91 protein-coding genes and 1 tRNA gene (2 of these 92 only partly in view) are annotated in these 115,343 nt (G+C 43.6%); 48 read left to right on the top strand and 44 right to left on the bottom strand.

Annotated features, from left to right (window positions below; all coding sequences use genetic code 11):
- Together D6V41_RS06185 and D6V41_RS06180 are read left to right on the top strand one after the other, a co-directional pair.
- Positions 1-698, top strand: the 3' portion of a protein-coding gene (locus D6V41_RS06185; protein ID WP_136250594.1) for an ABC transporter permease. The gene continues 73 nt to the left of window position 1, outside the view; only the last 698 of its 771 coding nucleotides appear in the window; the start codon falls outside the window, past its left edge; the stop codon is at positions 696-698.
- Between the two features lie 4 nt (positions 699-702).
- A complete protein-coding gene (locus D6V41_RS06180; RefSeq protein ID WP_136250593.1) occupies positions 703-1,491 on the top strand; it encodes a class I SAM-dependent methyltransferase in 789 nt (262 codons plus the stop codon).
- On the opposite strand, the gene D6V41_RS06175 is transcribed toward D6V41_RS06180, so the two are convergent.
- On the bottom strand, positions 1,452-2,177 hold the full coding sequence (locus tag D6V41_RS06175; RefSeq protein WP_136250592.1) for an EAL domain-containing protein: 726 nt from the start codon (positions 2,175-2,177) through the stop codon (positions 1,452-1,454). The genes D6V41_RS06180 and D6V41_RS06175 overlap by 40 nt on opposite strands.
- A gap of 297 nt (positions 2,178-2,474) precedes the next feature.
- Here D6V41_RS06175 and panP point away from each other — a divergent pair, with 297 nt between their 5' ends.
- Positions 2,475-4,097: a pyridoxal-dependent aspartate 1-decarboxylase PanP gene (gene panP, locus D6V41_RS06170; protein WP_136250591.1), complete on the top strand. Its 1,623-nt coding sequence runs from the start codon at positions 2,475-2,477 to the stop codon at positions 4,095-4,097.
- A gap of 21 nt (positions 4,098-4,118) precedes the next feature.
- Here the strand turns inward: panP and glnG are convergent, their stop codons facing one another.
- From glnG to glnA, 4 genes are all read right to left on the bottom strand, one after another.
- Positions 4,119-5,537 (bottom strand): nitrogen regulation protein NR(I), encoded by a 1,419-nt coding sequence (gene glnG, locus D6V41_RS06165; RefSeq protein ID WP_136250590.1) that lies wholly within the window; start codon positions 5,535-5,537, stop codon positions 4,119-4,121.
- Positions 5,534-6,643, bottom strand: coding sequence for a nitrogen regulation protein NR(II) (glnL, locus tag D6V41_RS06160; RefSeq protein ID WP_136250589.1), 1,110 nt, complete (start codon positions 6,641-6,643; stop codon positions 5,534-5,536). Before glnL ends, glnG begins: the two co-directional genes overlap by 4 nt.
- A 126-nt stretch (positions 6,644-6,769) precedes the next feature.
- Complete coding sequence (locus D6V41_RS06155; RefSeq protein ID WP_136250588.1) at positions 6,770-7,303, bottom strand: DUF4124 domain-containing protein; 534 nt, start codon at positions 7,301-7,303, stop codon at positions 6,770-6,772.
- A gap of 121 nt (positions 7,304-7,424) precedes the next feature.
- Positions 7,425-8,834, bottom strand: a complete 1,410-nt coding sequence (gene glnA, locus D6V41_RS06150) for a glutamate--ammonia ligase (protein WP_136250587.1) — start codon at positions 8,832-8,834, stop codon at positions 7,425-7,427.
- 554 nt (positions 8,835-9,388) lie between these two features.
- Here glnA and typA point away from each other — a divergent pair.
- Entirely contained in the window at positions 9,389-11,224 is a 1,836-nt protein-coding gene (gene typA / locus D6V41_RS06145) for a translational GTPase TypA (RefSeq protein ID WP_136250586.1), read from the top strand.
- 58 nt (positions 11,225-11,282) lie between these two features.
- On the opposite strand, the gene D6V41_RS06140 is transcribed toward typA, so the two are convergent.
- Entirely contained in the window at positions 11,283-12,053 is a 771-nt protein-coding gene (locus D6V41_RS06140) for an SDR family NAD(P)-dependent oxidoreductase (RefSeq protein ID WP_241664445.1), read from the bottom strand.
- Positions 12,054-12,237: 184 nt separating this feature from the next.
- On the opposite strand from D6V41_RS06140, the gene D6V41_RS06135 reads away from it, so the two are divergent.
- The 4 genes from D6V41_RS06135 to D6V41_RS06120 all read left to right on the top strand — a co-directional run bounded on the left by D6V41_RS06135 (position 12,238) and on the right by D6V41_RS06120 (position 16,156).
- Entirely contained in the window at positions 12,238-13,362 is a 1,125-nt protein-coding gene (locus tag D6V41_RS06135; RefSeq protein ID WP_136250584.1) for a MalY/PatB family protein, read from the top strand.
- Between the two features lie 105 nt (positions 13,363-13,467).
- Entirely contained in the window at positions 13,468-14,352 is an 885-nt protein-coding gene (locus tag D6V41_RS06130) for a sensor domain-containing diguanylate cyclase (RefSeq protein ID WP_136250583.1), read from the top strand.
- 418 nt (positions 14,353-14,770) lie between these two features.
- Positions 14,771-15,580, top strand: a complete 810-nt coding sequence (locus D6V41_RS06125; protein WP_168710972.1) for a divergent polysaccharide deacetylase family protein — start codon at positions 14,771-14,773, stop codon at positions 15,578-15,580.
- Between the two features lie 225 nt (positions 15,581-15,805).
- Complete coding sequence (locus D6V41_RS06120) at positions 15,806-16,156, top strand: MerC domain-containing protein (protein ID WP_136250663.1); 351 nt, start codon at positions 15,806-15,808, stop codon at positions 16,154-16,156.
- A 48-nt stretch (positions 16,157-16,204) separates the two neighbouring features.
- On the opposite strand, the gene D6V41_RS06115 is transcribed toward D6V41_RS06120, so the two are convergent.
- From D6V41_RS06115 to rsgA, 4 genes are all read right to left on the bottom strand, one after another.
- On the bottom strand, positions 16,205-16,960 hold the full coding sequence (locus tag D6V41_RS06115; protein WP_136250581.1) for a glycerophosphodiester phosphodiesterase: 756 nt from the start codon (positions 16,958-16,960) through the stop codon (positions 16,205-16,207).
- Positions 16,961-16,965: 5 nt separating this feature from the next.
- Complete coding sequence (locus D6V41_RS06110) at positions 16,966-17,853, bottom strand: DMT family transporter (protein ID WP_136250580.1); 888 nt, start codon at positions 17,851-17,853, stop codon at positions 16,966-16,968.
- Positions 17,840-18,694, bottom strand: coding sequence for an archaetidylserine decarboxylase (gene asd / locus D6V41_RS06105; protein ID WP_136250579.1), 855 nt, complete (start codon positions 18,692-18,694; stop codon positions 17,840-17,842). The genes D6V41_RS06110 and asd overlap by 14 nt, the downstream gene beginning before the upstream one ends.
- Before the next feature lie 83 nt (positions 18,695-18,777).
- Positions 18,778-19,815: a small ribosomal subunit biogenesis GTPase RsgA gene (gene rsgA / locus D6V41_RS06100; protein ID WP_136250578.1), complete on the bottom strand. Its 1,038-nt coding sequence runs from the start codon at positions 19,813-19,815 to the stop codon at positions 18,778-18,780.
- 193 nt (positions 19,816-20,008) lie between these two features.
- On the opposite strand from rsgA, the gene orn reads away from it, so the two are divergent.
- Positions 20,009-20,554, top strand: coding sequence for an oligoribonuclease (gene orn, locus D6V41_RS06095; RefSeq protein WP_136250577.1), 546 nt, complete (start codon positions 20,009-20,011; stop codon positions 20,552-20,554).
- Between the two features lie 2 nt (positions 20,555-20,556).
- Here the strand turns inward: orn and D6V41_RS06090 are convergent, their stop codons facing one another.
- On the bottom strand, positions 20,557-21,819 hold the full coding sequence (locus tag D6V41_RS06090; RefSeq protein ID WP_136250576.1) for a diguanylate cyclase: 1,263 nt from the start codon (positions 21,817-21,819) through the stop codon (positions 20,557-20,559).
- A 204-nt stretch (positions 21,820-22,023) separates the two neighbouring features.
- Here D6V41_RS06090 and D6V41_RS06085 point away from each other — a divergent pair.
- The 3 genes from D6V41_RS06085 to D6V41_RS06075 all read left to right on the top strand — a co-directional run bounded on the left by D6V41_RS06085 (position 22,024) and on the right by D6V41_RS06075 (position 24,691).
- Positions 22,024-22,099, top strand: a tRNA-Gly gene (locus D6V41_RS06085).
- A 186-nt stretch (positions 22,100-22,285) separates the two neighbouring features.
- Positions 22,286-23,314, top strand: coding sequence for a LacI family DNA-binding transcriptional regulator (locus D6V41_RS06080; protein WP_136250575.1), 1,029 nt, complete (start codon positions 22,286-22,288; stop codon positions 23,312-23,314).
- Between the two features lie 3 nt (positions 23,315-23,317).
- Positions 23,318-24,691, top strand: coding sequence for an MFS transporter (locus D6V41_RS06075; RefSeq protein WP_136250574.1), 1,374 nt, complete (start codon positions 23,318-23,320; stop codon positions 24,689-24,691).
- 83 nt (positions 24,692-24,774) lie between these two features.
- On the opposite strand, the gene D6V41_RS06070 is transcribed toward D6V41_RS06075, so the two are convergent.
- Positions 24,775-26,694, bottom strand: a complete 1,920-nt coding sequence (locus D6V41_RS06070) for an alpha-amylase family glycosyl hydrolase (protein WP_136250573.1) — start codon at positions 26,692-26,694, stop codon at positions 24,775-24,777.
- Between the two features lie 545 nt (positions 26,695-27,239).
- Here D6V41_RS06070 and D6V41_RS06065 point away from each other — a divergent pair.
- The 3 genes from D6V41_RS06065 to D6V41_RS06055 all read left to right on the top strand — a co-directional run bounded on the left by D6V41_RS06065 (position 27,240) and on the right by D6V41_RS06055 (position 29,327).
- The gene (locus D6V41_RS06065; protein ID WP_136250572.1) at positions 27,240-28,121 is read left to right on the top strand and encodes an ROK family protein; all 882 of its coding nucleotides are present in this window, start codon (positions 27,240-27,242) and stop codon (positions 28,119-28,121) included.
- Positions 28,122-28,233: 112 nt separating this feature from the next.
- Positions 28,234-28,719 carry a DUF4442 domain-containing protein gene (locus tag D6V41_RS06060; RefSeq protein WP_136250571.1) on the top strand — a complete coding sequence of 162 codons (486 nt, stop codon included), beginning with the start codon at positions 28,234-28,236 and terminating at the stop codon, positions 28,717-28,719.
- A 224-nt stretch (positions 28,720-28,943) separates the two neighbouring features.
- Complete coding sequence (locus tag D6V41_RS06055) at positions 28,944-29,327, top strand: MaoP family protein (RefSeq protein ID WP_136250570.1); 384 nt, start codon at positions 28,944-28,946, stop codon at positions 29,325-29,327.
- Positions 29,328-29,381: 54 nt separating this feature from the next.
- Here D6V41_RS06055 and D6V41_RS06050 read toward each other — a convergent pair whose 3' ends face one another.
- The 3 genes from D6V41_RS06050 to D6V41_RS06040 are packed head-to-tail and all read right to left on the bottom strand — an operon-like array spanning position 29,382 to position 33,872.
- Entirely contained in the window at positions 29,382-30,563 is a 1,182-nt protein-coding gene (locus tag D6V41_RS06050) for a lipocalin-like domain-containing protein (protein WP_136250569.1), read from the bottom strand.
- Positions 30,551-33,178 carry an ABC transporter permease gene (locus D6V41_RS06045; RefSeq protein ID WP_136250568.1) on the bottom strand — a complete coding sequence of 876 codons (2,628 nt, stop codon included), beginning with the start codon at positions 33,176-33,178 and terminating at the stop codon, positions 30,551-30,553. Before D6V41_RS06045 ends, D6V41_RS06050 begins: the two co-directional genes overlap by 13 nt.
- 16 nt (positions 33,179-33,194) lie before the next feature.
- Entirely contained in the window at positions 33,195-33,872 is a 678-nt protein-coding gene (locus D6V41_RS06040) for an ABC transporter ATP-binding protein (protein WP_136250567.1), read from the bottom strand.
- Between the two features lie 446 nt (positions 33,873-34,318).
- Here D6V41_RS06040 and D6V41_RS06035 point away from each other — a divergent pair, with 446 nt between their 5' ends.
- From D6V41_RS06035 to cspE, 3 genes are all read left to right on the top strand, one after another.
- Entirely contained in the window at positions 34,319-36,037 is a 1,719-nt protein-coding gene (locus D6V41_RS06035; protein ID WP_136250566.1) for an acetolactate synthase 3 large subunit, read from the top strand.
- Positions 36,037-36,534 carry an acetolactate synthase small subunit gene (gene ilvN, locus D6V41_RS06030; RefSeq protein WP_136250565.1) on the top strand — a complete coding sequence of 166 codons (498 nt, stop codon included), beginning with the start codon at positions 36,037-36,039 and terminating at the stop codon, positions 36,532-36,534. Before D6V41_RS06035 ends, ilvN begins: the two co-directional genes overlap by 1 nt.
- A gap of 262 nt (positions 36,535-36,796) precedes the next feature.
- Entirely contained in the window at positions 36,797-37,006 is a 210-nt protein-coding gene (cspE, locus tag D6V41_RS06025) for a transcription antiterminator/RNA stability regulator CspE (RefSeq protein WP_136250564.1), read from the top strand.
- An 84-nt stretch (positions 37,007-37,090) separates the two neighbouring features.
- Here the strand turns inward: cspE and fadA are convergent, their stop codons facing one another.
- Positions 37,091-38,254, bottom strand: coding sequence for an acetyl-CoA C-acyltransferase FadA (fadA, locus tag D6V41_RS06020; RefSeq protein ID WP_136250563.1), 1,164 nt, complete (start codon positions 38,252-38,254; stop codon positions 37,091-37,093).
- 35 nt (positions 38,255-38,289) lie between these two features.
- Positions 38,290-40,440 (bottom strand): fatty acid oxidation complex subunit alpha FadB, encoded by a 2,151-nt coding sequence (fadB, locus tag D6V41_RS06015; protein WP_136250562.1) that lies wholly within the window; start codon positions 40,438-40,440, stop codon positions 38,290-38,292.
- 240 nt (positions 40,441-40,680) lie between these two features.
- On the opposite strand from fadB, the gene D6V41_RS06010 reads away from it, so the two are divergent.
- Positions 40,681-42,681 carry a transglycosylase SLT domain-containing protein gene (locus tag D6V41_RS06010; protein ID WP_136250561.1) on the top strand — a complete coding sequence of 667 codons (2,001 nt, stop codon included), beginning with the start codon at positions 40,681-40,683 and terminating at the stop codon, positions 42,679-42,681.
- A 20-nt stretch (positions 42,682-42,701) separates the two neighbouring features.
- Here the strand turns inward: D6V41_RS06010 and D6V41_RS06005 are convergent, their stop codons facing one another.
- Positions 42,702-43,493, bottom strand: coding sequence for a putative porin (locus tag D6V41_RS06005; RefSeq protein ID WP_136250560.1), 792 nt, complete (start codon positions 43,491-43,493; stop codon positions 42,702-42,704).
- A 263-nt stretch (positions 43,494-43,756) separates the two neighbouring features.
- On the opposite strand from D6V41_RS06005, the gene D6V41_RS06000 reads away from it, so the two are divergent.
- The 4 genes from D6V41_RS06000 to D6V41_RS05985 all read left to right on the top strand — a co-directional run bounded on the left by D6V41_RS06000 (position 43,757) and on the right by D6V41_RS05985 (position 49,790).
- The gene (locus D6V41_RS06000; protein ID WP_136250559.1) at positions 43,757-44,881 is read left to right on the top strand and encodes a DUF4785 family immunoglobulin-like domain-containing protein; all 1,125 of its coding nucleotides are present in this window, start codon (positions 43,757-43,759) and stop codon (positions 44,879-44,881) included.
- A gap of 74 nt (positions 44,882-44,955) precedes the next feature.
- A complete protein-coding gene (locus D6V41_RS05995) occupies positions 44,956-45,999 on the top strand; it encodes a hypothetical protein (protein ID WP_136250558.1) in 1,044 nt (347 codons plus the stop codon).
- Positions 46,000-46,212: 213 nt separating this feature from the next.
- Positions 46,213-47,547, top strand: coding sequence for a Xaa-Pro dipeptidase (pepQ, locus tag D6V41_RS05990; protein ID WP_136250557.1), 1,335 nt, complete (start codon positions 46,213-46,215; stop codon positions 47,545-47,547).
- An 83-nt stretch (positions 47,548-47,630) separates the two neighbouring features.
- Entirely contained in the window at positions 47,631-49,790 is a 2,160-nt protein-coding gene (locus D6V41_RS05985; protein WP_136250556.1) for a S46 family peptidase, read from the top strand.
- A gap of 18 nt (positions 49,791-49,808) precedes the next feature.
- On the opposite strand, the gene D6V41_RS05980 is transcribed toward D6V41_RS05985, so the two are convergent.
- Together D6V41_RS05980 and D6V41_RS05975 are read right to left on the bottom strand one after the other, a co-directional pair.
- Positions 49,809-51,944: a tetratricopeptide repeat-containing sulfotransferase family protein gene (locus tag D6V41_RS05980; protein WP_241664438.1), complete on the bottom strand. Its 2,136-nt coding sequence runs from the start codon at positions 51,942-51,944 to the stop codon at positions 49,809-49,811.
- A 99-nt stretch (positions 51,945-52,043) separates the two neighbouring features.
- Positions 52,044-54,695 (bottom strand): TonB-dependent receptor, encoded by a 2,652-nt coding sequence (locus D6V41_RS05975; RefSeq protein ID WP_136250555.1) that lies wholly within the window; start codon positions 54,693-54,695, stop codon positions 52,044-52,046.
- Positions 54,696-55,052: 357 nt separating this feature from the next.
- On the opposite strand from D6V41_RS05975, the gene D6V41_RS05970 reads away from it, so the two are divergent.
- Positions 55,053-57,023 (top strand): BCCT family transporter, encoded by a 1,971-nt coding sequence (locus D6V41_RS05970; RefSeq protein WP_136250554.1) that lies wholly within the window; start codon positions 55,053-55,055, stop codon positions 57,021-57,023.
- Between the two features lie 64 nt (positions 57,024-57,087).
- Positions 57,088-57,564 (top strand): MarR family winged helix-turn-helix transcriptional regulator, encoded by a 477-nt coding sequence (locus D6V41_RS05965; protein ID WP_136250553.1) that lies wholly within the window; start codon positions 57,088-57,090, stop codon positions 57,562-57,564.
- A 3-nt stretch (positions 57,565-57,567) separates the two neighbouring features.
- Here D6V41_RS05965 and ispB read toward each other — a convergent pair whose 3' ends face one another.
- A complete protein-coding gene (gene ispB, locus D6V41_RS05960) occupies positions 57,568-58,539 on the bottom strand; it encodes an octaprenyl diphosphate synthase (RefSeq protein ID WP_136250552.1) in 972 nt (323 codons plus the stop codon).
- Between the two features lie 285 nt (positions 58,540-58,824).
- On the opposite strand from ispB, the gene rplU reads away from it, so the two are divergent.
- The 7 genes from rplU to folA all read left to right on the top strand — a co-directional run bounded on the left by rplU (position 58,825) and on the right by folA (position 66,488).
- Entirely contained in the window at positions 58,825-59,136 is a 312-nt protein-coding gene (rplU, locus tag D6V41_RS05955) for a 50S ribosomal protein L21 (protein ID WP_136250551.1), read from the top strand.
- Between the two features lie 15 nt (positions 59,137-59,151).
- The gene (rpmA, locus tag D6V41_RS05950) at positions 59,152-59,409 is read left to right on the top strand and encodes a 50S ribosomal protein L27 (RefSeq protein ID WP_136250550.1); all 258 of its coding nucleotides are present in this window, start codon (positions 59,152-59,154) and stop codon (positions 59,407-59,409) included.
- Between the two features lie 492 nt (positions 59,410-59,901).
- Positions 59,902-61,071 (top strand): Obg family GTPase CgtA, encoded by a 1,170-nt coding sequence (cgtA, locus tag D6V41_RS05945; RefSeq protein WP_136250549.1) that lies wholly within the window; start codon positions 59,902-59,904, stop codon positions 61,069-61,071.
- A gap of 148 nt (positions 61,072-61,219) precedes the next feature.
- Positions 61,220-62,347: an efflux RND transporter periplasmic adaptor subunit gene (locus D6V41_RS05940; protein ID WP_136250548.1), complete on the top strand. Its 1,128-nt coding sequence runs from the start codon at positions 61,220-61,222 to the stop codon at positions 62,345-62,347.
- Complete coding sequence (locus tag D6V41_RS05935; RefSeq protein ID WP_136250547.1) at positions 62,347-65,451, top strand: efflux RND transporter permease subunit; 3,105 nt, start codon at positions 62,347-62,349, stop codon at positions 65,449-65,451. Before D6V41_RS05940 ends, D6V41_RS05935 begins: the two co-directional genes overlap by 1 nt.
- Before the next feature lie 10 nt (positions 65,452-65,461).
- Complete coding sequence (locus D6V41_RS05930) at positions 65,462-65,926, top strand: GNAT family N-acetyltransferase (RefSeq protein ID WP_136250546.1); 465 nt, start codon at positions 65,462-65,464, stop codon at positions 65,924-65,926.
- Between the two features lie 70 nt (positions 65,927-65,996).
- Complete coding sequence (folA, locus tag D6V41_RS05925) at positions 65,997-66,488, top strand: type 3 dihydrofolate reductase (RefSeq protein ID WP_136250545.1); 492 nt, start codon at positions 65,997-65,999, stop codon at positions 66,486-66,488.
- On the opposite strand, the gene D6V41_RS05920 is transcribed toward folA, so the two are convergent.
- From D6V41_RS05920 to ftsB, 10 genes are all read right to left on the bottom strand, one after another.
- Complete coding sequence (locus D6V41_RS05920) at positions 66,469-66,984, bottom strand: hypothetical protein (protein ID WP_241664437.1); 516 nt, start codon at positions 66,982-66,984, stop codon at positions 66,469-66,471. The genes folA and D6V41_RS05920 overlap by 20 nt on opposite strands.
- Before the next feature lie 68 nt (positions 66,985-67,052).
- A complete protein-coding gene (gene rpoS, locus D6V41_RS05915; protein WP_136250544.1) occupies positions 67,053-68,060 on the bottom strand; it encodes an RNA polymerase sigma factor RpoS in 1,008 nt (335 codons plus the stop codon).
- A gap of 79 nt (positions 68,061-68,139) precedes the next feature.
- Complete coding sequence (locus D6V41_RS05910; protein WP_136250543.1) at positions 68,140-68,964, bottom strand: peptidoglycan DD-metalloendopeptidase family protein; 825 nt, start codon at positions 68,962-68,964, stop codon at positions 68,140-68,142.
- Between the two features lie 65 nt (positions 68,965-69,029).
- On the bottom strand, positions 69,030-69,608 hold the full coding sequence (locus D6V41_RS05905; protein ID WP_136250542.1) for a YqaA family protein: 579 nt from the start codon (positions 69,606-69,608) through the stop codon (positions 69,030-69,032).
- A complete protein-coding gene (locus D6V41_RS05900) occupies positions 69,605-70,246 on the bottom strand; it encodes a protein-L-isoaspartate(D-aspartate) O-methyltransferase (protein ID WP_421907609.1) in 642 nt (213 codons plus the stop codon). Before D6V41_RS05900 ends, D6V41_RS05905 begins: the two co-directional genes overlap by 4 nt.
- An 8-nt stretch (positions 70,247-70,254) precedes the next feature.
- The gene (surE, locus tag D6V41_RS05895; protein WP_136250541.1) at positions 70,255-71,019 is read right to left on the bottom strand and encodes a 5'/3'-nucleotidase SurE; all 765 of its coding nucleotides are present in this window, start codon (positions 71,017-71,019) and stop codon (positions 70,255-70,257) included.
- On the bottom strand, positions 71,004-72,116 hold the full coding sequence (gene truD, locus D6V41_RS05890; protein ID WP_136250540.1) for a tRNA pseudouridine(13) synthase TruD: 1,113 nt from the start codon (positions 72,114-72,116) through the stop codon (positions 71,004-71,006). Before truD ends, surE begins: the two co-directional genes overlap by 16 nt.
- Complete coding sequence (gene ispF, locus D6V41_RS05885) at positions 72,113-72,598, bottom strand: 2-C-methyl-D-erythritol 2,4-cyclodiphosphate synthase (RefSeq protein ID WP_136250539.1); 486 nt, start codon at positions 72,596-72,598, stop codon at positions 72,113-72,115. Before ispF ends, truD begins: the two co-directional genes overlap by 4 nt.
- A complete protein-coding gene (gene ispD / locus D6V41_RS05880) occupies positions 72,595-73,323 on the bottom strand; it encodes a 2-C-methyl-D-erythritol 4-phosphate cytidylyltransferase (RefSeq protein WP_136250538.1) in 729 nt (242 codons plus the stop codon). Before ispD ends, ispF begins: the two co-directional genes overlap by 4 nt.
- Before the next feature lie 2 nt (positions 73,324-73,325).
- Positions 73,326-73,607, bottom strand: a complete 282-nt coding sequence (gene ftsB, locus D6V41_RS05875; protein ID WP_136250537.1) for a cell division protein FtsB — start codon at positions 73,605-73,607, stop codon at positions 73,326-73,328.
- A gap of 606 nt (positions 73,608-74,213) precedes the next feature.
- Here ftsB and putA point away from each other — a divergent pair.
- The 6 genes from putA to ahpF all read left to right on the top strand — a co-directional run bounded on the left by putA (position 74,214) and on the right by ahpF (position 83,930).
- Complete coding sequence (gene putA, locus D6V41_RS05870) at positions 74,214-78,026, top strand: bifunctional proline dehydrogenase/L-glutamate gamma-semialdehyde dehydrogenase PutA (protein WP_136250536.1); 3,813 nt, start codon at positions 74,214-74,216, stop codon at positions 78,024-78,026.
- Between the two features lie 53 nt (positions 78,027-78,079).
- Positions 78,080-79,591, top strand: coding sequence for a CYTH domain-containing protein (locus D6V41_RS05865; RefSeq protein ID WP_136250535.1), 1,512 nt, complete (start codon positions 78,080-78,082; stop codon positions 79,589-79,591).
- Position 79,592: 1 nt separating this feature from the next.
- Entirely contained in the window at positions 79,593-80,672 is a 1,080-nt protein-coding gene (locus D6V41_RS05860; protein ID WP_136250534.1) for a metal-dependent hydrolase, read from the top strand.
- 3 nt (positions 80,673-80,675) lie between these two features.
- Complete coding sequence (locus D6V41_RS05855; RefSeq protein ID WP_136250533.1) at positions 80,676-81,233, top strand: rhomboid family intramembrane serine protease; 558 nt, start codon at positions 80,676-80,678, stop codon at positions 81,231-81,233.
- Between the two features lie 242 nt (positions 81,234-81,475).
- The gene (gene ahpC, locus D6V41_RS05850; protein ID WP_136250532.1) at positions 81,476-82,039 is read left to right on the top strand and encodes an alkyl hydroperoxide reductase subunit C; all 564 of its coding nucleotides are present in this window, start codon (positions 81,476-81,478) and stop codon (positions 82,037-82,039) included.
- 295 nt (positions 82,040-82,334) lie between these two features.
- Positions 82,335-83,930 carry an alkyl hydroperoxide reductase subunit F gene (ahpF, locus tag D6V41_RS05845; protein ID WP_136250531.1) on the top strand — a complete coding sequence of 532 codons (1,596 nt, stop codon included), beginning with the start codon at positions 82,335-82,337 and terminating at the stop codon, positions 83,928-83,930.
- 71 nt (positions 83,931-84,001) lie between these two features.
- On the opposite strand, the gene D6V41_RS05840 is transcribed toward ahpF, so the two are convergent.
- Entirely contained in the window at positions 84,002-85,249 is a 1,248-nt protein-coding gene (locus D6V41_RS05840; RefSeq protein WP_136250530.1) for a malic enzyme-like NAD(P)-binding protein, read from the bottom strand.
- Between the two features lie 277 nt (positions 85,250-85,526).
- On the opposite strand from D6V41_RS05840, the gene D6V41_RS05835 reads away from it, so the two are divergent.
- Complete coding sequence (locus D6V41_RS05835; protein ID WP_136250529.1) at positions 85,527-86,564, top strand: cupin-like domain-containing protein; 1,038 nt, start codon at positions 85,527-85,529, stop codon at positions 86,562-86,564.
- Positions 86,565-86,629: 65 nt separating this feature from the next.
- Here the strand turns inward: D6V41_RS05835 and D6V41_RS05830 are convergent, their stop codons facing one another.
- The 4 genes from D6V41_RS05830 to D6V41_RS05815 form a co-directional block, all read right to left on the bottom strand.
- Entirely contained in the window at positions 86,630-87,397 is a 768-nt protein-coding gene (locus tag D6V41_RS05830) for a hypothetical protein (RefSeq protein ID WP_136250528.1), read from the bottom strand.
- A 304-nt stretch (positions 87,398-87,701) separates the two neighbouring features.
- Complete coding sequence (locus tag D6V41_RS05825) at positions 87,702-87,974, bottom strand: superinfection immunity protein (protein ID WP_136250527.1); 273 nt, start codon at positions 87,972-87,974, stop codon at positions 87,702-87,704.
- Between the two features lie 64 nt (positions 87,975-88,038).
- Complete coding sequence (locus tag D6V41_RS05820) at positions 88,039-88,611, bottom strand: hypothetical protein (protein ID WP_136250526.1); 573 nt, start codon at positions 88,609-88,611, stop codon at positions 88,039-88,041.
- Positions 88,604-89,122 carry an RNA polymerase sigma factor gene (locus tag D6V41_RS05815; RefSeq protein WP_136250525.1) on the bottom strand — a complete coding sequence of 173 codons (519 nt, stop codon included), beginning with the start codon at positions 89,120-89,122 and terminating at the stop codon, positions 88,604-88,606. The genes D6V41_RS05820 and D6V41_RS05815 overlap by 8 nt, the downstream gene beginning before the upstream one ends.
- A 162-nt stretch (positions 89,123-89,284) precedes the next feature.
- Here D6V41_RS05815 and D6V41_RS05810 point away from each other — a divergent pair, with 162 nt between their 5' ends.
- Complete coding sequence (locus D6V41_RS05810; RefSeq protein ID WP_136250524.1) at positions 89,285-89,590, top strand: hypothetical protein; 306 nt, start codon at positions 89,285-89,287, stop codon at positions 89,588-89,590.
- A 72-nt stretch (positions 89,591-89,662) separates the two neighbouring features.
- On the opposite strand, the gene D6V41_RS05805 is transcribed toward D6V41_RS05810, so the two are convergent.
- From D6V41_RS05805 to rpmE, 3 genes are all read right to left on the bottom strand, one after another.
- A complete protein-coding gene (locus D6V41_RS05805) occupies positions 89,663-92,065 on the bottom strand; it encodes a TonB-dependent receptor (protein ID WP_136250523.1) in 2,403 nt (800 codons plus the stop codon).
- Between the two features lie 469 nt (positions 92,066-92,534).
- Positions 92,535-93,188, bottom strand: coding sequence for an isoprenoid biosynthesis glyoxalase ElbB (gene elbB / locus D6V41_RS05800; RefSeq protein ID WP_136250522.1), 654 nt, complete (start codon positions 93,186-93,188; stop codon positions 92,535-92,537).
- A gap of 382 nt (positions 93,189-93,570) precedes the next feature.
- On the bottom strand, positions 93,571-93,783 hold the full coding sequence (gene rpmE / locus D6V41_RS05795; RefSeq protein ID WP_136250521.1) for a 50S ribosomal protein L31: 213 nt from the start codon (positions 93,781-93,783) through the stop codon (positions 93,571-93,573).
- 313 nt (positions 93,784-94,096) lie between these two features.
- Here rpmE and priA point away from each other — a divergent pair, with 313 nt between their 5' ends.
- The 7 genes from priA (at position 94,097) to D6V41_RS05760 (ending at position 106,457) form a co-directional block, all read left to right on the top strand.
- Positions 94,097-96,379 carry a primosomal protein N' gene (gene priA, locus D6V41_RS05790; protein WP_136250520.1) on the top strand — a complete coding sequence of 761 codons (2,283 nt, stop codon included), beginning with the start codon at positions 94,097-94,099 and terminating at the stop codon, positions 96,377-96,379.
- Positions 96,380-96,683: 304 nt separating this feature from the next.
- Positions 96,684-97,313: an SPOR domain-containing protein gene (locus D6V41_RS05785; RefSeq protein WP_136250519.1), complete on the top strand. Its 630-nt coding sequence runs from the start codon at positions 96,684-96,686 to the stop codon at positions 97,311-97,313.
- A 138-nt stretch (positions 97,314-97,451) separates the two neighbouring features.
- Positions 97,452-97,976, top strand: a complete 525-nt coding sequence (gene hslV, locus D6V41_RS05780) for an ATP-dependent protease subunit HslV (protein WP_136250518.1) — start codon at positions 97,452-97,454, stop codon at positions 97,974-97,976.
- Positions 97,977-98,027: 51 nt separating this feature from the next.
- Positions 98,028-99,359 (top strand): HslU--HslV peptidase ATPase subunit, encoded by a 1,332-nt coding sequence (gene hslU, locus D6V41_RS05775; protein ID WP_136250517.1) that lies wholly within the window; start codon positions 98,028-98,030, stop codon positions 99,357-99,359.
- A 108-nt stretch (positions 99,360-99,467) separates the two neighbouring features.
- Positions 99,468-100,004, top strand: a complete 537-nt coding sequence (locus tag D6V41_RS05770) for a hypothetical protein (protein ID WP_206663236.1) — start codon at positions 99,468-99,470, stop codon at positions 100,002-100,004.
- 341 nt (positions 100,005-100,345) lie between these two features.
- Entirely contained in the window at positions 100,346-102,223 is a 1,878-nt protein-coding gene (locus tag D6V41_RS05765) for an autotransporter assembly complex protein TamA (RefSeq protein WP_136250515.1), read from the top strand.
- A 4-nt stretch (positions 102,224-102,227) separates the two neighbouring features.
- Positions 102,228-106,457: a translocation/assembly module TamB domain-containing protein gene (locus D6V41_RS05760; RefSeq protein ID WP_136250514.1), complete on the top strand. Its 4,230-nt coding sequence runs from the start codon at positions 102,228-102,230 to the stop codon at positions 106,455-106,457.
- A gap of 100 nt (positions 106,458-106,557) precedes the next feature.
- Here D6V41_RS05760 and D6V41_RS05755 read toward each other — a convergent pair whose 3' ends face one another.
- Genes D6V41_RS05755 through D6V41_RS05745 form a run of 3 tightly spaced genes read right to left on the bottom strand, consistent with a single transcriptional unit; the run spans position 106,558 to position 110,324 of the window.
- A complete protein-coding gene (locus D6V41_RS05755) occupies positions 106,558-106,797 on the bottom strand; it encodes a helix-turn-helix domain-containing protein (protein WP_136250513.1) in 240 nt (79 codons plus the stop codon).
- 39 nt (positions 106,798-106,836) lie between these two features.
- Positions 106,837-109,053, bottom strand: coding sequence for a peptidase domain-containing ABC transporter (locus D6V41_RS05750; protein ID WP_136250512.1), 2,217 nt, complete (start codon positions 109,051-109,053; stop codon positions 106,837-106,839).
- A complete protein-coding gene (locus D6V41_RS05745) occupies positions 109,053-110,324 on the bottom strand; it encodes an HlyD family secretion protein (RefSeq protein WP_136250511.1) in 1,272 nt (423 codons plus the stop codon). The genes D6V41_RS05750 and D6V41_RS05745 overlap by 1 nt, the downstream gene beginning before the upstream one ends.
- A gap of 313 nt (positions 110,325-110,637) precedes the next feature.
- On the opposite strand from D6V41_RS05745, the gene D6V41_RS05740 reads away from it, so the two are divergent.
- Complete coding sequence (locus D6V41_RS05740; RefSeq protein ID WP_421907634.1) at positions 110,638-111,309, top strand: acyl carrier protein phosphodiesterase; 672 nt, start codon at positions 110,638-110,640, stop codon at positions 111,307-111,309.
- 17 nt (positions 111,310-111,326) lie between these two features.
- On the opposite strand, the gene D6V41_RS05735 is transcribed toward D6V41_RS05740, so the two are convergent.
- Both D6V41_RS05735 and D6V41_RS05730 read right to left on the bottom strand, forming a co-directional pair.
- Positions 111,327-114,623, bottom strand: a complete 3,297-nt coding sequence (locus tag D6V41_RS05735) for a S41 family peptidase (RefSeq protein ID WP_136250509.1) — start codon at positions 114,621-114,623, stop codon at positions 111,327-111,329.
- A 71-nt stretch (positions 114,624-114,694) separates the two neighbouring features.
- Positions 114,695-115,343, bottom strand: partial view of an amidohydrolase family protein gene (locus D6V41_RS05730; protein WP_136250508.1) — the 3' portion only. Its footprint extends 2,726 nt past the window's final position; 649 of the gene's 3,375 nt are visible here — the last part of the coding sequence; the start codon falls outside the window, past its right edge; the stop codon is at positions 114,695-114,697.

Below are 115,343 nucleotides of genomic sequence, written 5' to 3'. Positions count from 1 at the left end.
TGCAAACACTGGTTCCGCCCGCCATTACTATGTCGCTGTATTTTGTGATCTTCGGCAGTTTAATTGGAGAGCGAATTGGGCAGATGGGCGGCTTTACTTACATGGAGTTCATAGTGCCTGGGCTGATCATGATGTCCATCATTACCAATAGTTACTCAAACGTTTCTTCTTCGTTTTTTAGTGCCAAATTTCAGCGTAATGTCGAGGAGCTGTTGGTTGCGCCCGTGCCCACCTGGGTCGTAATATTTGGCTTTGTTGGCGGCGGGGTAGCGCGCGCAATGCTTATTGGCATTATTGTGACTTGCGTCTCGATGTTTTTTGTAGACGTGCAAATTCACAATTTCATTGTCATTGTGGTAACGCTTATTCTTACGTCAACGCTTTTTGCAATGGCAGGACTGGTAAATGGAATTTATGCTAAGACCTTCGACGATATAAGTGTGATCCCCACTTTTGTCCTGACACCACTGACTTACTTAGGTGGAGTGTTCTACTCACTCACACTTTTACCCGACTTTTGGCAGATGGTAAGCCAAATCAATCCGATTGTTTATATGGTCAATGGTTTCCGCTACGGCTTTTTAGGGGTATCTGATATTAATTATTTGGTGGCGCTCGGCCTGCTTGTTGGATTCAACCTATTGCTTTATATAACAGCCTATCGGCTGCTTAAAAAAGGCGTAGGAATTCGAAGCTAGAAACGTGTCATTTGCACCTAAGTCCGTCGAAACAAATCAGAGCGGCATTCATCCGGATTTGCTCAAGCTTGTTGAGAAGCACAAGCAAATGAAATATCAAAGGCCTATTGCTAAACATACCAAACAGACGTTTGATAAATTGCTGTTTGAATTAAAAGACTATAGTGGCGAGCTGATACTAGATGCATGTTGCGGAGTAGGCGAGAGCACGGCTGCGCTTGCAAAGCGATATCCTGAGGCGGTGGTGATTGGCGTTGATAAATCTGCTGAAAGGCTTGCTAAACATGGTCATTACGCCAAAGGCTATTTAACAAGCGATGCCGCAGACAGCGTTGAACGGCGTTTTTGGGTCATCCAGGCAGATCTAAATGATTTTTGGCGTTTATTGGCGGATGCACTCACACAATCGTTTGTCGATACGCTTGAGTACGGGCGGATTCCAATTCAATGGAGGCTGGTTAAACAATATATTCTCTATCCCAACCCTTATCCTAAAAAAGCGCAGCTTGGAAAGCGGTGGCACGCGAGCCCGGTATTTCCATACATTCTTAAGTGCACGAAACAAATCGAAGTTCGTTCAAACTGGAAGCTATATGTTGATGAGTTTGCAAAAGCGGCAAACGCTTACAACGTAAAGATGCAAGTGACCGAACACAATGTTGATAATCAGTCGTCAAATGCATTTGCTAAGGCGCAAGCGTCAAGAGCAAATACAGCAATATCTCCATTCGAGCGGAAATACGCGCTCGGCGGTCAGGCGCTATGGACAGCTATAACTTGCTGTAAAGGATGAGAGAGAAAAAAGCCTTGTCCATATTTGATGTCTAGGGATTGAACGAGCGAAAGTGAGTCTGCGCTTTCTATGTGTTCCGCGATAAGTAGGCATTTATGCTTATCGCAATGTGATTTAAGCGCTTGAATATCGTGTGCACCGTCGCCTTTTGAGCAGAGCTTTTTGAGTGCATCAGTTTGAATTTTTATGGCATCTATGCCGCTAGCAATCAGCGCAAACAGACTTTCATTACACTCATCAATATCGTCAATAGTAATATGCAGTGCGTTCATTTCTCGTCTGAGCTCACCAAGCGCCTCTAAATCATCTTTGATTGTCTCGTAGCTAATTTCAATTCCACATAGACGACTTTTAGATAACTGGCTCATTGCCTGAATATCATGCAAAAGAGGTTGGTCAAGCAAATCGCTTTTAAATAAGTTAATTGACCATGACATTTGGCGAGGCTGGCAATAGGCTCTTGTTAATTCGAGTATTCTTGCTGTCATATTCGCTGCCTGGCAATCACGCTCAACAATATATAAAAAATCGTTGGGCATCATTATTCGCTGATTGGTATCGAGGAATCTGGCCAGGCATTCATAGCGGACTGCGCGGCGATTATTGAGGGCAAAAATTGGCTGATAAAAAGGCACAATTTGCGCTAGATTAAATGCGGTTTCGACGGGCAATGGCTGCAAGTTCACGGATTCACGGCTTGATTAAAAATTGGTCTATAGTTTATTAACTGTAGAAATACCGAAGCCTTTAGCGCTTTTTTTAAAATTTATTTAGGCTTTTTTGTAGTTCGCTTGGTAAATTTTCATAAACTGAGTTAAAGTGCCGACCTTAGCTTGTGCATCTATAACCCGCTTTGAGCGCTGTGATCCTTTGCGGTCTTTAGGGGATATAACATTGCCCGTGTACCTTGAACTGTTGTTAAAACAGGCAAAGCACACAGGCAAAATGCACAGTCTTTAATTGATAGAAGGCGGAACATCTCCTTGGCAAAAGCAGAAGTAAGCTTGGAACATTTGTTCAGAGTATTCACAAAACCTGAGCACGACGACTCCACGCTAGCAAAAATCGAACGACATTTGTCTGATAATGTGTCTGATTTTTTATCTCAACATGTGGTCACTAAAAAGACCTCTCTGGAAGAAATCGAACAAGATTTTTCAAGCCCGATATTGCCAGATTCACCAGAGTTTGTTTCGAGTCATGCCCAGAGCCTGTTGGAAAAGTTGGTGGCACATTCAGTCAATACCTATGCTCCAACTTTTATCGGGCATATGACATCTGCCTTGCCGTATTTTCATTTGCCTTTATCGAAACTGATGGTAGGTCTGAATCAGAACCTGGTGAAAATAGAGACTTCAAAGGCGTTCACGCCGCTGGAGCGTCAGACCTTGGGCATGCTTCATAATCTCATCTATTCTCAATCTGATGATTTTTACGCCCGTTATCTGCATAGTGCAGAGCATTCGCTTGGTGCATTCTGCTCAGGGGGAACCATTGCGAATATTACGGCATTGTGGGTTGCCAGAAATCATCTTTTAGGGCCTAAACCCGGCTTTAAAGGTGTTGCAAAGGCTGGATTAGTACAAGCTTACAAACATTATGGCATTGAAAACCTAGGTTTGATGTCGTCGCGTCGTGGTCATTATTCGCTTGGTAAAACCGTAGATGTGCTGGGAATAGGGCGCGATAACATGATAAGCGTTGAAAGTCCGAAACAAATTCTTAGCCCCGAGCTTGCGCTTAAGGTGGGTAAAGCTTATCAGGAGTCAGGTAACAAGTTGCTGGCAATCGTTGGCATTGCTGGCACAACGGAAACCGGGCATGTTGACCCGCTGAACGAATTAGCCGAGGTTGCCAAGGAATTGGGCTGCTGGTTTCATGTTGATGCTGCGTGGGGCGGCGCTACCTTATTTTCTGGCAAGTATCGTCACAAACTGAAAGGGATCGAAAAAGCGGATTCAGTAACAATCGATGCCCATAAGCAAATGTATGTGCCAATGGGTGCCGGTATGGCGATTTTCAAAGATCCCGCTGCGAGTAATTCTGTGCGGCATCATGCTCAATATATTTTGCGTCAAGGCTCTAAAGATTTAGGTTCAACTACGCTCGAGGGTTCCCGAAATGGCATGGCGATGATGGTTTATTCCTCGTTTCATATTTTAGGACGAAGAGGATATGAATTGTTAATTGACCGCTCCATCGAACAGGCGCAGGCTTTTGCCAGCATGATAGACCGGCACCCTGATTTTGAGTTGATCACTTCTCCTGTTCTTTCGCTTTTGACCTACCGTATTCGGCCTCAGGTGCTATCGCATCTAGAAGAGTTGTCTGAAGATGCACAGCAGAATATTAATCACCAGTTGGATGCATTAACGGTTTCGGTTCAAAAGCAACAGCGTGAAGCCGGTAAGTCTTTTGTTTCACGAACACGAATTGAAGTAGAGCAGTACCATCAACAAGCTGTTACCGTATTCAGAGTTGTTCTGGCGAATCCGCTGACTACCGAAGATGATCTGCAAGCTATTTTGGACGAGCAACTTGCCATCGCTAAACAACATAAAATATTTAAGTCGTTGCACGCCATAAACCAGGCAAAAATTGCCTGAGTGCCTGAATGAATCTAGCACTCAGCTGTCTATGTCCAGCTCTTTAAGCTTGCGCGTAAGGGTATTTCTTCCCCATCCCAAGCGTTTGGCCGCTTCTTGCTTGTGTCCCTGAGTGTGCTTAAGCGCACAATTTAGCAATATCCGCTCAAATTCATGTTGAGCCACATCGAGAATGTCGTTCTTTCCGGATACCAGCTGCTTTTCAGCCCAGTTTGATAATAAGACGGTCCAATCATTCTTCTCAGCTGCCTGCTCGACTTCAGCTGTTGTGGTCAGTTCTGGCGGTAAATCATTTAGCAAAATCTCTTGTCCGCTTGCCATTACTGTTAGCCAACGACAGGTGTTTTCAAGCTGTCTTACGTTACCGGGCCAGCTTAATTCGGTAAGCTTTTTAGCCGTTGCTTTTGATAGCGTTTTCATTTCAACGCCAAGCTCTTTCGATGCTTTGGCTAAAAAATGATTGGCAAGAAGCGGTATATCTTCTCTTCGTTCATTTAATGAGGGAATATGGATCCGTATAACGTTAAGTCGATGATATAAATCTTCTCTGAATTTACCTTCCATAACCCGTTTTTCAAGATTCTGGTGCGTCGCGGCAATAATTCTGACATCTACGGTAACCGGGTTGTGACCACCTACGCGGTAAAATTGTCCGTCAGCCAGCACACGTAATAAACGGGTTTGAACATCAATTGGCATATCACCAATTTCATCTAAAAATAGCGTGCCACCATTTGCCTGTTCAAAACGACCCTGACGCGCATTTTGCGCGCCGGTAAAAGCGCCTTTTTCATGTCCAAACAACTCCGATTCAACCAAATCAGCTGGTATCGCTGCCATGTTGAGCGCTACAAAGGTTTGCTGAGCGCGAGGACTGTGCTTGTGCAGCGCTTGCGCAACTAACTCTTTTCCTGTACCAGATTGACCATTAATAAGCACGCTAATGGAAGAACGAGACAGTCTGCCTATTGCCCTAAATACTTCCTGCATTGCTGGTGCTTCACCAATGATCTCTTTAGTTGGATTACTGGCATTGTTACTTTTTGTTCTTGCTTTTTCGATTGACAGATCGCTGGCATGTTCTAAAGCGCGCTTGATTAAATCAACAGCATCATCAATATCAAAAGGTTTAGGCAAATACTCAAATGCGCCACCCTGATAGGCGTTGACTGCGCTATCTAAATCGGAGTGTGCAGTCATAATAATGATGGGCAAATCGGGGTAATGATGATGGACTTCTTCTAAAAGCGTCATACCGTCCATCTGAGGCATTCGTACATCTGATATGATCACTTGAGGGGCTTGGCCAGATTCAATTTGCAAGAGCAAATCCTCCGGATTATCAAAGCTCATACAGCCTACCTGCGCCGCTTTAAGCGCTTTCTCAAGCACCCAGCGAATCGAGCTATCGTCGTCGACGATCCAAACGGGTTCTATCATTGATGATCTTCCTTCGTAAAAATAGGGATATGCAGGGTAAATTCTGTGTAACCAGGAAAGCTTTCTACATCAATTTTGCCTTGATGATGATCAGCTAATGTTTGCGCAATAGAAAGGCCCAAGCCTGAACCTTTGCGTTTGCTTGTTACCATTGGATAAAAGAGGGTGTCTCTTAATTCCTTTGGTACCCCAGGTCCATTGTCAATAATGCTAATCAGTGCGCACAAACTATGTCGCTTGCCTTTGATGACACACTGCCGTTCAACACGTGTTCTGAAACCGATGACTGGATGTTCCACTTTGGCCGCTTTGAGCGCCTGGTTGGCATTTCGGGCGATGTTCAGTAGTGCTTGTTGAAGCATATCAGGGTCGGCATAAATATCAGGGATAGAGGGGTCATAATCACGTTCGACGGCAATCGCATAATTAACATCTGCGGTTATTACAGAGCGTACCTTTTCGATAATTTCGTGCAAATTACACATGCGTTTTTGTGGCAGAGAATTGGGTCCCAGTAAACGATCAACTAAGGCTCGAAGACGATCCGCCTGATCGATAATCATTTGAGTAAATTCATTATGCGCTGGATCGCTTAGCTCTTTTCCAAGCAATTGTGCTGCGCCCCTGATGCCTCCAAGCGGATTTTTTATCTCATGCGCTAAGCCCCTTATTAACTCACGAGCTGCCATTTGTTGTGCATATTGCTGTGTCTCCTGAGATATCTTACGTTGCTTATCTATGGGAAGAATTTCGACCAGAAGTTGTCGTCTATCGTCATGGTTGAGTAAGGTGGCATGCAAATCTACCATGACGCTTCGACCATCTTTGAAACACAATTGAAGCTCGGACTCTGTAAATTCTTCGCCCTTCTCAAATGCATTTTTAAAGCGCTCTTGATTGAAACTGTCTGAAAGCAGGTAATCGGAGAGCGAGCGCTCTTTAAGTTGATTTAAACCAGTTTCAAATAAGCTAAGTCCCGAGTCATTGATAAACTCAACGTGCATTGAATCGTTTAATACCATCACAGCTGTCTTCATTGTGTGGATCAGCTGATCAACGGTATGTTTCGAATTTTCTGATTCATTAAAAATCGCGTTTGACGACATGAGGCCATTACTTTTAAGTTAATGCACTATAGTAGTGCAAAGCATCATAATGTCGCAAGCTGGGATAGAAAACGCTTTCTGGCTAATTAATTGATTTTGAAGCTAAGACGCTGTTAAACAAAACTTTTAATTATTAGCTGGCCCAAGAATCGCAGACGCCTGATGCAAATACAGTGTTCTTGTATCTGACGATGCAATTACCTTGCCCGAGTTATTCAAAAATTCGACACTATATTGATGCGCGCCGCGATTGATGCCCGTTAACGCAAATGCACCGCTTTTCGAGCTATATTCTTCACCGGCAAAATTAAGAATGTAGCTACCCTCAATTTGAGGCTGAATAGCAGAAGCAATGCGTACGTTTCCATTATTGTCTCGAATGGTTGCTTCAGGTTGGGGAGACAAAATGCTTAAGGTATAGGTCTCTTGTTCAGTTTTATCTTGTGCCTGAGCGGCAGGGGGCCTTTGATTTGCATTCATTGACTGCATGGTATTAACAGCGCCTTTAAGCTCTATTTCTTCTGCTCCGGGCATAGGTGTATCCGAAAACGAAATACTGCCGTCTTCGTTAACAACTTTATAAATTTTGGTTTGCGCACCAACATTGGGCAAGACAAACACTAGCGATATTAAGAAGAACCATGTGATCACACTGCGCATACTGCACCTCCAAAAGCATTATCGGCAGTTTACTTCATCTATATTAAAAAAAAAGAATAAAAAAAGCCCGCATCAAATGTGCGAGCTTTCGTTTGTGCCTTAAATGGCTGTTTGAGCGGTTTTAAACACTATAGTACATATCAAACTCAACCGGGTGAGTTGTCATGTTTAATTTCTCGACTTCGGCTGCTTTAAGCTCAATGTATGCGTCAATCATTTCATCACTCATTACACCGCCTGCGGTTAAGAAAGCGCGGTCTTCATCAAGTGCTGCAAGCGCCATTTCAAGAGAACTTGCTACGGTTGGAATATTCTTTGCTTCTTCTGCAGGTAAGTCGTACAAGTCTTTATCCATTGAATCGCCAGGATGGATTTTGTTCTGAATACCATCAATACCCGCCATCAACATTGCAGTAAACGCAAGATATGGATTGGCAGTTGGGTCAGGGAAACGTACTTCGATACGTCTTGCCTTATCGGTTGTAACGTAAGGAATTCGAATTGATGCACTTCGGTTGCGGGCAGAGTAGGCCAACATAACTGGCGCTTCAAATCCAGGAACCAAACGCTTATAGCTGTTTGTGGATGCGTTGGTGAATGCATTAATAGCGCGGGCGTGTTTAATGATACCGCCAATGTAGTATAGCGCTTCCTCTGAAAGTCCCGCGTACTTATCTCCGGCAAATACGTTCTTTCCGTCTTTACTGATTGACTGGTGTACGTGCATACCTGAGCCGTTATCACCCACTAATGGCTTAGGCATAAAGGTAGCTGATTTACCGTAAGCATGAGCGACGTTATGAATAACGTATTTGTAAATTTGAATTTCGTCAGCTTTAGGAACAATAGAGTTGAAAAGACATGCAATTTCGTTTTGACCTGCGGTGGCAACCTCGTGGTGATGTGCCTCAACAGTAAGACCCATTTCTTCCATTACCATGCACATTGCAGCACGAATATCGTGCGCACTATCAACAGGTGGAACAGGGAAGTAACCGCCTTTTACACCCGGACGGTGTGCCATATTACCACCTTCATAATCGGCACCTGAATTCCACTTTGCTTCTTCTGAATCAATGGCGTAGTAAGAACCGGCCATGTCTGTATGGAATTTCACATCGTCAAATAAGAAAAACTCTGGCTCTGGACCGAAATAAGCAGTGTCGCCGATACCGGTAGATTTAAGATATTCCTCTGCCCGGCGAGCAATAGAGCGAGGATCGCGTGAGTAGCCCTGTAAAGTTGATGGTTCAACAATGTCGCAGCGAATGTTTACTTGTGTTTCTTCTGCAAATGGGTCTACTACAGCGGTAGATGCGTCTGGCATAAGAATCATGTCAGATTCGTTTATGCCTTTCCAGCCAGCAATAGAAGAACCGTCGAACATTTTGCCTTCTTCAAAAAACTCTTCGTCGATTTGATGGGTTGGAACAGAGACATGCTGCTCTTTTCCTTTCGTATCCGTAAAACGAAGATCGACAAATTTAGCTTCGCTTTCTTTAATAAGTTCTAATGCCGACTCAATTGACATATTGTCCTCCAAGTAAAATTTGTTGTGCGGATCACGTTGTTGTGGTGTTCCATTGTTTTAGCTGGTGCTTTTTCGATTTTAGTAAGCGATAAAGCACCAAGTTGCATAACCAATCATGCAATGGCTGTGCGACACGCAGTGAAAATGCAATGCAATACCCATCATAAGCCATATTCATGCCATCTGCTATCGAAAAATAAGTTCATGAAAAATCAGTATAAACTTCGGTAAGCAATAATAAATCATGCTTAAAATGCACTATCATGGTGCGTTGTAAATATACTAAAATGCTATTTTGGTGCAGTGCAAGAGGCATTCATAAATTTAACGGAGGCATGGAAAATGGTGGCATAGGAAAGAAATTGTGCGTATACGCAAAATAACGCGATGTTTCATGACAGTTTTTATCCTTTTTGCGGGATTATTTGCGATTTAATTAGCACCGCTTTGTATAAACCTGTACAATCCGCCGCCAATTGTTCCGCATCAGCGCGTTAAGCATACTTTTTAGCGCCTTAATATTGTTAATGATGCGTTTTGTTTGAGAGAAAATCATGCCAGCTTCTATTGCTAACCTTCGAAATATTGCCATTATTGCCCACGTTGACCACGGAAAGACGACACTTGTTGATAAACTGCTTCAGCAATCCGGTACCCTCCAAAGTAGAGGTGATGCAGAAGAACGCGTAATGGATTCCAACGATATCGAAAAAGAGCGTGGCATTACCATACTAGCTAAAAACACTGCCATCAATTGGAATGACTATCGCATTAATATTGTAGACACACCGGGACACGCCGATTTTGGTGGTGAGGTTGAGCGAGTAATGTCTATGGCCGACTCCGTTTTGTTGCTGGTTGATGCGCAAGAAGGGCCGATGCCGCAAACACGCTTTGTAACGCAAAAAGCATTTGCGCAAGGTTTAAAGCCAATTGTTGTCATTAATAAAATTGATAAGCCGGGTGCTAGACCAGACTGGGTAATGGATCAGGTGTTTGATTTGTTTGATAATCTCGGTGCGACCGATGATCAGTTAGATTTCCAGGTAGTTTATGCATCAGCACTAAATGGTTGGGCCTCATTAGATGCCGATACGCCAAGTGACGATATGACGCCACTGTTTGAAACCATCGTTAAACAGGTTGCTCCACCCGATGCAGACGCTGAAGGCCCATTTCAGATGCAAATTTCGCAACTGGATTACAACAGTTACGTTGGCGTTATTGGTGTCGGACGCATTAAACGCGGCAAAGTTAAGGTCAATCAGCAAGTCACTGTTGCAATGGCGAAAGGCGGTAAGCGCAATGGTAAAATCGGTAAAGTGCTTGGCTATTTAGGACTTGAGCGTCATGATGTTGATGAAGCCTCTGCAGGTGATATTGTTGCGATTACCGGATTAGGCGAACTTAAAATCTCCGATACGGTTTGTGACGTGAACGCAGTAGAGCCATTGCCACCGCTATCGGTTGATGAACCCACGGTTACCATGACCTTTCAGGTCAATACGTCTCCTTTTTCAGGTAAAGAAGGCAAGTTTGTTACGTCGCGAAACATTTTAGAGCGTCTTCAAAACGAGCTTATACACAATGTGGCATTGCGTGTAGAAGAGACAGATGACCCGGATAAGTTTAGAGTGTCAGGCCGCGGTGAACTGCATTTGGGCATTTTGATTGAAAATATGCGTCGTGAAGGTTACGAATTAGCAGTGTCTCGTCCTGAAGTTATTCTCAAGGAAGAAAATGGTCAGTTAATGGAGCCCTTTGAAACGCTTACCATAGATTGTGAAGATGAACATCAGGGCTCGATAATGGAACAACTGGGTCTGCGTAAAGCCGAATTGACCAACATGTCGCCAGATGGACGTGGTCGTGTCCGTATGGATTTTACCATTCCAAGTCGTGGTTTAATTGGCTTTCAGACCGAATTTATGACGCTTACCTCAGGCTCAGGCTTGCTTTATCATACCTTCGATCATTATGGTCCACACAAGGGCGGCAATATCGGTCAGCGTAAAAATGGTGTTCTAATTGCGAATGCACCAGGTAAGGCACTAACTAACGCGCTATTTAACCTGCAAGAGCGTGGCCGACTTTTCATTGGACACGGCGTTGAAGTTTACGAAGGCATGATTATCGGTATTCACAGCCGTGATAATGACCTTACAGTCAACGCACTTAAAGGTAAACAGTTAACTAACGTTCGCGCCTCGGGCACGGATGAGGCGCAAACCTTGGTACCGCCAGTAAGAATGTCTTTAGAGCAGGCGCTTGAGTTTATTGATGATGATGAGTTAGTAGAAGTGACGCCCAAGAGCATTCGTATTCGCAAAAAGCTATTGACTGAAAACGACCGTAAACGCGCGTCCCGCTCAAAAGCGAAAGAAGCTTAATTGCTTGCAAAAAGAAGTTAAATGATTAGCAGCGGCTTTCAATATGAAAGCCGTTTTTTTAACCTTTATTTTTTATAAGGTATTCGCTGACCCGCTTGACGAGGAAAGCCGGAGCAAAGCGCTCAGAATAGTAGACAAACTTCGCTTTTTTCCCGGGAATTATTAGCGACTTTCTTTTTTCCAGGCCATGCATAATTTGCTGGCACGCTTCATCAACATTAAGTGTTCCTGCTATATCTTTCAGTGCTTTTGTCGCGGGATGAATTTTTTTCGCTTCTTCTTGTACCATTGGCGTGTCTATGGTTGGCGGGCAAATGATACTTACATCTATACCTAAAGGTTTTAGCTCTAATTGCAGGGCGCGTCCCAGACCAATCACACCATACTTAGATGCACTGTAAGCTGAATAGCCATATACACCGGTTAAACCCGCCATCGATGCGACCAATGCAAGTTGCCCACCGTTTTCTAGATGAGGCACCAAAGCTGCGACCATATTACGCGTTCCGACTAAATTCACATCAATTTGGCGCTGAAATTCAAAATGGTCAATCTGTAAAAAAGGTTTGGAGACCAGTATACCGGCGCAATGAATACATAAGTCCAATTGACCAAATCGCCGAATGGCGAAATCTACCTGCTGTTTGAGAGTTACCGGTTCGCATATGTCTACATGGATAAATTCGATTTTTTGCTGCATGCTGGCACGTTGCTTGAGCTGATTTTGCAATTCTGCATCAGGTTTTATGTCAAGCAAGAGCAAGCTTGCGCCTTTCGCTAGGTAATGTTCGGCAAGCGCTTTACCTAGGCCGCTAGCGTAACCGGTAATAAAAACTGATAAATTAATAATGCACCTGTAAAATTGGGTCGCTCATGATGTATTGTAAAACAATATTATCGGGCTGTAGAGTTTTTGCATCAAAACTCTTGATAGAAAGTCTTTCATTCACCACTTTATCTGACTGCCTAAAGTGTTAACATAAATACAAATTACCTACTCACTTTTAAATACCATGAACTTTGACGCACGACCTGACCGTAGCAGTACATTTGCCTATAAATGGGAAAAATATAAAAATACCGATATATTGCCCTGTTGGATTGCTGATACTGAGTTTAGATGTGCAGAGCCTATTCTGGAGTCGCTCACAGCACGCGTTGACCACGGCTTACTGGGTTATACTCTTCCTAAACATCATCGTCCTGCTATTGATGCTATTGTAAATTGGTGTAAAAAACGCTACGACTGGGACATCTCGCCAAGTTGGGTGGTGTGGACGCCTGGCGTGGTGCCTGCATTTAATATGGCAACTCGCGCTTTTTCGCAAAATGGTGAAGGTATTATCGTGCAAACGCCTAACTATCCGCCTTTACTTGCCTGCCCCGAAATAAATATGCGTGCGCAGATGTGTGTACCTACTATAAAAGTAGATGGCCGGTGGACGCTCGATTTTGAGGCACTTGAGCGACACGCTGCTAACCCTCAGGCATCACTTTTTATTATGTGTAATCCTATGAATCCAGCAGGAAGCGTGATGCGTCAGGATGAATTGGATAAAGTGGCTGAAATTTGCAACAAACACAATGTGACCGTGTGTAGTGATGAAATCCACTGCGATCTGATATTGGACGACTTACCCCATCTTCCAGCGTCAAAACATCCACAGTTAATGGATAATAGCGTCACCCTGATGGCCGCGAGCAAGACTTTTAATGTAGCTGGTTTGGGAACCTCTTTTGCCATTATCCCTAACACACGCTTAAGAAGTGAATTTGTGCAGGCAGGGGCAGGTATTGTGCCTTGGGTGACAGTACTTGGCCTGGAGGCCACACAAGCAGCATTTACCAAATGCGATAAATGGCATCAGGCACAGTTAAGTTATTTACGCAAAAACCGTGATTATCTCGTTGAACAAATCAACCAAATTGATGGTCTATCTTGCCTCGCGCCGGAAGCTACATTTTTACTCTGGGTCGACGCAAGCGAGTTAAATGTGGACGACACTCAAAAATGGTGTGAATCTCGCAAAGTGGGGCCATCTCCAGGACGCGATTTTGGCGAGCCTGATTTTTTTAGAATTAACTTTGGATGCGCAAAATCATATTTAGAAGAAATTGTAAAAAGACTGCGAGCATAAGGCCTGAATTTCTTCTACAATCCAGTTTAACTTAATAACAATCGTTGTAAGCAAACACTACCCTCAGGGAGGAGGTAACTACATTTAAATATACTAGGAGTTAGCTTGATAGAATTAAGGCAGGCGCTTAATCATGTACTTACATTACTCAAACTCGAAGTCGATTTAGACTTGTGGATGGTCACTCGAGTAGTCGATAACGACTGGATACTGCTATCAACCACGCATAACGCTTATGGGGTCAAAGAAAATGACGTGCTTGAATGGAACAACACCGTGTGTAATCGAATGGTTACGCAGCAAGGGCCAAACATTGTTCCCAATATTGCTGAAGTAGAAGCATTTGCGAACGCGCCCATCACCCAACAACTAAATATTCAGGCTTACGTGGGCTTTCCTTTAAAAAACGATAAGGGTGAGCTTATGGGAACACTGTGTGCAATCGACCCTAAGCAGAAGCCCGATGAGATCAGAAATCAAGCCTCTGTTATTGAAAGCTTCGTCATTATTGTCGAAAGTTTGTTGCAGCGAGATCAGGAAATCTTTCAGCTTAAAGCCAAACTTCACGATTATATGGCTCACGAAAGAGCAGAAAGGGATTTAGGCTTGCCTAATGCACAAGATTTTGTGGAAATTTTAAAGCTGCAAAAAGAACGCGCTTTTCATTCGGGATTACCTATCTCCATTATCATGATTGATTTAAAGAGGTTTCCTGCTGAACATGCGGATCGTGATTTTTCTCTCCAGTGCGCAAAGGATGGTTTAATTTCATTAAAGCGGGAAGAAGATATTTTATGTAAATTGAGCGGCGATACCTTCAGCCTGTTGCTTTTGAATGCAGATAATAAATTTCTTACCGGGCGAGTTGTTGCTATTTTAAAACAGTTTCAGCGAGCTGGCTTTAAGCTCACCGTTGGTGCGCACGTATGCGGGTTGAACGAATCCATTGATGATGCAATCGATAAGGCAAAAACGCGCACCTTCAGTTAGCAATTCACGATGAGATTTATCAATCAAAGCGAATGTGTGGATATGTCAGTTAGAACCAGGCTAGCATTAGTGAAGCACCTGATTTAGTTGGAGATTATCAGCCATTACTTCGACAGGCCAATAGCTTTGAGGCCTATTCCTCTTTTCTAGTTCTTAATTAACTTCAACTTACCGACATTCTGCCGATAAAAAATCTAAATCAAATAGGTGTAGATTTTGCAAAGCTTTGCTAAATCGAATAATTTCCGTTAATCTTTTGACGCGCTATAACACGACACGCTTTGTTCAGTTGGGCAAAACCGAGTTGGACGTGTCATAAAAAATATAAAACGTGTTTAAACATTATTATAGATTGCTAGTTGCTTGCTTGGGGTTACTTGGGACTTTTGTTTGTATTGCAAATGAAAGCGACATAGCTTTGTCTCAGCAAAAAGCAAAAATTACATTGATTATAGACGATGTTGGCGCAAAGCCATCGGATCGGGCTGTGTTTGATTTACCTAAAACCATAACCTTCGCCATATTGCCACACACCGAATATTCGACCGAATTCTCATTTTTGGCTGCAGAGCAAAACCGGGAAGTGATGCTTCATATGCCGATGGAGTCATTAAAGCCCAAGAATCTCGGAAGAGGTCCTTTGTTATCGAATATGTACCCGCAAGAGCTTCAAAATGCCTTGTTAAGTGCGCTAGCTACCGTTCCGCATGCAGTGGGTGTGAATAATCATATGGGAAGTAAATTAACGCAAATGACGTTGCCAATGGAATCTGTGATGGCAGTGCTTGCGAACAACAATATGTTTTTTATCGATAGTAAAACCACTCGTTACAGCAAAGCGGCAAGCATTGCAGAAGAAAACTCGGTGAAAGTCGCAACCCGACATATCTTTTTAGATCATGAGCAGGATTTTGCGTTTTTAGAAAAGCAATTTAATCGCTTGCTTCGCATCGCTCGCAAGTATGGTAAAGCAGTGGGTATTGCCCATCCCTATCCAGTCACTTACGAATTTTTAAAACAGAAAATGCAAAACTTGCCAGACGACATTGAAATCGTTACTGCAAGCGAATACCTTAACGAGACTGAGAAATTTAGGCTAAACCCCCACTTGGCTGCCAATACTCAAGCTGACTTTGACCTTTTACCCTCAAGCTTGACTCACGATAAACCCAATATTGGCAGTACTGCACCGAATTCCTTAGTCGAAGCGATGCCTAATCCACAATAGAGAATGTTAACCAGTGTTTTCAGTTTGTTGAAATTATGCATTGCTGAATCCATCATTGATGTTATACTATTACATCGACTAAATCACTATTGATTAAATTAACTTAGGTCTAGGACATTGCAAGCAAAAACGAGCGAAATAAACGTTGATACAGAATCTGTCGTTTCTCATTCGAAAAATGTTGAAAAAGAGCAATTGCGTGTCAACAATCGAGTGCTGGATAAAATGGGCGTGTGGGTATCAGCCGCTTGCGCTGTTCACTGTTTAGCCTTGCCTTTGCTTTTGCCTATTTTACCGATATTGGCTTCTTCATTTGTTGCGCAAGATTGGTTTGAGCGCAGTATTCTGAGTGTTTCAATCGTTATTGGTTTTGCTGCGCTTTTAGTCGGTTTTAAACAATATCATAGACAAATTTATCCGATATATTCATTGGTGCTTGGCGGATTAATCTACTGGCATAAGGACATTTTTGGTGAAGCTTACGAGCCATTTACCATCGCGATAGGCGCAGGTTTTATCATTGCAGCACATTTAATCAATCTCAGGCTTTGCAAGCAGTGTAAAAGCTGCCATTGATGGCTAACTTCTTTTTATCCGATATTTTTTCGAAGATATTTTAGGGCGCTAACATTTGATGACAGCCCGAGCCCACGCAGGATCATCGGAAAATACGGCGTCTACTCCCATTGCTTTTAATCGTAACAAATCATCTTCACGATTGACCGTATAGCACCAGACATCCAAATAGCGATTGTGCGCGTCTTCTACAAAATCCGCTTCAACAAGCTGTGCATCAATCGCTGCAATATCGGCCCCCAAATGTTGCGCATAAGCTGCATGGTCCATAGGAAGGTGTGCGACAAGCGCTGCAACGCGAATCTGATGATTATAGGGGCTCTGCCTCAAGGCCGACTTAATTGACGCGAGCATAGGATGATTAAACGACGAAACCACGATGTCAATTTGCGTATTTTTAGGCATCGACCCCGTTTCATCCTTAGTTGACTCAATGGAAGTTATCGTCGTTGTTATACATCGGTTCAACGATTCAATAAAGTGCAGTGGCTCATTTATAGCCTTGAGTCCTAAATTAATCGTGACTCGTCCTTGTACGATATCGAATAACTCTTCCATTGACAGGATTGGATGTTTACCCTTAACTTTTAGCGTTTTAATCTGCTTTTCAGATAAATCAGCCAATCGTTCTGTTCGATTGCACAAACGCTCAAGCGTAAAGTCGTGAAATACGTAGAACCCGCCCCCAACCTGATGAATGTCACACTCGATGGCTTTCGCTCCATCTGCGATAGCCTGTTCAAATGCTGGCTGCGTATTTTCGATATGACGGGAACTGTTGCCTCGATGAGCGATAATGAGCATAAAAGTTAAGCCTCGGATTTGTTGCGCTGTCTGTGCGTATTCACGGTTTCATACACTGCTGCAGATATAACCAGAATTCCACCGGCTAAAGTTTGCCAGGTTGGTGACTCGCCTAATAATACTATTGCAAAAACAACGCCATAGAGTGGCTGCATGCAAGCAACCAGTGAAAATGTTTTCGCGCGTAAGTGTTTTAGCGCAGTGGCAACAAGCGCGTGAGGCAAGGCAGTAAACACTGTGCCTAAAAGGAGAAGTAAGAGCGCACTATTGATGTCGAAGGCTTTTTCAACACTGAAGAAATCATCCGATATAAACCAAACCAGGCAAGGACAAATGATGGCTATTTGATAGGCCATTGCTTTCGCACCGCTGTAGTGCGAAAAATACTGTCTGTGCATTAAGTTACGAATGGCGTACAAAAATGCGGAAAACACGCCAATTGCTACTCCCAGAGTGACATCGTTTTCAAGCGATACATCGGGCACAATCATAAAAATGCCAACAAGCACCACAAGCGCACTGACGATATCTTGCCAAACAATAGCTATCTTCTCGAAAAAGGGTTCAAGCAATACTGTGATAACAGGGAATGTGAATAATGCAATAATACCCACAGAAACAGAGGAATATTGCATTGCAGCAAAATAGGTCACCCAATGCACAGCCATTATCATGCCAAGACCCATTGCAATGAAATAGTCTTTGCTCTGATTCAGCCTTAATGATTCTCCGCTAAGTTTTACAAACGCAAATAGAAACAAAAAGGCAGGTAACGAACGTCCAAAAGTAATATCCAGTGCCGAAAGCGGAATAAGTTTTGAAAAAAGCGCGGTTCCACCTAAAAGCATCACCGTAAGGTGAAGGTTTATCAGCGACTTTTTAACTGGATCCATAAGACGCCAGTACTTTGCCCAAACGCGTAATCATTCGTGGAGATAAGTTTTCAAACTCAATCTTGTTGGGCTCAAAACATAAGATGACAGTTGAGCCTAATTTGAAGCGCCCCATCTCTTCTCCTTTTTTCAAGGATATATTGTCGCCATCGTGCTTCCAATGTTGCACATATTTTCCTGCCGGTGGCGTAATTGTGCCTGCCCAAACCGTTTCGATACTTGCAACCACAGTTGCGCCTACCAGCACCATGGCCATTTTGCCGATGGGTGTATCAAATAAAGCGACAACACGCTCGTTACGAGCAAACAATGCCGGCACGTTGTTCGCGGTTAGTGGGTTGACTGAGAATAACTCGCCAGGTACATGCAAGGTATCGCTAAGCGCGCCGTCAATTGGCATATGAATTCGATGATAATCGCGAGGAGCCAGATAAATGGTGGCAAACTTTCCTCCCGTGAAGCATTCCGATAATTCAGGCTTACCACCTAATAGTGTACTTAAGCTATAGTCATGTCCTTTAGCTTGAAAAATTCTATCGCCGTTAATGTCGCCAAATTGACTTACACATCCATCTACAGGGTGGCAAAGCTCGTTTTCATTTGCTTCGATTGGCCTGATACCTTCTTTCAAGGGGCGAGTAAAAAACTCATTAAAGGTACGATAGGCAGATGGGTTTTCAAAATGCGCTTCTTGCATATTTATATCGAACGCTTTAATAAAGCTTTTTATTAAGAACTGCGTGAATACACCAAGGTCTCGCTCAGCAACGGCACCTAAAAAGCGCGAAATGAGGTGTTTTGGCAAAATATATTGGCTTTTTACTTTGAACCAGTCTAACACTGATAAACTCCTATATCTTAGAGCCGCGTATTGTACAGCAAGCGACAAAAATAATAACGCTCCATTCGCTATGAGCCATCATTCTATGGAATAAGGCCTTTTGCATGGGCCGGACGCTGCGTATCTAAACTGTCGATTATCTTCAAATAACTTTGATATCGCTCTTTTTTTATTTCACCTTCTTCAACGGCCTGTGTTATGAGACACCCGGGATCTTCTCGGTGCTTACAGTCTGAAAACTTACATCCGCCCAAATAAGGTCTAAATTCAATAAAACCCTGCGTGATATCATGTGCATCTAAATGCCATAAACCAAATTCCCGTACGCCCGGGGAATCAATCAGCTCTCCACCTTGTTCAAAATGCATTAACTTGGAGGCGGTGGTAGTATGTTGTCCTAAGCCAGAGTTTGATGATACTTCGCCCACTGCCTCATCAGCATCAGGTAATAGCAAGTTAATGATACTTGACTTGCCAACACCACTTTGCCCAACAAAAACACTTACTTTATCAACAAGCACCTTGCTTAAGGCGTCCAATCCTTGAGGCTTTGCGCAGCTAACAAAAATAAGCTGATAGCCTAAGTCTTTATAAATTTGGAGGCTTCTATCTACTTCGGCCTGCTCTTTTTCATCTAACAATTCGACTTTATTTACAACAATAATCGGTGAAATTTGAGCCTGCTCACAAGCAACAAGGTAGCGGTCGATAATGTGTGTTGACAATGCAGGTACAATCGCCGAGACCACAATAATCTGGTCAATGTTGGCTGCAATGGGCTTGACCCCATCATAATAGTCAGGTCGGGTAAGCGTTGATTTTCTATCAAGCACGACTTCAATAATCCCCCTATTCGCAGGATCAACTGATTCACCTGGCCTGAATAAAACATGATCGCCGCACACCACTGAGTCAATGGTGCGCCGAATATGACACTTGTGAAGACTATGATTTTGATCTTCAACCAGAGCATGCTTGCCGTAACGGCTCACCACACGCCCGGCTTGCTGCTGACCCAGATGTTCTGAAACCGAGTCCTCGGCCTGATTACGCATGCGCTTGTTTCGATTCCGAGATACTTGTCGCTGCTGATTTTTTGAAAGCTTTGGTTTTTTTGCCACTCTCTACCCGTTTTTCTCTTAAATTCTGCACACGGCTTATTTTTCTTTTTTTAACACAAAAGCGACTATCGTCAGCTTGCATTGTTAAGCCGTATTGATTCGATTGATTATCCAAGGTCTTCAATTATTTAATAATACTCTGTTGTGGTATAACATGCACTGCAGTTATCGAATTAAAAAAAGGAAGTGACTCATGTCTGTGGATGAGCAAAATTTAGTATGGATTGATATGGAAATGACCGGACTGGATCCAGAAACGTGTGTAGTGCTGGAAATAGCGAGTATTGTTACCGATAAAGAGCTCAATATACTAGCGCAAGGCCCCGTAATTGCTGTGCACCAGAGTGATGAAGTACTCGAGAGTATGGATGCATGGTGCGTAAAAACTCACGGGGAAAGTGGCTTAACTCAGCGCTGCAAGGACTCACCATTTTCTGTTGAAGAGGCTGCTCAGCAAACCCTGGCTTTTCTGAAGGAATACGTGCCTGAAAAAAAATCGCCCATGTGCGGTAATTCCATCGGACAAGATAGACGCTTTATGGTGAAGTACATGCCTGAACTTGAGGCCCACTTTCATTATCGCAATATAGACGTTAGCACCATCAAAGAATTATGTGCTCGCTGGCAGCCAGACATCGTATCAGGCTTTAAGAAAAAGGGAGTTCATCTAGCGCTCGACGACATAAAAGAGTCTATTGAAGAGCTAAAATATTATCGAGAGCAGGTATTTAAGATTTAAGGCTAAACTGCGTCAGATACTCCAAGCGCATCTGCGACGACTCTGTTTCTGCCTTGCGCTTTAGCAAGGTAGAGATGCTCATCTGCCCTTGTTAGCATCCTTTCCAACTTTGCTTGAGGCGCGCTTGTTAGTCCGATACTTACACTGCATCGAATGCTCTTTTTTCGAAATTTAAATACTTTATCGCTCAACAGTTTTCTGAAACTGTCTAATTTTTCAAATGCCTGTTCGGCGTTCATATCGCTTAAAAAGACACAAAACTCTTCTCCGCCAAAACGAGAAAACTGACAATCCGCAAAATGTTTTTTAATTAGTTTGGCGCTTTCTTTTAATACCAAGTCTCCGCAGTCATGACCATATGTATCATTTAGCTGTTTAAAATGATCCAAGTCTAAAAGCGCTAAAGACGCACACGCCGGTTCTCGTCGCAAAATACCACTCACTTTTGAGAAAAAATGTCGCCTGTTAGGAAGCCCGGTTAAATAATCTGTGTTGGCAGTTCTTCTGATGACTTCAATTTGTTCGATATATTCAATATTTTGCAGCACTCGACAAAAAAACTCTTCATGACAATAGGGCTTGCGTAAATAATCGTTCGCGCCACTTTTGATAAAATTAGCCAGCAACGAGGCATTCCCATCGTCACTTGTGCCGATAATACTAAGCTCTTCTTTGCTATACTCAGTTCTAACAGTTGCGACAAAATCAACTCCCTGAGTGCCAGGAAGTTTTTGATCCGTAATGAGCAGTTTGATGTTGCTGTGTTGTTCAAGCAGGGCAAAGGCGCTTTCTGCGTTTCCTGCCTGATAAGCGATAAAGTTGTGTCGGTTGAGTAATTCGCATAAGTGTTGACGACTACGATTGTTACCACCTACCACCAGCACGCCAACCTGCTTGTTTTTCTCCAGGCGAAGGAGTAAGCGTGATAAATACTCATAGATTTGAGCGTTGCTTTTAGGAATATAGTCCACAACCGCTTTACTTAAAATTCGATCCCGTATATCGGTGTCAGTTTGACTCGTGATAACAATAACCGGAACAAAGGATTCGATGGCAAAATCGATGGCTTCGCCATGCGGGGCGTCGGGCAGTTGATAATCGACTACCGCACATAAAAAACTCTCTGGTGTTGAATTTTCGAATATAACCCGAGCTTCGGTCAATGATGTCGCAATCACCACTTCTAAATTTGCTTTTCCTATCACGCGCTTTAGTACGCGAAGGCTTGAACCATCATGCTCGATTAATAAGATTTTATATTTCACTACCTTGCCTTGTTTCCATATTGTTCATCTCTTTAACGCGGATGAATGCGTTTTATGTTGAATAAATAGGCTTTAGCTCATCTTAATTATCGGCATGAAGGCGTATTAACTTACTGAATTTTTAGCAAACACAACAATTTGGAAAAAAACAATAAAAAGTTACTTGCAACCTGGCGGGTTTTTTTTATAATGCGCGTCCAATTTGCGGGAATAGCTCAGTTGGTAGAGCACGACCTTGCCAAGGTCGGGGTCGCGAGTTCGAATCTCGTTTCCCGCTCCAATCTCTTCTGCTTTATCAGTTTTAACAGGCTGATAAACGAACATATCCAAATTTTTACACCTCTTAAAATTCATCACAAAATTCAATTACATAGTTTGTTAATAACTTGTAAGCGCGTATAGATTATCGAACGTAAATGTGGCACATTAACGCTATTGTATGAATTCATGGTCACTACGCTCGCGGATGAAAAAAAACCTCTCTTTAAAAGACGTTTCCAAATTAATTGGTGTGTCCACAGCTACAATTTCAAATGCTTTTAATCGGCCAGATCAACTTTCGGTTGCACTAAGAGAGCGAATTCTAAAAGAGTGTGAGCGTATAGGTTATTCAGGGCCAAGCATGATTGCTCGATCGCTTCGCTCAGGTCAGTCTGATGTTGTGGCGATCATGTTGTCCGACTCACTCACATACAGCTTTTCTGATCCTATGGCTACTGACTTTATGGCCGGCATTACGGAAGTTTTAGCAAAGGCACACAAACAAATATTATTGTTATCTTCTACCATCAAGTCTGATGCACAAATTCGAGCTGAGTCACTTCCCGATGGATTCATTTTTTACGGTGCTCCGGAAGGCGATAGTTTTAAGCGTGTAATTCGTTCTGGCAAGCCGCTAATCGTAGTCGACTTTGATTTTCCAGACGTTCCTTCTGTAAATATTGACAATTTTGAAGCCTGTAAACAGCTTGCATCTCATGCAATTCAAAATGGGATTGACGTGCCCGCCATTATTGGAATGCGCCTCGTTACTGATAATCATGTAAAGCCAATTACTGCCGGCGATTTAGATCACGATAAACAAGAAATTTCATGGCAACGACTGTTTGGCTATTTGGCCGGTGCGCAAGAAAAATCGGCCGATATTTTACCTGAAAACATCATTCACTTGCCCGTGAATGTGCTTGATCAGGCAGAAGAGGGGGCACGCCAGCTTCTCTCAAAGCCCAAACGTCCCAACGTCATTCTGTGCATGTCAGACATAATCGCCATAGCGGTTTGCAAAGTGGCCAGAGAACTGAATTTAAGCGTGCCAGGGGACGTACGTGTCACCGGCTTTGATGACATTGCAGAGGCAGAGAGAAACCAGCCACCGCTTACGACTATAAGTCAGCAAGGATATGAAAAGGGGCAGCTAGCTGCCCGTATGTTGTTAGATAAGTCTGACGAGCGCGTAATGATGGATGCAAAGCTCGTAGTGAGAGAATCAGGATAAAGTATGCAAACTAGCCAAAACCACCAGCCGCTTTCGTTTAAAGAAAAAATAGGTTACGGCCTTGGAGATATGGCCTCTAATTTTTATCTTGGCTTTTTTGGGCTCTATTTGCTCTATTACTATACCGACATTTATGGATTAGCCCCGGCTGCAGTCGGTATTATGCTGCTCATTTCTAAAATTATTGATGCTGTAAGTGACCCTGTTATGGGAGCGATTGCCGACCGCACGCAAACCAGACACGGGAAATACAGACCCTATCTTTTATGGATGGCCGTACCTTATGGCCTGTTAGGATTTGCCATATTTTTTGGGCCCGACTTTTCTCAGACTGGAAAGCTAATATATGCTTATGTGACTTACATCGGCGTTATGTTGATTTTCACTGCGATAAATGTTCCTTATTCTGCGCTCTTGGCCGTTATATCTCCATCTGCCGAGGAGCGAACAAAGGCTACGACCTATCGCCTGGTATGCGCAAGTATCGGTACATTGCTAATTGCGGCTTTTGCAACACCCTTAGCAAAGTTACTTGGCGGCGACGATGACGTGCTTGGGTTTAGACTCACCATGAGTATATTTGCCGTTTTGGCGGTAGGCATATTTTTGTTTACCTTTATGACTACTCGAGAGCGCATTACGCTACCAAAACATGAATCGTCATTAGGTAAAGATATCGGCGATTTGGTGAAAAATATCTCTTGGGTGGTGCTTGCTATAGCTTGTATCTTAATCGTTATAGGTTTGATAGCACGCTTTTCGTCTATTATCTACTACGTTAAATATTATATGCAGGACAGCGGTGAAGCAGTGTTCTGGATATTTGACAGGGTGGCGATTTTTACTTCGTTTGGCATTATTGGGCAGCTTTTCGGTGCCATGATTGCATCGACCCTTGCGCTTTATTTTTCAAAGCACAGCCTGGTTTTATTTATGTGCGTATTGCATGCAGTGCTTTTAGGTATCGGTTTCTTTATTCCGCCAGATATGTACATCACAACGGTATTTTTACACTTTATCGGGATAGGAACCTTTGGCGTAGTGATCACCTTGTTGTTTGCAATGTTTACCGATTGCGCAGAATACGGTGAGTGGAAAACCGGTAAACGCACCTCTGGACTGACGGTTTCCGCTTCGATGTTTGCGCTTAAAGTGGGCTCAGCAGTCGGTGGTGCACTCCCTGCATTTGTACTTGGCTATGTGGGATTTGTAGCAAATGAAGTCCAAACCGATGCTACAATGATGGGCTTACGCGTTATGGCAACCTGGTTGCCAGCCGTGTTATTTGCACTCGGTGGCCTGATGATGCTTTTTTACAAAATAGACAAACACACACTGGCGCAGATTGAAACAGACTTAAAAGTTAAACGAAACTAGAGCAAGCACGCTCATTATGCCTTTCTTTGAACATCTCGCAGCGCCTTTCGTTAATGACGCTGCGAAAGCTTGTTGAGTCAATATTAGCTTTTCAGCACTTTTAACCAAGTAAATTGATAGCTTGAAAGATTTACTCCCTCACTGAGATCCACTGTGCTTTGGGTAATTAAATCGGTTGCGATTGATTGCCCGAGTAAATCAAATGTTTGAGGATGAATACTAAGCGAATGCTCGCTGAAGTTAACGAGGCATAAACAACGCTCCAATTCCGTTTCTCGCAGATAGGCAAAACAATGTTCATTTGGAGCGGGCAGAAAAGACGTGCTGGCGTCGCCGAATATCGGGTGTTTTTGACGAATACTAATTAAAGATTTGAGAGCATCTGTGACCTCAGGGTTGGGCGATTGCTTCAACATGTCATCGGGCACATCTATTCGATTGACCCACCTGACATCATGTTGTTTGCTGGGGTCGTTCTGATAGCCATAGTCATTTATCAAGGCAAGTTCATCTCCAGCATATAGGAGTGGAATTCCGCCTACGCTTAAGATCACACTATGAACAAGTAAAATACGTTTTACTGCCAAATCAATGCCAGCCAAGTCGTTTTCAGCTTGCGCCCGCTCAAGTCCGCATAAGGATGCTAAAGACCCACAAACCCTGCAGTCTCCAGTACTGGGGTTTTCACCAAAGGCAACGCCATTTGCAAAACTGCCAGGGAATCGGCCCGTATAAAACTGATTGAGAAAATAGCGATGATCTTCCCCGTTTATTCCTAATTCGGCCGCAACATCATCGTCGAAAGTCCAGCCAATGTCGTCGTGACATCGCACGTAATTCACCCACGTACAATCATCAGAAATAACACCTGTTTTTTGCATTGATGCGGTTAATAAACGGGTTTTTCGGGTTGCAAGCGAATTCCAGATCAAGGCCATTAATAAAGGATTGTACGAAAGCTGGCATTCATTTTTATCAATATATTTTACGACCTCATCTGGGTGCACAATGGCCTCTGACTTAAACACAACAGCTGGTGCAGTAATCTGAAGGCAACGGTTAAATGCCTGAATGAGCGTATGTGCCTTATCTTGATTTTCACAGTTAGTGCCCATTTCTTTCCAGATGAACGCTAACGCATCGAGCCTGAGCGCATCACATCCAATATTGGCCAAAAATAGCATTTCACTGGTGATTGCATTAAATACTTCAGGGTTACTATAGTTAAGATCCCACTGGAAGCTGTTAAATGTTGTCCATACCCACTTATCGCAAGTCGGTTCGTATGTGAAGTTGCCTCTGCGAACCTGGGGAAAAATTTCACGCAAATGCTGTTCGTACTGATCGGGCACGGTTTTGTCGTCAAACATATAATAATATGCCTGATACTCTTCACTGCCTTGCTTGGCTTTTAATGCCCATTCGTGTTCATTAGAGGTATGGTTGAACACAAAATCCAAAACGATATTAATGCCTTCTTTGTTGAACGCTTTTGTTAAGGCCTCCAAATCTGCCATATTGCCAAGAGCAGGATTTACCGTTCTGTAGTCAGATACCGCATATCCTCCGTCACTATCGCCTTGTGGCGATCGATATAAGGGCATTAGATGAACGTAATTGATCCCCATCGACTTAAAATAAGGCAGGCGCTTTTTAAGTTTTTTTAAGTCACCACCAAACAGGTCAACGTAACACGCGATACCCAGCATCTTCTCACTTTTGTACCAGTGAGGCTGAGCTAATTTTTGCTTATCTTTGGTTTTTAAATGGGCAGGTCGCTCTTTAAATCCCGCTATTAACGTCTGAACGAGCGATTGTATGTGGAAATGAAAATCATACTGCCAGCCGTAGACCTGATAATACAATTCAAAAAGCGCAGCAAAATGCTCGTCCAGGCGAGCTAAAAAAAGCTTTTTATGCGCGGGCGTTAAAGCATCAATATTGGTTTCGTTGCTTTTTAATATTCGTTTAAGTGTCTTAGCGCTTTCAAGCTTAAAATTCATAAAGTCTACCTGTGTGCTAAATAAGGATTTTGATGCGAGAGCAGAGAAATTATGCGCGCCATAATAAATGTGTTTACACAGCATTTACAACTCGCATACATTTTGATATGCTCAATCTTAATCGATTAAGTCGCGTAAGGCAAAGTGATTCTTACGTTTTAATAGGTACTATTTGTTTAGAGAGTGTGACCAAAGAAAAGGTTTAAACTCCATACCGAGATACCTCGTTTTAACAATTGCCCACTCTTGACTTAGTTGATTGTGTTTCCCGTGAAATATGTGTGTTTAGCCGAGCAGATGTCTGCTCGGTTTTTTTCAATTAATGGGGGGGAAATAAAGCCTTTATTCACTAGAGACTCCCAAAAAAAGGTTCTGCATGTATTTTGAAACGCTTCTATTCATGAATTTGTAAAATCTGGAAAAATGAATATGCTTCAAAAGTTGACTTATTTGATATACATTGCGTAAGTCTATAAGCATCTGGCTCCCGCGAGTTTGAAGCTCAGACTCGATGATAAACGATTAACTTCAACTAAGACGATATAATGGCATTTAATTCTATAGCAGCAATAGAGGCCGGTGGCACAAAGTTTATTTGCGCACTATTCGATAATAAACACAATTTACTATGCAAGACGCGGATTGATACCACTACGCCAGCAAATACACTTTCTCAGGTTCTTGCGTTTTACAATGATTTGAAGCAACAAGGTTATACCTTTGACCATTTAGGTTTAGCAAGTTTTGGTCCATTAGATTTAAATCCTTCGTCTCCTACCTTCGGTAATATTACCAAAACACCTAAACCACATTGGTCTGATACACCATTAGCTTCGCATTTAGAAGAGGCTTTAGAGGTTACTGTGCACGTTGATACTGACGTAAATGCGGCTGCACTGGCAGAGGCCAAATGGGGTGCGGGCAAAGGCTGTGACGTTGTTGTATACATCACTATAGGCACCGGCTTTGGTGGCGGTTTAGTGGTCAATGGGCAGACCGTGAAAGGTTTGGTGCATCCTGAAATGGGGCATATGAGGGTTAAAGTTCCAATGGGCGTTAAAGGGCACTGTCCATTTCATGCTGATTGCGTTGAAGGACTGGCCTCGGGTACGTCCATGCAAAAAATTTGGGGACAAAGCGCACAACATCTCGCGCCAGATCATGAAGCATGGGATCTTCAAGCGAATATCGTTGGACAATTCTGTCACAATCTATTGATGACGCTCTCTCCGCAAAGAATAATTCTTGGCGGTGGGGTGATGCAACAATCGTTTTTACTCAAAAAAATCGTTGAACAAACGAACAAGCATGTTAATGGATACCTGTCTTTGCCAGAGAACGTGAGTTTACATGACATCATAGTAGAGCCTGGATTAGGAACTGAGTCAGGCTTAAAGGGTGCGCTTGCACTTGTTGAACACGCGTAAAACAAACGAATTCACTTACTACTAGCAAAAGTTGAAAACAATAGTGAGATAGCGTAGTGTCACTACACGTCTGACCAGTTCACATTTCAACCTTTTAAGTGTAGGTAATCATATGGCTAAATCTAATCCTCTGCGCAAGTTTGCTGAAAAGTGTTTAACTTATCCTCACGGTCTCGCGATGTGGCTACTTACCCTTGTCTTTAGACATAAAGTGAAGTTAGTTGGCACCGCAGGGCTTAAAATCATCGACACTGATCTTAAATCTGCGACATTTTTTCAGAAAAATCGTACGAAGGTGCAAAATCATATTGGCTCAGTGCATGCGGCTGCCATGGCCTTGTTAGCCGAGTCTGCAACGGGTTTCGTTGTTGGAGTGAATCTGCCGGGCGACAAATTGCCACTCATTAAATCCATGAATTTAAAGTACGTAAAACGGTCGAAAGGTGACTTAACAGCGGTTGCCAGCTTAAGCGATGAGCAAATTTCGTTAATGCAGACCCAGGAAAAAGGGGACATTTTGGTCGAAGTGCGTGTGACGGATGAAACCGGCAATGAACCTATTATTTGCGAAATGAACTGGGCTTGGGTTTCAAAATAAACGCAGCACTAGTTTTAGAATCAGTACTAAATTAGGTGTCGCAAACTTTGCATTAAATGCTATTAAAAGGGAATAAAAACACAGGCATATATTACACTTTATTTAAATTGCACATATTAGTTCACTATTTTGTTGACAGCGCCGATATTCGAGAGTACAAACGCAAAAAAATGTAAGGCCTGTTGTTTGTCAAGTTGTAATAAATCTCAGTGGAGCAATGTGACGTGTCTAATTTAACTAAAGAAACCCTGCTAAAGCGAGTATTTAGTGATCCCAAAAACTACCCTTATGGTTTTAGTCGTTCTGGTGATTTTTCAATCGCAGAGAGTAAAGCGCTTAATGAATATGGATGTTTAATTGCGGCATTAGTCGATGGTCAAATCGCACCGAGCGATGATGAAGACAGAGCCTATATTGCGGCTGCCACGGGGCAACAAGAGCCTGGCAATGTTGCGGCGCGCGCCTGGGTAAAATATCAGAAGCGAATTAATCGTCCTAAAACCGGTAGTATCTATGGTACAAGGAAAGCGACCGATACCAGTCGCAGCGATGATGATATGCTTGCAGATGTCGAAGATGGGCTTGATATCGAGCTCGACGACGAATAGCGCACCCAGTCACACTTAAGTGCTTGGCTAGACGTGATAGAGTTAACAGGTTTACTAATAGCCTGTTAGCTCTAAAAACCCTTTTCCGCTATGTGAGCCGCTAATCTCGACGGGGCCCTCATAATACGGAAATATCGAGCGGTTATAAGCCTGCGTTTTTTGCGCGCTCACCTTAAGTTCAAGGTTTAACTTCTTAATTTTGACGAGCCAATCCAGCGGCAAGTCCCGTTCCCCATCATTTCGACGATGTAATTCATCTAAACTGATTTCGTGTGGCAGTAAGGTTTCATAAGCGCCATCTGCAAAAATATAGGTGCCAGTGACGTAGTCTTTCTGATTGTTTAAACGCATTCTAAAAGCCATGAGTTTGTCACCATTATCCAAATGCAAAGACATCCAATCCCAACCCTGCGTTGTTTCGTCCAGCAATGTACTTGTCCATTCATGATCATACCAGGCGCTGCCACTGACGCTTACCTGAACATTATTGACCTCAATATAACCGCTAACTTGAATAAAAGGTTGAGAATAATAATGAGAAGCGTGTTTTCCTTCAGGTGATTTAACGCTGTAACCCGCTTGTCCGTGCAATATATAAGGGCCCTGCGCTTGTAGTTCCAAATTAAGTAACAACGATTCTATTTCCTGGTCATTATCCGTATTGATGGGCACGCTAAGCCTAGCTGGCAAAAGGCTTCCATCAGAGGCTTGTCCTTGCCATTGCCAATTATCCAGTTCCATTCGAAACGCTTGGGTTTGTTCATCAAGACCGACCCTTGCAGTTCCAAGTGCTCCTGGCGCAAAACGCTCCTCAAAAATGTGGAGGGCTTGCGTGTGAACTGATGCATGAGCCATAAATATTTGCCCGTCATCCCATAAAGGGTTTTGCGTGTTTTGTCTGAAGCGAAAAAGTGTCCACTGAACAGCGTAGTCTTGCCCGTCATCACCTTGCAAATTTGCCGTTAAGTACCACCATTCGATGTCGAACGCATCGTGAGATAGATGGTCGTATGGTAGCGTTATCTGATAGTCGGGCGCTGCCTTTTTGCCTTGACCAGACTGTATGCGCAAAGATGATGTGTCATCTTCTGTCTCGCTCAGACTAAGAGCATCACTTTGCTTGTTTTCGCAAGCTATTAATAAAAAAATGCAAACGCTTAAAGATAAGAATCTGGCAAGCACTTTTTTCACCCATGCCCCACATGTCCTTGCAGTGCGATACTTTAATCGAGCCATGAAATCTCCTGTGCCAAACTGCGCCGTGTAGATGTAACAATAGGAATAGCAATCACAAGTAATACGACCATTAGGGAGATAGCGTACAAAGCCAGAATGTTCGTCAAATCAATCACAAGCGGGTAAGTCCAGCTAAAAGCGTGATAATTAATCTGATAAATCAAAATATGGCTGAGTAAAATACCAAATGGAGTAGCGCATATTAGCGCGACAACACACAAGATAAAAAATTGCGGGATTAACACCCTTCTTGTTTGCCATTTTGACAATCCTATACTTCTTAAAAGCATGGTTTGCGCACGGCTGTTATCAAGCAATATGACCATGGTACAGGACAACGACAGCGCAGCCACCAACAGAGTAACCAGATTCAAACCGTCGGTAATCAAAAAGGTTTGGTCAAAGACCTCAATTGAGGTTTTCAACAAAGCATCGCTGGTATAAAGACGCTCTTCAATGTTGACCCCAAGTTCAAACAAGGCAGTGCGGAACGCTTCAACTTGTTCTGTACTGCCGCTTAGTGCAAAAATACTGGCTTGACGATTGTCTTGCGCAAACCGAGAAAGCGGGAGCAGTATCTGACCTTTTGGATTCCCATAATCGTAAATGACACCCGCTACTGTAAACTCAGTCATGTTTTCGCTAAGGGGCGTTTGCCCTAAATTTTCTGGCAATAAGATGGTATCACCTGGGGCTAAGCTCTTACGAATGGCAAGCTGCTGATTGATAATCACAGCATTTTCGTTTTCAAAACGCGTCCATACATCGGCCATAGCATTTTCAAACACCATGCCTTGCTTAAACACTTTGCTCGTTGGGTAGCTAAATACATCGATAGCATTGCCATTTAAATTGTATTGCTGCTCAAAGCGTGCCTGTAAGTCGACGTCACTTTGTCTGGCAAGCGACCCCAATTGAGCATTGATTTCAGCGTCACTTGAATATAAGTAATAATCGGCGACCAAGCGTTGCTCCAGCCAGGATTGCGTGCTGGCGCGAAAACTATCTACCATTAGATTCATGCCAATGTTGCTTGTTACCGCAATAAAAAAAGCACAGCTTGCAATTTTTGTATAGGCAGATAAATCAATGGCATTCGCTAAGCCTAATTTCAACATCTTAAATCGCCATGAGACAATGCGATGAATGGCTTTCAGGATGAAAGGAAACAAACCAATTAAAAAACAGCAACCGGCCAGAATGACCATTGCCGTTGCAAAAAGTAATGTGCTTAAGTGTTGAGAAAAGTAAAACGTAAGCCAGGCCGCCAGACCTAAAATGATACCTGCAAAAATAGCTTTGATATAACTATATTTCTCGCCCTCTTTGAGTTTAAGCTGTGTCAAATCTTCGCTCAAGCGCTTAAAAGAAAAGCTAAGCGCGCCCAGCACGCCAAAAAGAGTAATCAGAAACACTAGCCCAAAGAGTCTCAAAAGTGGCGTATCCGTAAAGCCAACATTTACCTGATATAAGCCTTCAACAATAGAACGTATAGTGGGCGAGGCGAGCACTGCTAACTGTTCCCCTGATAACACGCCAAAAAAGCTTGCAACTAATGCAAATAGACTTAATTCCATGCACAGTAGCTGCAAAATGCGAGTCTTGCTTACTCCTAATTGTCTCAGGATTTTAAGCATACTCATGCGTTTGTGAATGAGAAGATTACTGGCGTTTAGCACAATAAATAAGCATACGGCAAACATTAAGAGTGCCATTGCGCTTAGATTCAGGTGAAAACTTTGCGTGAGTTCTGCGCCACTCTCTTGGGCTTTAGTTTGCTCAAGACTTAGCTTATTCCCAAGACGCGTCTCAAGTTTTCGTTGAATCAACTCGACTTGATTGTCATTTAAGTAGGGTATCAGGATTCGATTGAAACGTGCTATTTCCCGATTAAGCGCGTCTTTTCCTGCATTATCTGCTGGAAACACCGCAGAACTCTCATTTTTAATCAAATTAAAGTAGTCAGAGATATTTAGAATAACATCATTGCCTAAACCCGCTATTTCCAAGGTGCTTATTTGAGGAAGACGCTTAAGGCCAGCGCTATCGCTATAAACGGCTTCACCATTTAACAGGCTTAACTCTGTAGCATACTTTGGATGCATAAAAGAGCGACTTGCTCCTATGTTTATATCGTCAGCAAATACTTCTGTGATGGCGTTAAGCGACTGCTGTTCGTATTCCTGTTTTGATGCCTGCCTCACATTGCCTTTTTGAATGTGAATGGATTGCATTGCTGATAAAAAATCAATACCGATAATTCGGCTTCTTTGCGCCGTTATCTGTGTCAATGCCTCATCGTCTGTAGCCGTTTTTGACACATAAAGATGACTGAAATGTTCGGCAACGCCGATTGCTTGTGATAAGCCCAACTGCTTAATGAGTTTGTACTGCTCAAGACTAATACCATCGCGTTCATTTTTGGGCACAATTTGATAACTTGACTGAATGATTGCGCCAGTGCTATTTCCGCTAAAGCTCTGTTTAGCTGCTTTGTTGATAATAAGCACTGCAGATAATCCCGCACATGCAATTAACAAAGAGAGGATGACCATCAGTATGCTAAACCAGGTCTTGGCATATGATGACAAAAGCACTGAAAATAGTGTGCGCATCACTTAGCAATCCTGACTAACACTCAATTAGCCTTTTGTGTTCTATTCGCATTTTTATCTGCGCCAGGTTAGCAACGGCATCAGAATGGGTAACCAGCACCAGGCTTGCTTTTGAAGCATAACAGGTATCATATAATAGCTTGGCCACACGCTTAGATGTATCTTCATCCAGATTGCCGGTGGGTTCGTCAGCAAGTACTAACTCAGGTTTGTGTGCAAGTGCTCTGGCAATGGCAACGCGCTGTTGCTCGCCGCCCGACAATTGGTTTGGTCGTTTATTAAGATGCTTTTCGATACCAAGCGCCTCCACAAGCATTTTTATGTGAGGTTTATCTGTTTGATGATTCAGTCGGCAGGGTAATAAAATGTTGTCTTCAACGCTGATGCTATCAATTAAATTGTAGCGCTGGAAAATAATGCCTATTCTCGATTGTCGATACCTATCTTTTTGAGCTTCATTAAACAAAGTCAGGTCACTTGGAAACGATTCTCCTTGTGACTGGATGAGCACCTGACCTGAATCAGGCTTATCAAGTGCAGCAATGATGTGCAGAAGTGTGGATTTACCGCAACCAGATGCTCCCTGAATAGAAAGGCTTTGCTGAGCGTTCACTTGTAAATTTATATCGTGTAAAACGTCGGTTTGATATTCACCGCTTCGATAGGATTTGCGTAAATCGATAACCTTAAGCAAAAGACTGACTCTCAAATGGTAAGCTTGTTTGTACACACGAAGTTTATCAAACTAAGTTTAGCCTTGATTATCAATACACTGCGCGGTATCGTTGCTCACATGTCGGGGTGCCGATTCAGTTTCTGTTTTAGCATAACTTATTAAAGGCAAGCGTTGCGAACCAATAGCTATACATAAGCTGAACCCAAAGAATAAAAACGATAACTTAGAGGATCAAGTTCTTTCGTTCGCCGACTTCATAATAATAACTATCACCTAGCGACAAAATGAATTTTAGAATACTTTATTCAAAAGTGGCTTTAATATTGCTTGAATTAGTCTATACATCCTAATTTTTCCCTATATTGGGATAGGTGTTTCACTTTTTCTGGTTTTTATGTTTTTCCTTTTCGTTTGAGCAGGTATAGTGCGTGCCAGGCAATGGGAATTTACGAGGAGGCATTCTAGTGAGGATGATGTCGGGCGCCGCGATGGTGGTAGAGGCTTTAAAAGATGTAGGGGTGACCCATTTATTTGGTTATCCTGGCGGAGCCGTTTTAGATATTTATGACGCCTTGTTTGCACAAGATGCGGTCAAGCATGTGCTGGTTCGCCACGAACAAGCTGCTGCGCACATGGCCGATGGTTATGCCCGGGCAACGGGTAAAACAGGCACTGTGCTAGTGACATCTGGACCAGGAGCGACCAATACGCTCACCGGTATCGCAACTGCATATATGGATTCAATACCCATGGTCGTCCTTTCAGGCCAGGTTCCCTCTATGCATATTGGTGAAGATGCGTTTCAGGAAACGGATATGGTGGGCTGCTCAAGGCCTATCGTTAAGCACAGTTTTTTGGTCAAAAAAGCCACCGATATTCCAATGGCTATTGCTAAGGCTTACTACATTGCCAACACAGGACGACCTGGCCCAGTCGTGGTGGATTTACCCAAAGACATTGTTAACGTACAAGACTCACATCCTTATGTATTTCCGAGCGATGTTAGCATGCGCTCATATAATCCAACGCTCAAAGGACACAATAAACAAATCAAAAAAGCGGTTGCCAGCCTGCTTAAAGCAAAGCGACCGGTTTTATACGTAGGCGGCGGCGCAATTACCAGTGAAGCATCGGGCGTACTCACCATTTTAGCTGAAATATTAAAAGCGCCGGTTTGTAGCACGCTTATGGGGCTTGGCGCTTTTTCAAGCACGCATGAACAGTTTATCGGAATGCTTGGAATGCACGGTACGCTTGAAGCAAATAAAACCATGCATAACTCTGATTGTATCCTGGCCTTAGGCGCGAGATTTGATGATCGGGTGACTAACAATGTTGATAAATTTTGTCCACACGCTGATATTATTCATGTAGACATTGACCCTGCATCCATATCTAAAACGGTAAATGCGCATATTCCGGTTGTGGGTTCTGTCAAGACGGTAATCGACCAAATACTTGAACAGTTAGAAGCGCAGGATTTGACTCAGCAAGAAGAAAAGTTGAGTGATTGGTGGGAGCAAATTAGTGAGTGGCGCGCACGTAAATGCCTGAAATACTCGCAAGGCGATACAGTGATAAAACCGCAGAAAGTCATTGAAGCGGTGTATGAGCATACAAAAGGCGATGCTTATATAAGTTCAGATGTAGGACAGCATCAGATGTTTGCTGCGCTTTATTATCCCTTCGCAAAACCTCGACGATGGATTAATTCAGGCGGCTTAGGCACCATGGGCTTCGGTTTGCCAGCGGCTATGGGCGTTCAGTTTGCGCATCCTGAAGCATGCTCGGTGGTGATTACGGGGGATGGCAGCATACAAATGAATATTCAGGAGCTCTCTACTTGTTTGCAATATAATCTTCCCATTAAGATCATTTCTTTGAACAACCGTGCTCTGGGCATGGTAAGACAATGGCAAGACATGATCTACAAAGGGCGTCATTCGCATTCGTATATGGATTCGATGCCTGACTTTGTGAAATTGGCTGAGGCATATGGGCATGTTGGTATCAAAGTTGACACCTTAGACCAGCTCGACGATGCAATGGCTCGATGTTTCGCTGAAAAGGAACGTTTGGTATTTATGGACATTGCGGTTGACCAAAATGAGCATGTGTATCCCATGCAAATAAAATATGGCGCAATGGATGATATGAGATTAAGCAAAACGGAGCGTACATAATGCGAAGAATTATATCTGTATTAATGGAAAACGCGCCCGGTGCTTTATCTCGAATTATGGGGGTATTTTCTCAGCGTGGATATAACGTCGACTCCTTATGCGTGGCACCCACAAGCGATGAAAGCCTGTCGCGTTTGACAATTATTACTCAAGCCGACAATAAAGTGACCGAGCAAATCACAAAACAGGTAAATAAGCTCATTGACGTATTGCGGGTCGCTGAATTAACGGACTCAGCCCATGTTGAACGAGAACTGATGTTGATTAAAGTCGCTACTCGCACAGAAATTGCCAGGGCGGAAGTAAAGCGAAATGTGGATATCTTTCGAGCCCGCATTCTTGATGTGACTTCCCAGCACTATACTATCGAAGTCACTGGCACTAGCGATAAGTTAACAGCATTTAGTGATGTGATGGCACAAAGCGCTGAAATCACAGAGTCTGCGCGAACCGGCGTGTGTGGACTCTCCCGCGGTGACAGGGCCTTAAGACCTTAAATATCTGACATAAAGAGCAGGAAGATGGGAAAATAAAAATATTTTCTCATTTTTCTTGCGTTTTTCTCCTATGTGCTAAACTTATAGTGTTTTTGATAAGCATTCGTTTGAAACATTTCTATTGCAAGAGGCACACATTCTACCCACTTCGAAGTTGGCAGAACCTCATCTCGAGCTAGTAAATTCGTAAAGCAAATATCCTTGTCGAAAATGTGTTTGCGCAGCGTTTTGCGCGTTATGTTTTTTATAGTTTGAGGTTTACATGTCTAAAGTTACAGGCACAGTTAAGTGGTTTAACCCAGAGAAGGGTTACGGATTTTTAACACAAGATAACGGTGGCAAAGACGTCTTTGTTCATTTCCGTGCAATTGTTGCAGAGGGATACAAAACACTACCTGAAGGCCAACGTGTTTCTTTTGAAGTAGAAGAAGGTCAAAAAGGGCTACAAGCCGCGAATGTAGAGACGATTTAGTTAACTAAATTAGTGTCTATTCAGAATTGACAAAATGGCGCCCTTCGCAAGAAGGAGCGCCATTTTTCTATCCTGAACTACGATTTATACTCGTTCAAAAATGGTTGCAATCCCTTGGCCCAGGCCAATACACATCGTAGCAAGACCAATGCTTACGTCTTGCTCTTCCATGTTATTAATAAGTGTTGTGGATATTCTTGCACCTGAGCAACCTAGTGGGTGCCCTAAAGCGATGGCACCACCTTTTAGATTGACCTTTTCATCATATACATCAAGCCAGCCTAGTTGCTTGATACAGCTTAAAGCTTGAGCGGCGAATGCTTCATTAAATTCGGCAAGTTCGATATCGTCCATTGACAAGCCAGCACGCTGTAGCGCTTTTTTCGTTGCCGGTACCGGACCAAAACCCATGATTGCAGCGTCACAACCTGCTACAGCCATTGAGCGAATCTTTGCACGCACTTTTAATCCCAAGGCCTTCGCTTTATCAGCAGACATAATCAGCATGGCTGATGCACCGTCTGATATCGCAGATGATGTGCCGGCAGTAACAGAGCCATTCGCTGGGTCAAATACAGGACGCAATGCACTTAAGGTTTCAACGGTGGTATCAGGTCGAATAACTTCATCATAGTCGACAAGCGTAAGGACACCATCTGCATCATGGCCTTCAATAGGCACAATTTCGTTGTCCCAGCCGCCGTTATTCATTGCTGCAGCGGCTTTTTGATGAGAACGTGCGCCAAATTCATCCTGCATTTGGCGAGTAATGCCGTTTTGTCGACCAAGCAACTCAGCCGTCATGCCCATACTACCCGAGGCTTTCGCTGTATGCTTGGCTAAACCCGGGTGGAAGTCTATGTTGTAATCCATTGGAACGTGGCCCATATGTTCAACGCCGCCAATCATATATACGTCGCCACGGCCTGTCATTATTCCCGACACTGCATCATGTAGCGCCTGCATAGACGAACCACATAGACGGTTTACAGTAACTGCCGCTGTGCTACGAGGGATCGCAGTTAATAACTGCGCATTTCTGGCAATATTGAAGCCTTGTTCTTTCGTTTGCTGAACACAACCCCAGATAATATCTTCTATCTCACCGGGGTCTAAATTTGGATTGCGCGTCAATAAGGCTGTCATCAAATGTGCAGATAAATCTTCTGCGCGTACATTTCTGAACACACCGCCTTTTGAACGTCCCATCGGGGTGCGAATGCAATCAACTACTACTACATCTTTCATGTTTTATTCTCCTCTATACCTAAGCGATTTTAGTCTCAGGCGAAGTAAGACTTGCCAGATGCCGCCATTTCGCGCACACCATCGGTGATCTGATAAATTGGACCTAAATGCGCATATTTGTCAGCAAGGGCGACAAAATTCTTAAGGCCCATCGTCTCAATATAACGGAATATGCCGCCTCTAAATGGAGGGAAGCCAAGGCCGTATAAAAGCGCCATGTCTGCCTCTGCTGCGCTTGCAACGATACCCTCTTCAAGGCAGCGAATAGCTTCATTTGCCATAGGAATCATCAAACGGGCAATTACCTCTTCTTTGTCGAATGACTGACTTTGAGCCATATGTGGCTTAAACAGTTCGTACGCCTCTTCAGCTGCTGTTTTAGTTGGCCTTCCGCGTTTATCGGTACCGTAGTTGTAAAAACCTTTTGCGTTCTTCTGTCCCAAGCGTTCATTGCTGTACAACAGCGTGACGGGGTCGTTATCAATTTTTTGCATGCGCTCAGGTATGCCCTCTGACATTACACCAGCGGCATGGTCTGCAGTATCCATCCCTACCACATCCAGCAAATAAGCGGGACCCATGGGCCAACCGAAGACCTTTTCCATCACCTTGTCAACTTCAGTAAAATCAGCGCCATCAAGCACTAACTTGCTGAAGCCAGCAAAATACGGAAAAAGCACGCGATTGACTAAAAATCCCGGACAATCGTTCACAACAATGGGGGTTTTGCCCATTTTTAAAGTGGCAGCAACAACTGTTGCGATAGTATTGTCATCGGTTTTTTCGCCACGAATAATTTCGACCAGAGGCATTTTATGCACTGGGTTAAAAAAGTGCATACCACAAAAACGTTCGGGTTTTTTCAAACTTTTTGCAAGTTGGTTAATAGAAATCGTTGAAGTATTGGAGGTAATGATTGCATCTTCAGCAACGGTTTCCTCAGTTTCTTTAAGTACTGCAGCTTTAACTTTTGGATTTTCAACTACTGCTTCTATGACCAGGTCAGCATCTTTGATAGCGTTCATATCTAAGGTGGGGACGATATTGTTGAGGGTGCTTGCCATCTTTTTAGCATCGACCTTCCCACGCTGCATACCTTTATTGAGAATTTTACTGGCCTCTGCAAGCCCTAACTCCAAGGCATTTTGAGCAATATCTTTCATCACAGTAGGCACGCCTTTTACTGCTCCCTGGTAAGCAATACCGCCACCCATTATGCCAGCACCTAACACGGCATGCTGTTTTACCTCTTTGGTAGACGATTTAGCCAGTTTCTTACCCTTGCCTTTAACCACCTGATCGGCCAGGAAAATACCCACTTGCGCCTTGCAGGCATCGGTTTTTGCCAGTGCCACAAAACCTTCGTTTTCCAGCTTAAGTGCACCTTCACGTCCCAATGCAGCCGCTTTTTGTACTGTCTCTACCATTTTATGTGGCGCCGGATAGTGCTTTCCTGCCTGAGCCGCAACCATGGCAGCAGCGGTTGAAAAGCTCATCATCGCTTCATTTGTGTTTAGCATCAAAGGTGACACTTTTTGCTTGCGGCGCTTTTTCCAGTCAATTTTGCCCTCAATGGCACTAATCAGCATTTTTCTGGCAGATGCGTGAAGTTTGTCAGGTGCAACCACTGCATCAACAGCACCTTCGTTCAAGGCTTTTTGTCCATCACGGTCGCGGCCAGTGGTCATCCATTCAAGCGCATTATCTGAACCGATTAAACGCGGTAGTCGAACCGTTCCGCCAAAACCCGGCATTAAACCTAGTTTTACCTCAGGCAAACCAATGCGGGCAGTGGTGTCGGCGACTCGCAGATCTGCAGCCAGCGCCATCTCACAACCGCCGCCTAGTGCAAACCCGTTAATCGCTACAATGGTCGGCACCGGAATATCTTCAAAACGGTCGAAGACCTGAGATGTTTTTGCTACCCACGCCAGAATTTCTGACTCTTCCATTGAAAATAAATCGGTAAATTCCGTAATGTCTGCACCAACGATAAAGGTGCTTTTTGCCGAACGCACGAGTACGCCTTTTACGCCGTCTGTTCCAATAATTGAAGCGGTTGCTTCGCTAAGCTCTTGCACCGTCTGTTTATCAAATTTATTTACCGAACCTTGGGCATCAAACACTAGTTCAGCAATACCGTCATCTGTCATACTGACGGATAGACTTTTGCCTTCGTACATCATGCATTTCTCCTGTGACTTAATTTCAATTATCGGGGTAAAGATTAGACTACAACACCCGATAGGTGAATTATAAAAAATAAATTCCTGTCCCTTGAGGGAACCAAAGGATTAATTTAGTGTATAAACTATGTTGCTGTGAATACTACGATATTCAAGGTAGCAAGGCTTATTTATTTTGGTGATAGGCGTAAATCAATCCACGTGACATCAATCTTGTTTTTAAGGTAATTAGGGATCTTTGTGAAGCACTCGCAGGTATTTGGCATCAGCTGTTTCGTTATACTCCTGGTCTTATCATTTTCGGCAGCGTCACAGCTTTCGGCTGAGGCGACGGATATTCTTGATGATCCGGTAATTGGACCTTTGCTGAAAATTGACGATGCCAAGCGAGAGCAGCAGCGCGCCACTTTTTTACGAGCCGAGCGAAGCGTTTGGAGTATGGATAATAAGGACCTGCTTGAAGCGGTTCGTGAGTTGGATGACTATCCTCTTGTTCCTTATTTAATCGAAAAAAAACTTCGTCACAGAATGTCGCTTGATGACGAAGATGCCATTAGAGAATTTCTAAATCAGTATGGTGATGCGCCTTTTGCCCGATCTTTACGCCGGGAATGGCTCGAATATCTGATTAAGCGCAATCGCCGCTCGCTTTTTATCGAGTTTTATAAGCATACCTCTAATGCCAAGCTTCAATGCCATTTTTTACGGTATCAGTACGAAGCGGGTGTAGCAAAGGAGACAATATTCGAACAATTGCCTGCGCTTTGGAACATTGGAGAATCGCAACATGAAGCTTGCGACCCTTTGTTTGGGGTATGGATGAAGGCGGGCAAGCTGACCGAAGATTTAATACTGCATCGCATCGAAAAAGCGGCGGATGGCGGAAAGCACACCCTCATTCCGTATTTGAAAAGGTTGTTACCTGAAGATAAGCAATACTTGGCCGATCGTTGGTTAGAAGTAAGACGAGATCCTGCAAATGTAAGGCACTTAATTCGTTACAAGGGTCGCTTGCCGGGGATTGAAGCGCAGATCATTAGCTACGGCTTATCTCGTTTAATTTGGCGGGATGAGGATCTGGCGCTCAAAACCTACGAACGAGCTAAAAAACGCATTACATTTTCAGATTCCCAGCGCGCCAGAATCATTCATCGCTTCGCGGTCGCGCTGGCAATTGAAGAGCATCCAGACGCGGAGCGTTGGTTAGTTGAAGCATCGCTGGTAGAGCCTGAGTCTGAAACTATGCGTTGGCATCTGGCTTATTTGCTCAAAAAAGCCGATTGGCAAAGCATTGCGCTTTTAATTGAAAAATCGTCACCACAACTGACCAACGAAAATCAGTTTCAATACTGGCTCGCCAGAGCTTATGAAAAGCTGGGCAGAACGCAAGAGGCCAAGCTTTTGTATCAGCAACTGGCCGAAGAAAGACACTACTATGGCTTTTTGGCAAGTGCGCGTTTGGATGTACCGCATTCTCTTAAAAATGAACCAATTAAAGCCTCTCCTTCGTCGATTTTAACTATTGTAAATATGCCTTCGACACAGCGAGCGTATGAGCTTCGAAAGTTAGATCGATTTTACCATGCACGCTTAGAATGGAATTACACCCAGCGAAACTTAAACGACGAGGATAGTCTTACCGCTGCTGTGGTAAGCACTGCGTGGGAGTGGCACGACCAATCGATATTCACCCTGTCGCGCCTGGGCTATCTTAATGATGTGGATAAACGCTTTCCCAAAGCCTTTGAGGATTTGCTTGTTCGCGAGGCACAAAAAAACGACATTCCTCCAGAATGGGCGTTTGCCATCGCAAGGCGTGAAAGCTCATTTATGCCTGATGCAAAATCATCTGCTGATGCCAGAGGCTTGATGCAGATTTTACCTAGTACCGCGCGTTATCTTGAAGATCGTCGTTTTCAAACACGAGATTTATATAAACCTGACGTCAATGCCCGTATTGGTAATAAGTACCTGCGTTATTTAATGAATAAACTCAATAACAATGCCTTGCTTGCAACTGCTTCCTATAATGCAGGCTGGCGAAAGGTAAATGAATGGCTGCCAGAAGATAGCGCAGTGCCAGCCGATATCTGGGTAGAAACTATTCCCTATCGGGAAACGCGAAACTACGTTAAAGCGGTGTTGGCTTATCAGCAAATTTATCAGGACAAGCTTAATCAAAAACCGCCTCAAGAGACGGTTTTTGCAAACTTTAGCCGCATGGAATTAATGGCTGACTAATAATTTAAGCTATTTTGAGCTTAAAACTGATAACGGGCACGTAAGCTTAATATATCACCGGTGAAATCGCTGTCTGCCCATGTATATCCACCGCCCACACTAAAGTTGGGCGTAAAATAATGCTGCGCGTTTATGCCTATGGAATTTTCAGAGACGCTTGCGCCGAGTGAGCTGGCTTTTGAAAAATAGTAGGTTCCGTCAATAGACCAAATATCATCTCGGTTATCAGCATCTGCATAGGACGCACCAATCGCAAAGTAGGTCGCCCCACCTAATGGCGCAAAATAGCGGGATGATAAGCTAAAATAGCTAAGCTCTTCATCTACTGATGCGGTAAAGCCAATGTATGCATCATTTGCCAAATCGTGCTGATAAGTCGCACTAAAAAGCGCATCATAAGGAGCATCTGAATCGGGTAAACGCACGTCCACTAAAAAGTTAGATGAAAGTAAATAGCCTAGCCGTAATTCGCCACTATCATCATTTTCAAAATCGGTATATCTGCCACCAATTAAAAAGTCACCAATGTACCATTCACCCGAAACTGTATATGTATTAAAGTCCTCGCCGGTAAAATCGAAATTCGTGTAAGAACCCACAATATTGCTTTTAGTAATTAAATAATCAAACTCATTGAAAGGACCTAATGATTTGATTGGGTCGAAATAATACTGCGTATTAACGCTTAAGACGGATAAATCGCCATCTTGATAGTCAGTGTAAGCAGCATCAGCAAAAAATTGATACTCCTGTGCCAAGGTTGAGGCGGATAAAAGTGCAAGAGAAGCAAAACTGATTGCTTTAATTTTCATGAAGAAATCCTTTTAAAAAACATATAAACACCCAATGTTCGTTCATTCAATAAACGGTAAATTGGCAGTAAATAAATTCCAAATCGTGTGTAAGGCAAAAGCCTATCTAATTTGCGCTTTGTCATTGAATTGACAAGCCTTAGTGCTCCTTTTTAATTTAAAAGTTCAACAAGAGAATCAAATTTTTATGTAAAAAAGTTGTTAACATTTGTTTAAAAGTTAGATACATTTGTGCGTATCTCATCCGATGACCAGACGAGCGCATGTCAAAGTCAAGTTTTTATGTTATTGCCATTGCTGTATGCATTATTATTGTGTTTTTCACGGTTAGAATGCTTTCTTCAGAAGACGAAGCGCTTGTCGAGAACCAGAATCAAGCTCTTGTACCGTTAGAGAAGCCTGAAGCAAGGCCCCATCTATCTGCGTTTAACCCTAAGAAGCAGGGTATTGATAAGCCTGTTGAGGCTCAAATTAGTTTAGCTACGCAAATAGAGGATATCGCTAACGCTTACAGTGACACGGCGCAGTATCCTGTCAATTCACAACCAATAAAAGACCCAGCTCAAATTGTTACCTTTGCGCCATTTGAAGAAAATGCGACGGACTTTTCGCTCGATTCAGAACTCTATGGAAAAGTACGCTTGAGTGTCGCAACCAAGCAATATCAGCACTTTGTTGGTGACGATATAGAGGTATTGATTACCTTAGCGAATGTACCCGATTCAGCATCGGTAAGCGCCGAGGCGAGTTTAACTCACATCGACGGAAAAGAAATTATTCCTATTGAGCTGAATCGACGTTTCGAAGAAACCTGGAAATTCAATGCCAGCGTGAGTGCAATGGAACTTGAGGAAACATCACTACCGCAGGAACTGCAAGTTGCCGCAAGGGTAGAGGCAGATGGCGAGATATTTTTCTCAACAGCGTCGCTTCAATACCATGACCCGTCGGCCACCATTACCGGTCTCGATTATCCTAACCCAAATGCCGAATATCTTGATATTCCGCTTAGTTTAGAGGTGCATGAAAAAGGTTACTTTTATCTTAGCGCAGTACTTTATGACCAAAGCGGCAAAAAGCCTCTTGTTCAACTGCAGCAGGAGGCGAGATTGGGGGAAGGTGAACAGGAAATGGTGCTTAAAGCGCACATCCAGGCGCTCAAATTTCATTTAGATGAGGGGCCTTACATTCTCAAACACTTGCAAATACGACGTGGGGCAGAAGAAGGAGAGAGTGTTGATCAGCAGGGAAACAGTCAATCACAAGCTTATGAAATTGACGCCTTTTCGTTTGACAGATATGAAGATAAGCCCTATCGGAATGAACTCGCGCAGGAAAGAGAAGCTTTTTTACGTCGTCTGAGTAGTGTCAGTGGCGGCCAACACTAATGAGACCAGTGATATTAAATCAATAAACCAAAAGAGGCGCGTAGACGCTTCAAACCCAACACGTAGGAAAACCGATGAAACTAGCTAAATTACTATTGATAAGCCTGTTGTGCTTTTCAGCGAATGCGCTTTCAGCCATCGCTGGAAAGCCCGTTATTTTAGTCCATGGATTTAACTTTAGCGACCTGCAAGATACGCCACCAAATGAGCAGTTTCTGCTTCAGCAATCGAGAGAGTATTTTGGTGACTTTTGGACAAATCGCGCAGACCGCCATCATTATTTCTCAAGCGTTGACAGAGTGAGTGGAGGAATTAAGGATCAGTTCAAGCGTCACTTTCAAGAGCTTGAAGCAAGCGGTCTGTGTATGCAAGGTTGCGTTTATGTGACGCATTCTACCGGCGATTTGGTTTTAAGAGATGCATTGAGTCGACTGGGGCAGTGGGGAATTGATCAAAACCGCGTTAAAGTATTAACGGTCATTGATTTTGCTGGTGCTGGCGGCGGAACTGAACTTGCAGATCTAGCCGCGAATGTGGCAACAGGTGGTGGTCTGGTTGATTTTACTGTCCGTCAGGTGGTGAGAGCGTTTTTAGGTGTTGATCCTTCAAGTGCAGGTTTAGGTGTTGTCAACGACCTTCGCCCCGCTAATGCTCGGCGGATTGCACAGTCTAATCAAGGTGTACCGCGTTTGCGTTTTGTTGGTACAGGCACCGAATATGCCGGTATCACCAAACCGTTCATTTTAGGTAAAGACGACAGCGTTGTTCCTTTGCATAGTGCGTGCGGAGCAAATCGTTCTGATAATTATGAATCATGCTCTTCTTCTATTCGCAATAACGGGGTTTTGCGCTCATCTCGTGCGCCATCCGCTTTCTTATCCAATCATTACCCCATTTTAATGGGAGAACGGGTGAACCATTCACAACACATCAACAACGACCGGGTTGGCGGAATTTATGCGCCAATTATCAACAATGTGTCGGCAAATGGTATTGTCATTGATTTTGATGAAACAACTAGCCGTCGCTGGTGGAGCTGGGGAGCAAGAGTTCGCTCAGTGGACGACAGCGATGATAAGAGCATGTCTCAGAACGTGTTTGATACACTTAACAATTAGTTAAGTTATTGTGTCAAACGCGTAACAAATGCTGTTACATAGTAAAGTCAGGCAGATATGGCTCTTGCCTGACTTTTTTTGTACTTCATGCTAGCCTTGCAGTTTTTAAGTCATAATAAAACATTCTTGGCCGCATTCTTTGCGCCGTGTGAATTTAACACATTGATTTAATATACAAAGTCTCACCTGAGCTATATTTCAAGGAACTTGTCGATGAAGCAAGAAAGGCAACAAAAAAGTTTTGTAACAAGCTATGCAGAGCATATTAAAACCCTACAGGCTCGAACACTTGAAGCGATTCAACGTGAAAGCATAGACGGCATTATTATCCATTCAGGCCAGGCCAAACATCAGTTTTTAGACGACAATCACTATCCATTTAAGGTCAACCCTCAATTCAAAGCGTGGTTGCCGGTAATTGATAATCCAAACTGCTGGTTAATTGTAGACGGCATTAATAAACCCAAATTGATTTTTTACCGCCCAGTCGATTTTTGGCATTGGGTACCCGAAGAACCCTCAGATTTTTGGGCAGAGCACTTTGACATTATACTGCTCAAACAAGCCAATAGAGTCGAGAAGCACTTGCCGTACGATAGAAGCAAGTATGCTTATATTGGTGAATACATTGAAGTAGCAAAAGCATTAGGCTTTGATTTGGTAAATCCTGATCGCGTTTTGCATTATTTGCACTACCACCGCGCCTATAAAACTGACTACGAGCTGGACTGCATGCGTCAGGCTAACGCGATTGCTGCTCGCGCTCATTTCGCTGCCAAAGAGGCGTTTTATGCCAGGGCAAGCGAATTTGAGATTAACCAGGCGTATTTGCTAGCGGCAAAGCAAGGTGACAATGATATGCCGTATAACAACATTGTTGCGCTAAATAAACATACCTCAATTTTGCATTATATGCGTGTTGATACAAGCGCGCCTTCGAAACATCTGAGTTTTTTAATTGATGCTGGCGCTTCGTTTCATGGTTATGCGGCTGACATCACCCGAACCTACGCCTATGAGCAGGGGGAATTTGCCGAACTAATTCAACAGGTTGATGCCCTCACGCTCAAATGCGTCGATGCGCTAAAACCGAATGTAAGTTACGTGGATGTGCATAGAACCGCTTATGCAGGTGTGGCCGAAATCCTTACTCATGCCGGGATTTTAAATATGCATCCAGAAGATGCCGTTGACGCTAAAATCGTCAGTACATTTTTCCCACATGGAACGGGCCACTTCTTAGGTCTTCAGGTACATGACGTCGGCGGACATGTAAATGATGATAGAGGCACGCCGTTGCCTGCCCCAGAAGATCATCCGTTTCTGCGCTGCACCCGAACAGTAGAGCCTCGTCAGATTTTTACCATTGAACCAGGACTTTATTTTATTGATTCACTTCTGGCTGAGCTTAAATCATCTGAGCATTCAAAGTATGTTAATTGGGACGTGGTTGACAAACTACGGCCCTATGGAGGAATTCGCATAGAAGATGATGTGATTGTCCATAAAGACAGAAATGAAAACATGACCCGCGATTTGGGTGTTTAAGGCAGTTTTTATTACAAAAACCACATACTGAAAATCAAGATAAAAATAAAACAATACATCAACAAGGACAGCAAGGAAAAAGCATGCAAAAAATTCGTACTTTCACGCTTGCAATGGCTCTTATCGCCAGTGCGAGTTCAGCCATTGCGAAAGAGGGGATGTTTACCCCCGAACAATTACCACTTATAAAAAATGATTTAGCTAAAACGGGTTTGAAAATTTCGCCCGATAGTTTGAGTAATCTTACGGACTTTCCAATGGGCGCCGTTGTATCTTTAGGGGGATGCTCAGCTTCATTTGTGTCACCAAAAGGCTTGGTGGTTACCAACCATCACTGCGCCCGTGGTTCGGTGCAATTTAACAGCACGGCAGAAAACAATTATCTGGAGGATGGCTTTCTTGCAAAAACGCTGGAAGAAGAATTGCCAGCTGCGCCGGGCTCTCGCATTTATGTAACAGAAGCATTTTCAGACGTTACGGAACAAGTACTGGGAGATATTCCTGCTAGCCTGGTTGGCAAAGCGCGCTTTGACGCTATCACTGACAAACGAAAGGCAATTGTCAGTGAATGTGAGAAAGAAGCTGGCTATCGCTGTTCGGTAAGCGCCTTTTTTGAGGGGAAAGAATACAAGCTTATTAAGCAGTTAGAGATAAGAGATGTGCGTATTGCCTATGCGCCTGCTGATTCTATTGGTAAATACGGTGGTGACATCGACAACTGGATGTGGCCGCGTCACACCGGTGACTTCGCATTTTATCGCGCTTATGTGGGGCCAGATGGAAAACCGGCTGATTACAGCGAAGACAACAAGCCTTATCGACCCGAGCACTTTTTGAAAGTATCGGCAAAAGGCGTTGATGCAGGAGACTTTGTCATGGTGGCAGGTTATCCAGGTAGCACCAATCGTTATGCCTTACTTTCTCGCGTTGAGCATGTATTTAATTGGCTATATCCCACTTATATTGATTTGATCAGTGAATGGATAGCAGTGATAGAGCAGGCCGCTCCGGAAGGTAGCGACGCTCGGGTAAAATATGAGTCTTCTTTGGCCGGTTTGAACAATTTTTTGAAAAACACCAAAGGGCAATTAGAGGGAGCAAAGCGAGTCGGCCTTGTTGAACGAAGAAAAGCAAGAGAAGCAGCTTTAAATGAATGGCTATCAAAATCTGAGTCGCGAACAGCAACGGCTCAGTCTATCGAGCAGCTCAACACCCTGGCAAAAGAGAGTGCACAGGCGGATAAACAGGAATTTTGGTATGACTTTGCAACTCGTCCACAGTTATTAGGCGTGGCTCAGCGTTTGTACCGCCTTGCTATAGAGCGAGAAAAGCCTGATGCGGCGCGCGAAATTGGCTATCAGCAGCGCGATATGACGCGTTTTGAAGAAAGCTTAAAGCGCATCGACCGCAGATACGATCCTCAGGTAGATAGAGCTTTATGGGCAATGTATCTTTCACGCTACCTGCAAGAGCCAGAAGCGAACCGTGTTGAAGTTTTAGACAAGGCCTTAAATCTGGATGAAACGCAGGCACTTGGTCCGCAGCTAAACCGTTTTTATGAAGGAACAAGCCTTAATGACGTTGAAACGCGTTTAGCGCTGATGCAAGCCAGCAAAGAGGAGCTGGAAAAAAGTGACGATCCGTTTATGCAACTTGCGGTGGCGCTTTTTGATGAAAGTATACAGCGTGAAAACGAAGCAAAAGAACGCGCAGGTTTGCTAGCGGCCTTACAACCTGACTATATGAGTGCAATTATTGATTGGCAAAAAGAAAACGGACAAGTTGTCTATCCTGATGCTAACAGCACATTGAGGGTAACTTATGGGAACGTCATGGGAGGCTCGCCAAAAGATGGATTGATTTATGAACCCTTCACACGACTTGAAGGCATTACTGAAAAAGATACCGGAACAGCGCCTTTTAATTCGCCTGGCAAACAGCTTGAGCTGATCGAAACTGAAAAATATGGCCCATACAAGCTTGAAAGCATTGATAGCGTGCCCGTCAATTTTCTTTCTGATTTAGATGTAACAGGCGGAAACTCAGGTTCTGCAACCCTGAACGCGCAAGCTGAACTGGTGGGGCTATTGTTTGATGGAACCTTTGAAAGCGTAAACTCAGATTGGGATTTTGACCCAAAAACCACTCGAAGTATCCATGTTGATTCTCGCTATATGCTGTGGGTGATGGAGTATGTTGATGGGGCAAATAATTTGATTGATGAGATGAGTATCAGTCAGTAAGTCATTGTCCGACATCCCTCACAGGATGTCGGCTAAACGCTCTTTCAGCGGATGTAGCTGCTCGGAGAAATGTTTCCATTGCTCCACACTGCTTTTAAAGATTGGTTGGCGCACTTGCTCTGAACTTGGTGTTTTTATCACCCGTTTGGTCTTATGAAAGTCCAGACAGGATTGTTCAAATTCCAGGTTACAGAATTTCAGGATGCGTCTTACTTGTCCTTCCAAATCATTTAACACGTCCTCATGCTGAACACGCAGCACAAAATCGGGTAACACTCTGTCCCAGTGTGCCATCATCTCGACATAGTCCAGATAGTATTGGGCAATATCATCAAGCCCATAAGTAAACTCTTGCCCTTCGCCAAAAAGTTGCTTGAAGCCGCTAAAACAACACGCCATGGGTTCTCGCCGCGCATCGATAACTTTCGCATTAGGGAGGATGAGTTTAATAAGTCCAATGTGCATAAAGTTATTCGGCATTTTATCAATGAAAAAAGGAGCGGCGTCTCTATATACCCTGGTATCCTGAATGTACTGCTGTCCAAATCGAGCGAAGTACTGTGGGTCAAGCTTCTCTAGCATATCCGGATAGGCTTGGCCCTTTTCGCTTGAGCGCGCACCTTTTAAGTGAGTTCCCTTTAAACGACTTCCCCTTAAACGACTTCCCCTTAAACGACTTCCCCTTAAACGAGAGACAAGCGCCATAATATTATGCAGCTCCATCGTACCATCCACCTTGGAATGAGATGCCAAAATTTGTTCCAGCAGGGTAGAGCCCGCTCTTGGCAAGCCAACAATAAAGATGGGGTCAGGCGCCTCACATCCACAGCCTTTCAGGGCATCGAATAATGAAGGCATAAATACACGTTTTTGATTCGCTACCTGTTGACTGATAATTTCAGGCTTGTAGTCAAGCTGAGAGCGCTTGAGAGCATTTCCCCTGCTGTAATAGTCAAAAGCCGCATCGTAATTTTTTTGGTCCTCCTGCGCCTTGCCTAAAGCAAAATAGAAGTGAATTTTATCGTCTGCATCGATGTGATCTTGTTCTTGCGATATTGACTGCTGTCTGGCCTGCTTTTCGATTTGCTCTTGCATATGTGATACTTCTTTATCACTAAATTTGTAGGTTTTTGTGTTTGCAAGACTCCAATAAGCATCGCCGAAGTCGGCTCGCTGTTTATAAGCGTTTTGATAGGCTGATATCGCTTTATCAAACTCGCCTTTTGCTTTAAGCGCATGGCCAAGCAAAAGATATAGGGCAGCTTGTTCGCTTGTATTGTCAATAAGCTGTTGATATAAGGCAATCGCTTGGTCTAATTCACCCAGACCAACCATGGCGCTGGCTTTCGCACTTACTATCGGTGGATGCATTGGATGTGCTTTAAGTAAAGTATCTGCGCAATCTTTAGCGGCCTGAAATCGTCCCATTTTTGATAATAGTTTCAAATACTCAAGCCCGCCGGCTTTGTGCTCAGGGTAAAGCGCAAGTAAACTTTCCAGTAAAAACTCAGCATCGTTATACACTTTCAGTTTAATACCAATTTCAGCCAACAATAACATCGCTTCGGCTTCATGTTTATGCTGCTGCAAATACTGTCTACACAGCCTGTCTGCTCCGTAAAGCTGCCCATCATAGATTAAATCGCGCGCATGCAATATCGGTTTGGGCAAAGCTTCCAAATAGTCAATTTGTCCCTGAGCAAGCTTTACAGCCTTCAGGTTCTGAGTATCTTGATAAAAGCTCAATAAAGCTTTCCAGCTTGAGAGCAAGGCAGGATTAATTTGGGTGGCAGAATAAAAATGTTTGGCTGCCTGCAGCGATTGGTTTTGGTTTCGATAAACGTAGGCCAGTTCCTGATGTGCTCTTGCATGCGATGACTTAAGCGTAAGGATTTGCTTGTTCGTCTCTATAGCTTTATTAAATTCGCCACTTAAGCGGTAGGACACGGATAATAAATACAAAAACGTAATTTTGTCTGACAGATTGTTTTCCGTGCCGTTATCTTGAGTGCTTAAGTGCTCACGGCATTGATTGATTGCGTCATGAAAATTACCCTGAGAGATAAGTGATTTGATCGTTTGCTGCGCCGACTGAATCTTCACCGGATCATTGCTCTGCTCATTTGATGATGTCTCAGCTTGTTCTTTACTCAAATCTTCATTCCTGCCTTTTTGTATACGCTAATCTTTTAGCCTACTGACTGATATAAAAAAGGCAAGCTTTGCGCTTGCCTTTTGGTTGGTAAAAAAGGGCTAGAAGAAGTCGTAAGACAGTCTTACCCCAACCGTACGTGGGCGATTTGTTACTACCTTGGGCGTAAACTGCTGGGTATCGATATATAGCACTGCATTTTCATCAAATACGTTATCGACATATAGCTCAGCTTTCCACTCATCGTTAGTAATACCAAAAGCCACATTCGCGATATAATAGCTTTCCTGCACATAACGCCCGCCTCGGAAAGTATTTCCGTCTGCATCAGCATAAGTCACACCTTCGAACACTGCGGCTTCTTGTTCTATGGGTAAACCAGAGCCAGTGCCATAGATTAGTTGGGTGGCATCTTCTACCACAAAGGCGTCCATATTCATGCCAGCTAACCTGTCGCCAGTGTAGGATATTGAGCCGTTCACATAGCCGGTTAAGCCATTCTCTAACTCATAGAAGTACTTGGCACGCAAATTCCCTGAAAAACTTGCCGAATAAGGCAGTTCTGCGCCAACAGGCAGAGCAATACCTTCAAGTTCCGGATTCACGTCGGTAAGCTCAGTATCCAGAATGCTAAAAGCACCATCAACGATGAGGTTATCTGTCGCAAGCCAAGTGATATCGGCGTCCAGACCTGTAATTTCTGCGTTCCCTACATTATCGGTGAAGACCAAAAAGCTGATATTTGTTGGGTCAAATCGCGAGGTCTGCAGATCCGTGATTTCAGAATAGTATGCCGTTGCATTTACACGTAAAATCCCATCCAGAAAATCACCTTTCATTCCCAGTTCGTAGTTATCCAGCGTATCGGTAAGTGAATAAACAGGAATACGGAAACCTTCAAAAGCACCTGACTGATTAGTTGCCAGTCCACCGCCTACACGATTAGTTACAGGTGGTCTGAAGCCTTCAGAGTATGTTGCAAACAGGAGTACATCATCAGATGCTCTCCAATCCAGTGAGAATTTAAAAATCGTGTCATCTACGGTTAACACTCCGTCGTCATCTAATAGACCAACGTCTAACTGGCCACTATCGATTGCAGATTGTACTGCCGCAGGGTCTAAGCCAACAGCGGTTAATTCCGCTGGGTCAAGGGTACCAAAGGCACGCAGCCTTCGACTTACATCTACGGTGGTAGTAGAGCCTTTGTAAATATCATCAATTTGATACCAGCGCGCTCCCACACTCGCGGTTAAGGTTTCAGTCAAGTCGTATTCAAGTTGACCAAATACCGCTATTTGATCAATACCGTGGGACACATCATTGACAAAGCTAATTTCAGACGGGAAAGGGCCGCCATCGCTATTGATGCCTTCATTACCTACAAGCATACGCTGTAAGTCAGTGAAAAAGCCTAACTCAGTGTTGGCGATGTTAAACAAGCCAACCGTATCAACATCTTGCTCATCATAAAAAATACCGGCCGTAACCCGCCAATCATTATCGGCATCTGTATTAATACGAAGCTCGTGAGTCATACGTGAAGTTGAGGTATCTTCTTTATAAAATTTGGTGGGATCCAGGCAGCGCTCATCAGCAGGGGTCGCGGCTTCATAGTGATTACACACATAATAAGCTGAAAATAATCCACCGTTAGTATAACCAGTGTAATCGATGGTTGAATCAATATCCCGATCAAGGTATCCACCGGTGTAAACGACGTCAAGTTTGGCAAGTCGGCCCTCCAAGGTCCAGGTCGTTAAACCAAATTCGTCATCATTGTCTTCTGGCGTAAAGCGATTGGTTGAACTCTCACCATCAAGATTAGGGTCATACGCAAATACACCCTCGGTCTCTAGTGTCTGTTGAGTGTGCTGAACGAGAAGTTTCCAGTCATCGTTGATGATGTAAGACACGCCAAAGCGCGCGCCTGAGTATATGGCGTCATTGAAGTCATCTTCTACTAAGCGGTCATTGTTTGGAGAAACAACAGGAGTGTTTTCCGGGTCACTAAGTACACCCCCTGAAATACGGTCAATGACTACAGCGCTACCGATATAACCACCTTCGCCCGGACGGTTTTCGATATTATCAATCCAACCGCCCATTTTTGCGTTATAAGCGGCAACTCGAACGGCTAAATTATCGGTAACAACAAAATTAAAAAATGCTTCTACAGAATTGCTGTTTTCACCGCCTCGCGTGGTAGAAAAATCCGTGTCAACGCCTGCTGAAAAGCCAAAGTGATCCGGTTTTTTGGTAATCAGGCGCACCGTACCAGATTGTGAACTTGCACCAAACAGTGTCCCTTGCGGGCCAGGTAAAACCTCTATTCGCTCCATATCGGTTGCATACACATCCAGGTTTCGACCCTGCATGGAAATAGGTTGCTCGTCTAGGTATAAGGCGACCGACGGCTGAAGGGCCTGGACAGATGAAACTGAGATATTGGTTTGTGTAGTGGCCGCCCCACGAATGTATATCTCATTTTGGCCGGGGCCTGTACCTTGAAAAGTAACGTTCGGTAAAAATTCGACGTAGTCATTAAAATCATCCACGCCAAGACTTTCAAGCGCCTCTCCATCAAGCGCTGTTACCGAAACGGGAACATCTTGAATGGATTCAGCGCGCTTGGTAGCGGTTACTTCAATGGTTTCAATTTTTGCTTTTGCATTGCCTTGCTCTTGTTGAGCAAAAACAGAAGAACTCGCCAGGGCCGCAAAAACGGCCAAACTTATTCTCGATTTATTCATGTGTGTGTATACCCCTAAGTCAGGTTAAATGTGATATCACGTCTGATTTTTTTAGAAAACGGCTTTTAAAAACGTGTTCAAACTAAATAATGATAAACATCTTGCTATAAACTGCAAAATGCATAGTGTTCTAACTATAATTATAGCCATTATTTACTACTAAATGACAATTAATTTGGATTATATTGGCCAAGATGCAATAATTTTGCGTTTTTATAATTAGAAATCTAAGCATTAGCATTGTAGTAAATAGCAATTTTATCGCGAGTGCGATAACCTCAGAATTGGGGTCATGTTCAGGACCTTACTTTTTCAGGACCTAATTTTTTCAGAATATAACTTTTTCAGGATATAACTTTGCAGTCACCCAATTTGTCCTCTCCGCTTAATAAAAAGGTATTTGTGCCCGCGTCATGCGCCATTGTGGCGTTATTGCTTTTTGCTGTTTTTGCCCCAGAGTTGGCCGATCGTTTGTTTCAAAGCGCGCAATCGGCCATTGTGCTAAATGGATCATGGTTTTACGTGCTAAGTGTTGCCATTATTTTGGTGGCAGTGATTTATTTAGGGCTTTCGCGCTATGGCTCCATAAGGCTTGGGCCTGATCATGCGCTGCCAGATTATTCCTTGTTAACCTGGCTCTCTATGCTGTTTGCTGCTGGCATGGGAATAGGCTTAATGTTTTTTGGCGTAGCTGAGCCTGTAATGCACTACCTGTCGCCACCTAGTGCGCAAGCCGGTACGGTTGAAGCGGTGCGCGAAGCGATGAAAACTACCTTTTTCCATTGGGGGCTGCATGCATGGGCCATATATGCAATTGTTGCACTCGTGCTGGCGTATTTTAGTTTCAGACACAATTTGCCGTTAACCCTTCGCTCTTCCTTGTTTCCCTTCATAGGAAACCGAATTTATGGTTGGACTGGACATACTGTCGATATTTTTGCGGTGATTAGCACAATTTTTGGTGTTGCTACCTCGCTTGGCTTGGGAGCGTCCCAAATCAACAGCGGTCTGTCTTATCTTTTCGGTTTAGAAGTAAGTGCTTTTAATCAGATTCTGTTAATGACTGCCATCATCGCTATTGCCATCGTGTCAGTTGTGTCTGGTCTGGATAAAGGCATTCGACGTTTATCAGAAGCCAACATGATTATGGCTGTAGCGCTTCTGATTTTTGTTCTGGTGCTTGGTCCAACGGTCTTTTTATTACAGGCTTATCTGCAAAATACAGGTGCGTATTTGTCCGACATCATTCGCAATACCTTCAACCTGTTTACCTATGAAAAGAGTGACTGGATTGGCGGGTGGACGATTTTCTATTGGGGCTGGTGGCTCGCTTGGGCACCCTTTGTCGGCTTATTCATTGCTAGAATCTCGCGAGGTCGCACCATTCGCGAGTTTGTAATGGGGGTCTTACTTATTCCAACTGCGTTCACGCTCTTGTGGATGACAGTATTTGGTAATTCAGCGATAGAATTGATCATCGAGCAGCAAAAGACAGGTTTAAGCAACATGGTGAATGAAGATGCTTCAGCTGCGCTGTTTTTGTTTCTGGAATCATTCCCCTTAAACGAACTGCTTTCTGGAATTGCTATTGCGATGGTAGTGATTTTTTTCGTCACATCCTGCGATTCAGGTGCAATGGTTGTCGATATGTTATGTTCTCATGGTCGAAACGACACACCTGTATGGCAACGCATTTACTGGGCACTAGGCGTAGGTATTGTCGCTGCTATCTTGCTGGCAGCCGGTGGGCTAACGGCTTTGCAAACCATGACGATAGCTTCTGCATTACCATTTGCACTGATTCTATTGCTGTCTATTTTAGGTTTGATGAAAGCATTAAGAGTGGATGAATACAAACGCGAGGCGCAGCTATTTAATTCGGCGCCGATTTACCCCTCTGAACACGAGCAAGCCTGGCAGGAAAGATTGCAAACAATTGTTGATTTTCCAAACAAACTTGCGGTACAGAATTACCTTGAAAAGATCGTCAAACCAGCCTTTGATAGCGTTGTGAAAGAGTTTCGCAAACACAATATTGTTGCTCATATCGAACAAAAAAAAGACTGGATAGAATTGACCGTAGAGCACGGCGAAGAGCAAGATTTCGTCTATGGTGTTCATAGAAGAAAGTATGTTCAGCCTGAATATGCATACGCCGATGAACAAGCCCTCGACAGTGATGATGAACACATTTATTATCGTGCCGAAGTGCATCTTAGTGAAGGTGGGCAAGACTATGACATTATGGGGTGGTCTAAGCTTGCGGTTATAAATGATGTCGTTGACCAGTATCACAAACATCAGCATTTCTTGCATTTACTTCGCTAATTAAAACGACAGTTGTTTCCATCAATAGTCACTTTTTGGAAGCAAGTATTTCAGGATTGTAGTCATGCAAAAAGACGAAGAGCTCTTGATTGCTTTACGCAGGGTGATCCGTGCGATTGATATTCGCTCAAGACAGCTTAACAAAGAGGCCGGACTCACTGGCCCACAGTTGATTGTAATGCAAAATATTGCTTCAAAGCCCGGGATCATGGTTAGGCAAGTGGCCGATAATATCAACCTATCTCCAGCAACGGTGACTAGCATACTCGATCGTTTAGAAGTCAAAGGATTAGTTAAGCGGGTAAGAAGCACCGATGACAAGCGAAGAGTAGGTGTATTTCTAACCGATGAAGGTCAATCGATGTTGGAAAAAGCGCCATTGCCCTTTCAAGAGCATTTCATCAATCGATTCTCACAATTGGAGCTTTGGGAACAAAGCCAAATGGTGGCAACAATGCAACGGATAGCCAGCATGATGGATGCGGAGAGCATTGACGCAGCACCTGTACTGGAAATAGGCAATTTGGAAGATAAAGAGTAAGTTTTAGGCATCTCGGTTTATTGCTATATCGGCCAAACTTAAAAGCGCTTTCTTGTAATTTGATTCAGGCAAAATGGTAATGGCTGCTTTAGCTTTATCAGCTTCCGCTTGCGCAAGCTGCCTTGTGTAATCAATAGACCCAGCTTGATGCATTGAGGTTAGTATCATATCGAAATGTGGCATCCCATCTGCATTTTCAATAGCGCTTTTAATGACTGTTGCCTGTTCCTCCGGTGCATTCCACAGCGCATGTAAGAGGGGTAGGGTTGGTTTGCCTTCTGCCAGATCATCTCCTGCCTGTTTACCCATTTCATCAGAGTTAGCGGTGTAATCAAGTACATCATCAATTAGCTGAAATGCGGTGCCTAAATGTTTGCCATAAGTCTGCATTGCGTTTTCAACATCACTGCGCTGGTCAGTCAAAACAGCAGCGAGCTGCGTTGCGGCTTCAAACAATCTGGCAGTCTTGCTGTAGATAACATCTAAGTAGCGCGCTTCAGTGGTGCTTGGGTCATTACAATTCATCAACTGCATAACTTCGCCTTGCGCTATACGGTTGGTCGCATCTGAAAGTATTTCCATGACTCGCATGCGCTTTAGCTCTACCATCATTTGAAACGCGCGAGAGTAAAGAAAATCTCCAACTAACACACTGGCCTGATTGCCAAACAGTTCGTTTGCGGTTTCTCGCCCTCGGCGCATGGTCGATTCATCAACCACATCATCATGTAAAAGGGTTGCGGTGTGAATAAATTCGACAATAGCAGCTAGCGTATGATGCTCGTTATTCTGTATGTTAAGTGCACGCGCTGCCAGAACGGTCAATAATGGTCTTAGCCTTTTTCCGCCACTGTTGACAATGTAAAAACCTAATTGGTCAATTAACGCAACGTCGGAACTGACTTGCTGTTGTATTAACTGGTTGACGGCTTGCATATCCGCGTTCGATAATTGTTTGATGCTCTCTAAATCCACATTTACATCCGCATAAATGGTCTTAAATTGTTTTTCAGCTCTTTACACTGAAAAGACGACTTTTATGATTATTATTCTTACATTATTCAAAAGCTTCGGCTACTAGATGTTTGATTTTAACGTGCTTTTGCCAGTAAAGCGTGTATAAACACCTTGGCGAATAAAAATTATGCAAAATAAACGCGATTATTCGCTATATTAGGCTTGTCAGGAGAGGAAAGTTTACGTACAATTCGCGCCCTGTTTTTTGAATTGAGCGCAATGGGCGCTACAGCGGAGAGAATTATGTACGCGGTTTTCCAAAGTGGTGGTAAACAACACCGTGTGGCCGAGGGCCAAACCGTTCGTCTTGAGAAAATCGAAGTTGCTCCAGGTGAGTCAGTAGAGTTCGATGATATCTTGATGGTCAGTAATGGTGACGATATTAAAATCGGTACACCATTTGTAAAAGGCGGCAAAGTGACTGCTGAGGTAGTTACGCATGGTCGTGGTGAGAAAGTTAAAATTGTGAAGTTCCGTCGTCGTAAGCATTCACGCTCACAGATGGGACATCGTCAGTGGTTCACAGAAGTGAAAATCACTGGTATCCAGGCATAATTAGGAGACGAACACATGGCACATAAAAAGGCTGGTGGTAGTACTAAAAACGGTCGTGATTCAATCAGCAAACGCTTAGGTGTTAAGCGTTTTGGCGGTGAGTCTGTACTAGCAGGTAACATTATTGTTCGTCAGCGCGGTACTAAATACCACGCAGGTGACAACATGGGAATTGGTAAAGATCACACTTTATTCGCATTATCTGATGGTAAAGTGCAGTTTGAAACCAAAGGTCCTAAAAACCGCAAATACGTTAGCATCGTTGCTGAATAAGCACCTAGCGAGCTTTTAGAAAAACCCCGCTTCATGCGGGGTTTTTTGTCGCTTTGTATCGGTATGCACAGCAGAAGGGGCGTTCACAAAGACGCTTTGCGCCATCCATGGCCGCTTCACCAAAACCATCCTTGGTTTTGGAGACTTTGTGAACGCCCCTTCTACTGTGCATTAGGCTTCAAACAAAACTCATGCTGGGTAGTCAGAAGGGTAGGCATTGTCTAGACTATAGGTGAGTCGCCATATTGCTTAGTTAATTTAAAAAGCTTTATGAAGTTTGAGGAGCGCTTGCACAGGGAGGCTACTAGTATAGTAAAGCATCACAGGCCATGGATGGCCTGTGTTGAGCGGCCGGGATGGCGAACAGCGTCTTTGCTATACTAGTAGCCTCCCTGTGTAAGTGCTGTTAACAAAAGCCAAATGCCAAAGAGCAAATGCTCTATACAAAAAGAGCAAGTGCTCTACACAGAAGCAATAAAATCGAGTAGTAAAATGAAATTTGTAGATGAAGCAGAAATACGAGTCGAAGCAGGTGACGGCGGAAATGGGGTCGTCGGGTTTAGACGCGAAAAATACATTCCCAAAGGCGGTCCTGATGGCGGCGATGGTGGTGATGGTGGAAGCGTTTACCTCGAAGCTGATGAAAACCTGAACACGCTTATCGATTATCGCTTTGAACGATTTCATCGCGCACAGCGAGGTCAAAATGGTCAGGGCAGTAATTGTGTTGGACGCAAAGGTGAAGACCTGACTTTGAAAGTACCCGTGGGAACCCGTGTAACTGATAAGGAAACGCTTGAAGTTCTTGGAGACTTAACCAAGCATGGTCAACGCTTGAAAGTGGCTCAAGGCGGTTTTCATGGATTGGGAAATGCGCGATTTAAAAGCAGCACGAATCGTGCACCTCGACAAAAAACCAACGGGTCACCGGGTGAAATTCGTACCCTTCAATTAGAGTTAATGCTTTTGGCTGATGTTGGTTTGTTGGGAATGCCGAATGCAGGTAAGTCTACCTTTATTCGAAGTGTATCTGCTGCTAAGCCAAAAGTGGCCGATTATCCATTTACTACCTTGGTTCCTAACTTAGGCGTCGTTCGCCTTGATTCGCAAGCCAGTTTTGTAATCGCGGATATACCCGGTTTAATTGAAGGCGCGTCAGATGGTGCGGGTTTAGGTATACAGTTTTTAAAGCACCTTGAGCGCTGTCGAATACTTTTGCATCTGGTAGACATTATGCCAGCCGATGGTTCAGACCCGGTTGAGAACGCACTTACCATTATTCATGAATTGGAAACCTACAGCCCTAAACTTGCTGCAAAGCCAAGATGGCTAGTCTTTAACAAAGTCGATTTAATGCTCGAAGACGAGGCAGAAAAACTTTGTAGCGATATTGCCGAACAAATGGGGTGGGACGAGGATTATTATCAAATATCCGCATTTCACAAGCTGGGTGTAGATGAAGTTTGTCAGGACCTGATGGCCTTTTTAGATAGTCTGCCGCCGGTGGAGACAAGTGATTCAAATGAGGAAGAGCAAGACTTTAAATGGGATAGCCATTATAAACCGGGTCTTGAGAACAGACATGAGCAAAATGATGTAGAAGATGATGAAAATGACGATGACGACGATGACCATCCGAATGTCATCTATACAAAGGAATAATGATTTAAATTGCCTCTTCATTAAAAAGGCTTAATCTTTACTAAAAAGTGATCAAGATTAAGCCGTCCTCAGTTATAATAAGCTCATAAAATCAATGTAAATAAGAGCATTTGAAAAGCGTAGAGTGATGCTCAAACAGTAGGTTCTTATGCAGCTTTCACTTCAAAAATGTGCTTTGTTCACCTTTATACTGACCTTGTTTGTTCCCTATGCACATTCGCAATGGCGGGGGGCAGACCAACCTAAACTTGTAGTGGTAGAGCCCTTAAGCTTTGAATACGAAACGACCTTGATTGAAGCTGTCGGCACCGCTCAGGCCAAGCGATCTGTGACTTTGTTTCCAAGCGTATCGGATGAGGTTACAGCAGTAAACTTTGTGCCAGGCCAGTCAGTTAAGCAAGGCGATATTCTGATTGAGATGGATAGCCGTCTTCAGGATGTCGCTATCCGACGCGCCACTATACAGTTAGAAGACGCAAAACGTAATTTGGATCGTGTCAAACAAAGCGTCGCGAAAGGTGCGCTTACGCAAAGTGAATTAGACACAGCTGACACTGCGTTAAAACTGGCTGAGGTTGCACTACAGGAAGCGAAAGAAAATAAAGAAGATAGATTGGTGCGTGCTCCGTTTGATGGCGTTGTGGGTCTGACGGAAGTTGAAGTGGGTGATCGCATTACACCTCAAACAGAAATAACCACGCTTGATGACCGTGAAGCGCTATTTGTTAACTTTGTGGCTCCCGAAATGGCGGTCTCGTATCTTATGCAAAAGCCAGAAGTGCAATTGGAACCGTGGACTGATCGAACGATTCGCCTGGATGCTCGTATTGGGGAAGTTGATTCAAGAGTAAATACAGGCGACAGAACTATTCGGGCGAGAGCGCTTCTTGAAAATGAAGACGACCAGTACCGCCCTGGTATGAGTTTTAGGGTGTCTTTGGAAGTACTTGGTCAACGATATGTTGCCATTCCCGAGGCTGCGCTTTCCTGGGGCTCTACCGGTGCCTATGTCTGGTTGGCAGATGATAATGCAGCCAAGCGAGTTGATGTGCAAGTTCAGCAACGTATGCGTGGGCGCATCCTTGTTTCAGGTGATCTTCGAGATGGTGAGATTTTGATCATCGAGGGCATACAGGGACTTCGTTCGGGGCAGCCTTTAAATATTCAAAACCCAGATGCGATTGTGAACAAGAACGATGCTAATATAACGAACCAAGTAGAAAAGTTGGGTAAAAAGATAAATCAAAAGCAGTCTGAACAAGAGGTTGCAATCTAATGTTTAATAACAATCTTTTTAAAGATGATCTTCCCTCTTTATCCATTCGCCGTCCTGTACTGATTCTTGTATTAAATCTCTTAATCGTTGTCGCGGGTTTCTCTGCTATCTATGGCCTAGAAGTGAGAGAGCTCCCTGATGTAGACAGACCAATTATTACCGTAAGGGCAGACTATCCGGGTGCGGCGCCTGAAACGGTGGATGCTGAAGTAACAAGCCGATTGGAAGGCGCTGCCGCACGCGTGAGCGGTGTGAAGTCTATTCAGGCTTCAAGTGAAGAAGGTAACAGCCGAGTTCGTATCGAATTCAGGCCAGGCGTTGACATTGAAGACGCAGCTAATGAAACGAGAGAGTCGGTTGCACGTGTTCAAAGAGGTTTACCAGAAGAAGTTGAGCAAGTTTCAGTCATAAAAGCAGATGACGATGCTCAGGCAGTAGTAAACATTGCCGTATCAAGCCCTCGTTACGACTTAGAGACCTTGACCGATATTGTTGAAACCGACCTGGCTCCCTTGTTTTTAAACATTCCTGGCGTTGCAGACGTGCGCCTGGACGGTGACAGACAAAGGGTATTGCGCGTGAGCGTTGATAATCTGCGTTTGACCAGTTTTCAGTTGTCCATCTCCGATGTTGCACAAGCCTTAAACACGGCGCCATTCGATGTTCCTGCGGGCAGTATTCGTTCTTCCGATCAGCAGCTTATCGTTCGTGCTGATGCAACTTCTGTATCTGAACAGGACGTCCGCGATATCGTGATTGCTGGCGACGTGAAGGTTGGCGATGTTGCCAACGTTTATTTTGGACCTGCCGATTTAAGCAGCATCGTTAGACTGGATGGAACACCAGTAATTGGTTTGGGCGTTATTCGACAAGCGCGTTCTAATACCATTGAAATATCGGATGAAGTTTTATTGATGGTGGAGAGTCTGCGCGAGCGTTTCCCCGATCTAAATATGACCGTTACGTCAGATGACGCCGAGTTTATTCGCGATTCAGTGAATGAGGTTTTGCAATCTCTTGTGTTCACCATTGCTTTGGTGATTTTCACTTTGCTGGTGTTTATTGGGAAATTTCGGGCAACCCTTATTCCAGCACTTGCTATTCCAGTTTCTTTGATTGGTTCGCTGGCGCTGCTTTGGGCCTTTGGTTTCTCAATCAATATCCTTACCTTACTTGCGCTTGTTCTTGCGACAGGCCTGATAGTTGATGACGCCATTGTTGTTTCAGAGAATATTCAACGCCGTCGTGCCGCTGGCATGGGTGCGCGTGCAGCCGCTGTTATCGGTACACGTGAAGTATTCTTTGCAGTTGTTGCGACAACCGCAGTCTTAGTTGCTGTTTTTGTGCCGATCGCGTTTCTACCGTCTACCGCAGGACGATTGTTCAGAGAGTTTGGTGGCATTTTGGCTGGAAGCGTAATTATCTCTTCGTTTGTTGCATTATCCCTTGTGCCAGCGCTCACCGCAAAAATCCCACCTCTGGACATGAATAAACAGAAAACGCCCGGATTGCTCAGTCGCTTTGGTAAAGCGTGCGTAAATGGCTATGAGCGTAGCCTCAAGTTTGTACTCAAGTACGCCATTCTCGTTGTGTTTGCATGTGTAGCAATTGCTGGTGGTGCTTACTTTGTTTTTAATGAACTGGAAAATGAGTTACTGCCTTCGGAAGATAGAGGAGTAGTGCGTATTTTCGCTCGTGGACCGGATGGAACTGGAATCAACTTCATGGATCGACAAGCGTTAAAAACAGAAGAATTATTGATCCCGAATGTCGACCAAGGTGAAATTGAGTCTATTTACACCGTAGTTGGAAGATGGGATCCAAACATTCTTTTTATCACGGTGCCTTTGGTGAACTGGGAAGATAGGGAGCGCTCTCAGGAAGAAATCATCAGTGATTTACGCCCACTACTAAGTGAAGTCGCCGGTGCTCCAGGTCGTGCGTTTGGTGGTAACAGTCTCAATTTGCGTGGTTTCGGTGGTGGAATGGAAATGGCTTTAACAGGTGACGACTACTTGGAAATCTACCAAGCTGCATTGGAATTTGCCAAATTAGTTGAAGATAACCTGCCGGAGCTGGGTCGCGTGGATATTTCGTATCAACCAACGCAGCCACAATTGCGAGTCAATATCGACAGACGTCGAGCAGAGGAACTGGGTGTCGCATTTGACGATGTTTCAAGAACACTGCGCGCAGCAATTAATGGCGATGATATCGTTGATTTAAATGTTGGCGATCAGGCCGTCCCCATAATTTTGCAAGCAAATAGTCGAAATTCATTGGACCCTGCGAACATATTGAATTTATACGTGAGTTCGCGCAATGGTAATTTGGTGCCGCTTTCAAGCGTTGCCTATGTGACAGAGGAAGGGGTAGCAGCGGAGCTTGAGCGCCATGCTCAGCGACGCGCAATAGAGCTAGAGATGGATTTACCGCCTGAAGTGACTATAGAGCAGGCAGTGAATGCGATTCGTGATCTAGCAAATGAAAGTCTTCCCTCTGGTATCGGTTTAGTGTTTTTAGGCGAAGCGCAGACTTTTGAAGAAACAAATCAACAGGTTATGTTAACTTATGTGTTAGCATTTTTGATTGTTTTGCTCGTTCTGGCGGCGCAGTTTGAAAGCTTTAATAGTGCCTTTGTTGTAATGCTTACCGTGCCTTTTGGAATTGCTGCTGCAGTTTACGCCTTGTTTTTAACCGGCACGTCCGTGAATATCTACTCACAGATTGGTTTGGTCATGCTGATTGGCTTACTTGCTAAAAATTCTATTTTATTAGTCGAATTTGCCAATCAGTTGCGTGACAGGGGCTTAGGTATTGAAGAGTCCATTATTGAAGCGGGTAAGGTGAGGCTTCGCCCCATCATGATGACTTTGGTTTCAACAATTCTGGGCGGCTTACCTTTGATCCTTTCCACAGGAGCTGGAGCTGAGGCGCGTAATGCCATTGGATGGGTCGTGTTTGGTGGTTTGGGGCTGGCTGTTGTCTTTACACTGTTCTTAACCCCAGTGCTATATTATGCATTTGCGCGCTTTACCAAGCCACGCGCAGATGAGGCGAACAAACTGAACTTAGAGCTAGAAGCGGCTGAAAAGCAAGTATGATTGTGTACTAATGAGTCAATTTAAGTATTTGTGTATCCCGTTTAATGAGTTAACTAACTCACAGCTATATCAAATTCTAGCCTTAAGAAGCGAGGTGTTTGTTGTTGAACAAGCCTGCATTTATCAGGATATTGACGAAAAAGACAGACAAGCAGGTGTGCATCATCTTTTGTTATTAAAAAAAGATAAATTAATTGGGTATGCACGCCTCTTACCGCCTAAAATAAGCTATCCCGATCCCAGTATAGGCAGAATTGTAATTGCACCTGGTGCACGTGGAGAGGGTTTGGGAAAGTTATTGATCAAAGCAAGCATAAACCACACTCAGAAACTTTGGCCTGCTTTACCTATTACAATTGGCGCTCAAAGTCATCTATCATTGCTCTACCAGTCTTTCGGTTTCAAAGAAATTTCTCCTCATTACGACGAAGACGGTATAATGCACGTTGACATGCAATTGGCGCCCGTCAATTGAGGTCGATTAAGATTAAACATAACTTAGCAGCATCAAGCTTAAAAATAACACGACTGGATAAATTGATAGAATGAAAATTTCGCTTATTGCCGCGATGGCAAAAAATCGCGTTATCGGAAAAGATAACGAAATGCCGTGGCATCTCCCTGCCGATTTGAAGCATTTTAAATCAGTGACTATGGGATTACCTGTCATCATGGGGAGAAAAACCTATGAATCGATTGGTAAAGCGCTTCCAGGGCGTGAAAATATCGTTATCAGTCGCAATAAATCCTATCAGTTAAATGATGCTTGTGTTGTCCCGAATGCTGAGGACGCACTCGCCGTCGCTCAGAAAACTGCAAATGAGGTGATGGTGATCGGGGGAGGCAAAATTTATGAACTGTTTTTGCCCGAAGCACAGCAATTGTTTTTGACCTTTATTGATTTAGACGTGGAGGGAGACACGCAATTTCCCGATTGGACCGCAAACGCTAATTGGAAAGAAATAGAAAGTCATTCTCACAAAAAAGATGATAAAAACCCCTACGACTATAAGTTTGTTACACTTGCGCGCGAGTGAGCGTTTTAGACGAAAGACCAATGCTGTAAGCATAGCCATAGGCGGCACTAAACACTATAGAGGGTGCAACCGTTAACCATAAATTTGGTGTATTAAAGTATACATTTACGCCTATGACCAGGGTGCTTTGAATAAGCATGGCTGGAATAGGAACAAGAATGACTCCAGGCAAGGCTCTATCATGAAAAAGTGTCTTAAAAAACGTCAGAGAGCTTTTTACTGTTAGTTTGGTTGAGCAAGGAGATGCAGGTTCGTCTTTGGAAATGCGCGGAATAATAAATGCCAGACATATTCGTTTTTTATGCAGAATCCGATGAAAAAACTCCAAGAGCGCAGTAAAAATCAAGGTAGCAAGCGCGCTATACAAACCTTGAACCAAAGAGGCTTTAATTAACACGCTTTTGTCACTGGTAACAATAGCATTAGCGAAATACGCCCAGGCACCATAGAACATGAAGGCAATGAGTGCAGACAGTAATAAGCGGACAATTAGCACAATAGATCTATTCTCAAGTTTGCAAATAGGCAAGTATGCAAATTTACCGCAGTAATATTGCCTTTTAGCTATTCGACGCCAAATAGTGACTCTATACTTAGACCTTCATGTTTCAGAACTTCTTTCAATCTTTTTAGGGCTTCCACCTGAATTTGTCTGACTCTTTCCCGAGTCAGACCTATTTCAACACCTACTTCTTCCAGTGTAGCCGCTTCGTAACCCAAGAGGCCGAAGCGTCTTGCAAGTACTTCTCGCTGCTTGTCGTTTAACACATCGAGCCAATGCACAATATTATCTTGTATATTATTTGTTTGAAGCTGATTTTCTGGTCCGTCGTCGTTTTCGTCGGTAATTAAATCAACCAATGATTTATCGCCATCGCCGCCTAGCGGCGTATCCACTGAACTGATGCGTTCGTTAAGCTTTAACATGCGCTGAACACTACTAACCGGTTCACCTGCTGCCTCTGCGATTTCCTCTGCCGTAGGTTCGTGATCGAGCTCTTGAGCCAATTTTCGCGCAGTACGCAAATACAGATTTAATTCTTTAACGATATGAATGGGTAAGCGAATAGTTCGGGTTTGATTCATCAAGGCGCGTTCAATGGTTTGACGTATCCACCAAGTCGCGTAGGTAGAAAATCTAAAGCCTCTTTCGGGATCGAATTTTTCAACAGCCCGAATCAGGCCCAGGTTGCCCTCTTCAATTAAGTCAAGCAAGGCCAAGCCTCTATTGTTGTACCGTCGCGCAATTTTTACTACAAGTCGAAGATTGCTTACGATCATACGCTCTCTGGATGCTTCGTTACCGGCAATTGCTTCTCTGGCGAACTTGACTTCCTCTTCGGCACTTAATAATGGCGAAAAACCAATTTCATTCAAATAGATTTGAGTCGCGTCAAGCTGTTTTATGCTAATTTGCTCAGCTTTAAAGTCGTCTGATTTTTTACTATCCTCTTCTGCTTCATCAATGTCAGTTGAATCATCCTCTGGATCGTCTATAGATTCAAAGTCTAAACTATCCATGTCAAGCCTTTCAGCTTTGCGTGATTTTGCGTCGGTATTTTGAGTAACCATTTATGAGTAACTCCTTGAACTGGCTTGTAGCCTTGTCATGCTAATGTGTTTACCTTCTGTTTGACTAATCACATTAAAGCTATTGCGGTGGAAGATATTGAAAAGGGTCTTGAGATTTACCTTTTTTTCGGATCTCAAAATGTAACATGACGCTACTGGCGCCTGTCTGGCCCATTGTTGCAATCTGCTGTCCCTGTTTGACATAGCTCTGCTCACTTACCAATATCCGATCATTGTGCGCGTAGGCGCTAAGATATTCATCATCATGTTTAATAATGATTAAATTTCCATATCCTTTTAAGGCATTGCCTGCATAAACGACCTTGCCGTCTGCAGCAGCGAGAATTTCACTCCCCAAACGCCCTTTGATGTCTAAGCCTCGATTGCTACCATCACTCGCGACGGTGGCCACCTTGTGCTGTCCAGTGGCGGGCCAAATCCATCGACTTTTATAAGAATTAATCGAGGTTTTGGTTTTATTATTTTGAATTTTTCGATGATCTTTATCTACACTTCCACCATACGCTTGCGATGGTCTTGGGTCAACCTTTCTTTTGTTCGATTTATGAACAGTTTGCGCCAGCTCAATGTTTTCTTTGCCTGTTTTTGTCGCTAAGGGATTATCTGCTGGTTTGCTAAGACGCAGTTGCTGGCCGACTTTTATATCATAGGGAGGAGAAATACGGTTGAGTTTAGCAAGATCCCGGTAGGTATTTCCGCTGTAGAATGCGATAGAAAAAAGCGTATCACCCGCTTGAACGACATAGGTGTCGCCTGTAATTTCTGTGAGGTTGTTTTTAGATGCAAGCTTAGTTGATAGCGTATCAACGGGAGCAGGTTCGAAGCGAGAACTACATCCATTTAACAACAAAACTGAGCATGTAATAGTCAGCCAAACCCGCATTCAACCCTTTCCTTTTTTGGTGCCCGATTACACCATCAAACGCCTAATTTTCTGCAGTTACCAGGCTAGCGCAAAATAAAATAGGCAACCACACCAATAATGACCAAAGACCAACCAATAAATTCAATATAATCTTTTAGCTTAGCTTCCATTGGTGGCCCTCCATACTTCATAAATGCAGATACCAGGAAAAACCGCAGTCCGCGACCCACTGCGGAAGCCAATACAAAGGGAAAAAAGGCCATCGCCAGTGCGCCTGCACTGATGGTAAACACCTTGTAAGGTATGGGTGAAAAGCCTGCCAGAAAGACAACCCACACGCCGTAGTCGCTAAACCAGCTTTCGGCCAATAAAAGTTTGTCAGAATATCCCCATTCGTTAATTAAAGGGTCTACGAAGGATTCAAAAGCAAAATAGCCAAGGAAATACCCAAAAATACCGCCTATAACCGAGGCCACTGTGGTGACAAAAGCGAAGCGCCAGGCTTTATCTGTTTGGCTAAGTACCATTGGTGCCAGCATCACGTCTGGCGGAATAGGAAAAAAGGTGGATTCAGCGCAGCTTAAACCCGCCAAGTACTTCTCGGCGTGACGATGTTGTGACCATTTTAAACTTAAATCGTACAGGTATGTGAATAGCTTCACGCAAGCTCTCCGGCTATAAGAGGTACAAACTTAACGGTTTCTACACTTGTTTGCGACCGTTGTTCCTTTTTATTGTCAATACACAGTAATTGTTGCGAACCTTCGCCCACCGGAATAACCATACGTCCATGTTCGCTTAACTGCGCAATAAGCGCCTGTGGCACTTCTTTGGCTGCCGCAGTAACGATGATTGCATCATAGGGGGCTTTACTAGCCCAACCTTGCCAGCCGTCACCGTGCTTCATTTTTACATTATGCAGATCCAATTGATTTAGGCGTCGTTTTGCCTGAAATTGCAAAGTTTTAATTCGCTCCACACTGAAAACCTGCTTGAAAAGCTGAGTCAAAATAGCTGTTTGATAGCCTGAGCCTGTGCCGATCTCCAGTATATGCATTGGTGCAACATCTTGCGCTAACAATAGTTCAGTCATTCGGGCCACTATATAAGGCTGCGAAATCGTCTGGCCTTGCCCGATGGGCAAGGCGGTATTTTCATATGCTTTATGCTTAAGTGCATCAGGTATAAAGTGTTCACGCGGCGTACTGGCGATAGTATCCAGTACTCTGCGGTTACTGATCCCTTCTTTTTCAAGCACCTGGGCAAGCTGAAGACCTTTTCGAGTGGGCTTTAATATCATAGTGTTGTTTATTGCTTACTCTTGTTTTGCTTGGGCGATAACCAAGTATTCATCTTTTCAATCTGCTTGTGTACTGTCATGTCTGTAGATAGAGGACTTATTGAACAATAGCCGTGTTTCACTGCATGAAAATCGGTGCCAATTCCTGCATCAGCTTCATTTCCAAGCCTGCCATACCAGAAAATGCGATTTCCAAAAGGATCCTGATCTTCAATCATTGTTTTGGCACGATGCCGCTTTCCGCATCGTGTGGCACGAATACCTTGAATATCTTCAAGTGGCACATTAGGCACATTTACATTGAGTATTTCATTTGTTTTAAGCGGGTGCTGCTTCAGTCGCATAATTATATCAACCGTAAGCGCAGCGGCGGTTTCAAAATGCTGGTTATCTTTCGCACATAACGAAACAGCAATAGCGGGGTGTCCTAAATGCCGCCCCTCAAGTGCAGCGGCGACCGTTCCTGAATAAATCGTATCATCGCCTAAATTAGGTCCATGGTTTATGCCAGAAACTACCAGATCAGGCTCTTCAAACATGCCGCTGTTTACTCCTAACTGAACGCAATCAGAGGGTGTTCCGTTTACAGAGTAAAATCCATTATCGTTTTTTTGAATACGCAATGGTTGATGTAAAGATAAAGCATTGCTCATTCCAGAACAGTTTCTGTCAGGTGCGATAACAGTTACGTCAAAATGCGCGGATAGATGCTCGTGCATACAGGCAATACCACGAGCAAATACGCCGTCATCGTTACTTAATAAAATTCGCATAATTCTCTTAACACAGATGTTGCGAATGCGCCCGATGTAAGTGAAAAGCGCAGTTCCAATTCATTTTCTTTTAGCGTCCAACCAAGGTCTGCAGGATACAGCATTATAGGTCGTCTTTCCTGTTTAAGTCCTGCACTTACCAAGGTGCGAAGAATATTCTCATGGTCATTTAAACAGGCTTGCTCAAATTTTAGCGCTTCCTCTTCTACCAACGCTTTGCCTTTGCCTGCAAGTGAAGCCGTTATAAAAATGTCGCGTTGTCGCAGGCGCTCATTAAGTTCTTCTTCATTTTGTCCCTTTGCCTGTTTATTCGCATCACATATGAAAAAGCTGTTTGAGCCTGCTAACTGAAGTGCGTCTCCGCTAAGTATAGTCTCGTGCAGCTGTTGAGAGACGCGATTACTGACAATTTCGTTAAACAAAAAACTGCGAAGGGCCGAAATTGCCATCGAGCGTTTGTTTCGGTTTTTGATTACTTCGCCCTCAGCCATTCGCATCCCCAAATGCAAATTGCCGTTATATACGGTGCCATTTGCTGTATGCATTTCACCAAAGCGTTGTTGACCATAATAATTGGGAACGCCTTCTTTGGCGATTGTATTTATGCGGTTTGCAACTGCCTTTTCTATGTTTCCGGCATTTTCACTGTCAATGGGAGCAAATTCATGGAGTTTGATGATAAACGTATTGCCTTGCAATGCGCCAGTTTTGAGTTTTTTGTTGTGGCGTGTCGCGCTAAGCAAGTTGATATCGGGGTGGGAAAAGCTATTCCAATCTGGCGCTGCGTGCTTGCCTTGATAGACTGTAAAATATTGCTCAGTTAGGGCATATTTGTCTTTGCGTCCTGCATAGCTAATATCGCGCAGTGGAATACCGGAAAACCTTGCGAAAACTTCAGCGGCATATGCGGTATTCACATTTCTTTTTTGCACATGTAAAAAGTGATGTTCTCCTTCACCCGTTGGCTCAAATCCCAGGTTTTCTTGCACGATAAAATCTTCCGGCTTGATTTTAAATGCAGCTTTTCCAATGGCAGCTCCGTGCAAACGTGTCCACCGAGCTATTTCTGGTGAGGCAGATGAAAACGCTAAAGTCATTTTATGCTTACTGCCTGAACAAGTACTACAGCGTCAACCGCAATCCCTTCTTTTCGACCAACAAAGCCTAATTTTTCAGTGGTAGTGGCTTTTACACTAATTAGTTGAATGGGCAGGTCTAAAGCGTCAGCAATTGTTAAACGCATCGCGTCGATATGCGCTGCAAGCTTTGGTGCCTGAGCGGCAATGGTCAAGTCCGCATTGATAAGCTCATATCCTTCTTGCTGAACAAGTTCATACACTTTTTTTAACAAACTTATCGAATTCGCCCCCGCGTAATTGGGATCTGTATCAGGAAAGTGCTTGCCAATATCCCCTAATGCCAGCGCACCAAGTAAAGCGTCGCTAAACGCATGTAAAGCGACATCGCCATCAGAATGCGCAATAAGGCCTGTCTCATGGGGGATGTGTACGCCACACAATAATAGTGGCTTGTCGCTACCAAATTTATGGACGTCATAGCCATGACCAATGCGGATCATAGACGCTCCTGCTGTAATAAATAAAATTCTGCCAATGCCAAATCCTCTGGTCGCGTGATCTTGAAGTTACAAGACTCACCTTCCACTAAAGCCACGTTGCCCCTCACATATTCGATTGCAGACGCTTCGTCTGTAATTGTCGCGTGCTCAGCCAAGGCTTGTTCCAACGCTGATTTGAGTAAGTTTAGTGAGAAGCCCTGAGGCGTTTGCGCCTGCCACAGATACTGCCTATCTACCGTTTTTTCTATATAAGTGGCCTTATCTCTTTTTGTCTTTGCCAGTTTAATGGTATCCACAACTGGCATAGCTAAAATGGCACCTTGCTCTATGCTCGCGCGCTCTATGAGTGCATCGAAATTTTTTCGTGTTAACCCCGGACGAGCCGCATCATGCACAAATACCATATGCTGATTTTGTTCCTGTTCTGACAATATTGATTGCAAATAAACTAAACCTTTGAGCACGCTATTGGCGCGTTCTTGTCCGCCTGGCGTTTGATGAATCTTGTTGTGACTCGAGATGCTCATCGACTTGAATATAGTGTCTTTCTCAGACAAACAGACCACAATGCGAGCAACATTTGGATGTGTTAAGAAAGTGTCGAGCGTATGCTCGATAACTGTTTTGCTTCCTATTTTCAGATATTGTTTGGGAAGTGATTTACCCATACGAGATCCCACACCTGCGGCAGGAATAATGACTGATACCGATGAGTGTGATTCCATTTTTACTCTTTTGGCAAAATGCGGTAGAAGGTCTCGCCTTCTTTGATAAGACCCAATTCGTTGCGAGCACGCTCTTCCATTGAGTCTATGCCAAGCTCCAAATCTTCAATGTCTGCTTTAAGCAAGGCGTTGCGCTGCTCTAAATTTGCGTTTTGCTGCCTAAGTTGCGCGATTTGTTCTTGCATACTGTTGTAATCAGAAATACTGTTTTTGCCGAACCACAAGCGCACCTGTAACCCGATTAGGAGCGTTATCAAAATGACGGCAATCCACTTGTGTTTCATAAATTTCTCGTGCGTTTTTTTAATAAATGTATGCAAAGCAATGCCACTTAGCGTGCTTCTGAAAATATACCATAGAATTTATGCCATTAGCCACAAACCGTGCCATTGCGCACTTAATGACTGTGTGAGTAATTTGTTTTTACAACAGCCGGCAGACAAAAACGCATTAATATTCGCTATCTGTTAATGAGATGTATCAGTTTGCATGCTAACGCGACAGCTTTTACTTAGCATAAAATGACTCCTTTTTTACTGATTTATAGGCTTTGCATCCTAAAGCAAACCTACATTTTGTCTTTTTAGTTTCTATTTTGACTGACACCTTTAAATTAGCGCTATTCGGGTGTTTTTCTATTTGGTTATACAGGGCTTGCATTGATAGAATCTCGGCAAATCAATTTGATCTATATTTGTCTGGTTAACTACAAAAATATGTATAGATTTTAGTACAGGGCAAATATGCAAAACTTGCTTTATTGGCAATGCGCCCTAATACCCGTTAGGGTGTAAATAAACAAATTTCGTTCAATATAATTCTTAACGTTTGGCAAAGGTTTATCATTTGTAAGCTGAGCAAATACTTAAGACACAACAAAGAGGTCGTCTATGTTAGTACGCAGTAATCTTGCTACCGAGTCACTTATTCGTCAAAAGATCCGTGACTTTTACCGAATTAGCGAGGGGCGTGCCGTTGATCACATACTGCCAGAAGCAGAAGTCAGCATGCGGGCAAGAAGCCGCGCATGGGAGCGAGCGCGCAACATGGTATTGCGTATCCGACGAGAGAATTCAGCACATGGCGGCGTTGATGCCTTACTAAATGAGTATTCACTGTCTACCGCCGAAGGCGTAGTTCTTATGTGTTTGGCAGAAGCCTTGCTGCGTATACCAGATAAACAGACACAAGATGAATTAATCCGAGACAAGCTTTCAAAAGGAAAATGGGCACCGCATTTGGGAAACAGTGAATCACTGTTTGTGAATGCATCGGCATGGGGACTTATGTTCACCGGCAATATGGTGACCTACGCCGACAAACGCAAACAAGAGCAGGTTGGATTGCTTAAAAAAACCATCGGAAGACTCGGCGAACCCGTTATCCGCCGCGCAATGAACATTGCCATGAAGGTAATGGGTAAACAATTTGTGATGGGCGAAACGATTGAGGATGCGGTCGACAGAGCGGAAGAAAAAGAGAAAAAGGGTTATGTTTATTCCTATGACATGCTGGGAGAGGGAGCGCGAACCTCAAAAGATGCCAAGCGGTATTACGATTCTTACGTTCACGCCATTAAAGTTATCGGGAAAGCGGCCAAAGGCCGAGGCCCTAAAAAAAGTCCGGGAATATCCGTAAAATTATCAGCGATTCATCCGCATTTTGATTTTTTAAAACACGAAACCATTGTGGACGAAATCTCAGAAAAACTGAAAGCCTTATGTCTGATGGCCAAAGAATATGATATTGGTCTAACCGTGGATGCAGAAGAGTCAGAGCGCTTGGAAGTCTCGCTTGACATTATTGAGCGTGTGTTTTCTGATGAAGATCTAAAAGGTTGGTCAGGTTTTGGTATCGCCGTTCAAGCTTATCAAAAACGTGCAATATTCGTTATTGAATGGATACGGGAATTGACGCAAAGGGTTGGTAAGCAAATGATGGTGCGGCTTGTTAAGGGGGCGTATTGGGATACAGAAATCAAGCATACTCAACAGTTAGGCGTTGACAGTTTTCCAGTGTTTACACGCAAATCGTCAACCGATGTGAGCTATCATGCATGTGCAAACCGACTTTTAGCCTATCGCGATACGATTTATCCGCAGTTTGCCACTCATAATGCCTACACCGCTTCGGTTATTTTGGAGCTTGCTGGCGACGATAAAGAAAATTTTGAATTTCAGTGCTTACACGGAATGGGTGATACGCTTTATGACCAAATCGTCACTGAAGATAAAATTCAGTGTCGGGTCTATGCGCCTGTCGGAGAGCATGAGGACCTTTTGGCCTATCTTGTTAGACGCTTATTGGAAAATGGCGCAAATTCGTCATTTGTAAATGCCATAGTTGATGATGAAAAAGAAGTCGAAGAGTTACTTGGTGACCCGGTTGAACACACCCAGCGATTGTCAAAACGCGAAAATGATCAAATCAGAATGCCTATCGAATTATATGGTGCTGAGCGCAATAACTCTAAAGGGATTGACCTATATGATATTAATCACCTTATAAGCACCAAATTTAGTCTTGAAAAATGGTATTCAATGCATCAGCTGAAACTCTCTCAGCTTGAGGGCACGAGCGATTTGCACGTGGTAAAAAATCCGGCCAATCTTGACGAAATTGTAGGCTATCATAAGTACGATACACCTCAAGAAATGAAGGCAAAGCTGGATAAGGCAGACTCCGCCTTCGCCAGTTGGTCAAAAACGCCGGTACACGAGCGAGCCGATATTTTGCGTGCAACGGCCGATATTCTTGAGCGACACATGGACGAGCTAATCGGTATTTGTATTAAAGAAGCTGGAAAGGTAACGCAAGACGGTATCGACGAGGTGCGCGAAGCAGTGGACTTTTGTCGTTACTATGCAGCGCGGGCAGAAGAATTAGATCCCGATGAGCGCTTGGCACCTCGTGGCGTAATTTTATGTATCAGTCCGTGGAACTTCCCGCTGGCGATATTTTTAGGTCAAGTCGCGGCTGCACTCGTTACCGGCAATACAGTGATCGCAAAACCTGCCGAACAAACCAGTATGATTGCTAAACGCGCTATCGAGTTAATGCATTCTGTTGGCTTGCCTGATGATGCTGTTCAATTAATTATTGCCAAAGGGCCCGATGTGGGTGACACGCTATTGCCTGATGAGCGCATTCAGGGCGTTATGTTTACCGGCTCAACAGCAACAGGCACGCTTATTTCGAGAAAGCTTGCCGAACGTGGCGTGGGTCAAGTGCCATTAATTGCAGAAACGGGTGGCCAAAACTGCATGATTGTGGATTCAACAGCCCTACCGGAGCAAGTAATTGATGACGTTGTAATGTCTGGCTTTCAAAGCGCTGGACAGCGCTGCTCAGCCCTGCGAGTCCTGTTTGTTCAGGAAGACATTGCCGATAAGCTAATCGAAATGCTCATTGGGGCAATGAAGGAATTAAAGGTGGGAGATCCACAGTGGATCGAAACCGACATTGGCCCAGTTATCGATCAAAAAGCGCTGGACTCGTTAAATCAACATGTAGAATCCATGAAAGACAAAAAAGGAGCAAAATTGCTCTATGAATGCAATGTTGATAAGTCATTAAAGGGCAATTTCTTCGCTCCGCGTCTTTACGAGATTGAAAACATCAATACTCTGGAGCGTGAAGTATTTGGTCCCTGCGTTCATGTTGTGCGCTTTAAAGGCGACAAGCTAAACGAGGTGATGGAACAAATTAACAGTACTGGTTATGGATTGACTATGGGTATCCATTCACGCATTGAAGAACGTGCCCATGAACTTGCAAAGCTGTCTAACGCCGGAAATGTCTACATCAATCGCAATATGATTGGGGCAATAGTGGGAGTACAACCCTTTGGTGGTCGAGGTTTATCCGGTACGGGACCGAAAGCGGGTGGTCCTAACTATCTTCCCAGACTAATGGTAGAAAAAGCAACGCCTGATGCGATGCCGGTGACTGAGGAGTTTTCAGACGACAAAGCGCTTGCAAGCGATAAAGCGGATTATGAAGATGTTGCAAAAATGATGAAAGCTTCCATGTCGGTGCAACAGCCATGGAGATTAACATCCCTTACGCACAGAATTTCATGGGTGCGTCAGTTATTGGCTAAAATCGCTACCGTTGATATTGTTGAAGAATTAGCCGATGATTTAAACCAAACCCTTGCCAGTGCCAGAGCGCAGCTTATTACTATTGAAAAGCGCTTGAAAAAAGCGAAAGAGTTACCTGGGCCAACAGGCGAGTCCAATACCTTGCATATGGAACCTCGCGGCATTTTGGTCACTTTTGCTGATAAAGAAGTGACCTTTGAATACTGGGTCTTGTCCATCGTAACTGCGCTTGCCACTGGAAATGTGGTTATATCAGTAGTTTCAGAATTGTTTTATGAAGAGGCATTGGCCTTTAAAAACAAACTTGAGACAACCGGCGCGCCTGATAATATCTTTCAGGTGGCGCGCTTGAAGCATTTAGAGGCTTTACTTAAACACCCTGCGTTAAACGGTGTGGTTATAGATAGTAATACGTCCCGGGCTCCGCAAATTGCGATGGAACTGGCACAGCGAGAAGGTGCAATATTGCCGATGATCACCGCTGAATATAATGACAATATGATTCAGCGCTTGTTAACGGAAAAAACCGTATCAATAGACACCACCGCATCTGGTGGTAATACATCGCTAATGACACTTACTGACGATGATGATGAATAGCTTCTAAGCCATGAATTAAACGTAGGCATCAAACAAAGCTAGGGCAGGAATAAATGGAAATTGAATTAAAGCTTGCGGTAGAAGCAAATGCTTTGGAGCTTATTGAAAATGCATTCCTGCCCAAACTGGAGAAGCAGGACGGCGTTTACGTCAAGCGTTGCCAAAAAGACGTGTTTAACGAATATTACGACACACCCGAGCAACTTTTAGGTAAACGGAAGATGGGCCTTCGTGTTCGCAAAGTCGAAGGTCAATTTGAACAAACGGTCAAAACACAAGGCCAGGTGCAGGGAGGTTTACATCAAAGGCCCGAATATAACGTGCCACTAGACTCCGGCACTCCCGACTTACATAAATTTTCAGTTGATATTTGGGATAATGATTTTGACGTAACGGAAGTAAATCGTAGCATTCAAAAGCTGTTTACGACGCATTTTACGCGGACACAATTTGATATAAAGCTTCCAGAAGGAGAGATTGAATTAGTACTTGATTTGGGTGAAGTCAAAACTGACGAAGACAGTCTTCCCATTCAGGAAATTGAGCTGGAGCTAAAATCGGGCAGGCCAAGACTGCTCTTTGATATCGCCGATGTGCTTCGAGAAACCATGCCGGTGCGTGTTAGCGATGTTACAAAAGCCGCCAGAGGTTATCAATTATTAACAGGCAAGTTACCAGAAGTCAGGTATTTGCCGCAATATCTTGCACTTGATTATAAAGACACTACGGAAGACGGGCTTTGCAAAGCAATGGAATGCGCTTTGTCTCACTGGCAATATCATCAGGCGCTTTACTTGCAAACGCAAAACGCAAAGGCATTATCGCAAGTGCGTGAGGCACTTTTGCTGCTGATGCAAAGCGTGTCGCTTTATTTGCCTGTACTACAATCTGATCATCTTCTTAAACTTCACAAAAAGCTACTGACGATTGTTCAGCAGTGGAGTTGGCAAGAAGATTTAAGAAGCATTCATCAATTGCGCTCTCGAAAGGGCCCCTTTTGTAAGCGTGTTCCTAAAAATCAGCAGTTGGTGAATTACCTTTTAGGTAGACGTGAAGGTTTAATCCTGGCCTACGAACCTCAAAAGCTTCTGAATTCAAGCTTAAGTGCTGAAGTGCAACTTACCACCTCTCGCATGTTGATTGAAAAACCGTGGCGTGATCAAACCGATGGCGCGGATATTCCCGTAAGAAGCCATGCAAATGGATGGTTGTCACAGAGCTGGCAAACAGTAATGCAGTCGCTTCCTGCATTAAATACAGACAGTAAAATGACAAACCTGAAGTATCTGGCCTTAGAGGTTGCACTTAAACAATCGCTTACAAATGGCTTTTTACTGGGTGACTTATTCACTGATAGTCGTGGTCAGTTCAGAGCACCTTGGCTGGATTTGCTTCAAGGCATAGAAGAACTAAAAGCCATAGAGTTTTTAAAAAATGCCTTGATTGAGTGCGATGTCGACGATCCGCTCGAGTTTAAGCAGTGGGTAGAGGATAAAAGTCGGAGCCTATTGGAAGTGATGGAGCGCTCAAGAGAGGTAGCCATGCAAGCTGAGGTATATTGGTAAAGTGGATTCATTAACACAAATAGCACTTGGAAGCGCGGTAGGCTATGCGGTTTTAGGGAGTAAAGTCGGCCGAAAGGCGGCCCTTTATGGCGCCATATTGGGGACTGTGCCTGATTTGGATGTATTCATTAATTTTGGTGGTCCGGTCGAAAATTTTACTTTTCATCGAAGCTTCAGTCATTCCTTACTTGTTCAATTATTTGTAAGCCCTCTGATTGCGTGGTTATTGTGTAAATTACACCCGCAAACGCAGAATCATAAAGTCGGCTGGTTCCTTCTCGTTTTTCTGACGCTATCCACTCACGCCATTCTTGATAGCTTTACTGTTTATGGTACTCAGCTACTGTGGCCTCTGATGGACTATCCCTTTGGAATTTCCAGTTTATTCATAATAGATCCGCTTTACACACTGCCCCTCGTAGTCGGCCTTTTGGCGTTTTTGGTTCCAAAATTGCAGCCCAACGTGCTAAAAAGTATCAATCATTCAGCATTGATTTTAAGTAGCATATATGCCGCATGGAGCTTAGGGGCAAAATGGTATATTGATAATAAAGTCGAGCAAGCGCTGGCAAACTCAAATATAACGGTGGGAGTGATGGAAAGTACGCCTGCACCTCTTAGCACTTTGCTATGGCGTGTGGTCGTAGTTAATGACACTGAATATTTTGAAATATTTACATCTGTTTTTGACGATGTGGATGAAGTCAGTATCGATTCATACCCCACAAATCCCAGTTTACTTGTACCGCTTGAAAACGAATGGGGTATCAAACGTTTGAAGTGGTTTACCAAAGGGCTCTATTCAGTTAGAGAACAAGACGGCAGAATAACCCTGACTGACCTTAGAATGGGACTGGAAGATGCCTATGTTTTTGCGTTTGAAGTGGGTAAGCGCAATGCTGATGAATGGGTAGCCGCGGATTACACGCAGTTAACCAATCGGCCAAACTTATCTGAAGCGAGCCTTTTGTGGGATAGAATTTGGGATCCTGCAATTTCTCTGACACCTCAGGCAAGGCAAGCAGCAATAAGGCACGAGCAAACACCGCTGGGGCAAACTAGCGAAACGAGCGCGCAATGAGCTATGTATGAAAAACGTCCGTTTTATCGCTCGCCTTTAATCATTGTTGGATTATTGGGTGGCCTTTTATTGGCCATTGAAATTGTCAATTTTCTAAGTGGCAGACAACTTACTAATTTGGGCATTGTGCCACGCCACCTTGATTATATTTGGCATATTTTCACCGCTCCCTTTGTCCATGCTGACTTTTCACATTTTTTAAGCAACCTGCTGCCAATTTGCCTGTTTGCTTTGCTCATCCTCCAATTTGGCGTTAAACAATTTTATTTGCTTACGGCTGGCGTACTGATATTAACAGGGGTAGCCGTGTGGCTATTTGCCCGTCCTGCCATTCACGTAGGGGCAAGTGGACTGGTTTACGGCTATTTGGGCTACTTGGTGCTCGCAGGCTGGTTAAGTAGAAAGTTTTCGCTCATTTTTATCTCATTGGCCGTGACGCTTTTGTATGGCTCCATGATTTTTGGAGCATTACCTGTTCGTGGCTTCATTTCATGGGAATCACACCTTTTTGGCTTTATTTCTGGCCTGTTCATGGCCTATTGGATGCGACGCATTCGCTAAAGCCACATGTCTTGCGATAAAAGATGATTAATTTGGCCCGCCACGCGCTTGTAAATTGGATTTTTGGCTACACTAACTAGTTGGTGTAAATCGAGAAACAAGTTTTGAGCGCTTAATCAGTTTAATTGATTAAACGCATCGTTTCTTTTCATTTTAATTTATACCAAAACATCTATATCTTTATCTTCAACGTAATCAGAAACGTTTTTTAACTAACACTAACTAATAGAGGAAAACAACAAATGTCTATTATTAACCAGATGATTCCTGACTTTTCTGTAGAAGCATTTCACGATGGTGAATTCAAAACAATCACTAGCGACGATGTAAAAGGGAAGTGGTCAATCTTCTTGTTCTACCCAGCTGACTTTACTTTTGTATGCCCAACTGAGCTTGAAGACATGGCAAAAATCCATGACGAGTTAGTTAGCTTAGGCGTTGAAGTATATTCAGTTTCAACGGATTCTCACTTTGTGCACAAAGCATGGCACGATGCTTCAGAGGCGATTGGCAAAATTAAGTATCCTATGCTTGCTGACCCAACGTTCAAGTTAGCTCGTGGTTTTGACGTTATGATCGAAGAAGCTGGTCAAGCACTACGCGGTACTTTCTTAGCAAACCCTGAAGGCATTGTTAAGGTTGCTGAAATTCACGACCTTGGTATTGGCCGAAGCGCTAAAGATATGCTGCGTAAAGTAAAAGCTGCTCAGTATGTTGCCAATAACGACGGTGAAGTATGCCCGGCAGCATGGGAAGAAGGTCAAGCAACGCTAACGCCAAGCTTAGATCTAGTTGGTAAAATCTAAATTTTGCTCAGGCTCAACAATCTCGCTCGCAGGTTAACCTGCGAGCTTACCGAAACTGTGTTGAGGCCTAAAGTTTACACTCTGTTTGTATTTGAAAAGGGAAATGGCTTTTAGGAAGGCGCTTTGCGCCATCCGTGGCCGCTCGACACACGCCCTCCATGGCGTGTGACGCTTCCTAAAAGCCATTCCCCTTCTCAAACACAGAGCGCAAACTTAGGCCCGCTGATTTCATTCGCCTTAAATTTAATTACCTGAAATAAAGCGAATCTACTGAATAATAAAATAGGAGTAACAGATGTTAACTCAAGATATATTAAATGCCTTAAAGGGCTATTTTAAAGATTTACAGAATTCAATTACGCTGGTGCTTCAAACAGGAGAGCATAGTAAAAAAGATGAACTTAAGAATATGCTCGTCCAGATTGCGGATTTAAGCGATAAGATTAGGCTCGAAGAGCGAGATACCGCCGGTGAATTGCGCTCTCCAGTGACTTTCGGTATTGAAGCAAATGGCAAATCCACGGGTATCACATTCTCAGGTGTCCCCGGTGGACATGAATTTAATTCATTTGTGCTAGCGATTTTGCAAGCTGGCGGGAGCAAATTAAAGCTTGATGAGAGCATTCAAAACATGGTGAAAAAGGTGAAAGACAAGCTTGATTTTCAAGTTTATGTCAGCCTTAGCTGTCATGCCTGCCCAGATGTTGTTCAGGCCATGAACCAGTTTGCTCTACTTAACGATAACATCAGCGCTGAAATGATAGATGGCGCGGTATATCCTGACCTTATTGAAAAAAATAATATACAGGGCGTGCCAACCGTTTACTTGAATGGTGAAGTTTTTGCCAGCGGCAAGGTTGAGATTGCAAACATAATTGAAAAATTAGGTAAAGCGGCTCCTGAAATTTTACAGGCAAGTAACGAACCTGCGCTTCCTCTTCAGGATGTCACGGTCATTGGCGGTGGGCCAGCAGGTGTTGCTGCGGCAATTTACTCTGCTCGTAAGGGGCTTGCAGTTACTGTGGTGGCTGACAGATTTGGTGGTCAGGTTAAAGATACCATGGGAATTGAAAACCTGATCAGTGTACCAAAAACCACGGGGCCAGAGCTTACCGGCTCTTTAATGCAACATCTGAACGACTACGAAGTAACGCTTAAAGAGCACATTCGCGTCGATAAAATTGAGAAAGGTAAAATCAAGACCTTGCACTTATCCTCTGGTGAGACCATTAGAACGCGGACTTTAATAATAGCAACAGGTGCTAATTGGAGAAAGCTAAATGTGCCAGGCGAAGATGAGAATCTGGGTAACGGCGTAGCTTACTGTCCGCACTGTGATGGCCCATTCTACAAGGGTAAGGATGTTGCGGTAATTGGCGGCGGTAACAGTGGCGTTGAAGCAGCGCTTGATTTAGCTGGGATAGTGAAATCTGTGACTTTGTATGAGTTCTTGCCAGAGCTTAAAGCTGACAAAGTATTGGTTGAGCAGCTATCAAAGCGCGATAATATAAGCGTTGTAAAAAATGCAGCCACTAAACAGGTGTTAGCAGAAAATGGCAAGGTAAGTGCGATTGAGTATGTTGACCGTGCGACCAACGAAGTGAAGCAGCAAGCTTTACAGGGCATTTTTGTGCAAATAGGCTTGGTTCCAAATTCGAAGGTGGTTGAAGGTGTCGTTGATTTGACCAAATACGGTGAAATCATCGTAAATGAAAAAGGCAAAACCAGTGAAGAGGGAATTTTTGCTTGCGGTGATGTTACAACCGTGCCATACAAGCAGATTGTTGTAGCCATGGGTGAAGGTTCAAAAGCAGCACTTGCAGCCTTTGATTACTTGTTAATGAACCCGGTTGAACAGCAAGAAGAAAAAGCCGATTCTCAGGCAGCCTAGACTTTACTAGCTAACGAAAGAACCGAACGATTACAAAACCCTATCCAAGCGATAGGGTTTTTCATACGCAGTCAATCGGATAAGTAATTTTCAGGCAGTTCCTCTATCTGCGCGACACCAGATTCGATAGCCGCTTTTGCCACAGCCGTGGCAATGCGCTTGCAAAGCCTTGGATCCATTGGTTTAGGGATGATGTAATCGCGACCAAATTCTAATTTATTAATATTACTTGCCTTTAATACTTCATCAGGAACGCTCTCTTTTGAGACACTTCTTAACGCTTCCACAGCAGCAACTTTCATTTCATCGTTAATTGAGGTTGCCCGCACATCGAGAGCGCCCCTAAAAATAAAAGGAAAGCATAAGACATTGTTGACCTGATTGGGATAGTCAGAGCGACCTGTTGCCATAATTAAGTCTTTTCTTACTTCATGTGCAAGCTCGGGTTTTATTTCTGGATCAGGATTTGAACACGCGAATACAATGGGGTTTTCAGCCATTAATTCCAGTGTTTCAGGTGGCAGTAAATCCGGACCGGATACACCTAAAAACACATCTGCACCCTCCATTACATCCTCAAGCGTGCGTTTATCCGTATTATTAGCAAAAAGCATTTTATGCTCGGTTAAATCCTGACGCCGAGTATGGATGACGCCCTTTCGGTCAAGCATATAAATTCGTTCGCGTTGTGCGCCACATTTAATAAGTAATTCCATACAGGCAACTGCCGCCGCGCCCGCACCCATACAAACAATACGAATGTCTTGTATATTTTTGCCCTGAATTTCCAGCGCATTTAACATGCCGGCTGCAGTAACAATGGCAGTGCCGTGCTGATCATCATGAAAAATGGGAATTTTGCAGCGTTTGATCAGTTCTTTTTCAATTTCAAAACACTCTGGCGCTTTAATATCTTCAAGGTTGATGCCGCCAAAGGTGTCGGCAATATTGGCAACCGTATTGATAAATTCTTCGGTTGTTCTGTGCTTGACTTCAATGTCGATAGAATCAAGACCTGCAAAGCGTTTAAATAAAAGCGCTTTACCCTCCATAACTGGTTTTGATGCCAAGGGGCCTAAATTGCCTAAACCTAGAATTGCAGTACCATTTGAAATCACCGCAACCATATTGCCCTTGGCGGTGTATTTATAGGCTGCATTTGGATCAGCGGCAATTTCCTTTACTGGTTCGGCAACCCCTGGACTATAGGCTAAAGCCAAATCGTCGACGTTACTGGCAGGGGTCGTTAATTCAACGCTAATTTTACCGGGCTTTGGCAGAGCATGGTAATCCAATGCTTTTTGTCTAAAATCAGACATCTTATTTAAGATCCTTGCGTAAGTGTGTGGGGTTTCAATATTTATTAAACAATATCATAATTGTCATCAGATAAAATCCATAAATCGTGAGTCACAGACGCGTTACCTCACTGGTAAGACCATGTTTTCATTGTGAAAAGAAGTAATATTCACGCTAATAATGATAGAAATACATTTAATTACTATAGTGAATGAAATAATTTTCATTGTATTTGCTTAATGGTGAGCAAATGAAAAGCGTTAAACACACTCTAATACTTATAGAGCTACTTGCCTTATGATAGGCTTGCACCATCATAATTTACTTGCAAAAGAAAGGACCGCCGTTCTGAAGTCATTAAAAGAAATAAGCTTATCCTCTATCAATGAGCTGAGTATAGAAATGCTTACTCAAACAGAGCCTTTTGTAATGCGTGGGCTGGTAAACGACTGGCCGATAGTACAGTGCGCAAATAATCACGAAAAGGCAGAGCTTCTACTTAAGATGAGCGCAAACAAGGCCGTCCCGGCCTGGGTGGCACCAGCACAGGAGAAAGGGCGCTTTTTTTACGATAAGGATATGAAGGGCTTTAATTTTGCACAGAAAAATCTCTTTTTTAATGACGTATTAAATTGGTTGATTGATAATCAGGCTGAAACGGATAAAGCAACGCTCTATTTGGGCTCAACGTCCATTGATTATATTCTGCCAAGCTACCGAGAACAGCATGATATACCTTGCTTAAATCACGCACCCTTAGTGAGTTTGTGGATGGGAAACCGTTCACGCGTCGCAGCGCATTTTGATGCAACCGATAATGTTGCTTGCGTGCTTGCTGGTGAGCGCACATTTACACTTTTCGCGCCTGATCAATGGGATAATTTATATGTGGGGCCTATTGAGTTTAACCCAGCCGGACAGGCAATTAGTTTAGTGGACTTCGATAATCCAGACTTTAAGCGCTTTCCCAAGTTTAAACACGCTCTCGAAAATGGCTACGAAGTACGACTCAAGCCTGGAGATGGGATTTTTATTCCTAGTATGTGGTGGCACAGCGTCAAAGCGCATGGTGCATTTAACTTATTGCAAAACTATTGGTGGCGACAGGCACCAGAAGAAGCGGCCAATCCTACTGACGCGCTCGTTCACGCTTTGCTTGGGATAAAAGCATTACCAAAGGCACAGAGAGAGGCGTGGAAAGCGATATTTGACAAACTTGTATTTGATGCTGAATCTGCTGAGCATATACCGGAACATGCCAGAGGATTTTTGGGCGACTTGGACGAAAAGCAAGCAAGGCGCATGCGTCAACTGCTAAAGCGCCAATTAGATTGAGGTGAAATGTCGACTTTACTGAACGATTAATTCAGGCAGCTTGCACCTGCCTGACTTTAAAAATGTTAGATACGCTTTCGCAGACTTATTAACCCGGCAAGTCCAAAAGCAAAGAGCGCTATAGTGGCAGGAGTGTTTGCCTCTACAACAACATCAATATCAATAGATGCGCTTGAATCGGCATCAGTCAAAAGGGCTGTAAAGTCATAAACACCGTTTGCAAACGGATTAAATGTTTCACCGTTGTCCAGGGCAGCACCTGAATTAAAGCCCGGCGATACATTGCTCAGAAAGCTGAATCCAAGATTCCAACTAAACTGTAAAATGCTTGAAAAGTCTGGATCTACAGGTAGTAAACTTGCATCAAACATCGCGTTCTCGCCAGAGTTTGGGTCAAGTTCGTAAAAGATATTAAGACTCAAGGGCCCGTTATTTTGAGTAAACAAACTACTTATATCAGAGCCATCGATTGCACCTAAAAGAAAGTTAAAATTCCAAAGCGACCGGTCAGGTGCGGATATTCCTGGACCAGCGTAATAGGTATCCACGCCATTGTTGGTAACTTCTGGTGATTGAAATCGTTGTGTTGCGCTCATTGCCATCACCAAGTCGGCGGAATCATCACCATTCATATCCAGTGTTTGCCAATTTAAAGTGTCGAACGGTATACCATCCCCACCAAATATATCTCCCTCAATTAAACCAATTGCAGATACGACATCGTCTGGCAATTCACCAAATCCACTATCAACTTCAACTAAAGCTGCATTGCTTTGACTGGCGAACAAAAATGCCGCAGCTACGGCAACTAGGCGAGTTTTTTTAAAATACATGTTTACCTCTTTTTTATTACTTTTTTACACGTGCAGAACAGAAAATCCTTTTCACTAGTTCAAAGTAAATTCAATATTTTCGCTTCTCTTTTACTAAAGGCTAAATATTGAAAGTAAAAAACGTTAAAGCAAAATCTAAGCCGAGCTAAAAAAATCAATAGTTTCAATAGTTAAGGTTAAATTCGTTTTTGATTAGCATTTATATGTAAAATTTTTCGACACTTTTTGGTTAGGCTCCAAATAAGTGTCGAAAAAGGAAATTAAAGCGTAACACTTGTAAAGATGAATATTGATACAAAGTGACTCAAATAGACGCTTGTTGATCCTTAGCCACCTTGTCTTTATATTTTTCGAATACTTTTCCGGTGCATGCCCAGATCATCAGTCCAGACCAGGCAATGAGTGAGAATCCGGCCGGTACGCATGCTACGACTATGTATTTAGCGTGAGCCGGGTTTAACACTGCTGCAATCATCGCAGGTAAAAACCAGACGATAAGAACTGCTGCCACAATAAGCATAATTTGAAGACTGTTTAATGTTTGAAGTGCAGTAAAATAATTATTTATAAGTTCCATTGTGATCCCTTTCAATTGTTTAATTACACACTACTAGTCTTCGGTATTTTCATTTTATTACGATTTATTCGAGATTATTTTTAAGATACTCGGCTTTTGTTTGAAAATGCATTTGCCTTTTATGCGCCCACAAACACCAAGGAGTAGCGACAACTAACATTATAAAAGAGATAATCCCGAGTTTTTTGATTGCAGGTGTAAACTCTACATCGTCGACAATTTGAAAAATTGTTGCAGCGCCAATGCAAATGACGACAGATAACCAGCCGAGATGCTTGTTAATTTTTGCGATTCGAGCATTATTTTGATATTGCCGCAAAAGAGAAAGGGCAAAATTGCTTGTATTGGCCATATCACCAAATGCTGCAAGCCATCTTAGTTTAATAAAATAAAAAACCGTGACAAGACCTGACACAAAGAGGCAAGTAAAAAACAGTTTCATTGCAAATGAAAGCTGGATATCAAACAGGAACAACAAGGCAAACGGAGATAAACTTAAAATATCTAACGCAATATAAAAACGCTGTTTCCGCTGAAGTGATGAAGCGAGTTTGGCTATGTCATCAAGGTCTATTTCATGCGTCGCTTGCTGCTGCCAGATATTTTCCAAACTGTCGTTTTTCAGTTTTTTATTCATGGTCAATTTCATTCCGTAATTGTTCTTTCACGCGTTTGATCGTCACGCCGACGTTGCTAACAGAGATACCGCAAATTTCAGATATGTCTTCATAACGAAGTCCTTCAAGAGATAGAGAAATCACCTGGCGTGCTGGTAGTTTTAATCGGCGAATTGCGTTAAGTAATTGTTGTACTTTTTGAGAGCGCTCTATTTCATTTTCCAATGATAATTTCTCACTGAACAGTGACTGATCGGCAAGTGATGCCGCATCTGCAGCCTCGTGGCTTTTAAATCGACCGACTTCCTTACCTATATGGGTCACGCAGCGATTGTGTGCCACTTTTAAAATAAAGGTTTTAACAGAAGCCTCGCCCTTGTAGGTTTTTAAGGCCAGCCAAATAGACACACAGATTTCCTGAAACAGTTCCTGCTGAATGCTTGTGTTTGCTTCGTAGGTACTTGCCACCCTGAATAAGAGCGGCGAATACTGCTTAATAACGCTTTCAAAAAGAGGGGGAGATTGACTCATCGAGGCCTATAATTCATTCATTCCAAGAAAATACAATTAAGGTAGTCAGAAATTTTGGGTTTTTATTACAAAAACATTTTTTAAAAACGTGTTTGTAATAAATTTTTCTTTTCATTGACTATAGGGGAAATAAGTATTGTGTTTAGAGTATCGGAGATGACAATGATTGAATACAAATTTGTTCTTATATTTATGTTAATTGGCCTGCTGTGGCTGTCTTTTGCTTTGCTTGACGCAAAATACAATTTACGTTTGCTAAGTTGGATCAATGGTGAAACAAAGCACCCCTTTCGCTCAGAAGGCTTTCATAAAAGTAAAATGAAATCCTTCGATTCAAAAAGTCAGAAAGAAGAGGCCCTGCAAGATGAAATTTTAAAACTTAAAGAACGCATTCAGGTGCTGGAGAAAATTGTAAGCGAACCGTCTTATGAATTGAAAAAGGAATTTGACAAACTCGCCAAGCAGTAATTTCAAAGAAAGTGGCCCTTTACAGCATGGGCCACTTTTTGATTTACAGCTGTTTTATTGCTTCATCATTCTTTAATTAAAGAAATATCTGAACGTAGCGCCGATAGTGCGAGGCTCTCCTACACGATACCCTAAACGTGCGCGACCGCCCCGTTCTCTATCAAAAGAAAGCAAGGCGTTTTCGTCAAATAAGTTGTTTACATATAGCAGAATTTCGTACTCGTCATAGACTAAACCAGCGCTGATGTTCAGGGTATTGTAGCTATCAAGCACCAAATCAAGCTCGGTCACTTCAGTTCCACTTGCTCCGCCAAAGGGCAAGCCAGAAACAAATCGACCTGCACCCGCTACTTGGTCACTTGGTTGGGTAATTCTGTCGCCAACATATTGATAAGAGCCTTGAATGTAGGTGCTACTTGAACCGAACAGCGGTTCGCCAAAGTCATAAGTTGCGGCAATGGCAAATGATGTTTCGGGAACTGATGCAAGGCGGTTTCCTTCGGCAACGCCGCCCAGTACATTTCCAGAACTGTCAAACACAGTTGAATCGAACTCTGCCTCAAGTAAGCTACCGGCAATTGAAATAAACAAATGCTCAGTTGCCTGGCGGGTTAATTCAAATTCAATTCCTTGCGTGTGTGCTTCAGGCACGTTGAAGGAAATACGAGATGAACAGGAACCTGCATCCAGAGTCACCTGTAAATCCTCTATATCGGTGTAAAAAGCGGCGACATTTGCTGTCCAACCACGACCGCCTGATTTCATACCAAGCTCATAGTTTGTCAGGGTCTCGTCATCGTAATCTTGAAATCCGCCAAACACTTCTAAGTCCTGTGCATTACACAAAGAACGGTTTAGCGGGTCATTTACTCCACCTAAGCGGAAACCTTGAGATACCTGTGCATTTAGGTTGATTGTATCGTTGAGCTCGTAAGCGGCAATGACGCGAGAGGTAAAGCCATCTGACTCGGTTGAATCGGTTTGATCATCGCTGTTAGAGAAGAGACCGCCAGTGGTAAAACGTCGTGTTTCTTCATAATCGTAAAAGCGCGTGCCAACGGTTAAATCTAGCCTCTCAGTTACGCCATAATTGATTTCACCGAATAATGCCGTTTGCTCAAGATCATATGGTAAATCCGCGTTATAGGGCGAATTAAGTGGGAAGCCATTGGCAACTGCCGCTGATGTACCCTCGCCAAGTGTGGCATCGGTAAATGCATCATAGCCCGGAGTGGGTAATCGCTGAGAATACTTACGTTCAGTATCCGACATGAAGGCACCAACTAACCATTGAAGTGCACTGTCGTTATTGCTGGCAGCGCGAATCTCAAAGGTGTCCTGCTCTACCTGTGTGCGGTCCAGCAGGTTTGATGGCAGTAAGACGGCTTCATTTGGAAAACCCAAATCAACGCTTACAGAGCCACTTAATGCACTGGCGTCGCGAGACATCAAGATGTCTCTATCGGTATAGCTATAAACAAAGGTGAAATCCGCAATATTAGTTGTGTACTCTGCAGTTACATCGGCAATGGTAGTGTCGTCTTCGAAACCTTCTTGCAGCAGCAAGTATTGCTCTCGCTCACCCAAGGTAATTGCCGGGCGAGTGGTGGTATATGGATTGGCAAATAAATTATAAACTTCCTGACGGTTCGCGCCGTTCATACTGATATTTTGCAATATTAAACGAGGCGTGATACTTAAGTTTTCAGTAGGGGTGTATTTCAGTGCAATTCTTCCGCCTAATCGAAAGCCATCATTCACATCTTCGTTTAAACTGCCATTTTCACCTAATGCATCGATGAATCCGGCATAATCCGTGCGATAAAAAACAGCTCTCATGGCTAAGGTATCGTCCACTAAAGGCACATTTACCATGCCTTTAATATGATTGCCGGTGCCACCGTCGGTCATGGTGTTAATATTTGCTTCTAACTTACCTTCAAACGAGTCGATTTCAGGTTGATTAGTAATGTAACGTAGTGTTCCTCCAATGGAGCCTGAACCAAATAGCGTGCCTTGAGGGCCTCGTAAGGTTTCAACACGGCTCAAATCAAAAAGGTCTAAATCGGGGGTAAACAGGGATAGTGATATAACGCTTTCATCTAAATAAACACCTACCTGCTCTTTGACACCGGGTTGGTCGCGCACGATTTGCCCTGCCGACACACCACGCATAGACACTTGGCTTTGACCGGGCCCCAGGTTCTGAATTGATACGCTTGCAACAGTTCTTGCAACATCTTCAAGTGTATTTGCGCCGCTTCGCTCTAAATCACGCTGCGTTTGCGCGTTGATAGAAAAAGGCACATCTTCAATGGCCTGGCTTCGTTTTGTTGCGGTTACGATGATTTTTTCTACCTCGCTATCATCATCGTTTTGTGCAGTTTGTTGGGCATAAACCGGGGAAGCAAGCAAGCTGGCAATGCTTGCACATAAAAACGTTTTTCTAAAACATGGCTTGATTGTGTGTTTCATGATTTATCCTTTTTTATTGTTAGTGTTACGACCTTTATTAATTGCCTTAAGGTTCTTGTTGTTATGCGTTTATATTGGCAAATTTATTGTAATTTTGCCAATTATAAGAAAGGTTTATAACGAAATTTCTAAAAGCGTAGGATGGAATGCTTAATTTATTTTTTAGAGATTGAAAACTGTCTGGAATTAGCAACATTTTTTAAAGGAATTGGCCTTGATAAAGCTTATTTGAAAAACGAAAAACCTGCACCTATGCAAAACTTAGTTGGAATATTTAACCGGCGAATAATTTAAAACTAGAGAAATCGGATGATCAAGGTTTTTAGCAGATGGGCACTCTGCTCCAAAAGTGGCACGCTGCGCATTTCAAAAAAACTATCGTCGTTGCGGCGGAGGCCGCAAACTCGGGGCTAACGTCTTCGCTATAGTGACGGGCAGTTGATTGTCTTTTACGGTTAGCCGCATTAATTTAATCACACATATTTAAGACTTCTGCGACTAATTTGCTTATACCGGCATCTGCGTGAGTAATTGATTCTGCCAGCATATAAGCCGGTGTAGTGACCAGGCGGTTTTCTTTATCGATGACAATATCGTCCACCGTACATCGCACATGTGTGCCTCCCATTTGCTCAATCGCTTTTGCGGTATCCTCATCATTGCCAATGGTTGCTTTTGCACCCTTTCCATAGACATGAGGGATCATAGCGGGCGCAATGCATATATAGCCGGCAGGTTTTTTTGCTTCAGCAAAATCTTTAAGGGCGCTAAGGGTGGATGCTTCTACTTTAGAATTCGCGCCTTCAACAGCAAAATCAGATAAGTTTTTAGCGGCACCAAATCCACCCGGTAAAATGACGGCATCAAAATCTTTCGCTTTCAGTTCATCAACGGGCTTTATGTCTCCTCGACAAATTCGAGAGGCTTCTATCAATACGTTGCGAGATTCATCCATCTCTTCGCCCGTCGTATGATTGAGTACGTGCATCTGTTTGATGTCTGGGGCAAAGCACTGATAGCTTGCTCCTGCGCGAGCTAAATACAAAAGCGTCAGCACTGATTCTTGAATTTCAGCGCCATCAAATACGCCGCAACCAGATAAAATAACTGCGATTTTCTTCATCAGCTGTCTCCTTAGTCTACTTAAGTCTTAATACTAGGTTGAATGCCAAATTGTTCAAGATAATTGGCGTGAAAGTGTGAAAATCAAGCACGTCCTAATTATCCCTACTCAATTGTGTTGAAGAGAATACAGAGCAGAGCCATGCGGCAAAATAAAGTGTCGAAAAATACGGATGTTTTTTGTCAAGCGCCTCATATATGAGCTCGCAGCGTCTTTATTTTGCCGCATGGCTCTGCTCAGAAAAGCGATTCGACACAATTGAGTAGGGATAATTTTAACGAACTTAAACCAATTATTATTCGACGATTATCAGATACAAAAAAAGCGCCATGAAAGGCGCTTTAGAATATTTTGGACTGCTTTTGCTTCAGTGAGGCAATATTTATTTTTTGCCCAAAGCACCAAAGCGTTTCTTGAAGCGATCAACACGACCACCGGTATCAACGTTACGCTGCTTGCCAGTATAAAAAGGGTGGCAAGATGAACATACGTCCAGGAAAATGTCTTTGTCTAGCGTAGAGCGAATGTTCATCACGTTTCCGCAAGAACAGGTTGCTTTTATTTCGTTGTACTTAGGATGAATACCGTCTTTCATTGGGATACCTATATAAAAAGGCCGCCTCGCTATACAACCCGAAGTCGCACACCAAGCGTTGTTAAGTTCAGTAACATCGTCAGCGTCATTTTTATTGCCAGCGATGTTGTAAATTTGGAGCGCGGAGTTTATATGAATCTTGGCTATTGGTCAATATTTAGAGATGTTCTTAATTTTGAATTACAAATTTAAGAAACAAGCAATATGGTGAAGCAAGGCACGACTTGCTATTCTTGCCGTTTATTGTTTCTTTTGCGCTTTCAATTGTGACATCGACCCTGTTTCTGACTACAACAAAAATGATCAAACCAAAATGAACACACCAGTGATAAGTACAGCCACGTTGCATTTTAAGGTAGCAGTAGCCGCGCCGCTTAATCGGCTCTTTGACTACTTGCCGCCCGCTAGCACTCACGCTGATGATCGTGAATCTGGCTCCATCAGTTCGATAAGCGATGCAAAAGATTGGATTGGTTGCCGCGTTGAAGTGCCGTTTGGTAAGCAAATGCGCATGGGTATAGTGGTCGATTTCATCGACCCCGATGCGCAAAAAGATGATCGTCCTAAAAGCCAGGAAAAGCCCCACGCATTAAAACCCATTAAACGACGCCTTGACCAAGAGCCGGTTTTTAACGCACAAATGTTGGATTTTGCCAAATGGCTTTCACAATATTATTTATATCCAATTGGCGAAGCACTTTCTATTATGTTGCCCGCGGCGCTACGAAAAGGCGCTTCACTTATGCCAGCGCCAGAAACATACCTGAAAAAGCGCTTCACTGATTTAAATGAACTGGAGAGCTCGCTCAAACAAGCCAAAAAACAGTTAGGCTTATGTGCTCGCCTCGCTCAGGCCGATATACCTCTTGCAAAGGCAAAGAAAGAATTTTCCTCGGGTATCATTAATGCGCTAATTGATAAATCGCTCATTGAAGTCGTCGAAAAAGACTATCAAATTTCTCGCAACTGGCCACAGCGACTCGCTTTTGCGGAAAAGTTTGCCGCAAACATGGAACAAAGCATTGCAATATCGGCAATAAATGCCGCTACGAGCTTTCACGCATATTTGCTTGAGGGCGTCACCGGCAGTGGAAAAACCGAAGTGTATCTTCAGATTATTGAGCCGGTTTTAAAAGCAGGAAAACAGGTTCTGATACTTGTGCCAGAAATAGGACTGACCCCGCAAACCGTTGTCAGATTCGAAAAGCGCTTTGGGCCTGTAGTGGGTGTTATTCATTCAGCCTTGAACGACAAAGAGCGACTTCGCGTTTGGCAACAAGTTAAAGACGGTGAACTGGGCATATTGATTGGAACTCGCTCGTCTATTTTTACCCCCCTTTATAAACCTGGAATGATAATTGTTGATGAGGAACACGACGAGTCCTTTAAACAACAAGATAGCCTGCGTTACCATGCGCGCGATCTTGCCGTGTACCGTGCAAAGCAACTTGATATTCCGCTTGTGATGGGCAGTGCTACGCCTTCACTCGAAAGCCTGCACAACGCGCTAAGTGGAAAATATCATCATTTGCAGCTTACTCAGCGCGCCGCCAGCGCGAGTATGCCGACGCAGTTATTACTTGATATAAAAGGCCAGGCGCTTGAGTTCGGGATCGCCCCGGGTTTGCTGGATAAGATGCGAGTGCAACTTGAACAGGGAAATCAGGTATTGGTGTTTGTGCACAGACGAGGATATGCACCCGCTATTTTATGTCATCAATGTGGCTATGTAGAAGAGTGTCAAGACTGTGAAAATCCATTTACTCTGCATAAAATAAGCAATAATATCCAGTGCCACCGTTGTGGAGAATATAAGGCCATTCCTAAGTCCTGCCCCTCGTGCGGACATCATGAACTTGCAACTTTTGGTTTAGGTACCGAGCAGATAGAACAAGGTTTGCAGGCAACTTTCAGCAGCTATAGCTGTGTAAGAATTGATAGCGATTCAACGCGCGGTAAAAACAAACTCAATACATTGCTAAATGAGATAAACGCCGGCAAGCATCAAATTCTTATAGGGACGCAAATTCTATCTAAAGGGCATCATTTCCCTAATGTAACATTAGCCATTATTTTAAATGTTGACGCTTCACTATTTAGTGCCGATTTTCGTGCACCTGAAAAGCTGGGTCAGTTGATCACGCAATTGAGCGGAAGAGCAGGGCGGGCGAATAAACCGGGTGAAGTCTGGCTTCAGACCCATCAACCTCAGCATCCTCTTTTGCAGGACTTAATACAAAATGGCTTTGCTGACTACGCGAGAAGCCTTCTTCTTGAGCGCAAAGCCGCAAATTTGCCTCCCTACGAACATCAAGTGCTGATAAGAGCAGAGTCACAGGATATTGACCAAATTCTTGGTTTTTTAAACTATGCATACGGAGTGCTACAACAGTTTGCCAAACTGAGTTTGTTTGGTCCTTTTCCGTGCGTAATCGAGAAAAAGCAGGGCCGTTATCGATTTATGCTAATTGCCCAAAGTGCCTCTCGTCAGTATCTACATGCTGCTGTAAGCAAGGCATTACCTGTTATTGAAAATAATAAAGTGAGTAATAACTTACGATGGCATATCGATGTCGCGCCCTTAGATTTCAGTTGAATCTTCATTCAAATTTTAGGTTAACTAAGTCATTTATTAACAATGTTTGAGTAGGACAAAAAGCAAGATGATTTGTTAATCATGAGAAAATTTAATAAGCATATCTGACAAAATTTTCATATAATCGTCAGGCTATGTGCTCAGCGGAAAAGCTTTTCCCAACAAATTGCGCTATTGAAAATAAAATGCCGATAAAAAAATGAAAATAAAAGGCAGATACAGTCGACAGTCTTGGTCGAGCCCGCTCAGGCCCGTTTGATTCAAATACAGAATATATCGACTGAAATTATATTAAAGGGGAATTATGCCACCTACCGATTACGTATCGCGTGGACAAAAACGTAAAAGCAATGCCACTCGTCGGAAGCAAAAAAAGCCGACAAGGCCATGGTTGAGAATCATCCTTGCAGTGGCAATCCTGTTTGCGCTTGGCTTTGGTTTATATACACTTCAAAGCTTACCAACAAAGGATGATTCGGCAAATACAAGCACCGAGATCAATGAGGCCGAGCTAAATTCAGGTGTCAGCGATAAAGCTTCAACTTCAAATGAGAGCAATGGATCGTCAGTGCAAAGTGATGTGGAATTTAATAAGTCGTCGCTTGAAAAAGATCCCTTGCCAAAGCTGGGTGAGGAAGAGTGGGCGTTTATTGATGCTTTACCGGAATACTCCGTTCAGGTTGATATACCGGAACAAGTGGATTCCAACAAAATTTACATCATGCAATGCGGGTCTTTCAGAACGACTGACCGGGCTCAAGAGCTTCGCGCAATCATTGCGTTGCAAGGTTTAGAAGCTGAAATGCTTGAAAGTAACGGTGCTAATGGTCGCTGGTATCGTGTCGTTCTCGGACCTTATGATAGAAAGCGAGCTGCCGAGCGAGACCGTCATCAATTGCGAAGAGCAAATGTGAATAACTGTAAAATTTATTGAGTAAAATGTTTATTCAAGGGTGAATAAAAGGCCTTAGGCGCATTTATCCGCCCTTGAAATATCTCGCTCTTGCCCCACCTTATCTCCATAGCAATTTATACCCCGACGCAACTAGCGTTGGTAGCAGGAGAATCTTATATGACTACAATCGTATCTGTTCGCAGAAACAATCAGGTCGTTGTTGCTGGGGACGGACAAGTCTCTCAAGGCGATACGGTACTTAAGGGAAATGCCCGAAAAGTCCGCCGTCTATACAACAATAAAGTCCTGGCCGGTTTTGCTGGCAGCACCGCCGATGCCTTTGCCTTGTTTGAGCGTTTTGAAAGCAAGCTTGAGATGCATCAGGGACATCTTGTAAAAGCAGCGGTAGAACTAGCCAAAGACTGGCGAACCGACCGCTCTTTGAGGCGATTGGAAGCGGTTCTTGTTGTGGCAGATAAAGAAGCGTCTTTGATGATCATTGGGAACGGAGATGTGGTGCAAACCGATACCGATCTGATTACCACAGGCTCAGGTGGGCAGTTTGCCAACGCCGCTGCTCGTGCGCTTTATGAAAACACGGATTTAAGCGCAAAAGAAATTGCTGAAAAGGCATTGAAAATTGCAGGTGACACCTGCGTGTATACGAATAATTTTCAAACGCTGGAATCACTGGAATATTAATTTTAACGCATGATGTGTTTAGCATCGTGCGTAGACCAAGCAGGAATGACTATGTCGGAAATGACACCAAGAGAAATTGTCCATGCGCTTGATAATCATATCATCGGTCAAGCTGATGCCAAGCGTGCAGTATCCATTGCTCTTCGCAATCGCTGGCGTCGAATGCAGCTTGACGAAAGCTTAAGACAAGAAGTAACGCCCAAGAATATACTGATGATTGGGCCTACCGGAGTGGGTAAAACAGAAATTGCTCGTCGTTTGGCAAAATTGGCGAATGCTCCGTTTATTAAGGTAGAAGCTACGAAGTTCACGGAAGTGGGGTATGTGGGTAAGGAAGTGGAGTCGATTATCCGCGATCTTGCCGATATCGCCGTCAAAATGACGAAAGAAAGCGCGGCGCAGAAAGTGAAGTTCAGAGCTGAAGAGGCCGCTGAAGATCGCATTTTAGACATATTAATACCGCCACCTGAAAATCAGTTTGGCGATAAAGAGCGCACCGAAGACAGGGGGACCCGTCAGACATTTCGTAAAAAGCTGCGTGAAGGCCAGTTAGATGACAAGGAAATCGACATAGATGTCGCCTTACCTCAGGTTGGGGTAGAGATTATGGCGCCTCCGGGCATGGAAGAAATGACCAATCAGCTTCAAAGCATGTTTCAGAATTTATCGGGAGATAAAAAGAAAAAGAAAAAGCTTAAGATCAAAGAAGCCTTTAAACTTTTGGTTGAAGAGGAATCTGCCAAGCTCATTAATCAAGAGGATTTGAAAGAACAAGCAATAGAAACACTTGAGCAAAACGGCATCGTTTTTATCGATGAGATCGACAAAATATGCAAGCGCGAAGGTGTACAAGGTGGTGGAGATGTCAGTCGGGAAGGTGTTCAACGAGACCTGCTCCCCTTAGTTGAGGGCTCTACAGTCAGTACGAAATACGGCATGGTTAAAACCGACCATATTTTGTTTATTGCCTCGGGAGCATTTCAAATGGCCAAGCCTTCAGATTTGATCCCGGAACTTCAAGGTCGCTTACCTATTCGCGTAGAGCTTCAAGCGCTCAATGTAGGGGATTTTGTGCGTATCTTGACGGAGCCTAACGCTTCGCTGACCGAGCAATACAAGGCATTAATGAAAACTGAAGGGGTAGATATCAGCTTTGATGAGACCGGCATTCAGCAAATTGCTGAAGCGGCCTGGCAGGTAAACGAGAAGACCGAAAACATTGGTGCGCGTCGATTGCATACTGTAATGGAACGTTTAATGGAAGATATTTCATTTGAAGCTTCTGACAAGGCAGGCGAATCGTTTGTCATTGATAAAGCATATGTAGACAAGCATCTTGAAGCGCTTGTCGACAATGAGGACTTGAGCCGCTTTATTTTATAATCATTGCTATCCCTATCTTAAAGAACGATAGCTTCAAAATCTGTTTTTGAGTTTATATAAATTCAGTGCTTAAATAAGGCCATCTTTTTTCTGGATGGCCTTTTTACTTTGGAAAGCAAGCACAAGCCCCCTTCGAGCGCACAACGATTCGTATTGATGACTTTAGGTGCATGCATTGTATGCATAGTTGCAATGCTAAGCGTTGCATCCACAACACCCAGCGTCTATGCGCCGCATTCGGTATTTGTTATTTTCCCAGCGCTTTTTGTCAGTATTTTTCCGTTTTCAGATTTTGTTGTGATGTTCCTTGGCGCCTTACCAATCACACTTGTTTATCTGGTGTGTTTGTATAAAGGATCGAAACAGCCTGAACAGATCAGCAACTTAAGTATTGTGTTAATAACCGCGCTTGCCTTGGCCTGCGTTATTGTAAACGCTTTTTTATTTTCAAGCGGGGCAGCCCACCAAGGACTGTTACACGTGATATTCATTTACGTTCTAAATGGGTTTTTTATCGTCTCAATCCCTGCGGTTTACTGGCGTTATATGAAAAATAGAAATCTGCTTAACTACACTCAGTTTGTTACCTTGATTTTTATCTGGTTAGCCTTTTGCGCATTTCCCTGGCTGGGGCCGACGCTCTAGTTCGCTTCTTGTATTTTGAATAAGTCTGCAAATATGAAATATGAGGGAACCGATAGGAAAATTTTACATCTAAAATGCATGTATTTTGCCCAAGGTTTTTGTTTTATAATGCGCACACTAGCCTCACAGCAGTCTTTTGCATTTATTCACAGGCTTCTTTGGTACAAGTGAACATCCTCTGAAAAAGCGCTATGCACAAATAAAAGCCTGTTCTCAAGACTGCCTTTCTCGTGAAAGGTCTGGCGAAGATGACACATCCTTGTGTAATTGGCTACATCCTTGCAACCCCTATAGATTAAATGAAAAATCGGGTCAGCAAAACTGGCCATAAGTTTGTTTAAATGAAGGAGCATTTTATTTTCTTGGTCAGTCTACGCTTTAGTTTGTTATGTTTAGTGTTGTTGTTAACACTACAAAATTTTGCGCTGGCTCAAAGTCAGGCGAACGCAGAGTTTGAAATCACGGGCGTCGACAACTCAGAAATACGTGACAATATTGCACTATTACTCGAAGAAGTGACTTCGCCAATTGGTCGCGTAAACCAGGAAAAGTATAAGCAATCGCTGGTTACCCAAGTGAAAAAAGCGGTTCAGGCCTATGGTTATTATGATGCACAAATAAGCATAGAAAACCTGCAATTTAATGCATCTTCGAATGGCAATACCGAATCAGGGAGTCAACAGGCTACGGTCAGCTACGATGTTTCTATTTCGCTTGGTAGCAAAGCGCTCGTTGAACAGGTCGTTATGGTAAATGACCTGGAGCAAATCAACACAAGTGTTCTTCCCCAGGAAGTCAAAGACCTGATCGAACAAGTCAAAAACATGAAGGGTAAGGCAGTAGACCATCAACAATATGAAAATCTAAAAAACAAATTACGTTCTTACTCAGTGTTGTATGGCTATTTCGATTTTAAATTCCCCCTTCACAAACTGATTGTCAAGCCAGACGAATCAACGCAGGTTGGCGGCAAGCGCGCACCAAGTACTGCTATCATCCACTGGATATTTTATATGGGACAGCGTTACAAATTCGGTGACGTTTCTTTTCTTTCAGAAACACGCGGCCAGGAAATTGCGCTTTCTGTAAAGCCATTTAAAAAAGGCGACTATTTTGAACAGAATCTGGTTGGCAATTATTCAATGGATATGCAGAGCACGAATTATTTCTCCAGTGCTATTGCACGCGCCAATGCAAATCAAGCGGAAGATTTTCACGTACCCATTGAAGTGATACTTGATCCTAAACCAAAAGATACCTTTGATATTGGCGTAGGCGTATCTACAGACACTGGCCCGCGCTTTACACTGGATTGGACTCGCCCTTGGGTAAACCTCGATGGCCACTCACTCGGTGCTCGCTTGTATCTCTCCCGTCCGCGCAAATCCGCCGAATTAAACTACCGTATTCCGAAAGCGAATCCACTTAACGATTTTTTAAACTATCAGGCGAGTTTTAAGCAATTAGACGAAAATGATACACGCAGTGATACTATTGCGCTTGCCGTTCAACGGCAGTGGGGAGCAGAAGATGAACAAGACTGGGACAAGATTGCTTTTTTGCGCTTTGAGCAAGAAACCTTCACCCAGGGCTTGGCTGACGAGCAAACAACACGTCTGCTTTTACCCGGTTTTACTTACACGCGCACACGCAAACGTGGCGATATTTTTGTTGACTGGGGGGACTTGCAGCGCATCACCATTGAAGGCGGAAGTAAGGCGCTTCTTTCTGATATAGACTTTTTTAAGGTAACCGCAAACACTAAATGGATCCGCGAATACAATCGACATCGCTTTGTTTTTAGAGCTGATTTTGGGGCAATTGAAAGCAGTGACTTCTCTCGCGTACCTTCTTCCCAGCGCTTTTTCGCAGGTGGCGACCAAAGCATAAGAGGTTTCGGTTTAGATGAGGTGTCTTCTTTTAATCGCTTCATCAATGATGAAGGAGAAGAAGAAGTCGAACTATTAGGCGGTAAATATCTCGCCGTTGCAAGTTTGGAATATGCCTATCCGCTTGCAGAAAAATGGCGCATAGCCACCTTTATTGATGCGGGTAATGCCAGTGACAATCCACTTGAAGATTATGCATACGGTGTAGGCGTAGGGGTGCATTGGTTATCTCCAATAGGAACCGTCCGCATTTATTACGCCAGAGGGTATAGCGATATTTATGCTGAGCCAACCAATCGGATTCATTTAGTCATTGGGCCGGGGATGTAAAGTCATGCAGATATCTTTGTCTTCTATTACAAAAATGTTTGCCTACGTCTTTCTGGGATTGTGCTTTCTGTTTGTTGTGCTGCTTTTCTTTGCTGGCTCAAACTGGGGGGTGCGCACGGCCACCCATTTTGCTCAAACCTATGTAGATGGCCTCAAAGTATCAGACATCAATGGTAGTCTTTATTCGCAGCTTGAGGTGGAGCAGATAAGCTTCGCTCCTGAGAACGCCAATATTGCAGTTGATGTGTCAAATCTGAAGATTGATATTGGTTTAAGTTGCTTACTCGATATGGCACTTTGTCTTGAAGATGTTGAAGTGGACAGGCTTGATGTCGTGTTATTGCCTGCAGGTGATCAGGCGTTAGCTGAAACTTCAAGTCAGAATATCATCACCTTACCACTTCCTGTAAGCGTGACGTCACTTCGCTTAAACTATTTTGAATTAAGTCAGGCTGCTGTCGCAAACGCTGATGTGGATAATAATCGACAGCAAACAGATAACGAGCCAGACACACAAACATTGCTGGCAATTTCAAGTTTGCAGGCTTCTGAATTCAGCGCACTTGAAGAATTTAGCCTGAACTCGCTGTCGGTGGAGCAGGTGCTGGCTTTTCAGACTGAGCCGTTAAATGATGCTCCTGTCAATTCAAACACTACAGAGTCATCATTTTTGGTCAGGCTAGATGAGATGCTAAGTGCGCCGCCTGAGATTTCCATACCCGAAGTTTTTATCCCTCTAAACGCAAATGTGAACGACATAAGGCTTAAACAGGTGTGCTGGAATGTAGAGCAAAGCATTAACCGCTCATCGGTAGATAAAGCCTTTAATCCCCAAAGTTGTGTGGGAATTGAATTCACAAGCTTGAATATTGACGAACAAGTGCTTCAAGTCGAACTTGAAGCTATCCTCAATGACGTGCTTGCTCAGGCGGGCATTCAAGCCCAAATGGCTTCACTTGAAACACAAATTGACTTTGCAGACCGCTTTGACCATGCGTTGAATATTGCACTTGGACATAGCGAAAAATCTGAGCAGATAAAGCTGACATCAGAAGGTAATATCGAGACAATGCGCGTGAGCCTGACAAATACACCAGACACTGCGATTGCGACCATCCAATATAAGGGAGATCTTCAGCAAAACGCGTTGCCGCTTGAATTGGCAATAGCGGTAGACGACATTTCACAAATAGAACCTTGGTTAACACAAGATGCACGCCAAACTTTCCCTGTAATTATTGACGCATTTGATGCAAGTATTTCCGGAGACTGGGAAGATTATCGCGCCTCCGCCATGCTCAATTTAAACGCCAAGGCGCTTAAAGGCATAAGCGCGGCAGAAGGGGTATCGATTATCGAGTTTAAAGGCGTCGCCTCTGCGGGTAAAAAGCGCCTTGCTATCGAAACGCTAAACTCACAGGGAGCAATAGGACGTGCTGACATTAGCGGCGAACTTGAGCTTAGAACGCTTGACGCACAAGAACAAGCAAACTCTGCATCAAATACTCTTGCGCTGATAAGTCGTCTGAATGTGGTGGCTGAAAATATCGATTTATCTGCATTACAGGCAAAAGAATCCTCTTTAAGTAGTGATTTAAGTGGAAAGCTCATGTTGCGCCACACGCTTACCGAAGACTGGATGCGCGGTGCACTTAAATGCAACGATATAAAAGGCAGTTTGATGAAACGTGACCTTGGCATTGAATGCGATTTAAGCGTTAACAAAGCGGGCGTCATTAACATTAGCGAATTCTCTTTTATTCAGGGCGTGAACAGCATTACCACAAATGGTCAACTTACCCTTGCGCGCACCGATTTTGCCGAACTATCCGTCGAAGAAATACTGAATACACGAGGGGATCTCAGTCTAAGTGCAGACATTCCTGAGCTTTCACAATTACTTGCCCAGTTTACTAATTCCGATGCTGCCGGGAACGCTACATCTTTACAGGATGCTGCGATAGAAAACAGTCAGGATGGTCAAACGGGTGATGACGCGAAGGAGAATGCATCAGTTGAAAGCGTAAGTAGAGCTGGGTCTTTACAATTAAATGCTTCAATGACGGGAAGCCTGATAAAACCTGTTTTGGATATCAGCGCCGAGTTAGAGGCCTTTACATTTAATGAGTTCGAACTTGAGACCCTGAATGTACAAATGTCAGTTGATGGTAAAAACGATTATCGAAGCGATCTTTCGCTTGACCTCAAACAGGGTTTATTGGGTAACTTTGTTGTGAAAAGCGCTAGCGTAGAGGCTGATGGCGTGCTCGATGAGCATCAAGTAAGTTTGGTGCTTGTAGGGGAAGAATTTTCGACGCAACAGCGATTCAGTGGCGGATTTATAAAAGTTCCATCAGCCAGTAGCGACAAAGCCAGTGATGCCTTCTCTTTATGGCAGGGAAAATGGGAAAGTTCATCGATAAAAATGCCGTTTTTAAGTATGCAACTTGCAGAGCCAACGGACATATACGCAAATATACAAGACCAAAATTATCGCCTGGCGGATTTTTGTTTTGAATTTCAAAACGAAGGGAACTCGCTCTGCCTTAAAGGAGCCGATTATGAAGATGGCGAGGCAAGCGCACTGGCTGAACTTGTTTACGATTTGGCAGCGCCGGCAAGACATTATTATCCAGAGTTAATTTTTCCTGAAACCCACCTGCCTTTAAACTCAAGGGCTTTTATTGATTTTGCCAGCAATGGCCTAAATGCCCGGGTGTATAACACCATTATTGGCGGAGAGGTCGAGACTGAAAATCATTTATTAGCGCTTACCGCTATTGTTGCAAATCTAACCTTTGAAAACGATGTGTTATCAACCGCTATTTACGCAGGTACTAAACAAACAGGTACTCTGGGCTTGCAGTCGTCGATTAACATTTTGCCAGAGGAGCGGGAGCATCAAGGCCGAGTGCGGATAAGCGACTTTGACCTTAATGTGTTTCAGCGTTTTATTCCAAGTATTGAAAGCATACTGGGTAAAGTGAATGCAGACATAGGTTTTGCAGGAGAGCTTGTTGAGCCGCAATTAAGCGGCACATTGAGCATTAACAACGGCGAGTTGATTCTGGATGCCTACACCTATCCCTTAACGAACTTTTATCACAATATGCAGTTCGACGGCATGAGCGCTGAGATGCAGGGGGGATTTAACCTTGGGGAAGGTAAAGGAAGCTACGAGGCCGCCCTTGATTTAGCCAACGGATTTTCTATTGACGGAAATATTAAAGGCAATGATTTACAGTTTGCCTTTAAAGAGTCTACTGCGCAGGTATCGCCTGACCTTAACTTTGATTTATCACCAGATGCCCTTACCTTAAAAGGTGATGTGGGCATTCCCAAGGCACAAATCAAAATTGAAGAGTTGCCCGAAAGCGCTAAAACACCTTCAAGTGACACGATTATCATAGGCGCAGAACCACCAGAGCCCGTTGTGCCCGTTGCACTGGATATCGACTTAAATATTCTCATTGATAAAGAGGAAAGAGGTTTTGTTCAGGTAGATGCCCTGGGTTTGGAAGCAACGCTCGCGGGCAACCTCGATTTACAGGTGATACAAAAGCGCAGTACCAGTGATGACAGTTTGCAACCCATGCGTACCTTGTTAAATGGTCAAGTGAACGTATTAGACGGCAGTTACGAGGCTTATGGACAAATGCTGGTGGTGCAAAGTGGGCGCATCTTTTTTAACGGTGAGCCGTCTTTGCCGCAATTTAATATTCGCGCAATTCGTAATCCTCTTAATATAGAAAATGACGTAACGGCGGGTATCCATATTACAGGTAATCCGGTTGTGCCTCGTGTGGAGTTATTTTCAAATCCGCCTATGACGCAGGCAAGGCAACTATCCTATTTACTTCAAGGAAGAGACGTTACCGGAGGCGATTTTGGTTCGGGTGATAGTAACAGCACCGCGCTGGTAAATTTGCTCGTAGGTTATGGAGTAGGGCGAAGCGATAACCGCATAAGTCAGGTAGGACGGACCTTTGGCCTTGATTCGTTAAACTTGCAGACAGCAGGCGCTGGCGACAATACGCAGGTGCAAATAACCGGGCGTTTAACTGAAGATATTCAAATTACCTATGGAATTGGGGTATTCAGCAATGCCACTGAGGTAGTCTTGAAGTATCAACTCATGCCAAAATTATTCATTGAAGCAACGGGAGGTGGAGCGGATAGCGCAATCGATTTGTTCTATCAGTTCACGCGTCGTGATGACACTCAAAAAGACTAATGCTTTTTAACTAGTATGTGTAAATACGAGATCTGTGCAGCTAACAGTTATTTGTTAATTTGCTCAGATCTCGTCGTGGATTTATCATACTGCGAACAACTTATGCGGCCTCAGGAAGTTGAAGCAATGCCTCTTGTAGCATCCTATAATGCAAGGCAATCAGACCATGACGGCTTCTAACGCCTGTTTTGCGATAAATGTTATGGCAGTGAAACTTCACTGTGCGCTCACTGATGAAAAGGGCTGAAGCGATCCGTTTGTTTGGTAATCCCTCTAAAATCTTTTCAGCGATTTGTTTTTCACGTTTTGATAGTAAGTTAGTTTGAGTAAGTAATGACATAGTAATCTCCTTGTTGTGTCATTTATTGATGTCGCTTTTTCATTCTTTTTCGTGCTTGTAGCGAGCAATATTCCTGCTCATTTGCCGCACGCGCACGCCTGAATGGTCAAGCTCGATGATATGCTGCGCACTTTCGATAGTGGCACGTCGGTGCGCAATCATAATTTTGGTAATATTTAGCGATTGTAAATTTGTATTGAGTGCCTGCTCATTTGCTTCGTCCAAGTGACTACTGGCTTCATCCAGAAGTAAAATCTGAGGCCGTTTATATAAGGCGCGGGCGATTAATAAGCGTTGTTTTTGTCCACCTGACAGAGCATCGCCCATATCCCCAATAGTGCTTTGGTACTGCATGGTCATTCGCATGATGTCGTCGTGCAAACATGCGGCCTGTGCACATGCCACCACTCGATTGACATCGACCCGGGTATCAAACTGAGCAATGTTTTCCAATATACTTCCGCTAAGCAATTGGTCGTCTTGCATCACAGCTGCAATACCAAAACTTCCTCGATTTTCTGCGCTTAAGATGCGTCCCTCAATTTCAATTTGGCCTGAAGAAGGGCTGAGTAATCCACTTAAGCAATACATGAGCGTTGATTTACCACACCCGCTTGGGCCCGTTATGGCAATGCTTTCGCCTCGCTTAATGGTGAGGTTTATGTTGCTGAAAATGAGCGGTGCGTCTTTTCCATAGCGATATGATATATTTTTAAGCACAATATGAGCGGTGCTTTGCTTGTGCGCCTTATCTTCAGCATTTTTGATTGCACCCTCCAGTACCGGTAAAGATTTACTGATGTGGCGAGGCAGTTCGGGTGCTTCAAGCACAACATCTGATACGCGCTCTAAATGGACTGAAATGAGCTTAAAGTCTATCCAGGTATCTACAAGACGACTGATTGACTCAATAAATCGACTTTTGTAACTCATAAATGCAAAGAGCATCCCCACACTCAGACTCTGTTCAAGCACTAAAAGCGCCGCCAGATAAATGATCACAAGATTCTCAATACCAAAAAGCAGCTTATTTAAGGTGGAAAAATGAATATTCCACTGTGCGAGTCCTATGTTTTTATTGGTTGCGGCTGAGAGCTTATCAAGCCACTTGCTGTGTGACTGGGAAGCGCTGTTGTTTAGCTTCAGGGTGCGAATAGCACGTACAGACTGCATAAAAAAGCTTTGTTGCTCAGCGTGTAAATGAAGCGCCTCTTGGTTAAGTCTGCGAATAGGATAAAACAGAAACCATCTTAGCAAAGTGTATAAAACGACTGCTACTAATACGGCGCAAGCGAGCTTAGCCGAATACAGAAACAGCACCGCAAGGGTAATAAGTGCCAGCAGTCCGTCAAGCAAAGCGGTAACAATTCCTGAAGCTATCATTTCTCGAATGCGCTGTACCGATTCAAAGCGGCTGACAATATCGCCAATATGACGACGCATAAAATAAGCCATTGGCAGGGAAAGCAAATGCGCAAACACGCTTGATGAAAGAAATATGCTAAAGCGCGTTGAAAAATGCAGCATTAAGCGTTCTCTTACAAACTGCGTAAAGGTATCGATGATGAGTAAAAGCGCAAAGCCTAAAGCTAGCGCAAGTAGCAGGGATTCATCTGCTTTTACCAAGACATCGTCCACCACCGTTTGCATGTAGAACGGGCTGGCAAGCGCGAATATTTGCAAAAGCAATGAGAGTAAAAATACCAGAGCCAGATTGCGCTTTATGCCAATGATATTTTGAGCAAAATCACGCAAACGCAATCCTTGTGCAGGCTTTACCTTGCTAAAGTCTTGGTTTGGGCTTAATTCAAGTGCAACGCCTGTAAATCGTTGATCGACTTCATGCATGGGAACAAAGCGTTTGCCAATCGCAGGGTCGGCAATAATAATGCCTTTCCTGTTTACTTTGCATAGCACAACAAAGTGGGAAAAATCCCAGTGCAGTATGGCAGGGCAGGAAAGTTGATTTAATTCATCAATCGGAACTTTTAATGCTCTTGCACTTAAATGAATACCATTTGCCTGCTCAATGATCTGCTTTAAATTGACACCTTGACCATCGCTTGCGCATCGAAGGCGCAACTGCGCCAGCGATATTCCATTGCCATAATAATTAGCAATCATGGTCAGGCAGGCGATTCCGCATTCATTGGCTTCGTTTTGCATTACAAGCCGGACATTTCGCTTAAATCCAAACTGCAATTTTTTAAACGACAGACCATTGGCTGGCATTGACTGATTGAAAGATGTACTCATTACAATTCTCCCTTAATGCTGTAAAGCGGTGCCATTAACCATTCAAATAAAGAACGCCTGGAGAGGATGACATCAGCTTGCAGGCTCATTCCCTCTTTTAACTTAACAGCATCTCCATGGGCTATCACAAAGTCTTGAGGTAAGTCAGCCTGAGCCAGAAATACCGGCTCTTGAATGGCAAGCGGGTGTGAGCGTGTTTCATTTGGCAATAAAATAGTGCGTTCAATCTGCTCAAGACTGGCGTTTAGCATGCCGTATTTTTGATAGGGAAATGCATTGAGTCGAATGCGCAGCGTCTGTCCCTTTGCAACCAAGCCTCCAGTACTGGCGGGAATTGCCAAGGTTGCTCTAAGTTGCTGCTCAACAGGAGTCACTTTGAATAAAACCGGATAATGCGCCAGGTCAGCCCCATCCAGAACATGCAGATTGCTGATTACACCATCAAAAGGAGCATAGAGAGTGTAAAGCTCTTGCTTGTTTAATTCGTTAATTGCTTGCTGTAATCGAGATTCTTCTTGCTTACTTCGTGCTTCAACCTGCTGAATTTGCTGCTCAATTTGTGCATGTTGTATTTTCAACTGTTGCAGGGAGTAATGAGTCTCAGCCTGCAGATCATTCAGTTGTACTTGCTCCTGCTGTTTACTTAGCAGTTGCTGCTTAAGCTGACGATGCTGATGGCGGGAAATCAGATTCTTCTCGGCAAGCTGCATTAAATTGACATGCTCCTCGCTTAAGAGAGTAATCTGCTCTTCTAACAGTATGTCTCGACCCAATATGCGTTTAAGCGAATCCTCCAGGTTCTGGGCTTGCATTAAAAGTGCTTGTTTCTGATTGATTAACTCATTGATTTTGGCATTGTTTAGTTCTTTAAGGCTGAGGATTTGGTCTTTTACTAACTGACGGTGAGTGTGCGAAAAGTCGGTATCCAGCAACACTTTATTCGCTCGTCTGATAACCACCACTGCCTGACCTTTTTTCACATGCTGGCCATTTGTGACCAATACCTCATGTACAATTCCGGAGGCTTCTTTTGGACTAATTGAAATGCTTGGTTTGTTCGCGCTGATATAACCACTGACAGTAGTCTTTTCGGTAAACTCATGCTGCGTCAAAAACCAGCAAGCGGTAGCCACCCATATTAAAATAAATGCAGATAAAACACTGTGTCTTAATTTTGGTAAGACTAAGGTTTTGCCAAGCCTATGTTCATGCGCTGCTTTAAGTGCATTTTCCCTATATAGACTCTGATGAGATTGCTGTTGAGCTTGCATTCTTATTCCGCTTCGTTAAGTACCGGTTATCTGAACCGTCAAATGAATATATGCCTAGCCTAGCGAATGCGGTGCTTGGGGCGCTTGTAATTTTCAGACCCTCGTTTTGAAATATCAGACAGCCTAAATTTTTTATTTCTATAACCGGAGGGCGCACACAAGTGTGCGCATTAGCGTTTAATTACTTAAGGGCGCAATATACTTCCGTCTTTCGTGCTATGATCTTGATCGTGTCACAAGGCATTACAGGTTTGCTTTCAGCGATTGTTTTCAGCAGAGTTTTTAAACTACTTTTTCAAAAAAAGGACAGCCAATTAACTATCTTGCGCATATTCATCTTGCCCATACTGCCAATAGCAGCAAGCTTGGTAATTTTATGGGCGATTTTGTGAAGGGTAGTCAATACAGGGACTTACCGGATGAAATTGCCAGGGGCGTTCTTTTACATCGTAAAATAGATGCATACACAGATGCACATCCTTTAGTTATGGTGCTAAAACGTAAATTTCCAGACGATTTGCGCCGAGTTTCAGGCATTGTTATTGATGTGTATTTTGATCATCTTCTTTGCAAATGCTGGAACGCGCTAGCTACACACAGTATGCAAAGCATGCTGGATGCCTTTTACAGTGAATTGGAAGATCCGATGTTCGGTTTTGATAAACAAGATAGCTTAAAACTAAGCAAGCGCTTTATTCAGGTAAAAGCGAGTCTCATTGAGTATCGGTGGTTAGAAGACTATAAAAAAATCGATGCAGTTGAGCGAGCGCTTGCAAGCATTGAGGCTCGTTTGGCTAAACGCCTGAAAGCCCGAGCGCTTGAACACAAATCTGAAGAAGTGGTATTTGGAAAAACTGCAATGACATTTTTATCAAATAATGCTCAACACTTTGAGAATGTGTTTCCAGATTTTTATCAAGATGTGCAGATATTTGCAAAAAATAAGGCGACTGAGCTAAGCGCAGTCGCCTTTAGAAGTTCTTAAATTAAACGATAAACGCGCTAGATTGATTTAAGTAATTCATCTACCGCTCTTTTAAGCTGAGGATCTACCCCTTTAGCCTTATAGGCCGGTGGATTGAATACCTCAATATCGGGTTTCGCCGGCACGCGCTCCATGTTTTCGCCGCTTTCTTTTACCCACCACCCTCTAAACGGCATGCGTACAATAGAGCCATCAACTAATCCATAAGCGCCGGTAGATATCACCGCGCCGAAAGTTGGTCTACCTACCAATTTGCCTATCCCGAGGGCTTTGTAAGCATGAGAGAAAATTTCTGCATTTGAATAGCTATTTTCGTTGCTCATGGCTATAGACGGTTTTGTCCATGCTGAAAGCGGTAGACGCTCTGCAAAAGGATAGTTTTCTCTAAAGCGTTTGTGATTCTTATTTATATCATCCGTAGCGCCTCGAGGAATGGTATAGGCATGCTGTTGTACATTAAGTACTGCCATCAAATAGTCGGTTGTCCAGCCACCACCATTGTAGCGCACGTCTATTACAATCCCTTCTTTGCCGTATCCGGCTGCCATGAGCTCTCGTTCAAATCTCTCAAAGCTTGACCAGTTCATGCCTCTGATATGCAAATACCCTAGCTTGCCATCTGAGTATTTCTCGGTCAGGCGTCGACGTTCATCAACCCAGGCATCATAAAGTGCATCACTTAATGAATCTGTCGGCCAAATCACCAATTCTCTGTTTTCACCTGAGCGAATGACGTTCAGTAGCACTGGCGTATTTATTGTATCGATAAGCGTTGAGTAGAAGTTGCGGTCACTTACGCTGGTTTGATTGACCGCTGTTATCACATCACCCGCCTGAAGCTGACTTTCCACTCTGTCTGCCGGACTATCTGAAAGCACTGATAGCACTTCAAAGCCTTCACTGGTGGGCTTACCCTCAATTCCAAGTAAACCTGTGCGCTGACGCTGGGTTTGTTTCTGATTTTCTCCTCTAAACATACCCATGTGACTGGCATTAAGCTGTCCAAGCATCAAATTAAAGATGTATTGAAAATCTTCTTTGGTAGAGGCTTTTAATGCCAGGGGGCGATATTTTGCTTTTAAGGCTTCCCAGTCCTGACCATGAAACTGTGGGTCGTAAAAACCTGCGTTAAGTGCGCGCCAGCCTTCATCAAAAATCTGGGCCAGCTCCTGGGCGTGGTCAATTTTGACTTGAGAGCTTACGTTAAGCGCCGTGACCTTATCATCTTTGGTAGAAATCTGATTAATTCTGCCGCCTTTGGTTAAGGCAAAAAGATTTTTACCCGAGCTTTCTAAAATGAGTTGACGAACTTCACCGTCATTACCGATAACGGTTTTTTTATCCTCGCCATCCCATTTAATTTTGTAAAGATTTTGCTCAGCTTCAAAGTTTTGACGACCTGCTCCGCCAGTGGCGTAATAAATATGCTCACCGTCTTTGCTAAACAGCATTTGCGTTTCATTGCCTGCAAATGAAGTGACTTGTTCAAGACGCCTATAGATGCCGTCAAAATCAATTTTAATGGCTTCTACTGCTTCTGCTTTTTCGTCAGCATCTTCGCTATTTTCTGTATCATCGCTCTCGACATCGTCTTTTTCCGATTTTGCTTTTTTGTTTTTGGGTGCGTCGTCCTTCATGAATTCTTTGCGACGCCACTCCTCTTTAGAACGCTGAAAATCCTCTTCGGTCAACCACGCAAACCAAATGTCGTAGTCGCCGTTATTGCGCATTGAAACAAAGCCAAGCTTACTACCATCAGGGCTCCATACCGGATTACTGTCATACTTAGGGTGCATGCTTATGTTTACCGGCTTTTTGGAATTATCCGCTGCATGTATATACACTTCTTCGTTAAAGTTTAAATCCGAAAGTGAATAAGCAAGCCAGTTGCTATCGGGTGACCAAGACACACGCGAGGGAATATCCCAGCCGTCTAGCAGTGTTGTAACGCCTACAAGCTGTCCGCTTTCGCTTATTCCAGACGTACGCAAAATGCCTCGGTTTTGGCGAAAGGCAATCTTTTTGCCATCAGGAGAAACAACGGGATCAAACTCTTCAGCCTGAGAATCAGTGATTGCAGTTACTTTATGTTTAAGTGAAGTAAACAGGTTTTTATCTGATTCATCATCGGAGGTAAGTAAAAAGAGATCGTTTTGTCCGTTTATGTCTGAAACAAACACCAAGGCATTATCGTTAAGCCATGCTAAATCTCTATCGCGCTCTGGACCCTCAGTAAGTCTTACACTTCGTTTGTCTTCTTTATCATTTCTTGTGACATAAATATCGCCGCGGATCACGTAGGCGCTTAGTTTGCCATTTGGTGAAACGGCATACTCGTCTACCTCGTTGGTCATGGTTTTTGCAACTACCGGATCAAATCGAAAATCGGAAGCAACATTGATATTGATGAGCTGTTTGTCGGCGGCTTTGCCTGCAAGTGGCTGGCGGTAAACTTTGTCACCTGCCTGATAGACGAGTATGCCGCTTTCGTCAGCATTGTTTGACGTAAGGCTAAAATGGTTAACACCAAAGCGCTCTTCATTGGTGATTTTTTCAAACTTTGGTCGTCGCGCATCAACCGAAGGCGTGTGATACACATTGTATTTCCCGTCTCTGGCCGAGATAAAATACAAACTATTGTTCCCCGACCATTTTGGCATAAAGTCATTGCCGTCAAAGTCAGTAAGCTGCTGGTACTCATCTTTGGCGATATCGTAAATCCAAATATCGCGATTGGCCGGTCCCTGGTAAGCCTCACGTGCGATGCGATTCGTACCGCGAACAAAGGCTACTTTTTTACCGTCAGGAGATAGGCGAGCTTCAAAACCCAATGCATCCATAAATCGAGATTCAGTGCGCTTGCCATCACCGCTCACCGACAGGATTTCCCACTCCCGCTCAACTTGCGCATAGGTGCGGCGACTATTAAAGAGGATGTCGCCTGAGGGAGTGAAGCTTGAAATTGCGTCATTTGCAGAGTGATAGGTAAGCCGCTGTGGACGTCCACCGTCCTTTGGCATCACAAAAATATCCTGGTTACCAAAGCGGTCACTGCTAAAGCCAATTTTGCTGCCATCTTGCGACCAAACGGGTGCGCCGTCATAACCTTCATGAACGGTAAGCCGATCGGCGCGGCCTCCTGCTATCGGTACCGTCCATATATCACCTTGATAGCTAAAAGCGATATGCTCCCCATTTGGGCTTACCTCTGTCTCTAAAATCAATGGAGAGGACTCCTGAATCACGCTTTGCGCGCTAACTGCAAAAGACAGGCTTGCGAAAAGCCCAAATAAACTGCTTGCGAGTAACTTCATAACTTACCTTGCTGTCGTAAATTTTTTAATTTTTTAATTTTTAAAGCCAATTTTTAAACCCGGTTTTCAAATTAATGCACCCAATGATAACGCTGGGCTTTTTCTTCCATCTGTATGCGCGTTTCTTCTGGCATAAACATCTGGTTATTGGCCTCAAAGAAAAATGGTTTACGCGTATTTTTACTGCCTAGTTCATTCATCGTGGCTGTTTCAAACACCCGTCCATTGATAATAGTATGCGTGACGTACTCACTGCGTTTGATGTCACTGAGTACATCACCATCAATAATCGCCATGTCGGCTAATTTACCTACTTCAATGCTGCCAATGCTTTTGTCCATCCCTAAATGGATAGCGCCGTCAATGGTTCCCCCTCGAATGGCTTCCCAGGGTGTAAATCCACCTTGATGCATGATCCATAGCTCCCAATGTGCGCCCAAGCCCTCCCGTTGACCATGGGCACCAATCATCACGCGCACTCCTCTATCGCGAAGATGTTTGGCGTATTTAGCTACTTCAATATGATTGTATTGATTATCAGGCGCAGTAGGCCGACGGATAGAGCGACCATCTACTAAAAAGTGGGGCACGTAACGCATTAAGCGCTCGTTCTTCCATACCTCTGTACGGTCGTAAAAATATTCTTCGCCCATCAGCCCGCCAAAGGCCACGACAAATGTTGGGGTATAGCCAAATTGAGTTGCTTGCCACAGTTGAGTT

It is taken from the genome of Ningiella ruwaisensis, assembly GCF_004798935.1.
GTDB lineage: Bacteria > Pseudomonadota > Gammaproteobacteria > Enterobacterales > Alteromonadaceae > Glaciecola > Glaciecola ruwaisensis.
The sequence above is the reverse complement of the archived record's forward strand: the minus strand, read 5'-3'. Positions and strand labels throughout refer to the sequence as shown.

Excerpts from the sequence above, each read along its gene's own strand:
- glnG (WP_136250590.1), bottom strand. The coding sequence starts at position 5,537 with ATGATAGAACCCGTTTGGATCGTCGACGACGATAGCTCGATTCGCTGG.
- ftsB (WP_136250537.1), bottom strand. The coding sequence starts at position 73,607 with ATGAAACACAAGTGGATTGCCGTCATTTTGATAACGCTCCTAATCGGG.
- D6V41_RS05765 (WP_136250515.1), top strand. The coding sequence starts at position 100,346 with ATGAAGGAGCATTTTATTTTCTTGGTCAGTCTACGCTTTAGTTTGTTA.
- D6V41_RS05940 (WP_136250548.1), top strand. The coding sequence starts at position 61,220 with ATGCAGCTTTCACTTCAAAAATGTGCTTTGTTCACCTTTATACTGACC.
- D6V41_RS05755 (WP_136250513.1), bottom strand. The coding sequence starts at position 106,797 with ATGTCATTACTTACTCAAACTAACTTACTATCAAAACGTGAAAAACAA.
- D6V41_RS06050 (WP_136250569.1), bottom strand. The coding sequence starts at position 30,563 with ATGGCTCGATTAAAGTATCGCACTGCAAGGACATGTGGGGCATGGGTG.
- folA (WP_136250545.1), top strand. The coding sequence starts at position 65,997 with ATGAAAATTTCGCTTATTGCCGCGATGGCAAAAAATCGCGTTATCGGA.
- D6V41_RS06005 (WP_136250560.1), bottom strand. The coding sequence starts at position 43,493 with ATGAAAATTAAAGCAATCAGTTTTGCTTCTCTTGCACTTTTATCCGCC.
- D6V41_RS05865 (WP_136250535.1), top strand. The coding sequence starts at position 78,080 with ATGGAAATTGAATTAAAGCTTGCGGTAGAAGCAAATGCTTTGGAGCTT.
- D6V41_RS05735 (WP_136250509.1), bottom strand. The coding sequence starts at position 114,623 with ATGAAGTTACTCGCAAGCAGTTTATTTGGGCTTTTCGCAAGCCTGTCT.
- surE (WP_136250541.1), bottom strand. The coding sequence starts at position 71,019 with ATGCGAATTTTATTAAGTAACGATGACGGCGTATTTGCTCGTGGTATT.
- D6V41_RS05830 (WP_136250528.1), bottom strand. The coding sequence starts at position 87,397 with ATGTATTTTAAAAAAACTCGCCTAGTTGCCGTAGCTGCGGCATTTTTG.
- D6V41_RS05760 (WP_136250514.1), top strand. The coding sequence starts at position 102,228 with ATGCAGATATCTTTGTCTTCTATTACAAAAATGTTTGCCTACGTCTTT.
- D6V41_RS06120 (WP_136250663.1), top strand. The coding sequence starts at position 15,806 with ATGGGCGTGTGGGTATCAGCCGCTTGCGCTGTTCACTGTTTAGCCTTG.
- hslU (WP_136250517.1), top strand. The coding sequence starts at position 98,028 with ATGTCGGAAATGACACCAAGAGAAATTGTCCATGCGCTTGATAATCAT.
- D6V41_RS05820 (WP_136250526.1), bottom strand. The coding sequence starts at position 88,611 with ATGAATAAAAAACTGAAAAACGACAGTTTGGAAAATATCTGGCAGCAG.
- rpmA (WP_136250550.1), top strand. The coding sequence starts at position 59,152 with ATGGCACATAAAAAGGCTGGTGGTAGTACTAAAAACGGTCGTGATTCA.
- priA (WP_136250520.1), top strand. The coding sequence starts at position 94,097 with ATGAACACACCAGTGATAAGTACAGCCACGTTGCATTTTAAGGTAGCA.
- D6V41_RS06135 (WP_136250584.1), top strand. The coding sequence starts at position 12,238 with ATGAACTTTGACGCACGACCTGACCGTAGCAGTACATTTGCCTATAAA.
- orn (WP_136250577.1), top strand. The coding sequence starts at position 20,009 with ATGTCTGTGGATGAGCAAAATTTAGTATGGATTGATATGGAAATGACC.
- D6V41_RS05810 (WP_136250524.1), top strand. The coding sequence starts at position 89,285 with ATGATTGAATACAAATTTGTTCTTATATTTATGTTAATTGGCCTGCTG.
- D6V41_RS05840 (WP_136250530.1), bottom strand. The coding sequence starts at position 85,249 with ATGTCTGATTTTAGACAAAAAGCATTGGATTACCATGCTCTGCCAAAG.
- fadB (WP_136250562.1), bottom strand. The coding sequence starts at position 40,440 with ATGATGTACGAAGGCAAAAGTCTATCCGTCAGTATGACAGATGACGGT.
- D6V41_RS05965 (WP_136250553.1), top strand. The coding sequence starts at position 57,088 with ATGCAAAAAGACGAAGAGCTCTTGATTGCTTTACGCAGGGTGATCCGT.
- D6V41_RS06000 (WP_136250559.1), top strand. The coding sequence starts at position 43,757 with ATGTCAAAGTCAAGTTTTTATGTTATTGCCATTGCTGTATGCATTATT.
- rpoS (WP_136250544.1), bottom strand. The coding sequence starts at position 68,060 with ATGGTTACTCAAAATACCGACGCAAAATCACGCAAAGCTGAAAGGCTT.
- D6V41_RS05975 (WP_136250555.1), bottom strand. The coding sequence starts at position 54,695 with ATGAATAAATCGAGAATAAGTTTGGCCGTTTTTGCGGCCCTGGCGAGT.
- D6V41_RS06060 (WP_136250571.1), top strand. The coding sequence starts at position 28,234 with ATGGCTAAATCTAATCCTCTGCGCAAGTTTGCTGAAAAGTGTTTAACT.
- ilvN (WP_136250565.1), top strand. The coding sequence starts at position 36,037 with ATGCGAAGAATTATATCTGTATTAATGGAAAACGCGCCCGGTGCTTTA.
- D6V41_RS06070 (WP_136250573.1), bottom strand. The coding sequence starts at position 26,694 with ATGAATTTTAAGCTTGAAAGCGCTAAGACACTTAAACGAATATTAAAA.
- D6V41_RS05855 (WP_136250533.1), top strand. The coding sequence starts at position 80,676 with ATGTATGAAAAACGTCCGTTTTATCGCTCGCCTTTAATCATTGTTGGA.
- D6V41_RS05745 (WP_136250511.1), bottom strand. The coding sequence starts at position 110,324 with ATGCAAGCTCAACAGCAATCTCATCAGAGTCTATATAGGGAAAATGCA.
- D6V41_RS06045 (WP_136250568.1), bottom strand. The coding sequence starts at position 33,178 with ATGCGCACACTATTTTCAGTGCTTTTGTCATCATATGCCAAGACCTGG.
- ispF (WP_136250539.1), bottom strand. The coding sequence starts at position 72,598 with ATGATCCGCATTGGTCATGGCTATGACGTCCATAAATTTGGTAGCGAC.
- hslV (WP_136250518.1), top strand. The coding sequence starts at position 97,452 with ATGACTACAATCGTATCTGTTCGCAGAAACAATCAGGTCGTTGTTGCT.
- D6V41_RS05935 (WP_136250547.1), top strand. The coding sequence starts at position 62,347 with ATGTTTAATAACAATCTTTTTAAAGATGATCTTCCCTCTTTATCCATT.
- D6V41_RS06155 (WP_136250588.1), bottom strand. The coding sequence starts at position 7,303 with ATGCGCAGTGTGATCACATGGTTCTTCTTAATATCGCTAGTGTTTGTC.
- rplU (WP_136250551.1), top strand. The coding sequence starts at position 58,825 with ATGTACGCGGTTTTCCAAAGTGGTGGTAAACAACACCGTGTGGCCGAG.
- putA (WP_136250536.1), top strand. The coding sequence starts at position 74,214 with ATGTTAGTACGCAGTAATCTTGCTACCGAGTCACTTATTCGTCAAAAG.
- cspE (WP_136250564.1), top strand. The coding sequence starts at position 36,797 with ATGTCTAAAGTTACAGGCACAGTTAAGTGGTTTAACCCAGAGAAGGGT.
- D6V41_RS05815 (WP_136250525.1), bottom strand. The coding sequence starts at position 89,122 with ATGAGTCAATCTCCCCCTCTTTTTGAAAGCGTTATTAAGCAGTATTCG.
- D6V41_RS05785 (WP_136250519.1), top strand. The coding sequence starts at position 96,684 with ATGCCACCTACCGATTACGTATCGCGTGGACAAAAACGTAAAAGCAAT.
- ahpF (WP_136250531.1), top strand. The coding sequence starts at position 82,335 with ATGTTAACTCAAGATATATTAAATGCCTTAAAGGGCTATTTTAAAGAT.
- truD (WP_136250540.1), bottom strand. The coding sequence starts at position 72,116 with ATGACTTTAGCGTTTTCATCTGCCTCACCAGAAATAGCTCGGTGGACA.
- glnL (WP_136250589.1), bottom strand. The coding sequence starts at position 6,643 with ATGTCGTCAAACGCGATTTTTAATGAATCAGAAAATTCGAAACATACC.
- rpmE (WP_136250521.1), bottom strand. The coding sequence starts at position 93,783 with ATGAAAGACGGTATTCATCCTAAGTACAACGAAATAAAAGCAACCTGT.
- D6V41_RS05910 (WP_136250543.1), bottom strand. The coding sequence starts at position 68,964 with ATGCGGGTTTGGCTGACTATTACATGCTCAGTTTTGTTGTTAAATGGA.
- D6V41_RS06075 (WP_136250574.1), top strand. The coding sequence starts at position 23,318 with ATGCAAACTAGCCAAAACCACCAGCCGCTTTCGTTTAAAGAAAAAATA.
- cgtA (WP_136250549.1), top strand. The coding sequence starts at position 59,902 with ATGAAATTTGTAGATGAAGCAGAAATACGAGTCGAAGCAGGTGACGGC.
- fadA (WP_136250563.1), bottom strand. The coding sequence starts at position 38,254 with ATGAAAGATGTAGTAGTAGTTGATTGCATTCGCACCCCGATGGGACGT.
- D6V41_RS06110 (WP_136250580.1), bottom strand. The coding sequence starts at position 17,853 with ATGGATCCAGTTAAAAAGTCGCTGATAAACCTTCACCTTACGGTGATG.
- ahpC (WP_136250532.1), top strand. The coding sequence starts at position 81,476 with ATGTCTATTATTAACCAGATGATTCCTGACTTTTCTGTAGAAGCATTT.
- pepQ (WP_136250557.1), top strand. The coding sequence starts at position 46,213 with ATGAAGCAAGAAAGGCAACAAAAAAGTTTTGTAACAAGCTATGCAGAG.
- D6V41_RS05995 (WP_136250558.1), top strand. The coding sequence starts at position 44,956 with ATGAAACTAGCTAAATTACTATTGATAAGCCTGTTGTGCTTTTCAGCG.
- glnA (WP_136250587.1), bottom strand. The coding sequence starts at position 8,834 with ATGTCAATTGAGTCGGCATTAGAACTTATTAAAGAAAGCGAAGCTAAA.
- D6V41_RS05930 (WP_136250546.1), top strand. The coding sequence starts at position 65,462 with ATGAGTCAATTTAAGTATTTGTGTATCCCGTTTAATGAGTTAACTAAC.
- typA (WP_136250586.1), top strand. The coding sequence starts at position 9,389 with ATGCCAGCTTCTATTGCTAACCTTCGAAATATTGCCATTATTGCCCAC.
- D6V41_RS05825 (WP_136250527.1), bottom strand. The coding sequence starts at position 87,974 with ATGGAACTTATAAATAATTATTTTACTGCACTTCAAACATTAAACAGT.
- D6V41_RS05805 (WP_136250523.1), bottom strand. The coding sequence starts at position 92,065 with ATGAAACACACAATCAAGCCATGTTTTAGAAAAACGTTTTTATGTGCA.
- ispD (WP_136250538.1), bottom strand. The coding sequence starts at position 73,323 with ATGGAATCACACTCATCGGTATCAGTCATTATTCCTGCCGCAGGTGTG.
- D6V41_RS05835 (WP_136250529.1), top strand. The coding sequence starts at position 85,527 with ATGATAGGCTTGCACCATCATAATTTACTTGCAAAAGAAAGGACCGCC.
- D6V41_RS05900 (WP_421907609.1), bottom strand. The coding sequence starts at position 70,246 with ATGATATTAAAGCCCACTCGAAAAGGTCTTCAGCTTGCCCAGGTGCTT.
- D6V41_RS06115 (WP_136250581.1), bottom strand. The coding sequence starts at position 16,960 with ATGCTCATTATCGCTCATCGAGGCAACAGTTCCCGTCATATCGAAAAT.
- D6V41_RS05750 (WP_136250512.1), bottom strand. The coding sequence starts at position 109,053 with ATGAGTACATCTTTCAATCAGTCAATGCCAGCCAATGGTCTGTCGTTT.
- elbB (WP_136250522.1), bottom strand. The coding sequence starts at position 93,188 with ATGAAGAAAATCGCAGTTATTTTATCTGGTTGCGGCGTATTTGATGGC.
- D6V41_RS06080 (WP_136250575.1), top strand. The coding sequence starts at position 22,286 with ATGAAAAAAAACCTCTCTTTAAAAGACGTTTCCAAATTAATTGGTGTG.
- D6V41_RS06065 (WP_136250572.1), top strand. The coding sequence starts at position 27,240 with ATGGCATTTAATTCTATAGCAGCAATAGAGGCCGGTGGCACAAAGTTT.
- D6V41_RS05985 (WP_136250556.1), top strand. The coding sequence starts at position 47,631 with ATGCAAAAAATTCGTACTTTCACGCTTGCAATGGCTCTTATCGCCAGT.